Annotated in this window: 94 protein-coding genes and 1 tRNA gene; 50 read left to right on the top strand and 45 right to left on the bottom strand. The window is 68.0% G+C overall.

From position 1 onward, the window contains the following. From ABZ717_RS08840 to ABZ717_RS08820, 5 genes are all read right to left on the bottom strand, one after another. Window positions 1-925, bottom strand: a 925-nt coding sequence (locus ABZ717_RS08840; RefSeq protein ID WP_358507454.1) for a type I restriction endonuclease, incomplete at its 3' end; no start/stop codon positions are given. After that, window positions 922-2,034 carry a restriction endonuclease subunit S gene (locus ABZ717_RS08835; protein ID WP_358507452.1) on the bottom strand — a complete coding sequence of 371 codons (1,113 nt, stop codon included), beginning with the start codon at window positions 2,032-2,034 and terminating at the stop codon, window positions 922-924. The genes ABZ717_RS08835 and ABZ717_RS08840, both read right to left, overlap by 4 nt. Next, window positions 2,031-3,599, bottom strand: a complete 1,569-nt coding sequence (locus ABZ717_RS08830) for a type I restriction-modification system subunit M (RefSeq protein ID WP_358507450.1) — start codon at window positions 3,597-3,599, stop codon at window positions 2,031-2,033. The genes ABZ717_RS08835 and ABZ717_RS08830 overlap by 4 nt, the downstream gene beginning before the upstream one ends. Before the next feature lie 94 nt (window positions 3,600-3,693). Further along, a complete protein-coding gene (locus ABZ717_RS08825; protein ID WP_358507448.1) occupies window positions 3,694-4,587 on the bottom strand; it encodes an RNA methyltransferase in 894 nt (297 codons plus the stop codon). Window positions 4,588-4,605: 18 nt separating this feature from the next. After that, window positions 4,606-5,223, bottom strand: a complete 618-nt coding sequence (locus ABZ717_RS08820) for a hypothetical protein (protein WP_358507446.1) — start codon at window positions 5,221-5,223, stop codon at window positions 4,606-4,608. Between the two features lie 432 nt (window positions 5,224-5,655). Between ABZ717_RS08820 and ABZ717_RS08815 the strand changes: the two genes are divergently transcribed. The 6 genes from ABZ717_RS08815 (at window position 5,656) to ABZ717_RS08790 (ending at window position 13,503) form a co-directional block, all read left to right on the top strand. Further along, window positions 5,656-7,389: a substrate-binding domain-containing protein gene (locus ABZ717_RS08815; protein WP_358507444.1), complete on the top strand. Its 1,734-nt coding sequence runs from the start codon at window positions 5,656-5,658 to the stop codon at window positions 7,387-7,389. A 387-nt stretch (window positions 7,390-7,776) separates the two neighbouring features. Next, window positions 7,777-9,543: a substrate-binding and VWA domain-containing protein gene (locus ABZ717_RS08810; RefSeq protein WP_358507442.1), complete on the top strand. Its 1,767-nt coding sequence runs from the start codon at window positions 7,777-7,779 to the stop codon at window positions 9,541-9,543. 371 nt (window positions 9,544-9,914) lie between these two features. Further along, window positions 9,915-10,586 (top strand): hypothetical protein, encoded by a 672-nt coding sequence (locus ABZ717_RS08805; RefSeq protein ID WP_358507440.1) that lies wholly within the window; start codon window positions 9,915-9,917, stop codon window positions 10,584-10,586. Window positions 10,587-10,685: 99 nt separating this feature from the next. Then, complete coding sequence (locus ABZ717_RS08800; protein WP_358507438.1) at window positions 10,686-12,605, top strand: DUF2510 domain-containing protein; 1,920 nt, start codon at window positions 10,686-10,688, stop codon at window positions 12,603-12,605. A 104-nt stretch (window positions 12,606-12,709) separates the two neighbouring features. Continuing rightward, complete coding sequence (gene orn, locus ABZ717_RS08795) at window positions 12,710-13,360, top strand: oligoribonuclease (RefSeq protein WP_358507436.1); 651 nt, start codon at window positions 12,710-12,712, stop codon at window positions 13,358-13,360. Between the two features lie 67 nt (window positions 13,361-13,427). Next, a tRNA-His gene (locus tag ABZ717_RS08790) sits at window positions 13,428-13,503 on the top strand. Between the two features lie 241 nt (window positions 13,504-13,744). Here the strand turns inward: ABZ717_RS08790 and ABZ717_RS08785 are convergent. Further along, window positions 13,745-15,211 (bottom strand): plasmid pRiA4b ORF-3 family protein, encoded by a 1,467-nt coding sequence (locus ABZ717_RS08785; protein WP_358507434.1) that lies wholly within the window; start codon window positions 15,209-15,211, stop codon window positions 13,745-13,747. Between the two features lie 67 nt (window positions 15,212-15,278). Further along, window positions 15,279-16,424, bottom strand: coding sequence for a hypothetical protein (locus ABZ717_RS08780; RefSeq protein ID WP_358507432.1), 1,146 nt, complete (start codon window positions 16,422-16,424; stop codon window positions 15,279-15,281). Between the two features lie 755 nt (window positions 16,425-17,179). Here ABZ717_RS08780 and rmuC point away from each other — a divergent pair. Beyond that, window positions 17,180-18,844, top strand: a complete 1,665-nt coding sequence (rmuC, locus tag ABZ717_RS08775; RefSeq protein WP_358507430.1) for a DNA recombination protein RmuC — start codon at window positions 17,180-17,182, stop codon at window positions 18,842-18,844. A gap of 520 nt (window positions 18,845-19,364) precedes the next feature. On the opposite strand, the gene ABZ717_RS08770 is transcribed toward rmuC, so the two are convergent. Together ABZ717_RS08770 and ABZ717_RS08765 are read right to left on the bottom strand one after the other, a co-directional pair. Beyond that, on the bottom strand, window positions 19,365-19,832 hold the full coding sequence (locus ABZ717_RS08770; protein ID WP_358507428.1) for an NUDIX domain-containing protein: 468 nt from the start codon (window positions 19,830-19,832) through the stop codon (window positions 19,365-19,367). Continuing rightward, complete coding sequence (locus ABZ717_RS08765; protein ID WP_358507426.1) at window positions 19,829-20,587, bottom strand: helix-turn-helix transcriptional regulator; 759 nt, start codon at window positions 20,585-20,587, stop codon at window positions 19,829-19,831. The genes ABZ717_RS08770 and ABZ717_RS08765 overlap by 4 nt, the downstream gene beginning before the upstream one ends. A gap of 120 nt (window positions 20,588-20,707) precedes the next feature. Between ABZ717_RS08765 and ABZ717_RS08760 the strand changes: the two genes are divergently transcribed. Genes ABZ717_RS08760 through ABZ717_RS08745 form a run of 4 tightly spaced genes read left to right on the top strand, consistent with a single transcriptional unit; the run spans window position 20,708 to window position 23,900 of the window. Further along, entirely contained in the window at window positions 20,708-20,851 is a 144-nt protein-coding gene (locus tag ABZ717_RS08760; protein ID WP_358507424.1) for an albusnodin family lasso peptide, read from the top strand. Between the two features lie 46 nt (window positions 20,852-20,897). Continuing rightward, window positions 20,898-22,616, top strand: a complete 1,719-nt coding sequence (locus ABZ717_RS08755; protein ID WP_358507422.1) for an albusnodin/ikarugamycin family macrolactam cyclase — start codon at window positions 20,898-20,900, stop codon at window positions 22,614-22,616. Continuing rightward, window positions 22,613-23,329 (top strand): lasso peptide biosynthesis B2 protein, encoded by a 717-nt coding sequence (locus ABZ717_RS08750; RefSeq protein ID WP_358507420.1) that lies wholly within the window; start codon window positions 22,613-22,615, stop codon window positions 23,327-23,329. The genes ABZ717_RS08755 and ABZ717_RS08750 overlap by 4 nt, the downstream gene beginning before the upstream one ends. Further along, window positions 23,322-23,900, top strand: coding sequence for a GNAT family protein (locus ABZ717_RS08745; protein ID WP_358507419.1), 579 nt, complete (start codon window positions 23,322-23,324; stop codon window positions 23,898-23,900). Before ABZ717_RS08750 ends, ABZ717_RS08745 begins: the two co-directional genes overlap by 8 nt. Window positions 23,901-24,143: 243 nt before the next feature. Here ABZ717_RS08745 and ABZ717_RS08740 read toward each other — a convergent pair whose 3' ends face one another. Continuing rightward, entirely contained in the window at window positions 24,144-24,449 is a 306-nt protein-coding gene (locus ABZ717_RS08740; RefSeq protein WP_358507417.1) for a hypothetical protein, read from the bottom strand. A gap of 217 nt (window positions 24,450-24,666) precedes the next feature. Further along, window positions 24,667-25,251 (bottom strand): ATP-binding protein, encoded by a 585-nt coding sequence (locus ABZ717_RS08735; RefSeq protein ID WP_358507416.1) that lies wholly within the window; start codon window positions 25,249-25,251, stop codon window positions 24,667-24,669. 211 nt (window positions 25,252-25,462) lie between these two features. On the opposite strand from ABZ717_RS08735, the gene ABZ717_RS08730 reads away from it, so the two are divergent. Together ABZ717_RS08730 and ABZ717_RS08725 are read left to right on the top strand one after the other, a co-directional pair. Further along, window positions 25,463-26,326: a helix-turn-helix transcriptional regulator gene (locus ABZ717_RS08730; RefSeq protein WP_358507414.1), complete on the top strand. Its 864-nt coding sequence runs from the start codon at window positions 25,463-25,465 to the stop codon at window positions 26,324-26,326. Next, entirely contained in the window at window positions 26,323-26,559 is a 237-nt protein-coding gene (locus tag ABZ717_RS08725) for a DUF397 domain-containing protein (protein ID WP_358507412.1), read from the top strand. The genes ABZ717_RS08730 and ABZ717_RS08725 overlap by 4 nt, the downstream gene beginning before the upstream one ends. 78 nt (window positions 26,560-26,637) lie before the next feature. Here the strand turns inward: ABZ717_RS08725 and ABZ717_RS08720 are convergent, their stop codons facing one another. The 3 genes from ABZ717_RS08720 to ABZ717_RS08710 form a co-directional block, all read right to left on the bottom strand. Next, window positions 26,638-27,183, bottom strand: coding sequence for a hypothetical protein (locus tag ABZ717_RS08720; RefSeq protein ID WP_358507410.1), 546 nt, complete (start codon window positions 27,181-27,183; stop codon window positions 26,638-26,640). Between the two features lie 4 nt (window positions 27,184-27,187). Further along, entirely contained in the window at window positions 27,188-28,279 is a 1,092-nt protein-coding gene (locus ABZ717_RS08715; protein ID WP_358507409.1) for an XRE family transcriptional regulator, read from the bottom strand. A 123-nt stretch (window positions 28,280-28,402) separates the two neighbouring features. Then, entirely contained in the window at window positions 28,403-28,975 is a 573-nt protein-coding gene (locus ABZ717_RS08710; RefSeq protein WP_358507407.1) for a hypothetical protein, read from the bottom strand. Between the two features lie 210 nt (window positions 28,976-29,185). Here ABZ717_RS08710 and ABZ717_RS08705 point away from each other — a divergent pair, with 210 nt between their 5' ends. The 4 genes from ABZ717_RS08705 (at window position 29,186) to ABZ717_RS08690 (ending at window position 37,558) form a co-directional block, all read left to right on the top strand. Next, window positions 29,186-31,252 carry a hypothetical protein gene (locus tag ABZ717_RS08705; RefSeq protein WP_358507405.1) on the top strand — a complete coding sequence of 689 codons (2,067 nt, stop codon included), beginning with the start codon at window positions 29,186-29,188 and terminating at the stop codon, window positions 31,250-31,252. 102 nt (window positions 31,253-31,354) lie between these two features. After that, on the top strand, window positions 31,355-32,989 hold the full coding sequence (locus ABZ717_RS08700) for a class I SAM-dependent DNA methyltransferase (RefSeq protein WP_358507403.1): 1,635 nt from the start codon (window positions 31,355-31,357) through the stop codon (window positions 32,987-32,989). Beyond that, complete coding sequence (locus tag ABZ717_RS08695) at window positions 32,982-34,271, top strand: restriction endonuclease subunit S (protein ID WP_358507401.1); 1,290 nt, start codon at window positions 32,982-32,984, stop codon at window positions 34,269-34,271. Before ABZ717_RS08700 ends, ABZ717_RS08695 begins: the two co-directional genes overlap by 8 nt. Continuing rightward, complete coding sequence (locus ABZ717_RS08690) at window positions 34,268-37,558, top strand: type I restriction endonuclease subunit R (RefSeq protein WP_358507399.1); 3,291 nt, start codon at window positions 34,268-34,270, stop codon at window positions 37,556-37,558. The genes ABZ717_RS08695 and ABZ717_RS08690 overlap by 4 nt, the downstream gene beginning before the upstream one ends. 90 nt (window positions 37,559-37,648) lie before the next feature. Here ABZ717_RS08690 and ABZ717_RS08685 read toward each other — a convergent pair whose 3' ends face one another. After that, window positions 37,649-38,290: a Fic family protein gene (locus ABZ717_RS08685; RefSeq protein ID WP_358507397.1), complete on the bottom strand. Its 642-nt coding sequence runs from the start codon at window positions 38,288-38,290 to the stop codon at window positions 37,649-37,651. Window positions 38,291-38,337: 47 nt separating this feature from the next. Then, window positions 38,338-38,820, bottom strand: coding sequence for a helix-turn-helix domain-containing protein (locus ABZ717_RS08680; RefSeq protein WP_358507396.1), 483 nt, complete (start codon window positions 38,818-38,820; stop codon window positions 38,338-38,340). A 276-nt stretch (window positions 38,821-39,096) separates the two neighbouring features. On the opposite strand from ABZ717_RS08680, the gene ABZ717_RS08675 reads away from it, so the two are divergent. The 5 genes from ABZ717_RS08675 (at window position 39,097) to ilvD (ending at window position 45,346) form a co-directional block, all read left to right on the top strand. Further along, a complete protein-coding gene (locus ABZ717_RS08675; protein ID WP_358507394.1) occupies window positions 39,097-39,687 on the top strand; it encodes a hypothetical protein in 591 nt (196 codons plus the stop codon). An 89-nt stretch (window positions 39,688-39,776) separates the two neighbouring features. Continuing rightward, a complete protein-coding gene (locus tag ABZ717_RS08670; protein WP_358507392.1) occupies window positions 39,777-41,003 on the top strand; it encodes a hypothetical protein in 1,227 nt (408 codons plus the stop codon). A 359-nt stretch (window positions 41,004-41,362) separates the two neighbouring features. After that, window positions 41,363-41,497, top strand: a complete 135-nt coding sequence (locus tag ABZ717_RS08665; protein WP_358507390.1) for a hypothetical protein — start codon at window positions 41,363-41,365, stop codon at window positions 41,495-41,497. A gap of 54 nt (window positions 41,498-41,551) precedes the next feature. After that, the gene (locus tag ABZ717_RS08660; RefSeq protein WP_358507388.1) at window positions 41,552-43,330 is read left to right on the top strand and encodes a DUF262 domain-containing protein; all 1,779 of its coding nucleotides are present in this window, start codon (window positions 41,552-41,554) and stop codon (window positions 43,328-43,330) included. 309 nt (window positions 43,331-43,639) lie between these two features. Further along, on the top strand, window positions 43,640-45,346 hold the full coding sequence (ilvD, locus tag ABZ717_RS08655; RefSeq protein WP_358507386.1) for a dihydroxy-acid dehydratase: 1,707 nt from the start codon (window positions 43,640-43,642) through the stop codon (window positions 45,344-45,346). Between the two features lie 94 nt (window positions 45,347-45,440). On the opposite strand, the gene ABZ717_RS08650 is transcribed toward ilvD, so the two are convergent. Then, window positions 45,441-46,055 carry a TetR/AcrR family transcriptional regulator gene (locus ABZ717_RS08650; RefSeq protein WP_358507384.1) on the bottom strand — a complete coding sequence of 205 codons (615 nt, stop codon included), beginning with the start codon at window positions 46,053-46,055 and terminating at the stop codon, window positions 45,441-45,443. Between the two features lie 131 nt (window positions 46,056-46,186). Between ABZ717_RS08650 and ABZ717_RS08645 the strand changes: the two genes are divergently transcribed. Further along, window positions 46,187-47,074 carry a CPBP family intramembrane glutamic endopeptidase gene (locus tag ABZ717_RS08645; protein WP_358507382.1) on the top strand — a complete coding sequence of 296 codons (888 nt, stop codon included), beginning with the start codon at window positions 46,187-46,189 and terminating at the stop codon, window positions 47,072-47,074. Window positions 47,075-47,401: 327 nt separating this feature from the next. Further along, a complete protein-coding gene (locus tag ABZ717_RS08640) occupies window positions 47,402-47,698 on the top strand; it encodes a hypothetical protein (protein WP_358507380.1) in 297 nt (98 codons plus the stop codon). A gap of 70 nt (window positions 47,699-47,768) precedes the next feature. Here ABZ717_RS08640 and ABZ717_RS08635 read toward each other — a convergent pair whose 3' ends face one another. From ABZ717_RS08635 to ABZ717_RS08625, 3 genes are read right to left on the bottom strand one after another with little or no spacing between them, the layout of a single operon-like run. Further along, window positions 47,769-48,614 carry a citryl-CoA lyase gene (locus ABZ717_RS08635; RefSeq protein WP_358507378.1) on the bottom strand — a complete coding sequence of 282 codons (846 nt, stop codon included), beginning with the start codon at window positions 48,612-48,614 and terminating at the stop codon, window positions 47,769-47,771. Next, the gene (locus ABZ717_RS08630; protein ID WP_358507376.1) at window positions 48,611-49,837 is read right to left on the bottom strand and encodes a CoA transferase; all 1,227 of its coding nucleotides are present in this window, start codon (window positions 49,835-49,837) and stop codon (window positions 48,611-48,613) included. Before ABZ717_RS08630 ends, ABZ717_RS08635 begins: the two co-directional genes overlap by 4 nt. Further along, entirely contained in the window at window positions 49,834-50,625 is a 792-nt protein-coding gene (locus ABZ717_RS08625; RefSeq protein WP_358507374.1) for an IclR family transcriptional regulator, read from the bottom strand. The genes ABZ717_RS08630 and ABZ717_RS08625 overlap by 4 nt, the downstream gene beginning before the upstream one ends. Window positions 50,626-50,911: 286 nt before the next feature. Between ABZ717_RS08625 and ABZ717_RS08620 the strand changes: the two genes are divergently transcribed. From ABZ717_RS08620 to ABZ717_RS08610, 3 genes are read left to right on the top strand one after another with little or no spacing between them, the layout of a single operon-like run. After that, complete coding sequence (locus ABZ717_RS08620; protein ID WP_358507372.1) at window positions 50,912-51,904, top strand: tripartite tricarboxylate transporter substrate-binding protein; 993 nt, start codon at window positions 50,912-50,914, stop codon at window positions 51,902-51,904. After that, entirely contained in the window at window positions 51,901-52,536 is a 636-nt protein-coding gene (locus ABZ717_RS08615; protein ID WP_358507370.1) for a tripartite tricarboxylate transporter TctB family protein, read from the top strand. The genes ABZ717_RS08620 and ABZ717_RS08615 overlap by 4 nt, the downstream gene beginning before the upstream one ends. A gap of 1 nt (window position 52,537) precedes the next feature. Next, window positions 52,538-54,091: a tripartite tricarboxylate transporter permease gene (locus ABZ717_RS08610; RefSeq protein WP_358507368.1), complete on the top strand. Its 1,554-nt coding sequence runs from the start codon at window positions 52,538-52,540 to the stop codon at window positions 54,089-54,091. Window positions 54,092-54,165: 74 nt separating this feature from the next. Here ABZ717_RS08610 and ABZ717_RS08605 read toward each other — a convergent pair whose 3' ends face one another. The 3 genes from ABZ717_RS08605 to ABZ717_RS08595 all read right to left on the bottom strand — a co-directional run bounded on the left by ABZ717_RS08605 (window position 54,166) and on the right by ABZ717_RS08595 (window position 56,241). Further along, window positions 54,166-54,483: a hypothetical protein gene (locus ABZ717_RS08605; RefSeq protein WP_358507366.1), complete on the bottom strand. Its 318-nt coding sequence runs from the start codon at window positions 54,481-54,483 to the stop codon at window positions 54,166-54,168. Further along, window positions 54,480-55,145, bottom strand: a complete 666-nt coding sequence (locus tag ABZ717_RS08600; RefSeq protein ID WP_358507364.1) for a hypothetical protein — start codon at window positions 55,143-55,145, stop codon at window positions 54,480-54,482. The genes ABZ717_RS08605 and ABZ717_RS08600 overlap by 4 nt, the downstream gene beginning before the upstream one ends. A gap of 157 nt (window positions 55,146-55,302) precedes the next feature. Continuing rightward, window positions 55,303-56,241, bottom strand: coding sequence for a GNAT family N-acetyltransferase (locus ABZ717_RS08595; RefSeq protein ID WP_358507362.1), 939 nt, complete (start codon window positions 56,239-56,241; stop codon window positions 55,303-55,305). 154 nt (window positions 56,242-56,395) lie between these two features. Here ABZ717_RS08595 and ABZ717_RS08590 point away from each other — a divergent pair, with 154 nt between their 5' ends. The 3 genes from ABZ717_RS08590 (at window position 56,396) to ABZ717_RS08580 (ending at window position 59,857) form a co-directional block, all read left to right on the top strand. Beyond that, window positions 56,396-58,285 carry a PASTA domain-containing protein gene (locus ABZ717_RS08590; RefSeq protein WP_358507360.1) on the top strand — a complete coding sequence of 630 codons (1,890 nt, stop codon included), beginning with the start codon at window positions 56,396-56,398 and terminating at the stop codon, window positions 58,283-58,285. 58 nt (window positions 58,286-58,343) lie between these two features. Next, window positions 58,344-59,138, top strand: a complete 795-nt coding sequence (locus ABZ717_RS08585; RefSeq protein ID WP_358507359.1) for a helix-turn-helix transcriptional regulator — start codon at window positions 58,344-58,346, stop codon at window positions 59,136-59,138. An 89-nt stretch (window positions 59,139-59,227) separates the two neighbouring features. Next, entirely contained in the window at window positions 59,228-59,857 is a 630-nt protein-coding gene (locus ABZ717_RS08580) for a hypothetical protein (protein ID WP_358507357.1), read from the top strand. A gap of 217 nt (window positions 59,858-60,074) precedes the next feature. Here ABZ717_RS08580 and ABZ717_RS08575 read toward each other — a convergent pair whose 3' ends face one another. Continuing rightward, complete coding sequence (locus ABZ717_RS08575; RefSeq protein WP_358507355.1) at window positions 60,075-61,259, bottom strand: DNRLRE domain-containing protein; 1,185 nt, start codon at window positions 61,257-61,259, stop codon at window positions 60,075-60,077. A gap of 484 nt (window positions 61,260-61,743) precedes the next feature. Here ABZ717_RS08575 and ABZ717_RS08570 point away from each other — a divergent pair, with 484 nt between their 5' ends. Beyond that, entirely contained in the window at window positions 61,744-61,971 is a 228-nt protein-coding gene (locus tag ABZ717_RS08570) for a hypothetical protein (protein ID WP_358507352.1), read from the top strand. A 196-nt stretch (window positions 61,972-62,167) separates the two neighbouring features. On the opposite strand, the gene ABZ717_RS08565 is transcribed toward ABZ717_RS08570, so the two are convergent. Continuing rightward, window positions 62,168-63,868, bottom strand: a complete 1,701-nt coding sequence (locus tag ABZ717_RS08565) for a SpoIIE family protein phosphatase (RefSeq protein WP_358507350.1) — start codon at window positions 63,866-63,868, stop codon at window positions 62,168-62,170. A 207-nt stretch (window positions 63,869-64,075) separates the two neighbouring features. After that, the gene (locus ABZ717_RS08560) at window positions 64,076-64,678 is read right to left on the bottom strand and encodes a hypothetical protein (RefSeq protein WP_358507348.1); all 603 of its coding nucleotides are present in this window, start codon (window positions 64,676-64,678) and stop codon (window positions 64,076-64,078) included. 518 nt (window positions 64,679-65,196) lie between these two features. Here ABZ717_RS08560 and ABZ717_RS08555 point away from each other — a divergent pair. Continuing rightward, on the top strand, window positions 65,197-66,753 hold the full coding sequence (locus ABZ717_RS08555; RefSeq protein WP_358507346.1) for a hypothetical protein: 1,557 nt from the start codon (window positions 65,197-65,199) through the stop codon (window positions 66,751-66,753). A gap of 473 nt (window positions 66,754-67,226) precedes the next feature. Here ABZ717_RS08555 and ABZ717_RS08550 read toward each other — a convergent pair whose 3' ends face one another. Then, window positions 67,227-67,622 (bottom strand): hypothetical protein, encoded by a 396-nt coding sequence (locus ABZ717_RS08550; RefSeq protein ID WP_358507344.1) that lies wholly within the window; start codon window positions 67,620-67,622, stop codon window positions 67,227-67,229. Window positions 67,623-67,727: 105 nt separating this feature from the next. Then, window positions 67,728-68,285: an ATP-binding protein gene (locus tag ABZ717_RS08545; RefSeq protein WP_358507342.1), complete on the bottom strand. Its 558-nt coding sequence runs from the start codon at window positions 68,283-68,285 to the stop codon at window positions 67,728-67,730. Window positions 68,286-68,506: 221 nt separating this feature from the next. Here ABZ717_RS08545 and ABZ717_RS08540 point away from each other — a divergent pair, with 221 nt between their 5' ends. Continuing rightward, window positions 68,507-69,364, top strand: coding sequence for a helix-turn-helix transcriptional regulator (locus ABZ717_RS08540; RefSeq protein ID WP_358507340.1), 858 nt, complete (start codon window positions 68,507-68,509; stop codon window positions 69,362-69,364). Next, window positions 69,361-69,612 (top strand): DUF397 domain-containing protein, encoded by a 252-nt coding sequence (locus tag ABZ717_RS08535; protein WP_358507338.1) that lies wholly within the window; start codon window positions 69,361-69,363, stop codon window positions 69,610-69,612. Before ABZ717_RS08540 ends, ABZ717_RS08535 begins: the two co-directional genes overlap by 4 nt. A gap of 594 nt (window positions 69,613-70,206) precedes the next feature. Here ABZ717_RS08535 and ABZ717_RS08530 read toward each other — a convergent pair. Then, window positions 70,207-70,992 carry an N-6 DNA methylase gene (locus ABZ717_RS08530; RefSeq protein ID WP_358507336.1) on the bottom strand — a complete coding sequence of 262 codons (786 nt, stop codon included), beginning with the start codon at window positions 70,990-70,992 and terminating at the stop codon, window positions 70,207-70,209. On the opposite strand from ABZ717_RS08530, the gene ABZ717_RS08525 reads away from it, so the two are divergent. After that, window positions 70,991-71,434 (top strand): hypothetical protein, encoded by a 444-nt coding sequence (locus tag ABZ717_RS08525; RefSeq protein WP_358507334.1) that lies wholly within the window; start codon window positions 70,991-70,993, stop codon window positions 71,432-71,434. The two genes, ABZ717_RS08530 and ABZ717_RS08525, sit on opposite strands and share 2 nt — an antisense overlap. A 58-nt stretch (window positions 71,435-71,492) precedes the next feature. Continuing rightward, a complete protein-coding gene (locus ABZ717_RS08520; protein ID WP_358507332.1) occupies window positions 71,493-73,589 on the top strand; it encodes a DUF262 and DUF1524 domain-containing protein in 2,097 nt (698 codons plus the stop codon). Between the two features lie 200 nt (window positions 73,590-73,789). Here the strand turns inward: ABZ717_RS08520 and ABZ717_RS08515 are convergent, their stop codons facing one another. Together ABZ717_RS08515 and ABZ717_RS08510 are read right to left on the bottom strand one after the other, a co-directional pair. After that, entirely contained in the window at window positions 73,790-74,581 is a 792-nt protein-coding gene (locus tag ABZ717_RS08515) for an SGNH/GDSL hydrolase family protein (protein ID WP_358507330.1), read from the bottom strand. Between the two features lie 247 nt (window positions 74,582-74,828). Beyond that, window positions 74,829-75,566, bottom strand: a complete 738-nt coding sequence (locus tag ABZ717_RS08510) for a DUF2071 domain-containing protein (protein ID WP_358507328.1) — start codon at window positions 75,564-75,566, stop codon at window positions 74,829-74,831. Between the two features lie 153 nt (window positions 75,567-75,719). On the opposite strand from ABZ717_RS08510, the gene ABZ717_RS08505 reads away from it, so the two are divergent. Beyond that, window positions 75,720-76,619, top strand: coding sequence for a dihydrodipicolinate synthase family protein (locus ABZ717_RS08505; RefSeq protein ID WP_358507326.1), 900 nt, complete (start codon window positions 75,720-75,722; stop codon window positions 76,617-76,619). A gap of 241 nt (window positions 76,620-76,860) precedes the next feature. Continuing rightward, complete coding sequence (locus ABZ717_RS08500; protein WP_358507324.1) at window positions 76,861-77,727, top strand: tetratricopeptide repeat protein; 867 nt, start codon at window positions 76,861-76,863, stop codon at window positions 77,725-77,727. A gap of 117 nt (window positions 77,728-77,844) precedes the next feature. Here ABZ717_RS08500 and ABZ717_RS08495 read toward each other — a convergent pair whose 3' ends face one another. Beyond that, the gene (locus ABZ717_RS08495; protein WP_358507322.1) at window positions 77,845-80,394 is read right to left on the bottom strand and encodes an MMPL family transporter; all 2,550 of its coding nucleotides are present in this window, start codon (window positions 80,392-80,394) and stop codon (window positions 77,845-77,847) included. A 369-nt stretch (window positions 80,395-80,763) separates the two neighbouring features. Between ABZ717_RS08495 and ABZ717_RS08490 the strand changes: the two genes are divergently transcribed. Next, complete coding sequence (locus tag ABZ717_RS08490; protein WP_358507320.1) at window positions 80,764-83,766, top strand: NB-ARC domain-containing protein; 3,003 nt, start codon at window positions 80,764-80,766, stop codon at window positions 83,764-83,766. Window positions 83,767-83,793: 27 nt separating this feature from the next. On the opposite strand, the gene ABZ717_RS08485 is transcribed toward ABZ717_RS08490, so the two are convergent. From ABZ717_RS08485 to ABZ717_RS08465, 5 genes are all read right to left on the bottom strand, one after another. Next, on the bottom strand, window positions 83,794-84,240 hold the full coding sequence (locus ABZ717_RS08485) for a GNAT family N-acetyltransferase (protein ID WP_358507318.1): 447 nt from the start codon (window positions 84,238-84,240) through the stop codon (window positions 83,794-83,796). A gap of 128 nt (window positions 84,241-84,368) precedes the next feature. Beyond that, on the bottom strand, window positions 84,369-85,307 hold the full coding sequence (locus ABZ717_RS08480; protein ID WP_358507316.1) for a VOC family protein: 939 nt from the start codon (window positions 85,305-85,307) through the stop codon (window positions 84,369-84,371). Window positions 85,308-85,546: 239 nt separating this feature from the next. Next, window positions 85,547-86,467 carry an ornithine cyclodeaminase family protein gene (locus ABZ717_RS08475; RefSeq protein ID WP_358507314.1) on the bottom strand — a complete coding sequence of 307 codons (921 nt, stop codon included), beginning with the start codon at window positions 86,465-86,467 and terminating at the stop codon, window positions 85,547-85,549. Beyond that, the gene (locus ABZ717_RS08470) at window positions 86,464-87,807 is read right to left on the bottom strand and encodes an MFS transporter (protein WP_358507312.1); all 1,344 of its coding nucleotides are present in this window, start codon (window positions 87,805-87,807) and stop codon (window positions 86,464-86,466) included. Before ABZ717_RS08470 ends, ABZ717_RS08475 begins: the two co-directional genes overlap by 4 nt. A 201-nt stretch (window positions 87,808-88,008) precedes the next feature. Beyond that, on the bottom strand, window positions 88,009-88,695 hold the full coding sequence (locus ABZ717_RS08465; RefSeq protein WP_358507310.1) for a GntR family transcriptional regulator: 687 nt from the start codon (window positions 88,693-88,695) through the stop codon (window positions 88,009-88,011). Between the two features lie 170 nt (window positions 88,696-88,865). On the opposite strand from ABZ717_RS08465, the gene ABZ717_RS08460 reads away from it, so the two are divergent. The 3 genes from ABZ717_RS08460 (at window position 88,866) to ABZ717_RS08450 (ending at window position 94,089) form a co-directional block, all read left to right on the top strand. Further along, complete coding sequence (locus ABZ717_RS08460) at window positions 88,866-89,483, top strand: transcriptional regulator (protein ID WP_358507308.1); 618 nt, start codon at window positions 88,866-88,868, stop codon at window positions 89,481-89,483. After that, a complete protein-coding gene (locus ABZ717_RS08455) occupies window positions 89,480-90,901 on the top strand; it encodes a PEP/pyruvate-binding domain-containing protein (protein WP_358507306.1) in 1,422 nt (473 codons plus the stop codon). The genes ABZ717_RS08460 and ABZ717_RS08455 overlap by 4 nt, the downstream gene beginning before the upstream one ends. A 65-nt stretch (window positions 90,902-90,966) precedes the next feature. Next, window positions 90,967-94,089 carry a glycoside hydrolase family 38 C-terminal domain-containing protein gene (locus tag ABZ717_RS08450; RefSeq protein WP_358507304.1) on the top strand — a complete coding sequence of 1,041 codons (3,123 nt, stop codon included), beginning with the start codon at window positions 90,967-90,969 and terminating at the stop codon, window positions 94,087-94,089. Window positions 94,090-94,105: 16 nt separating this feature from the next. Here the strand turns inward: ABZ717_RS08450 and ABZ717_RS08445 are convergent, their stop codons facing one another. From ABZ717_RS08445 to ABZ717_RS08435, 3 genes are all read right to left on the bottom strand, one after another. Continuing rightward, on the bottom strand, window positions 94,106-94,990 hold the full coding sequence (locus tag ABZ717_RS08445; protein WP_358507302.1) for a carbohydrate ABC transporter permease: 885 nt from the start codon (window positions 94,988-94,990) through the stop codon (window positions 94,106-94,108). After that, a complete protein-coding gene (locus tag ABZ717_RS08440; protein ID WP_358507456.1) occupies window positions 94,987-95,823 on the bottom strand; it encodes a sugar ABC transporter permease in 837 nt (278 codons plus the stop codon). Before ABZ717_RS08440 ends, ABZ717_RS08445 begins: the two co-directional genes overlap by 4 nt. A gap of 99 nt (window positions 95,824-95,922) precedes the next feature. Further along, window positions 95,923-97,287, bottom strand: a complete 1,365-nt coding sequence (locus tag ABZ717_RS08435) for an extracellular solute-binding protein (protein ID WP_358507301.1) — start codon at window positions 97,285-97,287, stop codon at window positions 95,923-95,925. A 173-nt stretch (window positions 97,288-97,460) separates the two neighbouring features. On the opposite strand from ABZ717_RS08435, the gene ABZ717_RS08430 reads away from it, so the two are divergent. Next, window positions 97,461-98,669: an ROK family transcriptional regulator gene (locus tag ABZ717_RS08430; protein ID WP_358507299.1), complete on the top strand. Its 1,209-nt coding sequence runs from the start codon at window positions 97,461-97,463 to the stop codon at window positions 98,667-98,669. Between the two features lie 39 nt (window positions 98,670-98,708). On the opposite strand, the gene ABZ717_RS08425 is transcribed toward ABZ717_RS08430, so the two are convergent. Then, the gene (locus ABZ717_RS08425) at window positions 98,709-99,356 is read right to left on the bottom strand and encodes a dihydrofolate reductase family protein (protein WP_358507297.1); all 648 of its coding nucleotides are present in this window, start codon (window positions 99,354-99,356) and stop codon (window positions 98,709-98,711) included. A 114-nt stretch (window positions 99,357-99,470) separates the two neighbouring features. Continuing rightward, the gene (locus ABZ717_RS08420; protein WP_358507296.1) at window positions 99,471-100,556 is read right to left on the bottom strand and encodes a hypothetical protein; all 1,086 of its coding nucleotides are present in this window, start codon (window positions 100,554-100,556) and stop codon (window positions 99,471-99,473) included. Between the two features lie 225 nt (window positions 100,557-100,781). Here ABZ717_RS08420 and ABZ717_RS08415 point away from each other — a divergent pair, with 225 nt between their 5' ends. Beyond that, a complete protein-coding gene (locus tag ABZ717_RS08415; protein WP_358507294.1) occupies window positions 100,782-102,059 on the top strand; it encodes a helix-turn-helix transcriptional regulator in 1,278 nt (425 codons plus the stop codon). A gap of 46 nt (window positions 102,060-102,105) precedes the next feature. Here ABZ717_RS08415 and ABZ717_RS08410 read toward each other — a convergent pair whose 3' ends face one another. Genes ABZ717_RS08410 through ABZ717_RS08400 form a run of 3 tightly spaced genes read right to left on the bottom strand, consistent with a single transcriptional unit; the run spans window position 102,106 to window position 106,066 of the window. Beyond that, on the bottom strand, window positions 102,106-103,293 hold the full coding sequence (locus ABZ717_RS08410) for a hypothetical protein (RefSeq protein ID WP_358507292.1): 1,188 nt from the start codon (window positions 103,291-103,293) through the stop codon (window positions 102,106-102,108). Beyond that, on the bottom strand, window positions 103,290-105,329 hold the full coding sequence (locus tag ABZ717_RS08405) for a hypothetical protein (protein ID WP_358507290.1): 2,040 nt from the start codon (window positions 105,327-105,329) through the stop codon (window positions 103,290-103,292). The genes ABZ717_RS08410 and ABZ717_RS08405 overlap by 4 nt, the downstream gene beginning before the upstream one ends. Continuing rightward, window positions 105,326-106,066: a toll/interleukin-1 receptor domain-containing protein gene (locus tag ABZ717_RS08400; RefSeq protein WP_358507288.1), complete on the bottom strand. Its 741-nt coding sequence runs from the start codon at window positions 106,064-106,066 to the stop codon at window positions 105,326-105,328. The genes ABZ717_RS08405 and ABZ717_RS08400 overlap by 4 nt, the downstream gene beginning before the upstream one ends. Window positions 106,067-106,437: 371 nt before the next feature. Between ABZ717_RS08400 and ABZ717_RS08395 the strand changes: the two genes are divergently transcribed. The 6 genes from ABZ717_RS08395 to ABZ717_RS08370 form a co-directional block, all read left to right on the top strand. Next, window positions 106,438-108,537, top strand: coding sequence for an acyltransferase family protein (locus tag ABZ717_RS08395; protein WP_358507286.1), 2,100 nt, complete (start codon window positions 106,438-106,440; stop codon window positions 108,535-108,537). Window positions 108,538-108,921: 384 nt separating this feature from the next. Continuing rightward, the gene (locus tag ABZ717_RS08390) at window positions 108,922-110,202 is read left to right on the top strand and encodes a hypothetical protein (protein ID WP_358507284.1); all 1,281 of its coding nucleotides are present in this window, start codon (window positions 108,922-108,924) and stop codon (window positions 110,200-110,202) included. Then, window positions 110,199-111,398, top strand: coding sequence for a hypothetical protein (locus tag ABZ717_RS08385; RefSeq protein ID WP_358507282.1), 1,200 nt, complete (start codon window positions 110,199-110,201; stop codon window positions 111,396-111,398). Before ABZ717_RS08390 ends, ABZ717_RS08385 begins: the two co-directional genes overlap by 4 nt. A 20-nt stretch (window positions 111,399-111,418) precedes the next feature. Beyond that, window positions 111,419-113,380 (top strand): GTPase-associated protein 1-related protein, encoded by a 1,962-nt coding sequence (locus ABZ717_RS08380; protein ID WP_358507280.1) that lies wholly within the window; start codon window positions 111,419-111,421, stop codon window positions 113,378-113,380. Between the two features lie 20 nt (window positions 113,381-113,400). Next, window positions 113,401-114,840 carry a hypothetical protein gene (locus ABZ717_RS08375; RefSeq protein ID WP_358507278.1) on the top strand — a complete coding sequence of 480 codons (1,440 nt, stop codon included), beginning with the start codon at window positions 113,401-113,403 and terminating at the stop codon, window positions 114,838-114,840. Window position 114,841: 1 nt separating this feature from the next. Further along, window positions 114,842-115,108: hypothetical protein (locus tag ABZ717_RS08370; protein WP_358507276.1), on the top strand; the 267-nt coding region annotated here is incomplete at its 3' end.

The raw sequence follows: 115,108 nt of genomic DNA, 5'->3' as shown, positions 1-115,108 counted from the left end.
CGATCTGGTACGGCCGCATCACCAGCAGGTCCCGATCCGCGGTGAGCACGCAGTACTTCGTCAGGATGTTCAACAGCGAGTGCTTCGCAAAGAAGGTCTTCACGAACGCCGTGAGTTCGGTGATCGGCTGGTTGTTCGCATCGGCCCACCAGCTGGTGAACTCGAACGAGTTGCTCGTCTTCCTGCCCTTGCCAGCACCGCCAAATTTCTTCTGCTCGGCCAGGTGCCTGTTGCGAGTGCTGTTGGAGTAGTACTTCGTGAGCGTGCCGTTGCTGATCACGAACAATTGCACGTACTCGAACAGGCCCGACCCGACCCAGAAGCTGTCGCGCTGGTACCGGTTGATCTGGTTGAACGCCTCGCGGATATCCACGCCGCGACGCTTCAGCTCGATGTGCACCATCGGCAGCCCGTTGACGAGCACGGTCACGTCGTACCGGTTGGCGTACTTCGCCCCGCCCTCGCCAGTGTCACCCTCGCCGCGCCCGATCTCGTACTGGTTGATGACCTGCAGCCGATTGTTGTGGATATTCGTCTTGTCAACCAGCGCGATGTTCTTCGTCGACCCGTCGTCACGCCTGAGGATCTGGACGTGGTCCTCCTGGACCCGCACCGTCTTCTCGATGATGCCGTCGTTGGCACCTGCGATCTTCGTCGTGTAGAACTGCTCCCACTCGGCATCCGAGAAGGTCATCGTGTTGACCTTCTCGAGTTGCATGCGGAGGTTGGCAACCAGCTCCGCTTCGGAGGTGATCGGCAGGTAGTCGTACGCCTGCCCCTCGAGGAGCCGAATCACCTCCTTCTCGAGTGCAGACTCCGACTGATACGCATCGGCCCGCGACGGATCGTGAACATACTCAGCGACAACCGTGCTCTCCGACGAGACAGCGATCGGATCGTAGCCGCGTGCCGGTGCAACGCTCATGCCGGCAGCTCCTTGAACGTCAACAGGCGGTCACGGTAGTACTCGTACTGCTTACGACGGGCAACGAGCTCGCCCGGGAGACCAATACTGATGTCACTGACAAGGGTGTCGAGCTTGTCGAGCACCTCTCCATGACGACGCTGATCGACGATCGGAACGTATTGAGCTTCGACTTGCTTGACACGTCCAACAGCGAGCCCGGGCTGCGCAGACTTCGTCTTGTACTGGTTGAGGTCCATCTCGGTGAGTTTGTGGAACGCCCAAGACATGTCGACCGCCACCTTCGGGGTCACAACGACCGCGTGCTCGGTCGCATAGATCTTTCCCTCGGCACGGTGCACGTTGCCGCAAAGCGCCCCTTGGCGGCCAACGAAGATAACGCTCTCGTCGTAGTTGTACGAGCTCACATATCCGCGAAGGCCGTTCCCGCCGTAGCAAGGGTACGGCTTCTCTTCGGTCGGCTCATCAGAAATCTCTGCCGCCTTAATGTGCGTGCCAGCGCGCATTTCGAAGATCTCGCCCAACGGAATTATTCGGCCGCTCGCAGCTTCACCACCGCTCAGCAATTCTCGCCGATAGTGCTCGTACTGGACGCGCCGCGCTTCCAGCTCCGCTTCCAGCTCCGCTTCCAGCTGAGTGAACTTATCCAGTACTCGCACGATCTCGCGCTGCACTTCGAGAGGCGGCACCGGGAATGGAAAGTCCGTAATCATCGGCTTCCTGATCGAGGTCACAGTTGCACTGACGGCCTTCTGGACGATAAATCTCTTGAAATATGTCAAGAAGTAGAAATAGGCAAATCTGGGATGCACACGAGGGTCTGTGAAGTGAATCCGATATGCACGCTGGTGCAATGCATACTTGCCATTAACGTAGTGGAAAATCTCACCAATGCCGCCCTCGCCAGGGATAATCAGTGCTTCTTCGTCGAACTCATACGAGTCGATGCGCATGACGTCCTTCGAGCGGACGTAGAACGGGTAATTTCCGCCGTAAATAGCGTCCTTGCGGTCGCTACTACCAGTTCCGACCTGCGCGAGCACACCAATCTTGGCGTACTCTACCCCCTCCGGGCACAGCGCCTGAATGAGCTCGTCGATGCGGCTCACTTGGAGTCCTCCAGATCGGCCACGATCTCGTCGATCGCTGTCCGCAGCTCCGCTTGGCGAGCCACGATGCGCGCGATCTCGGCGTTCAGCTCGACGATGTCGACCTCCTCGCGGGTATCCTCCGCCTCCACGTACGATGACACCGCGATGTTGTAGTCATTCGCCGCGATGTCTTCGTTGCCCACGATGGTGGCGAAGTGGTCCTGGGGCTCGCGAGTCGTGAATGCGTCGAGGATCCTCGCTTGGTGCTCCTCGAGCAGCTTGTTCTTGTTACCAACGCGCTTGAACTCGGCCGACGCATCGATGAACAGCACGTCACTGGTCTTCTTCGACTTCTTCAGCACGAGGATGCAGGTCGCGATCGTCGTGCCAAAGAACAGGTCCGGCGGAAGCTGGATGACAGCGTCGACGTAGTTGTTGTCGACGAGGTACTGGCGGATCTTCCTCTCCGCTCCCCCGCGGTACAGCACGCCAGGGAACTCAACGATCGCCGCCGTGCCGTTCACCGCCAACCAGCTGAGCATGTGCATCGTGAACGCGAGGTCGGCCTTCGACTTCGGCGCGAGGACTCCTGCCGGTGCGAACCGTTCATCATTGATGAGCAGTGGGTTAGCGTCGCCGTCCCACTTGATCGAGTAAGGCGGGTTGGAGACGATCGCCTCGAACGGCTCGTCATCCCAGTGCTGTGGATCGATCAGGGTATCGCCGTGGGCGAGGTTGAAATCGGCGTAGTTAACGTCGTGCAGGAACATGTTGATCCGCGCGAGGTTGTACGTGGTCAGGTTGATCTCCTGACCGTAGAACCCCTGTCGGACGTTGTTCTTGCCGAGCACCTTGTCGAACTTCAGCAGCAGCGACCCGGAGCCCACCGCCGGGTCATAGACCTTGTTGACCTGCTTCTTGCCGACCACCGTGATGCGCGCCAGCAGCTCGGAGACCTCCTGCGGCGTGTAGTACTCCCCACCAGACTTGCCGGCGTTGGCGGCGTACATCTGCATCAGGTACTCGTAGGCGTCACCGAACAGGTCGATCGAGTTGTCCTCCCACCGCCCCAGCGGCAGGTCGCCGATCGCGTCGAGCAGCTTCACCAGCTTCTGATTGCGCTTGGCGACCGTCGAGCCCAACTTGTTGCTGTTGACATCCAGATCATCGAACAGACCCTTGATGTCGTCCTCACTGTCCGTACCCAGCGCCGACGCCTCGATGTTCTTGAAGACCCGCTCGAGCGTCTCGTTGAGATTCTCGTCGCCCGCGGCACGATCGCGCACATTGGCGAACAAGTCGGACGGCAGGATATAGAACCCCTTCTCCGCGACAACCTCGTCGCGAGCGAACTCCGCGTCAGAATCCGCCGCCAGCCGGTAGTCAAACGACACCTCGCCCGCATCGTGCTCGTTCTTGTTGAGGTACGCCGTGAGGTTCTCAGAAATGAACCGGTAGAAGAGCATTCCCAGCACGTAGGACTTGAAGTCCCACCCATCGACGCTGCCGCGCAGGTCATTGGCGATGCGCCAGATCGTCTTGTGCAACTCTGCTCGCTGCGCCTCTTTGGTCGTCGGTGCCATGGGTCGTGCTCCTCCGCGCCACTGCGCAATCACGGTGTTGGGTTGTTTGCTCTTACGATATCGGGTGCCACTGACACTCGGGCTTCCCGCATCATCACCGCGTCGCGTAGAACGCCACGGCGGCGGCTGCCGTCACGTTCAACGAGTCGACTCCGCCCATCATCGGGATCGTGACCCGGCGGTCGAGCAGTGCATCCGTCTCCGCGGTGATGCCGTGGCCTTCGGTGCCGAACACGAGAGCGAGCTTCTCGTGATCTTCGGCCACCAGCTCGTCGAGGGTGATCGCGCCTTCCCCCAACGTCATGCCGGCCAGGATATAGCCAGCCGCCTTGAGCTCCGCAATGCCCTTTGTCCAATCGGGGATCCGTGTCCACGGCACTTGGAAGACCGTGCCCATCGAGACCCGTACCGAGCGCCGGTACAGCGGGTCAGCGCAGGTCGGAGACACCAGCACCGCATCGAGGCCCAAGGCGGCTGCATTACGGAAGGCGCTGCCGACGTTGGTATGGTCAACGAGCCCCTCCAGCACCGCGATCCGACTGCGTCTGCGAGGCTCGGCGGCGGGTTCCGGATGGGCTAGTTTGGGACCACACACGTTGGTGTGGTCGACCAGGTCCTCCAACACCACGATGGCGCGCGCCTGGGCGAGCACCTCGCCCAGCTCCGGCAGGGGCTTGCGGTGGTAGGCGGCCAGGGCGCCGCGGTGCAGGTCGAATCCGACGAGGCGTTCAGCGGTCTCCTCGCTGACGACGTACAGCGGCGCCTCGGTGGTGGCCACGACGTCGTCGAGGGCCCGGGCCCGCCGTTCGGTCAGCAGGAAGCTGCGCGGCGTGTACCCGGCGGTGGCGGCGCGGCGGATCACCTTGTCGCCCTCGGCCATGAACAGGCCGTGCTCGGCCTCCAGGTGACGGCGCAGGTTGACGTCGCGCAGACGGGTGTAGTCGGCCAGGCGCGGGTCGGTGGGGTCACTGACCCTGATGACATCCATGGTCACCGATTATCGCGCCTACTGCTCGGTCTCGAACCGTTCGGTGAGGGGAATCAGGCGCTGCCAGCGGGCCTCCTCGCAGGAGCCGCGGCGGGTCAGGGAGGTGTCGATCTCGCGCCCCTCCCAAACGCCCTCGATACCGGCCTGCTGGGGGCCGTAGACCTTGTCGGTGCACACGGTGCCGTCGCTGATCTCGGCGAACAGCGGGTGGCCCACGGGCTTCTCGGAGCCCTCGGACCCGGAGTCCTCTTCCTCGGCCTCCTCGGCGGGGGGCTCGGTGATGGTGGGGTCCTCGGCCATTCCGGCGGCGACCTCGGCCATCGCGGTGCAGGCCGCCGGGTCCTTGTCCAGGTCCCCGGTGCACTCCAGCGTCTGTACCCAGGCGTGGTGTCGGTCGGTGACCTGCACCCGCAACGTTCCGATCGGGCCGGAGAGCACGGGCTCCTCGGGGTCCGGCTCGATGACGCTGCTCAGCACCTCGGGGCTGGTCGCGTTGGTGGCCTCCACGTCCTGGGGCGGCAGCATCGATGGGCCCACGAACACGGCGTAGGTCACCGCACCGGTGCAGCAGGCACCGGCGAGGATCATGGAGCCGAGGTTGCCTCGGTTCCGTCGGTCACTGTGCGAATGGGACATGCCAAAACCCTCGGGGGTCGAATGGTCGCGGGGGCGTCCACGCGGGCCGGGCCCCGTCTTGGTGGGGCTTGCGCCGATCGGACGTCAAGTATCGGTCAAGCGAATACCGGGGGCCAATGGTAGCGGGGAGTCGGAAGTACATCTTGAGGAGCGCCGTAACGAAGCGGTCAAGGAGCACCTTGACCCGGTACCGATGTGAGCGGCACCACCCCCACCCTTCCACTCTCGCATTACCTGCCAGTAAGGTCCGGGGGAGGAATCGTTCGTTTCGCGGCCTACGGTCGTCCTCGCACATATTAGGACGCAGCCCGCGCGAGAACGGTTCACCCCACGAACCTTCCGCGGGTGCCGGGAACCGCACCCGGCGACCGCCACACGAGCCGGCCCCGGGCGACCGGGCGCCGGACGACCAGTCCCACCCCCGGAGTGCCCGTGTCCACTGGACGCCATCGACTTCCCTCCCCGGCCGTCACCACCTCGCGCAAGGCGGTGCGGTCGCCGATGGGGATCACCGCGATCGTCGTCGCCCTCATCGCCGTCGCGGCCATCGCCGTCCCCGTCGGCATGAACGTCCTCGGTTGCGGCGACACCCGTTACCTGCGGGTGTCCACGACCCAGAGCGTCGCTCCCGTGCTGCGCGAGGCCGCCACTGAGTTCAACTCCGACGAACCCCGCTACGGCGACGTGTGCGTGTACGCGCAGGTCGACGAGATCGCCCCGCACCGGATCATGGACGCGCTGTCCGGCAACCAGCTGGGCGAATCGAGCATCACCCCGCACGTGTGGATCCCCGAATCCTCGGCCTGGGTGGAACTGGCCCGGGTGTCGGCGGGCGGCGCGCACGGCATCGAGACCGACCCGCCCTCGCTGGCCAGCTCCCCCGTGGTGCTGGCCGCCCCACCGGGCACCGAGGGCATGCCCGACCAGGACGAGGCCGACTGGACCATGCTGCTGCCCGGGGAACGCGACCCCGACCGGCCCGTGGTGATGGTCGACCCCAACCGCGGCGCCGACGGCATGACGGTGATGCACGCGATCCGTGAACACCTGGGCACCGGCGACGACGCCGACACCGCGATGACCGACTTCGTCCGCGAGGTCCAGATGGACTCGGCCTTCGGTGAGTTGGACCTGACCACCGTGTTCACCGGTTCGACCGCCTCACAGGACCGGCAGGACCCGGTCATCGCGGTGCCCGAACAGGCGGTGGTCTCCTACAACCTGCGCCGCGCCGACTCCGCGCCCGAGTTGCGGGCGCACTATGTCGAGGACGGCACCGTCGGCCTGGACTACCCCTACGTGACCGTCACCGAGGAATCCGCGCTGCGGTCGGCCGCCGCCGACCTCTACCAGGTGGTCGGCACCGACGCCTACCGCGGTCAACTGCGCGAGCTGGGTTTTCGCGACCCGAACGGTGAGGCGTCCTCGGTGCTGGCCGCCCAGCCCGGCATCGAGGCGGCGGCCCCGCCCACGCACGAGGAGCTGACCGGCGACGCCCTGCTGGCCTCGGTCACCGACTGGAACCGGCTGTCGATGCCCAGCCGCACGTTGGTGCTGGCCGACGCGTCCCAGAACATGTCCGAGGACCTCAACGGCGGCCCCGCGCGGATCGAGGTCGCCAAGCAGGCCGCGCTCCTGGGCCTGTCGCTGTTCCCGGACGAGACCGACATGGGCCTGTGGCTGATGTCCGACCGATACGGCGAGAGCGGTCGTGAGGAGGCCGCGGAGATGCACCCCTTGGGCCAGGCCGACGACGGGGACGTGACGCGCCGCCAGGAGATGAGCGCGGTCGCCGAGGACCTGGAGACACAGGGCGGCGACTCGCGCCTGTACGACAACATCCTGGCCGCCTACGACGAGGTTCAGGACGACTTCCACGAGGACAAGATCAACAGCGTCATCCTGCTGACCGCCGGTCAGGACGAGGGTTCCAGCGAGATCTCCCACGACGAACTGGTGGCCGCCCTACAGGACCGCTTCGACCCGGAGCGTCCGGTCACGATGTTCATCATCGGCTTCGGCGACCAGGCCGAGGAGCAGGAGTTGGCGCAGATCGCGCGGGCCACGAGTGGTTCGTCGTTCGTCACCGAGGACCCGGCGGAGATCGGCGACTTCTTCCTCAGCTCGATCTCGCGCCGCCTGTGCGTGCCCAACTGCGACAACTGATCGGTCGACCCGGCGGTCGGCGGGTCGGGTACCCGGCAAGTCGAACGGCCACACCGACACCGGTGGTCTCGATTGAATATCGGAATCGCGTTTCGGTCGGACCGGTTCCCGAGCGACCTCGGGGAACCGGCCCGATCGGATTCCCCAAGGTGACCGCCGATATGCCCCGGTTTCCCACCACCGGATCACGACCCGTCTCCCCTGTCGGGGAGCCGGCCCCCATTCACTCGGTCTGAGGCTTTGAGTACGGTTCCCACCAGTAACACTCATAAGTTCGCCTCGCCCCGAGCCGAACCGGTAAGTACGGATTGACCCGTACCCCCTATCCCCGTACCCGATCATCCCCCTGTACGAGATCCGTCCGTACACCACCCCGTGAGGAAAGCTGTGGGACGTCACCGCGGAAAATACGCAGAAGAACCCTCCGGCCGAAGCAGACGCCGTCGTGGCCGTGGCGGGGCGTTCGTCGCTCTGGCCGCCGCGATGGTGATCGTCGTCGGTCTCGCCGTCGCGGGCGTGTACATGTTCGGCAAGCAGGGCGGCTGCGGCGGTTCCGACATCGAACTGGACATCGCGGTCAGCCCCGAACTGGGCCCCGCCCTGACCGACGTCGCGAGCGACTTCAACGCCGAGGACCACAACGTCGACGGCAACTGCGTGCGCGCCGAGGTGCGCCAGGTCGACTCGGCCAACGTCGCCTACGGCATCACCGGCTCCGGCGCGACCATGGGCGACACCGACTCCGACGTGTGGATCCCCGACTCCTCGCTGTGGAGCCGTCTGGTGCAGAGCCAGGCCGGCGACGCCGTCATCACCGAGACCGGCACCTCCGTCGCCCGCACCCCGCTGGTCCTGGCCGAGCTCGCCCGGTTCGCGGAGGCCGACGAAGAGCCCACCACCTGGTCCGACGTGGTCCCCACCGCCGCCCCCGGTGAGGACAGCGGTCGCACCGTCCGCGTGGTCGACCCGGTCCGCAGCTCCAGCGGCCTCGGCACCCTGTACCTGTTGCAGGGGGCGCTGGAGGAGTCCAGCTCCGACGCGGACACCTTCAACGCGCACATGACCGCGGCCCTGCAGTCCCTGCACCAGGGCGCCTCCGCCGACGAGGACGCCGCGTTCCTCGCGCTGAGCGGCGGCACGGAAAGCTCCCCGCCCGTCATGGTGATGTCGGAGCAGGCGGTGTGGCGGTACAACGCCGCCCACGGCGACAACCCGGCCCAGCCCGGCTACCTGGACGACGGCACCTACTTCCTCGACTTCCCGTACATCGTGCGCAGCGAGGACAGCGACATCACCCGCGCCGCCGAGGTGTTCCGCACCGCGGTGCGCTCCGACGAGGCCCAGCAGCGGCTGCTCGACGAGGGGTTCCGTGGCGCCGAGGGCCGATCCGACCCCTCGGTGCTGTCCACCGACGCCGGGTTCGCCGAGGGGGAGCCGACCGAGCTGGCCGCCCCGTCGGACGGTTCCATCACCGACCTGACCCGGTCCTGGACCCAGATGAAGATGGACTCGCGGGTCCTGACCATCGTGGACGTCTCCGGTTCGATGCTGGCCGAGGTGCCCGGGACCGGGCTGACCCGTATGCAGGTGACCGCCGCGGCCTCCGGCGAGGGTCTGCAGATGTTCACCGAGACCTCCGAGCTGGGTCTGTGGGAGTTCTCCACCAACGTCAACGACGACCTCCACTACCAGGAGCTCGCCCCCGTCCGGGAACTGCAGGCCACCGACGACAACGGCAACACGCACCGCGACGTGATCGGCTCGTCCCTGCAGAACCTGCAACCGCTCCCGCAGGGCGACACGGCGCTGTACGAGACCTACCTGGCCGCCTACCAGGAGATGTCCACCAACTACCAGCCGGACAGCACCAACGTCATCCTGATGCTCACCGACGGGGACAACGACAACCCCGGCGGCATGGAACTGGAGGAACTGCTGGAGCAGATCAACGAGCTGTCCAGCCCCTCCCGGCCGATCCCGATCATCACGATCGCCTTCGGCCCGGACGTTCAGCACCTGGAGCCGCTGCAGCAGATCGCCGCGGCCACCGGTGGCGCCGCGTACATGACCGAGGACCCGACGGAGATCGGTGAGATCTTCCTGCAGGCGTTCTCGCTGCGGATCGCCGAGGAGGGCGAGGAAGAAGCGGAGTGACCCGGGCGCCTCGGGGCGCGAACGGGGTCCGGGGCCGGGCCGTGGTGCAGACCGCGGACCGGCCCCTTCGTCTTGCCCGGTGGCGGACCCGACGTGAGCCCGGTCGTTGCGGTCCGACCACAACCGTTCCGGACCGTCCCTTACCGGGCCTTCCAGTACTCCATAGTGCTTCCGGGGTTCTCCACGGACGTCTGTGTCCCGCGGGTTCGGTGCGCGGAACGGAAGGTGACATGAACCTAACCGGACGCCGAAGGGCTATGGACTTCTCACCCGCGGTGGCGTACCACGGATAGACCTGGATCCGGGCCGCCCTAAGCCCTCTCTCCCCGGATCCCCAGGCACGACGAGCAGTACGACCGAATGGGAGTGCCATGGCGAAGGCGTGGATGCCCGGTGCCGAGAGGATCGACGGCGGGCCCGCCCACACGGTGAAGGGGGCCGGGGCCCCACGAGCGGTCTGGACGGTGACCGGCAGCGATCCGGGCGTGTGGTCGGCGGCCGAGGAGGCACGGCGACTGCTCCACGAGGGCCGGAGCACGCACCTGGTGTGGAACCCGGTGAGCGGGGAGGTCGTCCAGCTGCTCGCCGCCACCCGCCGCGCGGGGATGGCGCTGGGCGGCACCACGATCTTCGGTCGCCACCTGGACCACGGCGACGAGGGGCGCGTGTGCCTCGTGGTGGCCGCGGTGGGCACGAAGGAGCGGCCCTTCACCGACGGCCCCATGACGGGCCTGTCCACGCTCTTGGGGTGGCTGGACTCCTGGGGTGTGTCCCGGACCTGGCCGGCCGGACCTCCCGGACGCAGGGGCGTCGGGGGCGGGGCCACGGTCGAGGCCGCGGTGCGGTGCTGGTCCCGGGGCGGCCACTTCGGCCACGACCAGGTACCGGGTTCGGTCGCTTCCGCCCCCGGGCCCGTCTCCGTGGGGCTGTTGCTCTCCGGTGGTGGTTCCGGGGCTTCCGGCGGGCAGGGGGTGCCCCTGTTCCCGAAGGGTTCCGGGATGCCTCGCTCGCACCAGGAACCACAACTCCCGGTGATCACCTAGGCACTTTCCGCGAGGCTTCGGACCCCCGATTCCCCACCTTCTCGGAGAAACGGATACCACTGGTTAAGTACGGCTCCAAAACCCCTTAGTCTGTCGCCCATGGGTGGATCTATCGAGCCGGGTTGGTACGCGGACCCGCAGGGTGACGCACAGACACTCAGATGGTGGAACGGCGAGGGGTGGACGCGGCATACCCGTTCACTGAGTGAGCTCCAGAGCGGCGCCGGTGGCTCCGACGAGGAACCCGCCACCACCTACCTGGGCGGACAGGACGGGGGCACCGCCCCCACGGATGACGAAGAGGAAGGCACGGTCCGGCTGGGTTCACCGGCACCGTCGCCCGCTCCGATCGAAGACGAACCGAGCACCATGCGGATCGACCCCTCATGGGCTCGGCAGGCCTCCCCCACACCCGGTCCCCCCGCCGGGTCCGACGACGAGCAGGGAACCGTCCGGATCGACCCGTCCTGGCAGGAGTCGGCCGCCACCCCCACGCCGCCCCCGCCCGTCGGTGACGAACCGAGCACCATGCGGATCGACCCGTCCTGGAGTCGGGACGAGGACGACGAGGCCACCGCGGACCTCGGTGGCGCCGCCCAGGATTTCAGAGACCACGCACCGGTCGACGCCCCGGGCGGCGACGCCGGCGCGACCATCCGGGTCAACCCTTCCGACCTGCCCCGAACCGGCGAGGACGGGCTTCCCACCGCGGACCTGACCGGCGACGAGACACCAACGGCCGACCTCGGTGACGATGCCGGCGCCGACCAGGCACCGCGCACCGCCGTGTTCGACCCCGACGAGATCGGCACCGGCGGGGCCGGTGACGCTCCCCGCACGGCCGTCTTCAACCCGGACGTGGTCGGCGAGGCGCCGCGCACCGCGGTGTTCGACCCCGGAGCCGGGGCACCGGCCCCCGGCGGTACCGCCGTCTTCGACCCCAACGACCCGATGTTCTCCGGCGGTGTCGAACAGGGCTCCGGCGAATCCGAGGACGGCAAGGGCGGCAAGTTCAACAAGTTCTTCGGCAACCTCAAGGAAGGCTGGGCCGACCTTTCCGAGGAACGCAAGGAGCAGCGCCGCCACGCCGAGGAAGAGGCCGCCAAGAAGCGCGAGGAAGAGCGGGTTCGCAAGGAGGCCGAGGCCCAGAAGCAGGCCGAGGAGGCTCGGCAGCGGGCCGAGGAGGAGCGTAAGCGCGCCGAGGAGGCCGCCAAGAACGCTCCCCCCGTTCCCCCCGGCACGCCCGGTATCCCCGGCGCACCCGGTGAGGCCGAAACCCCCGGCGCCCCCGGAGCTCCCGGTACCCCGGCCCCGCCTGCGGGCGCGTCCGCGGCGGGCGCTCCACCCGCCGAGTGGACCCCGCAGAACCCGGGCCGGCCCCGACCCGGCGCCCAGCAGCCGCCCTCGGGACCCCAGCCGGGACACGCCCCCGCCGCCCCACCACCCGGCGTCTTCCCCGGTCATCAGCCGCCGCCCGGCGCCCAACAGGCCCCCTCGGGTGCTCAGCAGGCTCCCCACCGTCCCCCGTCCGGACCCAACAACCCCCCGCCGGGCTTCCCGCCTCCGGGATACCCGCCCCAAGGCCCACCCCCGGGACAGCCGCCTCACCAGCAGTACTCCCAGCCGCCCCAGCGTTTCGGCCCGCCTCCGGGGCAGCCCCCGATGCCGCCGCACGGCCATCCCCCACAGGGTTACGGTCCGCCTCCAGGGCAGCCCCCCATGGGCGGCGCCCCCGGTGGTCCGGGGCGGCCTCCCGGCCCCGGTGGTCCTCCCCCGGGTGGTCCGCAGTGGGGTCACAACCCCCCGCCCGGATCGCACGGCAACCCGTACGGTCGACCACCGCAGCAGAAAAGGAAAAAGAAGGGTGGCTGCGGGTGCGGCTGCTTCTTCCTCGCGCTGATCATCCTGGTCGTCCTCGCCCTGGGCTACCTGCAGTTCTGGGACGTGTGGGACTGGATGTACACGATCTTCGACCTCGGTAACCCTCCGGGGATGTCCGACCCGTTCGTCTGGGACTGACCGGAGCGAACGGCTCCGGGTGAAACGCGCGGGGTGTCGGGTCACGGGACCCGGCACCCCGCGCATCGTCCGATTCACGGCCCGAAACCCCTAAGCTGACCGGTATGAACGACAGCTTGGTGTGGATCGACTGCGAGATGACCGGCCTCGACTTCGAGAACGACGCGTTGATCGAGGTGGCCTGTCTCATCACCGACAGCGAACTCAACATCCTCGACGAGGGTGTCGACATCGTCATCAAACCCCCGCAGTCGACGTTGGACCGGATGGGCGACTTCGTCCGGAACATGCACACCACCTCGGGCCTGCTGGAGGAGCTCGACAAGGGCGTGACCCTGCAGGAGGCCGAGGACCGCGTCCTGGAGCACATCCGCCGGTACGTGTCCGAACCGGGCAAGGCGCCCCTGTGCGGCAACTCCATCGCCACCGACCGAACCTTCCTGGCCCGCGACATGAAGCGCATCGACGAGTTCCTGCACTACCGGATGGTCGACGTTTCCTCCATCAAGGAGCTGCTGCGCCGCTGGTACCCGCGCGTGTACTACGCGAGCCCGGAGAAGAACGGCGGCCACCGGGCGCTGGCCGACATCACCGAGAGCATCAGAGAGCTGCGCTACTTCCGCGCCGCCGCCTTCGTCGCCGATCCCGGCCCGGACTCCGCGACCGCCCGCGCCATCGCCGCCGAGACCGTCGAGGGTGGTACGGGCTTCAAGGCGCGTGACGCGGCTCTCGCCCGGCCCTCCTCGGAAAAGTGATCGAAGCACTCCCCGGAGTCCGCTAGGATTACATACGTACGCAGGGCCGAGAGGCCCGGCGCACATGGTGGGTGTAGCTCAGTCGGTAGAGCACTTGGTTGTGGTCCAAGAAGTCGCGGGTTCAAGTCCCGTCACTCACCCCAGAGGCTCAAGCCCCTGGCCGGCGCGAAAGCGCAAAGGTCAGGGGCTTTTGCGTGTCCGGGGGTGCACCAGCGGGTGCACGGGACCCACGCCCTGGGCCGGTGAGTGAGCACCACCCATCCCGTCACTCACTTCAGCGAGCTGAGATCCTGAACTGGGAAAACACAAAACAACTGAGGAGACCTCCAGCTTCGGGGCGCGCCTTGGCCTTCGCCAAGACACGACATCGACTCGCTCACGAGTTCAGATTCGTAGCGCCGCACGGGCGAACGCCACACCCCGCTTCGTCGGCGCGGAACCAGAGCCAAACGCGCCCTTCGTCCACCCTCCCAGGGTTTCCAGCACCACCCACGCTTCATAGGCGGCGTCACGAGCCGCCATGGGATCCACCGGCATACCCTCGCCGACACGCCACCCCATCACGGTCAGGATGTCCGCGACGTCCCCGGGCACGTCCCGGCTCCCCGTGGCCACGAACAGGAACATCAGCAGACACCCCCACCGCTCGACCTCAGCGCGGGGCGCGGGCGGCATGCGCTCGGCGAGATGGTCCCAGATCGCCCGGGGGTCATCACGCACCGCCTGCCCCGCCTTGGTGAGCAGGAGCCGTCCCTTGGACTTGCGCAGCAGGCCCGCCTTCTGCGCGGATTCGCGCAGGTTCAGGACCGGGAGGGTCCGGCTCTCGCGGTTGGCCCTGCCGAGCCACCTCCCCTCCAGCCCGAGCACCGCTGCGGCTTCGCGCACCCTGGCAGGGGGCAGGTATCCGGCACCGGTGAGCTTGACACCATCGTCACCGACGTACTCCAACAGCCACGAGTACGGCCTCACCATCTCCTTGACGGTGGCCGGACCCGGCTCATCTCCCTCCCGCGCGGAGGCCTTGGCCGCCAAGACCAGCAGGCGGGCGCGCATCTGGTCGGGCACGGATTCCAGCAGGTCGGCGACCGCCCCAGGGAGTTGCTCGGGCAGCGGCCCGGACACCGCCGTCAACGCCGCGTTGACCTCGTCGACGTCGAAGGGGACCGGTGCCCGATCCGGGTCGGGGGCCTGACCGTAGGTCTGCCGGTACTCGGCGAGTGCCTCGGTGTGGTGCGGGTGCTCGGGGTCGGTGGCGGCGCTGACGAACTCGTACCCGTAAACGCCTCCGCAGTCCTCGGGCGGAGCGGCCCGCTTACCCGCGGTGCACTTCGCTCTCGGAACGTCGTCCTCCCGGGGGAGGACGGCCTGGAGGGTGATCAGGTGGTCCCAGTCGTCTCCGAAGTCGTACAGGTAGGAGAGCCGGTCCCCCTTCTCGACCAGGACCTCGTCCAGTCGCACCTGGTCCTCGGGGATGCCGGGCTTGCCTTCCTGGGCTTCGAACGGGCACAGGTACAGCTCGGCCTCCCGGCTGTAGTAGGAGCCCCCGCTGGCGAACCCGTGCAGGTGGTAGTCCTCCCAGCCGAACGCGGCTTGGAGGATCGTGTGCACCTCGTTGAGGAACAGGTCCGAATCCAGCTCCAGCCTGCGCCACACCGGTGGCTTCGTGCCGCTGATCTCCACCCTTACCCGATAGGTCGCCGTCTCCTCCCGTCGGGGACGGCGCCGGGACGGACGCGGCCCTTCCTCGAAGTGACCGAAGCCGAACGGCGAGCCGATTCCGACACCGTAGGCGGCGGCACGCAGCAGGTTCTCGATGTCTTCCGGAAGGGGAAGGTCGCCGTGATCGCTCATGGGGGCAAAATACCGTCTCCCCGGTCCCGGTGGGCCGAGAACGGGGCCGTCCTCGGGCCAACCCGGTTCACCTTTCCAGTCCGGCCTCGTCCATGCGGCGCTGGAGTCCGCTCTTGCGGCGGTGCCGTTCCCGCATCTCCCGAAGCGGCCGGGCGAAGGCGTCCCGCTCCCCTTGCCGTTCAGCGAGGGCGTGCAGGTCCGCCAGCAGTGAAACGGCCCGGTCGTACTCTTCGGGGAGCTTGGTGCTGATGCGCTCCTCGACCTCCTGCCACGCCGCTTCGCCCCGACCGGCCAGGCCCTCCAGGCGCGCCTCCCGGGCCGCGGCGGCTTCCTCTCCGCGCCGCTGTTCCCGTTGGGCCTCCAGCGCGGCCTCCTCTCGCTCCCTCCGGGCCCGGAGTTCCCCGGCAGCGCTCCACAGCTCGCGAACGGTGCGCGTGCCCTCGGCAATGGCCGGGCCTCCACGCGTTTGGACTTGGAAGGCCTGAAGCATCCGGGACCGCGCCCGGGCGGCTCCTCCTTCGACGACGAGCCCCAGGAGGCGGTCCTTCTCCTTGACCGGCAGGTTCTCGATCCATCCGGTCATCTCCCCTCGCCGATCGTTTCCGGTCGGCAGAGGCGGGGAGACCTGGGCGGCCACCGACAGCAGGTCCGAGTCGATGCGCAGGAATTCCGCTACCGCGCGCAAGGGGGCACTCAGGTCACCCAGGCCGGCCGGGACCGGCGGTTCCACTTCCCCATCGTCGAGTTCGTCGTCGGCCTGCACCGACAACAACCATGCGAGGTACAGCAGGCGCCGATCGCCTCCCAGCAGTTCCGCGCGTACCGGGGCGATGCCCGCCAGGCCCACTGGGTACTCGACGAAATCGGGTTCCTCGTCCTGAGAGAGCAGGGATATGACGGTGCGGCCCTTCCCGGTCGTGGAATACGCGGCCTCGGTGAGCAGGTAGGGCTTGATATCCGCGGGCCTCAGGATCGAACTCGGGGCGGAGATCATGATCCACCGGGTCCCCCACTCGGCGAAGTAGGCGAATACGTCGAAGTGGGTTCGCATCAGCCGTGCCGGATCACCACGGAAGTCACCCCAGTGGTACTCGTTGGTGAACGAGGTCGCCGTGATGGTCGCCCTGGTGGACAGGTCCCGCAGTCTGGAGCGCTGGTTCTCGTCCAATGGTCGGTCCAGGGCGAGGAAGTCGTAGTGCTGGTAGGCGCTCATGGCAGGGCGGTCCTTCCTGAGATCGGTATCGGTGCCCGGGGCTCCACCGGGGCGCGGAGCGGGGGGTGTCCGCTTCAGTGCGCAGCGCTCACACCGACCGGTGAACTCCGTGCGGGTGCGCGGAGGGATGAACGGAGTGGCGCACGGGAACATCGTTCCTCACCGGGTTCGGCCCAAGGCGCGAATCGGCCCATTCCCTTGTCCGTCCTGGCGCACCCGGAGGGTGCACACCTCCCTACGGAACGCGGGGCAACGCGACACGACCGAGCACCCACCTCCCCCACTACCTGCGGATTCTCGCATCACCGCAGGTCAAACCACTCCCCCACCAGCATTCAAGTCCCGTCACTCACCCCAGAGGCTCAAGCCCCTGACCAGCGAGAACATCGCAAGGTCAGGGGTTTTTGCGTTCCCGGGGGTACGCCCGAGTGGACGAAGCGGCCACGACCCCGCACCGAACCGCCGCGTCCACGACGAAGCGGCGATCAGCGGATGAGCCGGACACCCCTGATGCACCACGGCTCCGGTCAGTGGCAGGAGAACTTCTGACCCCGACCAATAGGGGAATTGTCGAAGTAGTCTGATAACCGACCTTATCAAGTAGTCGTCTGCATTCCGACCTATGAATTCCCTATGGTGATGGCCATCGCGTTTCACTCGTCGCCCACGTTTCTCGGGCGGCTCCCGGAACGCGGTGGTCCCATCCTCTTCGCGGTCCGTTGATCCGGCCTGCGCACTTCCCTGGAGGAATCACCGTGAACACCACGCTCATCATCGCTTCATCCCTGGCCACGGCGGCGCTCTTCGCCGTGCTCGGATATCTGTTCGCCCGCGCTCGCGCCCAATCCGAAAATCGCTCTCTCAAGGACGACCGGGCCCGCCTGGAATCAGACCTTCGGATCACGATCCAAGAACGCGACCAGGTCCGCAAGCAGCACGAGGCCTCGCGTGAGGAACACGAGCGGGTCCGGTCCGCGCACCACGAACGCGAGGCCACCCTCATCGAGCAGAGCACCCGGCTGGAGGGCAACGCGGGTCGAATGGCGACCTTGGAGGCCGAACTCGACAACCTCCGGCGACGGCACGCCGAGGCCACCGCCGAGTCCGAGGGCCTGCGCGCCACCGCGAAGGCCGACCACCGGCGCATCCGCGAACTGGAGGGCGAGCTGGCCGGCCGCGACCAGGAGCGTGCGGGACTGACGGCGACCGTCGAACAGCTGCGGTCAGACCTGGCCGGCCACCAGAGCGACCTGGAGAAGTTGCGCACCGAACGCACCGAACTGGAGAAGGGGCGGGCCGCGCTCGACTCCGCGCACAAGGAACTGGAGAGGGTCCGCGAGGAGCAGACCCGACTCCAGTCCGAGCAGGTCGAGGCCACCGTGGCCAAGATGCTGAAGTCCTCCCAGGAGACGCTCGGCAGCACCGCCGAGGACAAGCTCGGAGCGACCGCCAAGGTGGTCGGTGAGAAGATCCAGGAGCTGGAGAGGCACCTGCGTGAGTTCGACGGCAGGCGCACCACCACGGAGACCCGCCTGGACGAGCAGATCAAGCGTCTGGCCGAGGAGAACGCGCGGGGCCGGGAGCAGACCGAGGCGCTGGTGCGGGCGCTGCGCAAGCCCCAGGTGCGCGGCCAGTGGGGTGAACTGCACCTGAAGCGGACCGTGGAGCTCGCCAACCTGCGCGAGCACGTCGACTTCGATCTCCAGGTCACCGTCGAGGGCCAGGAGAGGAAGCAGCGGCCGGACATGGTCGTCAACCTCATCAACGGCCGCAAGGTCGTGGTGGACGCCAAGGTCTCGCTCGACGCCTTCATGAACGCCATCGAAGCGGCCGACGACGCCGACCACGACCGGTACATGGAGGAGCACGCCGCGCAGATCCGCAAACACGTGGACGGGCTCGCCTCGCAGGAGTACTTCACGGCGGTGGCCGGAAGCCCGGACTTCGTCCTGATGTACCTGCCGAACGAGGCCCTGCTCCAGGCCGCCCTGGACAAGCGCCCCGACCTGTACGAGTACGCCCTGGGCAAGCGGATCATGATCGCGACCCCGACGGTCCTGGTTCCGGTCCTGCGCACCATCGCCCTGTCCTGGGAGGAGGAGAAGGTCCGGGAGAACTCCGAGGCCATCCAGAAGCTGGGGCGGGAGATCTTCGATCGTCTGGCCACGGTCGGCGAACACCTGGGAAGGCTCCGGGGTTCCCTCGACAAGTCAGTGGAGCACTACAACGCGACGATCGCCTCGCTGGAGGGGCGTCTACTGCCGGCCGCCCGGGACATCACCAAGCTCGGGATCAGGCCGAACAAGAAGCAGGCCGAGTTGCGGCCGGTGGAACGCCAGGCCCGCGCGGTCGTCGCCGAAGGCCTCGCAACACCGGCCACGCCCGAGCTCACCACCGGCGAGGAGGAGCGGACCGGCTGAGCGCCCGTTCCCTCCACTGACGCGGCCGTTCCCCACGCCCGGGGAGCGGCCGCTCTCAGCCTTGTGGACGTGCGGGGACCGGGCGGTCGGGTGCGCGAACACGAGTGTCGAGCCAAGGGCCGGAAAAGCGTGCGGAGCGCGGCATCTCGGAGCCGACGATGACCTCCCAATGCGCCTCCTCCCATGCGGCCATCGGCGTTCTCCTTTCATCGAACCGTCCTCGATTAAAGGATAGGGGTCGAAACTTTGATGGATGGGCGAACCATGCAAGGTTTCTCCCGATCCACCGGCACCGAGGCACACGGCACCCACGCCCCGAGGCCCTCCCCCGAAGCAGTGGGGCCATGAACAGGGCCACGCGAGAGGTCGGAGCGCCCCGTTCACCGGCTCGTGCCATGGCCGCTTCCTCTCTACATCAGGCTCAAGGAGCGCAGGAACGGAGGAAGCGTGACGAAGGAACGTGACTGAGAGGTGGGTGACGAATCGCCGTGCTTCAGGCGACGTGGACATACCGATCCGCTCAACCCGGGTGAGGCGCACCTTGCCCCAGGGCGTGCTTCACACGCAGACGTTGGGTGTGGTGCATCGAGAGTTCTTCGGCTTCTTCCACGGAGAACCAGTCCATTTCGTGTGACTCATCGCTGACCGCGGGCACCCCGCCGACAAGGCGAGCGCGGAAGCACACGTTGAACTGGCGACGTACTTCCCCGTCGCTGTAGGCGATGATGTGCCGGGCATCGGTGTAGGTGCCGACCAACCCGATCACCTCGACCTCGTAACCGGTCTCCTCGCGCACCTCCCGGACAGCGGTCTCGGGAAGACTCTCGGTCATCTCCATCGCCCCGCCCGGCATCGCCCACAGGCCGTTGTCCACCCTGCGCTGCAACAGCAAACGTCCCTTGTCATCGACGACGGCCGCGCTGGCCGCGACCACCAGACTGTTGGGGACGGGCGCGTTCGGATCGTCGTAGTACTCGGTCCGGCTCATGCGCTGATGCACTCCTCAAGTGGTCTGGCCGTTTTCCACACGGCGTCCATACTGGCGGTATAGGCGTCGAACAGCCCCCTGGGGGCCGAGCGCTTCAACCGCAGCAGTGGGTTGCCATAGGCGTTGACCCCGTACAGGTGCGTGTTGACGTACATGTGGTCATCGGCTCGGTAGAGCGAGTTGTACAGCGTCGTGGAGTGAACTCTCACCGAGATTCCCGCAGCCTTCGTCAATGGCCGGTAATGCATTGCGGCCAGATGGCATCGAGACTGGATGCCATAGCCGAAGTTCTCCTCTTCTCCACGCGCACGCACGGCCTCACAGCCAGGGTCTCCGATGAGTACACGCACGGCGACGCCCCTTTCGGCCTTGCCCCTGAGTAGATCCTTCCAATCGGGGATCTGTTCGTGGAGGAACAGGGCGGCGTAGACCAGGATGTCGATCGACCTTTCGGTGGCTTCGAACATGGAACGCCACTGCTCGATCGGCACCTCGGACCGTTGTCGATACACGGCCACCAGATCGTCTTCCTGGCCCGCCTTTGTTTCGTCTCGCCGTTCCAAAGAGGGCCAGAGTTCACGGACGTCCGCATCCAGGGCCCGGGCCACGGCGTGGGCGTTGCGGCGGTGGGGCACTCGGCCGGTGCGGACCCAGCGGGCCACGGTCTTGGGGTCGGTACCCACGTGAGCGGCGAGGGTCTCCGCCGTGTGTCCGGACTTCTCCAGGAGAACACGCAGTCGTTCGTTGGGGGGCATGGGACGTTTCTACCGCACCAGGACGTCCTTCGAGGCGTCCTTCGTGCGGTAGTGACGTCCCTCTTGTCACGCACAGACTGGCTACTCCACAAGAGCTCATAAGCAAAGGAGTACGCAGCCATGCGGTTCGACACTTCTCCCGTTGAGGAATCCGAGTCGGTGACCGTCGCCCCCGTCGTCGTCGAACTCGGTGATGCCGTGGACCTAACCGAGGGGACGAGCAGCCGGAGCGGCAGCGAGGACAAGCGCTACAAGTACCAGTAGGCGTCTGCGGGCCGGTGGTCGTACACCTCCAAAGAACGGGAGAGACATGGAATGGTTCGGCGGGGTGAGCAGGGCCACCGGCACCCCCTCTGTTCGGCCGATTTCCCCCTCATGGGTCCACGAACTGCCCTGTGGAGAGCTGTGGACGGTGGGCCCGGGTGCCGGGTACGCCGTGACCGTGGCCAAGGTCGGCCTACTCAGTGGGGCGGTCCTTGGCAGCCACGCGGTCTCCACCGACCAATTGTCGATGTGGCTGTCAGGAGACCGGCGTTCCGGACCGCCGCCGTGGCCGGGTACCTACACGGTCATGGTCATCGACCCAGAAGGGATGACCGTCTTCGCGGACCCCGCGCACGCGCTCCCCCTCCATTTCTCTGAGGTGGAGGGCTCCGTGGTCTGGGCGTCCTCCAGCCGGGCCTTGTCGGGTTTGACCGGTACCGGTGTGGATCCGGCATGGGTGTCGGGCCTGCTCGTGAACCCCATGGGAGCGTACGGAAGAGAACGAAGCGCCTTCCTGGGGGTGCGCACCGTCCCTCCGGGCCACTACTTGGAAGTCCGCAAGGGAATGCGGGTCGAGCTCGGTCGCTGGTGGGTTTCTCCTCCGAGCACGCCACTCGCTCAGGCCTCACAGGTATTCAGAACCGCTTTGGAGGAAGCCGTCGCGGTACGATCCGCTCAGGCCGAACACCTGTCCTGTGACCTGAGCGGGGGTCTGGACTCGACCACGCTGTGTCTTCTCGCCGAGCGACGGACCACGGAGCCACGTTCCCTGACCGCGTGGACGGTGCACCCGGCTTCGAGGGACCATGGTGGCGATCTGGATTACGCACGCGAAGCCGCACGCGACCGGTCCGGTATGAAGCACACACTGGTGCCCCTGACCGAAGCGGAACTCCCCTACAGCGGCCTGGGCCGGGTGCCCCCGACCGACGAACCGGCCCCGAGCACCATCACCGGCGCCCGGCACATGTTCGCCTACAAACGAATCCATGCGGCCGGGAGCACACTCCACCTGACCGGAGACGGAGGTGACGCCTTGCTGATGCAGTCACCCGAACTCACGCTCAGGTTGGCGGGACGCGGCCGTTTGTTCCGTGCTCTGAGGGACCTGCACGGATGGGCCAAGCTCGACCGGAAAAGCACGCTTCGTCTACTGCCTCGCCTGTTTCAGGCCGGATCTGCACCTTGCTCGGAACGACTGACCCCGAAAGCGCGCGATATGGCCCTGGCCATCCCCTCCCCCCGTGTCCTGGACATGTTGGGTCGGGACGCCGAACTGTTCGCGTTACAGGGCATCGGGCGTACCGCCCACTCCGACACTCAGTTCGCCGCGTTCCACGGGGTCCGTTTGGAGGCCCCATTCCTGGACCGGTCCGTAGTGGAGGCCGCCTTGTCGTTCCGTGTCGGAGATCGAGGGTCGCCTTGGAGCTACAAGCCGCAGTTGACGCGGGCCATGCGAGACCTTCTGCCCATGACGGTCGCTCAGCGGCGTACCAAGGGTGGGACGGACGCCGATCACCATCTGGGATCGCGTGCGCACCTGCCACAGGTGAGAGACCTTCTGGTCGAGGGTTGGTTGGCGGGTCACGGTCTGATCGATCTAGCGGTGCTGGACCGGGAGTTGTGTGCGGCGGCCTCGGGAAAGGACACGCCGTGGGGGTTGCTGGAGCCGGTGGTCTCCGCCGAGGTGTGGGCCCGCGCGGTCGAAGCGAACCCTTCGCCCGCGTGGTCACGGATCCCGGCTGAACAGGAGGCGGTCGGATGACCCTTCCAGAACGGTTTTCCCTCGCTCCACACCTGCGCTTGGTCTGCTTTCCGTCGACATGCGTCGTATTGGACGAGGAGAAGGGAACGGTGCGGATCCTTGTCGAAGAAGCCGCGCGGGCCGTCTCCGACTTGTCCGCGGCCCAAGGCGAGATCTCGGTGTTTGAGTCCACACCCGAGCGGAAGAGGGTTCTTACAGCGTTGATGGACTCCGGCATCCTCGGTCGGGAGTATGGGCCTCGTGGCTGGGACACAGTGAGGCGAGGAGTGCCCTCCACACCCAGCTGGGGAACTCGGGACAGCCCCGCCGCGCTCGCACCGATCCCCCGGGTCTCCCTGCCCTGGTACCTCTGGGGAGCCCTCGCGCTTTTCGTGGTGTTGATCGGTTCCCTGAGAAAGCATGGAAATGTCTTCGCCCGAACCCGTCGTTTGGTGCGGCGCGCGAGTGCGGGTGCCACCGATCATGGCTCAGCGGTGAAGGCGGCATACGCGGTGCGGAAAGTGGGCCGTCTGCTGCCCTGGCGCGTGGCATGTTGGGAGGAGGCTACGGCGACCGTCATCGCACTTCGTTGGTCGGGTCACCGGTCCTCCTTTCGGCACGGGGTGGCCACCGACCCGGTGCGGTTGCACGCCTGGGTGGAGGTCGGCGGCCGTCCGGTCGCCGAGTCCGACGACATCACCGACTACACACCCTTCGAGGAGTCTGATGAGTGACATCGCCGCACCGGTCCTGTGGGCCCAGTCCGACGGCATCGCCTTGGGCGCGTTGCGTGCCGACCTTGCTCGCGAGTACTGGCGTTGGGAGAGCGATCCCGGCGCGGTGCTCGGGTACGGACGCCAGGTGCCCGAGAGCGCCGAGTCCAGGGCCGAGGGATTGGAGCACCAACTACGCGGAGCCCCCGACCAGGCGCGATTCACCATCTACGACGTGCGTGGGAATGAGCCGGTGCCATGCGGACTGGCGAGCCTGCTCATCGATCATCAGGTGCGCACCGCCGAGTTCATCCTTGTCGTCGCACCCGAGGCCAGGGGCCAGGGTGTGGGCACCAGCGCCACTCGGTTGACGTTGGACTACGCCTTCCACGTCATCGGGTTGGAGATGGTCTGGCTCAAGGTCCTGGAGCCCAACACCGCCGGACGCAACGCCTACGCCAAGGCCGGGTTCCGGGAAGTGGGCACCATGCGAAGTGCGGGGGTCTGGCGGGGCCGACGCTGCGGTGAGGTGGTCATGGACGCGCTCCGGGAGGACTTCCCCGGCTCATCGGTGATCGTGGACCCGGCTTGACGGGTGATCGGTACAGGGTCGGGATACGCAGCCTGTTCGGGTTCCAGACCTAAGCCGGCCGGTGGTCGTCCACAGGCCGGCCGGTCAGGGTTGGCGCGAGTCGGGCCGGATGTGGTCTTCTCGACGTATTGGGGGATCTGGATCTGGCGCCGGTTTCGTGCTGCCCGGATTTCGGCGCGCTCCGCCCCGGCGCCCGCCTTGGTGCGGGCGGGGCCGGGGCACAGACGACGGTTCCGAAGCGGATCAGTGTTGGAAGTGCCATTCCCGGGGCAGTAGCCGGCTCTGGGACTGGGCCCACAGGTGGGCGAGCAGATCGTCGTAGGTCTTCGCCTCGTACATGCCGGTCGCGGAGGCCACCCAGAAGGATTGCGTGGCCTCGCCCCACCAAATGAGCAAGTGCCGATGGCGGGCCTGGAGCGCGGCGGCCTGCTGATGCTCCAACGCGAACTCGGCGCGGTGGCCACCCAGGCGGGGCAAGGTGCCGGCGCGCTGGGTGCGGCAGGTGCGGTGGACGCAGGAAGCACAGGCCGGGCCAGTGGCGGGGGCCAAGCGTCGAGGGACGGGGGTGAAGACCGTGCCAACCGGATGGATGGTCTCGGTAGCGTGGGTGGAGCGAGTGTCCACGGGGCGTCGCGGCGCGGGGATAGGGTGGTTCATCAGATCCTCGTTTTCCTGACAAATGAACTGGTTTGGTTGTTCGGGGGTTCAGGGCCCGGAAGAGCGTTGGCGCGCTCTCCTGGGCCCGTCTCATGTCCGGGACATGTCGTTAGTTGTGGCTGTGCCAGCCACTGCCGGTCAGGTCGTAGGCCAGGTACAGCCAGACGGTGCGGTACTCGGCGTTGCCGTTGTCGCCCCAGGTGGTGGCCAAGGCGTCGACCATGGCCAATCCGCGCCCGGATTCGGCTCCCAGGTTCAGCCCGTCGGGGGCCGGGATCAGGCGGGTGTTGCGGGTGCGCAGGCCCCCTCGGTCGCGGCAGGCCAGGCGGAGCCCTTCCCTGTCGCGGCGTACCCGCAGGGTGTAGTTGCCACCAGGGAGGCCGGAGAGGCTGTGGCGGAGCGCGTTGTTGGCGAGTTCGCTGCCCAGCAGGGTGAACAGGTACCGGTAGTCGTTCGTTTCGGTGGCCGCGCAGGTGTCCAGGAAGGCCCGGACCAGCGGCATCAGGGCCGGGAGGCCGGCGAAGTCGTAGCTGCGGGCCCGGTAGTTGGGCCGCTCGGGAAGGCCGGAGAAGTAGTGGCGCTGGAAGGGCCGGATGAAGCTGGCCAACGGCACGGTGGCCTCACCCTGCACCGGGACGGGCACGGTGGCGGGCGCGAAGGCGGTTTCGGGCACGACGAACACACTCCTTGGCATGGCTGGACACATGAGGCGGGGGATCGTTGCCGGATGCCCGTTGGAGGAGTCTCACGGAGGCCGTGATGCGCGGAACGGGCAAGGCATAGCCTGGACAGATGAACCCTGAGTGATCCACCGGTCACTGACCACACCCCCATACTGAAACCGCGATTCTCAGTTGTCAATCAGTGCTCTGAGATTCGCGATATATTTTTGCTAGGCTGATCCCATGCAACGGCCCTACAGCCCCACCATCCGTCGCAGGCGCCTCGGCTTCGAGCTACGGCGTCTCCGTGAAGAGCACGGTTACACCCTCGATGAGGCCGCCAAGAAATCCGGCGTGCCTCGTGCGACCGTCGGCAAGATCGAGACCGCAGAAGCCCGACGCACACGCGCTCGCGACCTTGATGCTCTGGCTGACCTGTACGAGATCGAGCAAGAATCGAGGGAGGCCCTCCAGCAGCTTTCACGGGAGTCCAAGGAAAAGGGCTGGTGGTCCAGGTACAAGGACGTGTTCAGCGAGCGCGCCCTGCCTGATTTCGAAGCTGAAGCGTCTGCCCTACGGACCTATGAGGCACAGGTCATTCCTGGACTGTTTCAAACTCCGGACTACGCATCAGAGATCTTCCGGGGTGGGCGCGCGATAGACGATCCAGGCATCAATCGCAAAGTGGAAGCACGACTCGCACGACAGCAAATCCTGTCACGGGTCAAGGCACCTCATGTGACAGCGGTCATCGACGAAGGTGCACTACGTAGAAGCGTAGGAACTTCAGAAACCATGGCCGACCAGCTGGAGTACCTTGCGAACTTGGCGCTGCGGCACAACATCGATATCCAGGTTCTACCGTTTTCGAGTGGCGCTCACCTGGGGATGGCTGGAGCCTTCACCATCATGGAGTTCCCTGAGACCAGGGATTCCCCCATCGTCTACGTCGGTACACCTTCAGACGACTTGTACCTGGAGCAGCCTAGCGACATCGAGCGCTATAACCTGACATTCAGCAACGTACAAGGCGCTGCGTTGTCGGTGACCATCTCCATGCAGTTCATCGCCAGTCTCCGATCGTCCCTAGAGAGTGGGAAAACATGATCCTCAAGTTTCAGAAGAGCAGCTACAGCGCCCAGAATCAGAACTGCGTCGAAGTAGCTCAGGTCCCCGGCTTCCGAAAGAGCACCTACAGCGGTCAAGACCAGGACTGCGTCGAGGTGGCCGAACTCCCCTGTGGCGCGGCCATCCGCGACTCCAAGCACCCCACCGCCGGACACCTCCCCTTCCCCGCCCCCGAGTGGACCGGCTTCCTCTCCGCCGCTCTCACCCGCTGACTCTCAGCCTCCCAGACCTTCAACAGCCAGACCCAGCGAAGAGCCTGGCCGTGCACCATCCAGGGCACGGCCGGGCTCTTATGGGAGCAAGCCCTCGCTCTGCGCCCACCCCGCAAAACCTCCCGGGTCGAAGGGAAGATACAGGCCAGCGTCGCGAAGGTCGTCCAGGAACGAAGAGGCGGCGTTCACGGTCCATGCTCCCTGACAGCAGGCGTCCGCAACCAGGCCGGCCGTCCCCCGCACCCCGAGGCCATGGCGCTTGGCTACCTTGCGGGCCTGCCGATCGTCCATGTAGACCGTGCCTCCGTACAGATCTACGTAGGTGCACAGCTCGGTCTCACCGATGTTGTGGTCCGTTGTCATTCCCAACCGCTGGGCCCATCCGACGAACGCACCCAGGTAGGCCAGCGAACCGGTCTCCGCCCTGCCCAGCCATCCGGCAGACGTGATCCGCTTCGCGGCCTCGCCGTCCGCGTCGTTACGCCCCACCTCTTCGATGATCGCGCGGGTGGTCAGACACTCATAGTCCTCCAGCACGCTTCCCAGTACGTCGAGCCGATCGAGTCGGGCGGCATACAGCAAGGGCGATGTGTCGATCAACAGCTTCCGGGGAGAAGCATCCAAACCGCTATTCCTCGTCGAACTCGTCGGGGGTCACCTGTCCGCGCATCATCTCCACCGCGCGGGCGGTGCCGATCAGATCGTCATCCAGCGCCCTCATCACCGCGGAGGCATACGCGGGCGGAACCCTGATCGAGGACAGGTCGGGCTGGGGTTTCCACCCCAGGGCGTCCTTGAACTCGGCCGCCGTAGGAGCGCGGTCCTTCATCTCCTGCCAGAACCCGGTTTTCCCGTTGCCCTCGGACATGGCCTGCCGAACGGTCAGGCTCCAGGAGACCCGATACGTCGCCGACAGCCTGATGAGGTTGTGGCGTACTTCCTCCTGGTTTCGGCGCACCACCGCCTGTCGTGCCTTCACCCTGGGCAGGAGGAACTCGGCGGCGAAGGCGTCCACCACCTTCTCCCTGTCTTGACGGGAGGCGTGCACCCCTCCCCCCGCATCATTGGAGAACTCGTCCCCCAGGACCAGGTGCCCCAGTTCGTGAGCGGCCGTGCTGCGCCGTCGCCCGGGTTGCAAGTGTGCGTTGACCACGGCCACGGCCACGTCGCCGTCCACCAGGGAAGCCCCATCGGCCCCTTCGGGCAGAGGCACCACGGCGACGTACTGTCCCGCCCTCTCACATTCTTCGGCAAGGGAGTCGAGCGGTTCGGTGCCACGGTCCAACCGATCACGCAGCCACAGGGCCGCGTCCCTGGCATCGTCGCCGTTCTTCGCCGAATCGGGGAAGCGCAGCAGGGGTCGTGCCTGGAGCACCCCTTCGTCAACGAGCTGTCGCACGTCCCGCAACCAGTCCGCGAGGAGGGCCTTGGTGCGGTAATCGCTCTTGTCCAGCTCCTCCTCCCCTATGTCGGAGGCGGGTGTGCGCTTGGAGACGACGGCCGGAGGCGAGCTGAGAAAGTGCGAGAGCGGGTAGTCGAGTTCCCGGGCGATCCTGGTGAGCTCGACCGCGTCGATGTGGCGTTTTCCGCGTTCGAGCTTGGAGACCATACTGCGTTCCAGGCCGACCCGGTCAGCCATGCTCCCCTGTGAGAGTCCAGCGGAGATCCGGCTCAGTCTGACCCGTTCCCCGATCAGCTCCCAGCTCAATTCCTGTGCCATGTGTGCGATCATCGCACAGCGCATTCCAATCGTGAACCCGGTTCGGGAAACCATTCGGTCAATCTTCGAAATCCACCAGGCGAAACGAAGACGGATCGACGGAAGTCGGTACATCCGTGCCAGTCACCACCCGGCACCCTCCCCCGGCAGCAGGCACGGGCTTCCCTCTTCCTCCCGCAGCCATCCCTCATCCACCAGGTACCGAATGACGAGCGCACCCTCCCACCGGTCCCAGCCGAACACCGCCTCCAGCTCGCGCCAGGTCGGCCCCTGCCCCTGCTCGGCCAGGCAGGTCTCCACGTGGGCGACCACCCACGGTTCCAGGCCCTGAACGACCCGGCTCGCCCGCATCGCCTGCCCGGTCCGCAGGTTCCGCTGCCGCTCCGAACCCTCCGATCGCGAACGCTCCGGCCGGCGAGGCCCGGGAACGCGCGGCCGCTCCCCCTCCCGCTCTGCCATCCGAACCGAGTAGGGCCGCGGGCTCTTCGAGGTCAGGTGCCAGCCCTTGCAGGTCGGACACTCGTACGTCCGGCGGGGCAACTTCTCCGACCGATCATCGCCGTGGTGGTGGATGGCCGCGAGGGCGAGCTCGGCGCTGATCCGATCCTTGAACCAGCGCTTGCCGCAGCTACGCGGGCGAGGCCGGCGCGGCGGGCGGGTGGTGCTACGACCGGGGCGCATGTGCTGTCGACTCATGGGGGGTTCCTCTTCCTTCGGCTTCTTTCTGCGGTGCCGCTGGAGCACCGTCCGTCCGTGGTGTTGGAAGAACGGTAGCCGTGAATCCATGAATCAAGAAGTCCAGATACTGATAACCCGGGTTATCAGAGAGATCATGATGAAGATCCAGATCTTGCCCTAGAGTGGCCTCACACCGCACACCCCAGCAGAGAGCGAGGAACCCCTCCCATGCCGTCGCCCTCCCCGCATCTGTCCCTCTCGGACATCGCGGTCCTCGCCCGAGTCCAACGCCCGGTCGTCTCCAACTGGCGGCGTCGCTACGCCGATTTCCCCTCACCCGAGACCGAGGAGGGCAACCGCAGCTGGTTCGACGGCCGCGAGGTCACCGGCTGGCTCACCACCCACGGGCTCGGCAACACCCCCATCGAGGACCTCGCCCCGGAACTGGCCGCGCACGGCCTGGTCCGCCTCGCGGAGGAGATCGGGGGCCGACGCCTGGTCGTGGTGCTCGGCGCTCTGCTTTGTCTGCACCACATGAACGACGGCTTTCCCTCCGACATGACGGAGGACGCACTACTGGCCCGGGTGCAGCGCATGGACTCCGAAGACGAGTTCTTTCTTCGAGAACTGAAGGAGGACCCGACGCTCACCCTCCGTTTGGCGCCCCTGGCCGAAGAACTGATCGAGGCCGCCTACACCCCCGCCGGCGCCCACGAACACCTCATGTCGCACCGTCACCGACTCGGCCTCACCGGATCGGACACCGGTTCGCTCTCCCCCGAACTGCGCCGGCTCATCCTGCGGATCGCCGATCCCCTCGGGCATGCTCGCGACGACGGCACCCTCACCGTCGCCGATCCCTACGCCCTGTGCGGGGACCTGCTCCACGACGTCGTGGCCACCCTCGATGACCCCTCCGACAGCGTCGTACTGGCCGCCGAGAGGCGCACCGACCTGGCCCGGTTGGTCCGCCGTCGCCTGGTGTTGGCGGGGGTGGCCGAGTTCGACCTGGACGTGCAGACCGGCACCGAATTGGAAGAAGGGATGGCCGACCTCGACCTGCTGGTCACCCTCCTGCCGTACCAGGCCGGGGAGGGCCGCTCTCGCGCCTGGTTCCTTGAGGAGATCGAGGCGATCAGCGTTCTTCTTCGGCCCGGGCGCACAGCGGTGATCATCGGTCCGACCGACGCGCTGGTGGGAGAACTGGACACGGAGGAAGCACAGATCCGCTCCCGTCTGTTGCGCGGCAATCTGGTGGAATCGGTGACCGCCCTGCCCGGCGGCGTCGACCCCTCCCGTCCCGGGTACGGGAGCGCGCTGTGGACCCTGCGCCGGGACCCGGTACCCGCCGCGCGCGGTCGAGTGCTGATCAGCGACATCAGTGACCGAACACTGGATGAGGGGGTCCGGAACACTCTGGCCGAGGACATCCTGCTCTGGCGGGCCGAGGGCCACCATCTGGGCGGACACGATCCTCGCCACGGGCTGGCGGTGCCCATCCAGGACCTGGAGAAACGGTTCGGTGAGGCGCTGCTGCCCCCCGGCCCACCCGCGTCACGGATCAGGTCCCGCATGGCGCACGACCGGCCGGCCCTCATCGCCGAGGCCGAGGCGCGACTGTCCGAGGCCGAGAGGCGAGCCCGGGTTCACGTCGAGGTGAGCGGCCCGCTTCGGGGCGCACTGGAACGTCGTATCGGCCCGGCGCCGAGACGGGTCACCATCGGCACCCTCATCCAGCAGGGCCGGGTCTCCGGCGTCAAGGGGCACCGGATCGCCGACGAACACATCGACCCCGCCGGCCAGGTGGACGTGCTCGGACCGGATGAGGTGCTCGGTGGGGCTCCGCGCGGTGGCCGCAGGATCGACCGGCTGGTGCTGGCGGCGGTGTACCCGTACGTGGCACTGACCGAACCCGGGGACGTGGTGTACACCTCCAGCCCGGAGTTCGGGGTGCTGGTCGACCACGAGGGGGCGTCCCTGGTGGCCTTCCCCGCCCGTGTGCTCCGGGTGAACCCGGACGCGCGCCGACCGCTCAGTCCCCGGGTGTTGGCCCTGCTGGTGGACGGGGCGTCCTCCGTGCGCCGACCGGCGGGGGCCGTGCGCGCCACGCGAGGCGTGGGAGAGGTGGTCCTGCCCGATCTGCACCCGCAGGAGGTGGCCCGGTTGGATGAGTTCCTCGCCGAAGCCGACCGGCGCCGAGCCCTGTTGGACGCGCAATACGCCGAACTCGACACCATCCGGCGGTTGAGCGCCGCCGGATTCACCGACGGGACCTTGACCGTCTCCGGCGACTGACAGACTTTCCCACAGATCCCCGCTGTCATGGCTCCACCCTCCCCTCAAGGGGTGGTGGATCTACGAACAGCACCCCCACGTCCCGAAAGGAACGGATCGCACATGCCGCCACGCAAACGCGCCGACACCCAGCAAGGCGAGTTGTTCACCGCCTCCACGCCCGAACAGATCCGGGCCATCCTGTGGAAGGCCGCCGACCAGCTGCGCGGATCGATGGACGCCGCCCAGTACAAGGAGTTCGTGCTGGGGCTGGTCTTCCTCAAGTACGTCTCGGACGCCTTCGCCGAGCGGCGTCGGGAGATCGCCGAGGAACTCGAAGAGGACGGCATCCCCGAGCACCGGCGAGACGCCTTCCTGGAGGACCAGGATTCCTACAGCGAGGAGAACGTCTTCTGGGTGCCGGCCCAGGCCCGGTGGACCTACATCGCCGACAACGCCGCCAGCAGCGCGGAGGGCGTGGGCAAGCTCATCGACGACGCGATGGGCGCGATCATGGCGCAGAACCAGCCGCTCACGGGCGTTCTGCCGCAGATCTTCAACCGCGACAACGTCGACCAGAAGCGGTTGAAGGGGCTCGTGGACCTCATCAGCGACGCCCGGTTCGCCGGTAGCGAGGAGAAGACCGCACAGGACGTGCTCGGGGAGACCTACGAGTACTTCCTGGAGCAGTTCGCGCGAGCCGAGGGCAAGCGGGCCGGTGAGTTCTACACGCCCAAGAGCGTGGTGGAACTGCTGGTGGAGATCATGGAGCCGTACGAAGGCCGGGTGTACGACCCGTGCTGTGGTTCGGGTGGCATGTTCGTGCAGGCGCAGAAGTTCGTCGAGTCGCGCAAGGGACACGACACCACGCACGCCCTGGCCGTTTATGGCCAGGAGGCCAACGAGCGCACCTGGCGTCTGGCCAAGATGAACCTGGCCATCCACGGCATGGACCCCGAGGGCGTGGGAAAGCGGTGGGCGGACACGTTCTCCGACGACAAACTGCCCGACCTCAAGGCCGACTACGTGATGGCCAACCCACCGTTCAACCTGCACCCGTGGGAGCGGCGCACGGACGACAATCGCTGGAAGTTCGGTGTTCCACCGGCCGGTAACGCCAACTACGCCTGGTTGCAGCACATCATCTCCAAGCTGGGCGACCGGGGCATGGCAGGCGTGGTTCTGGCCAATGGGTCGATGTCGTCGCAGTCCTCGGGAGAGGGCGAGATCCGTAAGGCGATCCTGGACACCGACCTGGTGGCGTGCATGGTGGCGCTGCCCGGGAACCTGTTCCGCACCACCGCGATCCCGGCGTGTCTGTGGTTCCTGACCAGGGACAAGGGCGCACGGGACGCCGAGACGCGCAACGATCGGCGCGGTGAGGTGCTGTTCATCGACGCCCGCGAGATGGGCGAGATGATCAACCGCACCGAGCGGGTGTTCTCCGCCGAGGACCTGGAGAAGATCGCCGACACCTTCCACGCCTGGCGCGGCACCGGTTCGGCCAAGAAGAAGAACCTGGAATACGAGGACGTTCCCGGGTTCGCCTACTCGGCCAAGCTCCAGGAAATCGCCAAGCACGACTACGTGCTCACCCCGGGGCGGTACGTGGGAGCGGCCGAGGTCGAAGAGGACCCGGATGCCGAACCGCTGGACGAGAAGATCGCCCGCCTGACGAAGGAGCTCTACGAGCACTTCGACGAGTCCAAGCGCCTGGAGGGCGTCGTCCGTGAACAGCTCGGGAGGATCAGTGGCTAGGAGCAACACCAAGACAGGGGGCCGAGTCGCCACCAGCGGGGTCATTCCAGGACGTTGGGCACTGAGTGTCGGTGACCCCGAAACCCCCACGCCTGAAGGGTTCTCTTGGACCCGCCTCTCTGACGTAGCCCGCCTGGAAAGCGGCCACACCCCCAGCCGGAAAAAGGACGAATACTGGAACGGAGAAATCCCATGGATCGGCATCCGAGACGCCACAGAAAACCATGGGCGCGTCATCACCTCTACCAAGCAGTGGATTTCCGAGGAAGGTCTCAATAATTCCTCAGCGAGGCTTCTCCCCGCAGGCACGGTCTGTTTGTCCCGCACCGCGTCCGTCGGCTATGTGATCACCATGGGAATTCCCATGGCTACTAGTCAGGATTTCATTAACTGGGTATGCGGCGCCCAGCTCTCAGCAAAGTACCTACACTACATCCTCATGTCCGAGCAGGAGGCCATTCGACGTTTCGCTCACGGAACCACTCATCAGACCGTATATTTCCCTGAGGCGAAAGCCTTCCATGTATGCATCCCTGAGCGCCCAGAACAAGACGCGATCGTATCCGCACTCGGCGCACTGGACGACAAGATCGCAGTCAACGAGAGCATTACAAATACAGCACTCACTTTAGCAAATTCCGTGTTCGAGTCTGAGGCATTGGGGGTCAGCCTTGGAGAAGACACCTTCGGCTCCGTTGCCCGTGTAGCAGGAGGCGGGACACCAAAGACGAAGGAAGATAACTACTGGGGAGGAGACGTCGCCTGGGCAACCCCTAAAGACATCACTGCTCTAGAATCACCTTACTTGTTCAAGACAGGAAGGACCATCACCCCACTCGGCTTGGAAAACTGCGCCTCAGAAATCTACCCTGCACAGTCAATATTCATGACTTCCAGGGCCACAATCGGGGCCTTTGCCCTCCCGCAGATTCCAGCTGCCGTAAACCAAGGGTTCATCGTGGTCATTCCTCCCACTGATGACCTTCGATGGTGGCTTTTTCACGAAATGCGCTCTCGTGTCGACGAAATGTTGAGCCTGGCGAACGGATCAACCTTTCTAGAACTCAGCCGTAAGAATTTTAAGGCTATGCCTGTTCGCATGCCTGAGCCTGAGGTTCTCCAACGTTTCTCTTCAAGAGTGAAACCTCTACACGAAAGCGCTCGTAACGCTGCATCTGAATCCCGCACCCTCGCGGAACTACGCGACACCCTTCTTCCTCAACTGATGTCCGGAAAGCTTCGCGTCAAGGACGCTGAGAAAATCGTGGAGGACAACGTATGACACCCCCCAGATCCGGCGATTCCACCCCCACAGACTCCACCGCTCCCCTCTCCTCCAGCGCCTCCGAGCGGATGACGGAGGCCGATTGGGAGCAGTACGCCCTCGAAGAACTCGGCGAACTCGCGTGGTCGACCGGTTCCGGTAAGGAGTTCACTCCCTCCCCCGACAACCAGCGCCGGGTCTGGGACGACCTCCTCTTCCACCACGACCTTCGCGACGCGATCGAACGGCTCAACCCCGACCTTCCCCCCTCCGCCGTGGAGCGGGTGATGACCATCGCCACCACCCCCCAGTCCCGGGAAGCGCTTCCGGAGAACCGGCTGGCGCACGGCTACCTCACTTCCGGAATCCGCCTGACCCACACCGACGAGTTCGGGGCCGAGCACTCCCCCACGGTCCGGCTCATCGACTTCCAGAACCCGACCGCCAACACCTTCCGGGCCATCAACCAGGTGCGCCTGTTGGACGACGACCACGAACGCCGCTTCGACGTCGTCCTCTACGTCAACGGTCTTCCCCTGGCCATCGTCGAGCTCAAGAACGCCTCCGACCCGCGAACCACCCTCGCCGGAGCCCACGCCCAGTTGGGCACCTACGCCGAGGAGTTCCCCAAGGCGTTCCGCTACAACGTCCTCTGTCTGGTCTCGGATGGGGTCACCGCCAAGTACGGCACCCCCTTCACGCCCTTCGAGCACTTCGCGCCCTGGAACGTGGACGGCCAGGGCAACCCGGCCGGCGGTCCCGACTTCGAGTACGAGGACGCCGACGCTCCCGACGCCCTCGCCCTGGCTCTGCGCGGACTCTTCGAGCAGCCCCGATTCCTGGACCTGGCACGCAACTTCGTCAACTTCACCGGCTCCGGTGGCTCGCACGGCAAGCGCGTGGCCAAGGCCCACCAGTACTTCGCCGTCACCAAGGCCCTGGCCGCCGTGGTGGAGGCCTCGCGCACCAACGGGCAGGCCGGCGTGGTCTGGCACACGCAAGGCTCGGGCAAGTCTGAGGAAATGGTGTGCCTGAGCGGGTTGGTGGCCCGTGAACCCGCGCTGAACAACCCCACCGTCCTGGTGGTCACCGACCGCAACGACCTGGACGACCAACTCCTGAGCACCTTCCAGGCCAGCCGTGACCTGCTGGGTACCGACCCGGTCCAGGCCGACAGCCGCCAGGAGCTTCGGGACGTGCTGACCAACACCACCACCGGCGGGATCGTCTTCACCACCCTCCAGAAGTTCGGCCTCACCAAGGCCGAACGCGAATCGGGGGCCGACCATCCACTGCTGTCCGACAGGCGCAACATCCTGGTCATCGTCGACGAGGCCCACCGCAGCCACTACGACAGCCTCGACGGCTACGCCCGCCACCTGCGCGACGCACTGCCCCACGCCACCCTGCTCGCCTTCACCGGAACCCCGATCTCCAAGGCCGAGGCCAACACCCGCGAGGTGTTCGGCGCCGGTCAGGACTACATCGACGTCTACGACCTGCGCCGGGCGGTGGAGGACGGGGCGACCGTCCGCGTCTACCACGAGCCCCGGCTGATCGAGATCTCACTGCCCGAGGGGGTGGACCCGGCCGACATCGACGCCCGGGCCGACACGATCACCGCCACCATGGACGACGCCGAACGCCGCAAGGCGCTCAAGGCGGCGCTGAGGATGACCAACATCTACGGCGCCCCGGACAGGGTGGCCAAGCTCGCCCAGGATCTGGTCGACCACTGGGAGGAGCGTTCCCAGCGTATCCGTCCCGACATCGGTGGCCCCGGAAAGGCCATGCTGGTGTGCGCCACCCGCGAGGTGTGCGTGCGGGTCTTCGACGCCCTGGCGAAGCTGCGCCCGGAGTGGGTGGGCGAGGGCCCCGACACGGGCGTGATGAAGGTGGTCTTCTCCAGTGATCCCTCCGACCCGGCCGAACTCAAGGCGCACGCCCTGCGCCCCTCCGGGCACAAGATCGTCCAGGCCCGCGCGAAGGACCCCGACGACGAGCTTCAGCTGCTCATCGTGAACGACATGCTGTTGACCGGCTACGACGCGCCGCCGATCCACACCATGTACATGGACCGGTCCATGCGTGGCGCCGGACTGATGCAGGCCCTGGCGCGGGTCAACCGACGTTTTCGCAACAAGCAGGACGGGCTGCTCGTGGGCTACGCCCCGCTGAGCGAGAACCTCCAGAAGGCGCTGGCCGAGTACTCGCCCCGTGACCAGCGGGACAAGACCCTGGGCCGGGGCATCGACCGGGCCATCAGCGAGGTCCGCAACGAGTACGACACCATCTGTGGCCTGCTCTCGGGGATCGATTGGCGCCGGCTGTTGGCCGCCGTTGGCGACGACGCACGCCTGCGCGCGCTGCGACTGGTCTCCAACCACCTGGTCTCCCCCGAGGCCCAGCGTCGCCCGGGCGAGAGCGATGAGAAGTCCCTGTCGGAGCGTTTCCGAGAAAGCGCCACCCGGTTGGAGCGCTTCCACCAGCTGTGTTCGATGAGCTCGCAGATCAGCGAGCGCTTCGAGGACCTGGAGCACTGGCGGCGCGACATCGCCTTCTTCGTGGAGGTGCGCGCCTGGGTGGTCAAGATCGAGGCCGCCAACCGGGAGGCCCGGGGTGAGACGCTGCCGGCCGAGATCAACACCTACCTGTCTCAGTTGGCGGCCTCTGCGGTGGACGCCGAAGAGATCACCGATCTGTACGCCGAGGCGGGCATGGGCCGGCTGGACATCACCCGGCTCAACGAGGCCCAACTGCTCAAGCTCCAGCAGTCGCAGACCCCGCACCTGGCCACCGAGGCGTTGCACCGCCTGGTCCAAGAGAAGATGCGCGAGGTCACCAGGCACAACGCGATCAGCCGCGAACGGTTCACCGAACGATTGGAGAAGCTCATGCTGCGGTACATGCACGAGCAGCTCAGCAGCGCCGAGGCGCTGGCCGCCCTGTTCTCCCTGGCCGAGGAGGTCATGGCCGAGGCCAACCGTGGTGAGGAATTCGATCCGCCGCTCAGCCACGCCGAACTGGCGTTCTACGACGCGGTGGCCTCCCACGGCACCGCCAAGGACCTGATGGGCGACGACACCTTGGCCGAGATCGCCCGCGCCCTGGTCAAGGACATCCGCAAGAACCTGAGCACCGACTGGCTCTCCCGTGAGCCGGTACGGGCCAAGCTGCGGGGCCGGGTCAAGCGCCTGCTGGCCAAGTTCGACTACCCGCCCGACCAGGAGAAGAGGGCGATCGACTCGGTCATCAAGCAGATGGAGACCTTCGCCAACGAGTGGGCGCCCGCCACCAAGGGGTAGGGACCGGGGCGGACGCGACAGGGGCCGGGGAGCCGTGGTCGACGGGTTCCCCGGCCCCTCGCGTTTCGGCGGCGGGGAGTACCGGTTCGCTCATGGTGGCTGCTCGATCCCGGTGATGACCGAGAGCGCGCTGGCACTGGCCGTGGCCTGGCGGTATGGGTCAGGGGTGTCGATGGCCCGCTGTTCCAGGTAGGAGGCCAAGGAGGTGGAGTCGGCGATGGCTCGGAAGCGCAATTCCCTCAACACGTCGACATCGATGCTCATCCAGTCGATGGGGTACCCGGCGTTGACGGCGAGCCGATCGACGAAGGCGGTCTGGGACCTGGTGTTTCCGTCCCGGAAGGGATGGATCTGAGTCAGGTAGCCCCAACTCTCTGAGAGCTCGCCGAAAAACTGCTTACGATCCAGTCCGGTCAGGTACCTCTGGCGGTGCAGTTGTCCGAAGACGTCGTCGAGGCCTGGTTGGATGTACTCCTCCCTGGCATAGACGATCCCGGTGTTCAGCGCGCCCATCGGCGCGGCGTTGCGCCGGATCCGTCCAGCCCAATGCCCTACGACGTCATCACCGACGACGTCGCCGAGCAGTTTGTGGTGGATCGAGGCCAGGTAGGCGAAGTCGAAATTCCGTGGCATCGGCTCCAGGCTCATCGCCGCCCATTCCAGCGTGGCGTAGTCGTTCATGGCCTCGTCGAGCCGCTCATGGCTGTTCAGCCCGAGTTGGTTACGCAGCACTCCCCCGCTGTGAGGAATGGTGTACCTGTCGTCGAAGGCCGATTCCCTCACTTGTCCCTGTGGTTGTACTTGGCGGCCAGTTCAGCGCGAGCGTCGGTGAGCGTGGTGTGGCCTTCGAGCACGCGGCGCGCGCGGTCCATGGCCTGGTCCGAGGGGAAATGCCCTGCGAGCTGTTGACCCTTCTCGATCAGCGCGAGCGTCTGCTCGACCCCGGTATCGGATGCGGTCGCCGTGGTAGGAGTGGATCGTTCCAGGACCTTGTCCGCGGACTCGCGACGTCGCGAGTCCGCGGGCCCGGGGACCCGCTTGGGCGCGGCGTCGACGGACGGGTTCAACCCCAAAGCGTCGAAGACGTCGAGGACCTTACCAAGAGCCGCACGCGGATGGCCCTCTTCCAATGCGATGAGGAAAGTGCGACTGACACGCGCCCTCCGCGCCAGTTGCACCTGAGTGAGTCGCTGAGATCTGCGTTCGTCTCTGATGACCGTGCCGACGGTGGCGGCGGTGACGTTGGATCGTGTGCTCCCCATGAAACAATCCTATACAAAATGTCGTCGATCGTCGACATTTTGCAGGTGGGTCGAGGCGGGCGACGGGTTCCCCGGCCCCTCGCGTGCGTGAAGGACCAGCAGTCTCTTTGGTTCCAGGTTTATTCGATAACCCCTGTTATCAGATCAGAAAGTGGTTACTTCACGCCCGGGATCGCATGCTGGACCTGTCAGCGCGCATCCCCGGCTCAGGCAGGGCGGCGCGGGGCCGGTAGCACTCGCGACCGGCCGCCACCCCACGCATGGAGGAGACCCCTCGTGAAGTCCGCTCAGAACACCTTCGCCCTCGCCCTGTCCCTCGGCCTGGCCGCCCTGGCCACCGGTTGCGCCGGCGCCCCCGACGACAGCCAGATCGTGGACCTGGAGCACACCCGGGAGAGCGAGGACGCCGCCGGCGAGGAGGCCGTCCAGGACGAGGCCGCCGACGAGACGCCCACCAGCGTCGAGGAGGAGTTCGGCTCGGAGTACGTCTACACCGACGGCCTCACCGTCCGGCTCGCGGGCATCGAGCGCCGCGTCTCCGGCGAGTGGGACTCCCCGGAGAACACGCCGTACGTGTACTTCGACATCCAGTTCGACAACGGCACCGGCGGCCCCGTCGACCTCACCTACCTGTCGGTCTACTGCCAGGTCGGTGAGGAGGGCCGCACCGCCGAGGACGTGTACACCGACGACACCGGTTCCGGGTTCACCTCCACCGTCATGGACGGGCGCACCGCCACCGCGGGCTACGGCTGCGCGCTCCCCGAGGAGGAGTCCTACCTCCAGGTCGAGCTGACCCTCAGCGACTGGGAGGACTTCGACGACGAGGTGCGCGAGACCGTCTACTTCGTCGGCGACGTCGCCTGACCATCCGGCCGTCCCCGCCCGCACGAGAAACGACACAGTCGTACGCCCAACCGGCCTTTGCGCCTTGCGATCGAGAGGTACCTCCACCCATGACCGTCTCCATGCCGACCGCGAACATCGAAGGCATCCAGCTCATCGTGACCCCGTTCCGCCCGGACGCGGTCATCGGCACGATGGGGCTCGCGACCCTGCTGCAACTGGTTCCCTCCCCCAAGCTCGGAGAGGACAGGCGAGCCCTGAAGTACGCCTCCGGAACGATCCGTCGCCACGCCGAGGTGCGTGCGTTGGTGCAGCGCATGTTGAAGTCCACCCAGAAGGGCCGCAACGTCACCTCCTACGCCGCCTACATCGCCGCCGGCCTCAACAACGAGTACGGGGCGGGCTGGTCCACTCCACCCGTGACCCTCTGGTTGGACGGCCGTCCCGGCGCGGTCAGCGACGAGTTGGTGCCCGGCAGCGGCATTCGCACGATCACCGTGCTGCCGGGTTCTCCCGTCATCGCCGTCGACGGCGAGACCCAGCTCACCGCCTGGCACGAACTGTACGACGACCCCGAGCGCTTCGGGGTCACGTACGAGAGGCTCAGCACCGTACGCATGCCCTTCGAGCTGTACTTCGGGCTCAGTGTGGAGGACGCGCGCCAGATCTTCTACGACCGCAACGTCGAGGGCGTGCCCGTCGCGAAGAACCTGGCCATGTCCATGGACCAGCGCGACATCGGCACGCGGCTCGCCCGAAGCGTCGCATCCGCCGTGAAGGTCGAGCACGAGGGAAAGATCGTCTCGTTCTCCAAGCTCGTCCAGGCCCGCAAGCGGCAGCTGACCAGGACCGACCCGGAGGTCGTCACCCTCTCCGCCCTACGAGTACTCGTGATCACCGCACTGCATGGACGCAACGGACTCGCTCTGTCCTCCACCACGGTGCACGAGGACAAGTTGCCCGACGGGGTCGGCGCCGTAGAGGCGGAGCGCGAACTCCTGCCGCTCCTGTCCGAGCTGATCACCGTCCTGTACCCGCACTTCCTGACTCGTGGCGCGGTCTCGACCCCGGCCGTCCTCGCCGGGCTCGGTATCGCCGCCCACCAGGCGACCGGCTGGGCGGTCCCCGGAAGTCGAATCTCCGGGGAGGAGCTGATGCGGTTGCTCGAACCGGTCCGCTGGGAGCGGGAAGCCCGCTACTGGGACGGTGTCGCGGCCAGCGCCAATGCCTCCGGAACGCTCAACTTCGGCGGTGGCGCCAAGGACTCCGGAGGCCGCGTCGCGGACGCCCTGCTGCACCCCGACACCGAGTACGGCCGCAAGATCCGCGGCCGGTGAGAGGCCGGAGATCGAGGAACATAGCCGCGATTCGGCCGAGCGGGCCATAGCGGTGTGGCCGTCGCCCCGACGCCGGGTCTTCCATGACCGAGGAGACCCGGCTCGGTACAGAACCCCTCAGCCAGGTCACCACCATGATCCCGGCGGGCCGGTGGGCGACCTGTCAGATTCCCCAGCGGCCTGGAGGAACCACCGCCGGGCTTCCCACCTCTGACGCCACTGAGATCGGTTCGAACCCATGGCGGACGAACCCGAGGTGGTCTACACGCGATCGGTCGATCGAGGCGGAGTCACCACCGATTCCGCTGGTATCTTTCGAAACCGGTCGTCGTTCGCCCCCATCGGAGCCCACGACCCACATGAAGCAAGCCGTCTTCGCGTTCCGCCACTACGAGGACTTCTCCCTGTCCCGTACCGGAATCGAACTTCGGAAGGAATGGCGCCGCTACGGTCCTGACGAGGGCGTGATCGCCGTCGAAGACGCGACCCCCTGATCCCGGCCACCGCGGCCGCCGGCACGAATCCGAATCGACAAGGGGTAACCCCGCATGGCCTTCCAGACTCCCCTCAGCGTTGAGGAGATGCTCGCCACCGTCCACAGGCGCGAGTACTTGATGCCCGCGATCCAGCGTGAGTTCGTCTGGAACACCGACCAGATCATCAGACTCGTCGACAGCTTGATGCGCGGATACCCTGTCGGCTCGTTCCTACTATGGAACGTCAAGCCCGAGACCGCACGGTCGTACACCTTCTACGAGTTCCTGACGAACTACCACGAACGCGACAATCCCTATGCGGGAAAGGCCACTCTTCCCAACGGCAGCGGTACCACCGCCGTTCTCGACGGCCAGCAGCGCCTCACCGCCCTGAACATCGCGCTGTACGGCAGCTTCGCGGAGAAAAAGAAGTACGCGTGGTGGAACAGCGCCGACGCGTTCCCCGTCAAGCGGCTCTACCTGAACCTCATCGATCCTCCCGAAGACGAGGAGTTGGGGGCCAAGTACGACCTGCGCTTCCTGACCCACCAGGACGCCACACCCGGGGAAGGTGAGGTGCACAAGTGGTTCCCTGTCGGGGCGGTACTCGACCTGGCCAACTCGGGCCCCGCGATCATGGCGGAACTGGGTCGACGAGGCTGTGCCGGGGACGAGGACGCGTTCCAGCGGCTGTACGACCTCTACCAGGCGGTACGGGAGCTGAAGCCGATGAACTATTTCCTGGTCACCGACCAGGATCCCGACAAGGTGCTGGAGATCTTCGTTCGGGTCAACAGCGGCGGCACCACCTTGTCCTACTCCGACCTGCTGATGTCGATGGCCACGAACCAGTGGAAGGAGCTCGACGCCCGCGAGGAGGTCCGCTCACTGGTGAGCGAGATCAACAACAACGCCGGACGGCAGTTCTCCTTCTCCAAGGACGTGGTGCTCAAGACCGCGTTGACCATCACCGCCGTTGACGTGAAGTTCAAGGTCACCAACTTCACCCAGGCGAACATGGCGAAGGTGGAGGCGGCCTGGCCGCAGATCAAGGGCGCGCTCCTTCGCGCGGCGACCCTGCTCCAGCAGTTCGGCTACAACGAGCGCAACCTGACCGCCAACAGCGTGATCACACCGATCGCGTACTACCTGCACCTGCGCGGCGTGGGCGACTCTTATCTGGACTCGACCGCGGACGCCGCCGACCGGCTCGCGTTGCAGCGATGGGTGACCCGTTCACTCGTCAAGCGCGGTATCTGGGGTTCGGGGCTCGACACCCTGCTCACCCGTATCCGCGATGTGCTGAGCGCCAACACCACAAACTCCTTCCCGGTGGTCGCGGTCGAGGAGGCGATGGCGGCGGTCGGAAAGGGCCTCACCTTCGACAACAGCGAGATCGACGAACTGCTCAACCTCAAGTACTCCGGACGGCGAACCTTCTCCGTGTTGTCGGTGCTGTACCCGGGCCTGGACCTGAGCAAGAAGTTCCACGAGGACCACATCTTCCCCAAGTCCCGTTTCACCAAGAAGAAGCTCACCGAAGCCGGAATACCTCACGACGAGATCGACGACTATCTGACAGCGGTGAACCTGCTGCCCAACCTCCAACTACTCGCAGGAACCGCCAACATCGAGAAGCAGGACACCCTCCCCGGAGACTGGATCGATACCGCTCTCCCCGACCAGGGCAAGCGCGCCACCTACCTCTCCGAGAACGACCTCGACGGCCTGCCGCTCGATCTCACCGAATTCACCGCGTTCTTCGAGCAGCGCAAGCAGCGAATCCGGAAGCGCCTCTTGACCGCCCTCGGAGCCTCCCCCCATGTCCTCGTTTCAGAGGCTCCCGCATGAAGGCGCTTCCACCACGTGGTGGAAGGCATTCAGTCGATCGGTTCACATGGCCGATGATGCTGGATCGGCTGCGGTGGTGGCCATACCGTCGGGACCGGACACCGTCTCGGGTGAGGTCTCCCGTTGAGGAAGGCGTCCCGGCCGATGGCCGAAGCTCGGTGTGAGCACCGTGGGCTCACGGTCCCGCCCTGGTGAATTCCGGTCACCGGTTTCGCCCCGACAGGGTTGGCGGGCCCCCGAACCGGAAAGGCACGGAACACACCGAACTCAAGGGGGAGGAAATCCGTGCACCGGTCCGCCGACGAGTCCATGCGAGACACCGATATGGGCATCGATCCGAAACCGCGCAGTCGCACCGTCACCGACGGCATCGAGGCCGCCCCCAGCCGTGGCATGCTCCGAGCGGTCGGCATGGGCGACGGCGACTGGGACAAACCGCTCATCGGCGTCGCCGGCTCGTGGAACGAGATCACCCCCTGCAACCTCTCCCTGGACCGTCTCGCGCGCGCGGCGAAGGGGGGCGTGCACGCGGGCGGCGGCTACCCCTTGGAGTTCGGCACGATCTCCGTCTCCGACGGCATCTCCATGGGTCACGAGGGCATGCACTTCTCCCTCGTCTCACGTGAGGTGATCGCCGACTCCGTCGAGACGGTCATGCAGGCGGAGCGCCTGGACGGATCGGTCCTGCTCGCCGGCTGCGACAAGTCGCTGCCCGGCATGCTCATGGCGGCCGCACGCCTGGACCTCGCCTCCGTCTTCATGTACGCGGGCACCATCGCGCCCGGATGGGTGAAGCTGGCCGACGGCACCGAGAAGGACGTGACGCTCATCGACGCCTTCGAGGGCGTCGGGGCGTGCAAGGCCGGGCGGTTGGGCGTCGATGACCTCGATCGGATCGAACGCGCCATCTGCCCCGGCGAGGGCGCCTGCGGTGGCATGTTCACGGCCAACACCATGGCGGCGATCGCCGAGGCGATGGGTATGAGCCTGCCGGGTTCCACCGCTCCCCCGTCCGCGGACCGGCGTCGCGACCACCACGCGCACCGGTCCGGTGAGGCGGTGGTCGCCATGCTCGAACAGGGGATCACCGCGCGCGACATCATGACCAAGCAGGCGTTCGAGAACGCCATCACCGTGGTCATGGCGCTCGGCGGATCCACCAACGCCGTCCTGCACCTGCTCGCCATCGCCCATGAGGCGAAGGTCGATCTCGAACTCGACGACTTCAACCGGATCTGCGACCGCGTCCCCCACATCGGCGACCTCAAACCGTTCGGCAGGTACGTCATGAACGACGTCGACCGTGTCGGCGGCATCCCCGTTCTGATGAGGTCGCTCCTGGAGGCGGGTCTGCTGCATGGTGAGGCGCTCACCGTCACGGGCAGGACCGTCGCGGAGAACCTCCGAGAACTCGCACCGGGCCCCATCGACGGAACCGTCCTTCGCCGCCTCGACGATCCCCTCCACCCCACCGGCGGCATCACGGTTCTGCGCGGATCACTCGCACCGCAGGGAGCGGTCGTGAAGACCGCGGGTTTCGACACCACGGTCTTCACCGGCCCCGCGCGCGTGTTCGAACGCGAGCAGGCGGCCATGGAGGCGTTGAGCGCCGGTGAGATCCGGAAGGGGGACGTCGTGGTGATCCGCTACGAGGGCCCCAAGGGCGGCCCGGGGATGCGGGAGATGCTGGCCATCACCGCCGCGATCAAGGGCGCGGGGCTGGGCCGCGACGTCCTGCTGCTGACCGACGGGCGTTTCTCCGGCGGCACCACGGGCCTGTGTGTGGGTCACATCGCCCCGGAGGCGGTCGAGGGCGGACCCATCGCGTTCGTCCACGAGGGGGACCGTGTCACCGTCGACATCGCCGAGCGCACCATCGCCCTGCACGTCGACCCGGAGGAACTCAAGGCGCGACGAGCGCACTGGCGACCTCTGCCCAACAGGTTCCCGGAGGGCGTCCTCGGCAAGTACGCGAAACTCGTCCACTCCGCGTCCACCGGCGCCATCACCCACTGACCCCTCCCTGACGGAGTCGGGGTCCCGGAGCCCGCCCCGGAGACGAAGGGACACCGGCCTGGAAGGGTCGGGGAGAGATCGTCGCGGGTACGGCTCAAGCTTGGTCGCCCTCGGCCCGAAGGACCGCGGATACCGCCACCCGAAGGGTCTGCTCTTCCACCTCCACGAGCGCGTCGATCGCCGGAAAGGCTCGCTGTAGTGCGAGGCCGTTCAGAACCGTCCCGAGGAATCGAGCGTTTCGAGGGACGTCGTCCGGGGAGAGGAGCCCCTCCTTCGAGAGCGTGTCGAGCCATCCTTCGATGCGTCGTTGACCGTCGCGTTCGATGGACAGGTGCGCCTCCCTGACCTGATCGGTCTGTTCTACGGCGACGAACGCGTTGACGGCGGCCACCATGGCGTCACGCGCCTGCTGTCCCGTGCCCGCACGCGTGAGCACCTGACGCAGACTCCGGAGGAGACGTTCGTGTCCGGAGAGGGAGGCGTCGCGCATCCACTCCGTCGGGGCGAGCCACTCACCGACCCGTTCCATGACCTGATCTCGCAACTCCTGCTGCGTCGGGAAGTGGTAGCGCATGGACCCGATGCTCACACCGGCACGAGCGGCCACCGCCCGCACGGTCAGTCGTGCGGTGACGCCGTCCTCGGCGAGGATCGCGGCAGCGGCCGCCAGAATCCGCTCGCGTGTATCGAGCGGTGGTGTCGTCGTCATGAAGGTCTCCTCTTGCCTCCAGTATGCCGCAACAGAATCTCTAGTACTACGTACTAGTACGATGTACTATCGTGGTGGCGCGCATCGCGACCGAAGTCCCGTCGATGGCCCGACACGATAGGAAACCGAGAATGTCTTCGAGCAGCACCGGAATCAACGAACGCCGGTTCGGCGCCCATCTCTCGATGAGCCGATGGAAGTCGCTCATCGTGATCCTCGTGCCGCCGATCGCGATGATCATTGTGCAGGTCGGCTTGTACCAGGTCGCGACGATCATCGAAGGGCCGAGCGAGCAGTCGGAAACACTCGGTCCGCTGCGTCTTCTCGCGGTGAACATCAGCATGATCGTCACCGGTTTTCTGACGGTGCCCATCGTCGCCGCCTTCGCGAGGGTCTCGTGGCGTGAGGTGTTGAGCCATCGCCGAGGATTCGACTTCCGTCGACTCACCGTCTACCTGGGTTGGGCCCTCGGTTTCACCGTGCTCGGCAACGCCGCACTGGGTGTCTTCGCCATCGACCACACACCATGGGTGGGCTTCGGCATCACCGGCACCACCGGATCGCTCATCGTGATCATGGTGCTGACCACGCCCTTGACCGCGGCGGCGGAGGAACTGATGTTCCGTGGCGCCACCATGCCGGCCGTCGCGTCGTGGGTCAGGCCCGAGCGGCTCGCGCTCGGCCTGGGCGTCGTGGTGTCCAGCGTTCTCTTCGCCGTCTCGCATTTCGCCTCGGACCCGTGGCTGTTCGGCTACCACGTCTTCTTGGGTCTGGCCACCGCCACGATGGCCATCCGAAGCCGAGGGTTGGAAGCCCCGATCGCCTGGCACATCGCCAACAACACCTTCACCGCGATCCTGAACACCCTTCTGGCGGGCGGCGGTGAGTTCTCCGTCGCGCGAAGTGAGGGCGCCGGAGGCCCTCACCTCCTCATTCCCGTCGTGTTCGTCCTGGCGACCGTGGTCGTCGTCTGGGTACGCGAAGGAAGGGCGCAGGAGTCGCCGGTGACGACCCGATGACCCTCATCGTCACAATTCCCCCGCCGGCGCCTACGAAGCCCGCTCGGCGAGTACGGCGACATGGGGGAGCCGCAGCCGACGGTGAAGGGCCCTGACCGGCGACGACGTCGCGAGGTCAGGGCGCTTCGTCCGGACCGGGGAGATGATCGACGGAGGATGAACGGTGATGGAACCACGAGGCGATCACCCTGGTAGTCGACCCGTGCGCGTGGCATGATGACGCTCATGCAGCCGGCATCCCCTTTCGGGGTCCCCCCGAACGCCCACCGGCCCGGTCATCGACCGGGCGCCGTGCCGCGGCACGAGCAAGGTTCGACCGCGGACAGAGTGATCACGATCGTCCTCATCTGCCTGGCGCCGCCGGTCTGTCTCGGGGCGAGTCTTTGGGGCTTCTTCTCGATCATGGCGACCGCGAGCTGCGGGAGCGAATGCGGCACCGCCGTCGATGTGGCCCTCCCGCTGATGATGTTCTCGCCCTGGATGATCTGGCTGATCGTCACCGTCTGGGCCATCGTGCGCCTGGCCAGGAGGAGGCCCGCGGTCTGGGTGATGCTCCTCGGCCTGGCGGTCGCGACCGTGATCTACGTGGCGGCGAACATCATGATGTTCGCCGCCCTGGGCTGATCGGTCGGACCGGTCGCAAGGATCGGCCTTCTCGGAATCCACGGCCCGCACGCGAGGCCTCCCGCGAGGATCAGTCGTCGCCGCGCTCACCCGGGATCCGGGTCTCGGGGCCCGTGTAACCGGCGAGCACCGAGCGCGGGAGGGGGCCCTTGATCCGGGCCCCGCTGTTGCTCTCCTCCCAGGCGTGCGCGAGGATGCCGACCGAACGGGAGAGCACGAAGAGCCCCCTGGCCAGTTCCGCGTCGAAGCCCAGGGAGGCGTAGACGGTTGCCGTGGCTCCGTCGATGTTCATGGGGACCGGCCGCCCCCCGCGCTGTTCCAAGGCCCGTTCCAGGGCCAGCGCGGATTCCAGGGGCCCCGCGTCGACGGTCCCGTCCTCGACCGCCCTTTCCACCATGGCCAGGAGCGGGTCCCGCCGGGGATCCCGTGGATGGAAGCGGTGCCCGAAGCCGGGCACGTAGGCACCCTTCTCCCGGTACTCGGCGACGATCGCCTCGGCGACCTCGTCCACGTCAGTACCGCCGGAGCGCGACTCCGCCATCCGGTTCAGGAGCGCGACGCACTGCTGTCCGGCGCCTCCGTGCACGTCACCCAGGAGGTTGACCCCCGTCGCCACCGCGTTGTTGAGCCCCAGTCCGCACGTGGCGGCCATGCGGGCGGCGGCGATGGAGGGCGCCTGTGGGCCGTGGTCGACGCCGGCCACCATCGCCGACTCCAGCATGCGGGCCTGGGCCGGCTCGGGAAGCTCCCCCCGGAGCATGAGCCAGACCACCTGGATGAATCCGTAGCGGCCGATGACGTCCTGGACCGGGTAGCCGCGCAGTTCGATCTCACCCGGTGCGATCCGCGTCAGGGAGTTCGACCACCAGTCGCCGATCTCCTCGTGGGTCATCGCCTGGTCGTTCGCAGCGGTCACAGCGCACCGGCCTCTCTGAGCGCGTCGATGTCGGTCTGTTCGTATCCGGCCTCGTGGAGGACCTGATCGGTGTGTTCTCCCAGCAGGGGCGGTGACCGGTCCGGGCCCAGGGACGCTCCGTCCACGTGTACGCCGGTGCCGAGAACCCGTAGTTCGCGTTCCTCGTCCCCGGGGAAGGCCAGCGTGCGCACGAGGCCGCGGTGGTCGATCTGTTCGAGTTCGAGGGCGTCGCGAACACTGAGGACCCGGGCCGCGGGGACCCCGGCCGCGGCGAGGATCTCCTCCCATTCGACCGCGGTCCGCTTCGCCAGGTGTTCCTCGATCGCCGCGCGCAGCTCGGCGCGGTTGGCCTTGCGGCTCTCACGTGCGGCGAAGCGGGGGTCGTCGAGGAGTTCGGGGGCGCCGATCCGCCGGCACAGGATCTCGTACTGTTCCTGCTTGTTGGCCGCGATGTTGAGCATGCCCTGGGCGGTGGAGAAGGTGCCCGAGGGCGCCGCGGTGGCGTTCTCGTTTCCGATCCTGGTGGGTTCCACGCCGGCCGAGAGGTGGTTGGAGGCGCCCCAGCCCAGGGCGGTGATGGCGGTCTCCAGCATGGAGACGTCCAGGTGGGAGCCTCGGCCGGTGCGTTCTCGCCGGACCAGGGCGCTGCCGATGGCGAACGCCGCGGCCAGTCCGCCCATGACGTCGGCGATGGGGAAACCCGCGCGCAGGGGGCCGCTCTCCTCGGTTCCGGTGGCGTCCATCATGCCGGAGAGTCCCTGGATGATCTGGTCGTAGGCGGGACGATCGCTCAGCGGACCATCGGCCCCGAAACCGGAGACGGCGCAATACACCAGCCCCGGGTTGATGCCGCGTAGTTCGTCCCAGCCGAACCCCAGGCGGTCCATGACCCCTGGACGGAAGTTCTCCACCAGCACGTCCGCGTCGCCGATCAGGCGCTCCATCACCTTCCGCCCCTCGTCGGACTTCAGGTTCAGGGTCAGGGACCTCTTGCCCGCGTTCTGGGCGAGGAAGGAGGCGCCCAGGCGTTCCCGGTTCAGCTCCGGTGAGGCCCCGAGTTGCCGTGCGAGGTCACCCGCCCCGGGGACCTCCACCTTGACCACGTCCGCCCCCATCAACGCGAGCTGGTATCCCGCGAAGGGTCCGGCCAGGACGTTGGTCAGGTCCAGGACACGGATTCCCGCCAAGGGCAGGTCGTCCCGTGCCGTCGTCGAGGGGCTCATCTCTTCTCCTTCTCGTCCGAGGCCGTGTTCTGCGAGGCGGGCTCGAATCCGATCCGACCGATGCGCTCGGCCGCCTCGCTCACGGCACCGCCGAAGACGCGGACCGCGGCATCGGTGAAACGCGCCGTGGGCCCGCCGACGGCGAGCGCGGCGACGGGGGTCGCCCCCTGGGCGCCGTACACCGGTGCGGCCACACCGGAGGCGCCGTTCTCGCGCTCGCCGTGGCTGACCGCGAAGCCTCGGGTCCGGGCCTCGTCGATCTCGGTGAGCAGTCGATCGGCGTACCGCGGTCCTTGGGGGGAGGCGGCGGCGACCCGTCGGACCACCGACGTGGGGACCCCGACCAGCAGGACCTTGCTGGCGGCGCCGCCCCAGAGCGGCATCTCCTCACCGGTGTTGACGACGTGGCGGAGCCGTTGGGGCCCCTCCTCCTGGGCGACGCAGACACGAACGGTGTCCGCTCGCACGTACAGGTTGACCGTCTCGGATGTCTCGACCGTGAGCTCTCGCATGATCGCGCGAATGGTCTCCGGTACCTGCCAGATCGCGTGGGCCAGACGCGCCCAGCGCAGCAGCCCCGGACCGGCTCCGACGCGACCGTCCGGTCCGGTCCACAGCAGGCCGCGCTGTTCGAGGGTCCCGACCAGTCGCAAGACGGTGGTCTTGGCCAGTCCGGTCAGTTCCACCAGTTCTCGCGTGGTGTAGCGCTGGTTCCTCTCGTCGTAGAGGTCCAGCAGGTCCAGAGCGCGCACCACACTGCGCACTCCCCCTTCGGTTTCCCCGGCCATCACCCTCCCGCCCTGGTCCACCTGACGGACCACTTGGACTACTAGATGGTTCGATGCGCAACAGGTTAGCCCAAGGGGCCACGATCCACCAGTGCCCGACGACCACCGCACCCCCGCGCACTCCTCACTTCAAAGTGGTGGTGAACCGCCTGACGTGACGACTTCGTTAAGGAAAGATCTCCGGGACGCATTGACACCGACCCGAGTGATTTGCATCATTCTCTGAACCAATCAGCGGCCCATTAGGTCCACCTGATGGACCGATGCGGATCGAGAGGGAGTGAAGATGGACAAGCAGCGGACCCTGCGCGCCGTGGGGGCCGTGTGCGCGGCGCTCGTGGTGGGTGCCGCCGGGGTGAACGCCGCGCTCTCGCAGACGCACGACTCCCAGGCCCGGGCAAGAGTGGACATCGTGGTGCCCGCCGACCCGGGCGGCGGTTGGGACCTCGTCGCGCGAGAGGCGCAGCACTCGATGCGGCTGAACGACATCGTGGCCAACACCCAGGTCCTCAACCTGCCCGGAGCGGGAGGCACCATCGGCCTCGCGCAGACCGTGCGGCGGGAGGGCAGCGCCACGACTCTGATGACCACGGGAACCGTCATGATCGGCGGCATCATCGTCAACGACTCCGCCCAGACGCTGGAGGACGTGGTGCCCATCGCCCGAGTGGCGGACGACTACGAGGTCTTCGTGGTCCGCGACGACTCCCCCCTCCAGGACATGGGCGACCTGATCGAGGCCTGGGAGGACGACCCGGGCGCGGTGGCCGTCGGTGGCGGATCGCTCGGCGGTACCGACCACCTCCTGGCCGGGCTCGCGGCCCAGTCCCAGGACATCGCCCCTTCGGACGTCAACTACATCCCCTTCGCGGGCGGCGCCCAGGCCCTCACCTCACTGCTCTCGGGCAGCATCGACGTGGGCGTCTCCGGCTACAACGAGTTCAGCGACCAGGTGGAGACGGGCGCCCTCCGTGTCCTGGGCGTCTCCGCGCACGAGCGGGTCACCGGCCTGGAGGATCATCCCACGCTCCCCGAACAGGGAGTGGAGGCAGTGCTCCCCAACTGGCGCGGCTTCATGGCGCCGCCGGGGATCACCGACGCCGAACGCGCGGAGCTCACTGCCATCGTGGAGGAAATGGTCGCCACCCCGGAGTGGCGGGACACCCTCGAACGCAACAAGTGGGACGACACCTTCCAGTCCGGTCCCGAGTTCGAGGCGTTCCTGCGCGAAGAGATCACCCGTATCACCGACGTCACCGAGGACCTGGGACTGTCATGAACCCACTCAGAGAATCCGCGTCGCCCGTTTCGTCGGGCGACGCGACGGACCACACACCAGATCCCTGGTGGAGGGGTCGCAGCGAGCTCTTCGTCGGTGTGCTCGTCATCGGCATCGGCGTCTTCCTCGCCTCCCAGACCCTGACCATGCACGTCCCCGACACCTCCACCGGCCCCGGCCCCCGACTCTTCCCGAGCCTGGTGTCCGGACTGATGGTCGTGCTCGGCGCGCTCCTCGTACTCCAGATCGTCCGCCGACCGACCACGGCGCCGGAGGAGGAGGGATCCGAGAACGCCGAGGTGGTCGACGAGTCCGTCGAAGACCCCGGACAGACCTTCGCGAGCGCCCCCGCCGAGGTGCGCCGAGAACCCGAACACACCGTTCCCCACAGCGACTGGCGTACGGTCGGCATGGTCCTGGCGGCGGTCGTCGCCTTCACCCTGCTCCTGCAACCCCTGGGCTGGTTGCTGTCCGGAGCCCTGCTGTTCTTCGGCGTGAGCTGGGCCTTCGGCGGGAAACGGCCCCTGTTCGAGGCGGCCGTCGCCTTGGTCTACTCCGCCGTCGTCCAACTCGCCTTCGTCGCGGGGCTGGGCCTGAACCTGCCCTCGGGGATCCTGGGAGGGCTTCTCTGACATGGACACCCTCATGCTCCTGGGCGGCGGTTTCGCCTCCGCCCTGACCCCCGAGAACCTGCTCTGGGCGTTCGTCGGCGTGGTGCTCGGCACCGCGGTGGGCGTGCTTCCCGGCCTGGGATCGGCGATGGCCGTGGCCCTGCTGCTCCCGGTCACCTTCAAACTCGATCCCACCGGCGCGTTCATCATGTTCACCGCCGTCTACTACGGCGGTCTGTTCGGTGACTCCACCACGTCGATCCTGATGAACACCCCGGGCAACAGCTCGGCCATCGCCACCGCGATCGAAGGCCACAAGATGGCCGGGCGCGGCAAGGCCTCCCAGGCCCTGGCCACCTCGGCGATCGGCGCGTTCATCGGCGCGGTGGTCTCCACGGCGGTGGTCGCGTTCTTCTCCGGCGTCATCATCGACATCGCCCTGCGGTTCGGCCCCGCCGAGTACTTCGCGCTGGCGGTGTTCGCCTTCGTGGCCACGTCCGCGGTCGTCGCCCAGTCCATGGTGCGCGGTCTCATCGCGCTGACCCTGGGGTTGGGCATCGCGATGGTCGGCATCGACGCGCAGAGCGGCGCCGCCCGGTTCACCCTGGGCGTGCCCTCCCTCTTCGAGGGCATCGGCATCGTCACCGTGACCGTCGGCCTGCTCGCCCTGGGAGAGGTGCTCCACGTCGCCTCCCGTATCCACCGGCAGGGGCCCGACGCCCGACCGGTCAAGACGGGAGGGACGCTCTGGCTCGGACGCGGCGACCTGCGCCGCGCCATCCCGGCCTGGCTGCGCGGTCTGAGCTTCGGGCTTCCCTTCGGCACCATCCCGGCCGGAGGCTCGGAGATCCCGACGTTCCTCGCCTACGGAACGGAGAGGAAGCTATCCCAGCTCAGGGCCCGCCGAGGCAAGCGCCCCGACGAATTCGGCAAGGGCGCCATCGAAGGGGTGGCGGCACCGGAGGCGGCCGCCAGCGCGACCGCGGGCACGGCCATGGGGGCACTCCTCGGGCTCGGCCTACCGACCTCGGCCACGGCGGCCATCATGCTCGCCGCCTTCCAGCAGTACGGCATGCAGCCCGGACCGTTGTTGTTCGAACGCAACGCCGACCTCGTGTGGGCGCTCCTGGCGAGCCTGTTCATCGGCAGCGTGATGCTGCTGATCCTGAACCTGCCGTTCGCACCGCTGTGGGCCAAACTGCTGCTCATCCCCAAGAGGTACCTGTACGCGGGGATCACCGGTTTCGCGGCGCTCGGCGTCTATGCCTCCTCCTACGCGATCACCGATCTCTGGCTCCTCATCCTGCTCGGGCTGTTGGGCTTCATGATGCGCCGCTACGCGATCCCCTTGGCGCCGGTGCTCATCGCCGTGATCCTCGGTCCCTTGGCGGAGAGCGAGCTGCGACGCGGGCTGGCGATCGGTCAGGGCGACGTGGGCGTCATGTTCACCGGCCCCATCACCCTGGGCATCTACGCCGTCATCCTGCTGGCCGTGGGCATCGTGGTGGTGGCGCGGGTGCGTTCGTCCCGACGCTCGGCCGACGCGGAGGAATCCAAGACCCCCTCGACCGTGTGAACCGAGAGGGCGGCCGGTCGGGAGGAGCCACGACTCCCGACCGGTCTCGGGCCGCTCGGACGGTGTCGGTCGGTTCACCCGCTCGCCGATGCTCCGCTCTCGCGGCCGTCATCCCCATGCTCGGGTTCGGAGTCGTCCTCCGAAGCCCGCACGGCACCGGCGAGCCGGTAGTCGACGTGGACGCCGCGATACACCTCGCCCGCACGCACCCGCCAAGGCAGGCCGTCGCGTTCACGGGCCGAGAGGCTCTCTCGATCGGGGGCCCCTCGTACACGGGTCCGGACGTCCGGGTCCTCATGGAAGAGCAGTTCCTCCGCCGACGCCGACGCACGGATCTCCACGTCGTCCACGTCATCCACGTCATCCGCTTCGTCCTCGCGGCGGCGCCTCATCCGTCGTCCTCCTCGTCGAAGTCCCCCACCACGTCGCCGACGGCGCCCGCCGTCTCCTCCAGGGCCCTTCCGGCTCCCTGCCCGGCCCCGGCGACGGCGTCACCGGCGCCCCGCCCGGCCTCCGAGACGGCCGCGCCGGTGCCCTCCGACACCTCTTCGAGCGACCTGCCCACGCCACGGACCACGTGTTCGATGATCTGCGGGTTGGAGTCGATGGTCTTGAGGACCCGGGCGATGATCTCCCGCACGTTGTCGAGCTGGACCTTGAGCAGCGCCTGTGCCTCGACCCCCTTGATGGTGAGTCCGACGTGGCCGAGTTCGACGTCCACGCCCACCTTGAGTCTGAGCAGGTCCAGCACGTCGGCCTCCAGCGAGACGGACGCCGCGAGGTCCTCGACGTCGAGTTCGATCTCGTCGACCTTCACGACCGGGATGTCGAGGTACACATCGGGATCGTCCCTTGTGGAGGGGCGGGCGGATCGCTCCTCACGTGTCCGCGGCGCCTTCTTCTCCACACGGGGCTGTTCCACGAGCCCGGCCTCCGCTTCGGGCCCCTGTTCGGGCCGCATCCCCGGCCCCTTGTGCCTCTTGCGGCCCCCGTGACGGGTGCGACGACGCGCGGAACCACCGGCACCGTGATCATCCTGGGCATCCTGCTGCATGTCCTCCGCCCCCTTTCGAGCGGTGGGGTAGGTGCGCGTCGACACGACCGGCCCCGGGCGCCGGAGATCGAATCGAAAGTCTGATTTGCACCTTTTGCGAACCATGTGTTCGCGCCCCTACCCCGCGCCCATCCAGCGGAAACGACGTCGCCCCGCCTCACCCGACGGTCTTGACGTAGGGCACGTCGCGGGTGAACTCACGAAAGCCCACGCCGTAGTACAGCCCTCGTGCGGACGGGTGCGCCGGCGCGCCCAGACAGGCGACCACCATGCGCTCCGCCCCCGCCGCCTTGGCCCGGTGCATGCCGTGCAGCTGCAACGCCGAACCCAACCCCCGACGCCGGAAGTCCACGTGGGTGCCGACCGGCTCGAACTCGGCGGAGCGCGTGACCTCGTCCAGCCAGATGATCGCGGACGCGGCGAGGGTCCCGTCCGGCGCCTCCACCAGCACGTGCAGGTCACCCCGGTACGGCCAGGTCTCCCGGATCCGCTCCAGCCCCGCCTCGGTGAACCGGGAGTTCGGCCAGGCGTCCCGATGCGCCTTCACCACTCCGGCCGCCGACACGTCCTCGGCCGTCACGAACCGGAACCCCTCGGGCAGCACCGGTTCCGGCACATCGACCAGGTCGCGTTCGTTGGTCTGGAGCCAGTGCCCCTCGTCGCCCCCGTCCTCGACGTCGAACACGAACCCGTGCGCCTCGACCCGCTGACGCGCCCGGGCGTCGGCGACCTGCACGGTCATCGTCCGGTCGACGTCACCGGCCACCTCGTCGTACCAGTCCAGGACCTCGTCGATCAGCTCCGGCCGGTCCGGGTCCGTCTGCCAGACCAGCTCGGCCGACCTCGTCTCACGGAACGTCCCGTCGTCGCGCGGGATCCGGTACGGCAGGCGTGCCCACCCCCAGGCGACCGGCCGGTCCTCGTCGAACCACAGCCGACGCCGCCAGTACGACCCGAAGGTGTCCTGGGCCATGCCCCAGACCCAGGCCAGTTCACCCACGGTCGCGTCACCGTTGACCAGTTCCGGCCACCGCGCCGACACCCGCTGGGACAGATCCTGCATCAGCCGTAGCTCGGCCCTACTGAAATCTCCCATGCCGGCAAGCCTCGCAAGGGCGCCCCGCGTTGTCGAAGGATTTTCGGCCACGGCACGGCCGCCACCTGGCACCACGCGACCCCGTCCGACGAATCACCCGTTTCCACTCTAAAGGTGTGAGATCAGACCTTTCAGACTCCATAGAATTCCCTTCATGGAGACCTCCACCCACGCTTCCTCGGCGTACCCTCCCCCGGTTCCCCCGGCGCCCCTGGCCGGCCGTTACCGGTGCGCCGCCGGCATCCGCGTGGACGACCACACACTGCTGTTCGAGGCCCGGGACCTCGTGGCCGACACGCCTGTCCTCGTCCTGCTCGACGAGACCGTGACCGAGCACTCGGACGAGCCCGCGACGCGTTGGGGACGACTCCGCGGGATCGACCATCCCGTCCTGCCAAGGACCCGGGACCACGGAGTCGAAGCCGGCCGCGCGTGGGTGGTCTGCGACGTACCCGCGGGCGAGCCGCTCAAGGACATCGTCGGCGGCCGGTTCGGCGAACGCGTCTCCAGGCGCGAGGCCTTGGACGTGATCGACACCCTCCTGTCGCTGTTGGAGGAGTTCCACGACCAAGGGCTGGTGCACGGCGCGGTCGGTCCCGACACCGTGTTCCTGGCCGACGACGGTTCGGTGCGCCTCCTGCCGTTGGTGACCGCTCCCGCCCGAACGATGACGGACCCCGGCGAGGACGTCCGAGCCGTGGGAGAGCTGCTGCGCGTCATGATCGCCGGGCCGGGCGCCGGGGAGGACGACGGCGCGCTGTTCGAGGCCGGCGACGAGTTCGCCCTGCTGGTGGACAAGGCCACCGCGGCCGACCCCGACCACCGCCCGCGCGACGCGGGCCGCTACCGGGCCCTGGTTCGCCGAGTACGGGAACGCCTCCCGGCCGCCCCCGGCCGACACGCCGCGTCCGGCGCGTCGTCGGCCCCCTCCACGGGTGGCCCCACGGACCCCTCCGAAGGTTCCAGCGGTTCCGCGCACGAGTCACCGGCCCAGAAGACGAGGCGCCGCCGCACCCTCTTCCTCGCGTCCGCCTGCGTCGTCCTGTTCCTCCTCGTGGCCGCGCTGCTGACCTGGACCCTCACCTCCTCAGACGACGGAACCGAGGCGACACCGGTCGTGGCCACCATGCCCGACCTGGTCGGCATCAGCCCCGAGGACGCCACCGAACACATCGACGGACTCGCCGTCTCCCCAGACGTCTCCTACGACCAGGTCCACGACGACGACGTGGACGCGGGTCTGGTCGCCGCCACCACCCCCGAACCGGGCGCCTCCCTCGCCGAGAACGACCCGGTGACCATCGTGGTGGCGATCGGCCCCGAGCGCCTGCCCATGCCCGATCTGGTGGACGAACGCGAGGCGGACGCCCGTCAGGCCCTGGCCGACCTCGGGTTCACGGACGTGACGGTCACTCAGGAGGCCTCCGACTCCGTGCCCTCGGGGACCGTGCTGGAGACCGACCCCGAGGCGGAGGAGACGGTGGACTACGACACACCCGTGACCCTCACCGTCAGCGAGGGCGTTACCCTGCCCGACCTGGTCGAAAGCAGCGAGGAGGAGGCCCTCGCGGCCCTCGGATCCCTCGGTCTGGCCGCGGAGGTGGTGGTGTCCGAGGAGTCGGAGAGCCCCGAAGGAGAGGTCGTCTCCCAGTCCCCGACCGCCGGAGCGATCGTCGAGCCCGAGTCCACCGTGGTCCTGACGGTCTCGCCCGGCCCCGAGGACGAAGATGTCCAGACCCTCGACGAGCAACCGCGAGACGATACCTCGGATCGGGGGAACGAGCGGCACGACCGCGGTGACGACGGCCCGGACCGGGACCCCCGGAACGGAGACCACCGGGAGCCGGGGGAAGAGTCGCCCGAGACGGACTCGCCCGAACCCGCGACGTGCGCCTCCGAGCCCTGGTCGGAGGGCAGAAACTACTCCGAGGGGTCGCGGGTCGTCCACGAGGGGCGCGAGTACGAGGCGATCTGGTGGACCGGCCACGTCTCACCGCCGGAGAGCTCCGAGTGGGGTCCCTGGCAGGAGATCGGAACCTGCTGAGTCGGGCGGCCGGGTGATGGTCCCCCCGGGCCGCCCCGGCCCGCCCTACCTTGGAGCGATGAACGCACACGAACCCGTGGGAGTCCACCTGCGCCGTTGGCGTGAGCGCCGTCGACGGTCCCAGCTCGACCTGTCCATCGCCGCCGAGGTCTCCACCCGGCACCTGAGCTACCTCGAAACCGGCAGGTCCAGCCCCAGCCGCGACATGATCGACCGGCTCTGCGAAGAACTCGACGTCCCCTTGCGCGAACGCAACGACCTGTACCTGGCCGCCGGGTTCGCACCCGCCCACCCCGAACGCCCCCTCGACGATCTCGGCGCGGTGCGCGGTGCCGTCGACGCGGTCCTGTCCGGGCACGAACCCCACCCGGCCGTCGCCGTCAACGCCCGCTGGGACCTACTGCTCGCCAACCGGGCCATGTCGCGCTTCCTCCAGGCCGTTCCGGCCGCACTGCGCGAACCGCGCCCGAACATGCTGCGGGCCACCCTGCACCCCGATGGGCTCTCCCACCAGTTGGTCAACCACGCCCAGTGGCGCTCTCTCACCCTGCGGCGGGTACGCCGTCAGTACGAACGCACCGCCGACCCCGCGCTCGTGGACCTGCTCCGTGAACTGGAGGGTTACCCGCCCCCGCCGCGACCCACCGAGGAGGTGCCCGGGCCCGAGAGCGACCTGGTCGCGCCGATGCTGCTCGACACCGGGTTCGGGCGGCTCAGCCTGGTCTACGCGGTGACCGTGTTCGGGTCCCCGCGCGACGTCACCCTCGACGAGATCGCCATCGAGACCTTCTTCCCCGCGAACGAACACACCCGCCGTGTCCTGCGCGAACTCGGCGAGACCTCCGAGGCTTGACCTGCGAGGTCATTGCCGCGCCGCCGCCACCCCGACCAGGCTGGATCCCAGCGGCGGCCACCGGGTCGCCCCCAGCGGAAGGCGGACCCATGCTTCTCATCGAGATCGCCCACCCGACCGGGCGCCTGGACGACCATGATCGTGAACTGGTCTCCCGCGCCGTCGTCGACCTGTTCCTCGACGCCCACGGACACGCGACGGAGACCATCCGCCGGGCGCGGACCGCCACCCACATCGCCTTTCGGGAGCTACGGGGCTGGTGGACCGGCGACGGGCCCCTGCCCGACGACGTCGCCCCGCCGCTCATCATCACCCTCACCGTGCCCGAAGCGTGGCGGGAGGAGGCCGCCGGTACCTTCATCGGCCTGGTGCGCACCGCCGTGAAACGGCTGGACGACCACCACGGCAGGCGGCGTCCGCGCGGCAGCCTGTGGGTGCGGGTCGACGGTGTTCCGGACGGCAGCCTCGGTTTGGACGGGCGTCCGGCCACCGGAGCCGACGTGTTGGCCTTCCTCACCGAGGAGTTCCGCACCGCCTGGGAGAGCGGAACCTCCGCACCGGTACCCGAGGGTCGGCTGCCCGACCCGATCTGCGGGATGACCGTGGCCGACGGCAGGAACAGCCTGGTCATGGAGGACGACGGACGGCGTTTGGGGTTCTGCTCCCAGGGCTGTCAGGACGCCTACGCCCGCGAACACCCCGAGGCCGTCGTCGTCTGAGCCTCCGCCGTCGACGTACCCGACCATCGCGCGGACAGGTGGGCCACAACGATCCACCCGACACACCGGTGGCGGCCCGGAACCCTCCCGTGCGGTGCCCACGCGCACAGGCGGTTCCGAGCCGCCTCGACCTCCCGACGCAGAGCCCCGCCAGACTCTGCCTCGGACACGTCCTATCTCGGGACGAACACCTCTCTCATCGGCGCGGAGCGCGTCGCTACCGCGATCGGTCACCCTGCTCCGTAACCTGCGCGGCGATGACACGACTCCCTGACCACCACCGGACCCCGCCCCACCGCGAGGCTCCGGGAACGGTCCGTCCTGCTCCCTCGGACCGCCACCGACGTGTCCCTTCCGCCCGAACGGGCGCCACATCGGGAGAGAAGCCGTCTTCTTCTTTCGGGGTGGTCCTGGGCGGCCCCCGAGCCATGGGAATCGTGTCCTCGACCTGCCCGCGGCGATCAACCGAAGCGGCCGGATGCCCGGTGCGTTCCCCCCGACGGAAACGGACCGGCCCACCGCCGACCCGGTGTGGACCGCCCGGGGCCAGGTCGCGGACACGGACTTCATCGCTCTCCCCCGCCCTTGGGGAGAGGTCGTCGGAAGACGTGAGGCCTTCCGTGGTTCGGGAGGGCGCGGGTTCCAAGGCGCGCCCGTCATGGGCGACGGCCTTGGCCCGAGCCCGCGGCTCGCCGTGGTCGACCCTCAGCACCGGTGGTTCGTCCTCGACGTCGAAACGACGCCAGGCCGCGCTCTGGGACTCGTCACGCTCACGGAGCAGCAGGTGGACGTGGGACTCACCCCGCCGCACGGCCCACCGGTAGGCCTCGGTCACGTCGAACTCCACGCCGCCGTTCACCGGGCAGGCGGCCTGCCCGCCCGTGACACTTCGGGTGTCGAGAAGGGCGCGGGCCTTCGGCTGATCGTTCCATGTGGACCCGGTGTGGAAGGGGTCGACCCTATGCGCTTGCAGGACGGAATCACCGGCGCAGTCGTAGGACCACACCACTTCGGCGCGCAGCACGGCGGACTCCACGACGCTGCCGGGCGCGGACTCGACCGGGAATCGGAACAGGGCCCTGCGGGTGTAGGCGTGGTCCCATTCGAGGTGCCCGATGCCCACGCTCGGGGTCCGGGCGCCGTCGTAGGCGCGGTCGGGGAAGGCACGGTCCACGTAGGTCCACGAGGCACTCTCGACCTCGACCCGCTCGGTATCGGAATGCACGGCGGCGAACACGTCACCGGCTTCGACCCGACCGGATTCCGTGCCGGCCGAGGCCGTGTCACCGGCTTCGGCGGGGGGCTTCTCGTCGGCTGTGGCCGGAGCGACCGACGTCCCCAACGCGAAGGCCAGGGCGTGGGCCGCGCAAGCCGCCGTCGCACGGGCCAGGGAACGACGCATTACGGGTGGTGCCTACACATTCCATTTATGTCCGAAAAAGAATCAGAGCGAGGCCTTTCGCCCCGTTCCAACAACAAGGAAGTTACCAAATCCGCACAGCCACCCACAAACCCCGGATATATAAATACCGACCTAAACCAGAATTACCACCACCAGAAAACCGAAAGTCATCCCTACCGCAGATGGAAGCCCACATCGCACCAGCCCGACACGCACACATGGAGCCATTTCGGAGCAGCATTAAAACCGAAACAGACGAGCCCGGATTTCCCAGGAAGGTTTTGTCGCGCCATCGATAATCCGGACGCGCCTCATGCCCGCCCCGGAAGCGGGCACCCATGCCGGCACACCACGTCGACCGAGACCGGTGTTCACACCAAGGGGAGGCAAGACCGGAGAGACATCGTCCAAGTGACGTGTACCGGACCACGAGGCCGGGCAGTCGGGTCCCCACAAGGGAGAACGCGCCATCCAGGAGGTCGTCGTGGCCGAGCCGTCCAGCCCGATCAAGGACAAGAACTACAACCTGATCTGGGCCCTTCATCAGTCGCTGGAGAACGTCTGGCGCCTGGAGGGCTACATCAAGGACGCGGAGAGCCAGGGCGACGAGGAACTCGTCCGCTGGTTCCGTCGGATCCAGGAGAACAACCAGAAGGCCGGTGAGCAGGGCAAGCGGATGCTCATGGCTCGGATCCAGAAGGAGAACGGCTGAGGCCCCGCCCTTCGCCTGGAACCGAGACAGGCCAAGGCGATCCCGGACACGACCGGGATCGCCTTCGGCGTCTTCGGGCCGCCCGGTAGAGGGAACCCGCCCCGGCCGGAGCGACCCGCCTGGCCTCGGCACCCCACCTGACGACTATCCCCCGCGCCTGAGTCGACCCGTGAGACAAGGCAGGCCACAGAGGCTTCTACCCCACCAGCCGTACCGCCAGCAACGCGATGTCGTCCTCACCGGTCCCGGTGACGTTCTCCTCCACGATCCGTCGCAACAGTTCGGGCAGCGGGCTGTCGACACCGGCCGCGAGTATGCGTTTGGTGCGGGCGATGAACACGTCCATCTCCAGGCCACGATGCTCGACCAGCCCGTCGGTGAACATCAACAACGTGCTGCCCGGCTCCAGGAGTCTTTGGTGGTCGATGCGCGACAGGTCCGGAAGGTCGGGATGGAAGAGCAGACCATGCTCGGTCAGCTCCTCGACGACCCCATCCGAAGAAGCGACCAGGGGCCACATGTGGCCCGCGTTGGTCCACGTCAACAGCCACCTTTCGGAACATGGCCTCAGGTGGGCGTGCACCATCGTGCCACTGGCCCCCAGGCCCAGTATTCGGTTGGCGTGTTCGAAGGCCGAGAGGATCCGCGCGGGCCCATAGTCGGGGTGGTCCAGGTCGGCCTGCCGCAACATGGTGCGCACCTGCCCCATGAAGATGGCCGCTCGGAGGTTGTGACCGGTGATGTCGCCGATCGTGATCGCCAGGGTTCCGCTCTCGTCGTCGACCAAGGGAAAGACGTCGTACCAGTCACCACCCACCGTGGCTCCCCCCTCGGCGGGGCGGTAAAGGGCCTCGATCTCCAAACCTTCGATACGAGGAACCTCGGTCAGCATGGCCTTCTGCATCATGTGCGCGGCCTGGACACGGCGGGCCACGTATGACACCCGCTCCACGGCACGAGCGGCGTATTCGGCCAGGGAACCGAGCAACGCGCGTTCCACGACCTCCATTCGATGAGGCACGTCCCATCCCAACACGAGCACACCCACGGGATCACGGCCCACGGGCACGGGGAGGAACACCGCACCGGCCAGCCCCATTCGGGTGAACCCGGCTCGTACCTCGGGGGACAGCTTCGCGATGGCGTCCGCATCGGGCACCTCCACGATGGTTCCGGTACGCGCCGCCTGGGCCTCGGGCCAGTCGCTGTCCAACGCGCATTCCGCATGGACCGCTTCCGCACCCGGGGGGTCCTCGGAGTCGACGACGCGGCATAGCCGGTCACCCTCGACCAGCATCAACTCCACCCGGACGGTGCTCAGATCGAGGGTGATCAGCGCCTTGACGCTGCGCCGCACCAGGGTCACATCCGTGGCCCCGGCGAGTTCCTCGGCGGTACGCATCAGCATTCGGGAGCGTTCGTAGGCGCGCTGGTCCTGTTGCCGGGACTTTCCGTTCTCCTCCACGAACAGGCGCAGGAGCAACTCCGCCTCGCACACATGCGCCAGGTCGCGCAGTGCGTTGATCTCCCTGTCACTCCAGGTGCGTTCGGCGGTATCGATCGCGAGGACGCAACCCAGGAAGGTCCCCTCCATGTCGACGAGCGGCGCCCCGATCCAGGTGATCCCTCCGAGGGCTTGGGCCACGCTCGCCACGGAGGCGAAGAGGTCTTGGTCGTCTTCGCTCGCGGATGGGGCACCTGCTCCCTCCGTGCGAGGCAGCGGCACCTGTCTGGAGGAGGACCATGGTTCTCCCAACCCCACCAGGCCGGGAAGGACGTGACGGCCCTCCTCCGCCAGTGTGACCACCACCGGGGCTTCGAGCAGGTGCGTGGCCAGGCTCGCGAAACGATCCATGCTCTCGTCCGGCTCGGCTCCCAGACCGAGGCGCTCCGTCACGGACGGGACCTCGGCATCCGACGGTCGAGCGGAACCGCCGTAGAACTCGTCGTCGTTGTCCATCGACTACGCCGCCCCAGCCTTCCCACTACGACCAGCACCGATACATAGGCGCCAAGCCTATTGACGCCGCTCCCGAGACCGGTGGAGGCAAGGGGCGTGGCGGACGGTGGGCCGCCCTTCTCCCGGGGGCGGTCGGAGCCCGGGTCAGTAGAAGAAGGCCGCCACGCCCCGCCCTGCGGCGGCAGCGGTCTCGCACCAACCCATGGAGGACTCGGCGGCCTTCAGCACGTAGGGGTCGATGGCGGCCTTCCGGTCCTCGGTGACCTGCTTCCACTGTTCGAGGGCCTTCTCGCACTCCGCCAGGCTCCACTCGCCGTAGAAGGGAAACCCCTCGGACGAGTACGGAATGGGCGAGGGGGCGCTCCCCGCGCCAAGGCCTTCGACGCTGACGGCGGTCACGCCCAGGTCCGCCAAACCCTCGTCGACCCTCGCGGTCCATCCGGCCCTCATCGGAGAGAAGTCCGAGTTGTCCAGGAAACGACCGTGGAACTCACAGATCCATTTGAAGGCGTAGTTGTACATGACGCTGTACCGCTCATCGAAGGGTCCACCGTCGATGACCGCGCGGATCGCCTCGTAGATGGGAAGGCCACCATCGTCGATGAGATGATCGAACTGGGAGTCGAAGTGGGCCAGGTGCTGCCTGAACCGCCCGCCGATCATCCGGCGCAGCTTTTCGTCCTTGGATCCAACGGATCCGTTCAGAACGTCGAGGTCGACCACGTAGGGCATCAGCGCGAAACTCATACCCCGGAAGCTACCGACAGCCACCGACATTCCCGGTTGTCCCCTGGGCCCCTACCGTCACCAACGATCGACGCGCACCGAAAGAGGGCATCCGTGTCGTATGCGGCGATGGGAAACTCTCACAGATCACCGAAGCGCTCCTCCGGCCGCACGCCCGGTGTTTCAGGACACGACCATCACACGATACAACTGTGGGGCCCAACGAATACCGACGATCCCGAAACGGCTACGGGGCCGACCGGCTCGCCGAAGCCCGTATTCAGTTGAATAATCCTCTCACTAGAAACCCCCACATGAGCGATCACAGACCCTATGTCGGACGGGTCTACGCGGCCCTGAGCACGTCGCTGAGCCTGCGCCCTTTGGAAACCTCAGGTACGAGCACAGAGCGGTCAGCGCGAGCGCTCCTACGCTCCCCCTATCCCAGAGGCATCAGTGGCGGATCGATCGAGTGGCACGAAGCCGCGGGGTGGTCTCTCTCGCTCTCTCCCACTGAAGAGCCAGAGGTACGGTATTGGATGAATCGAGGATCCGTCGTCGGTGTCTCCGCCGTCGCCGACTGGGTGTACTCGGTCATCGATGAGGTTCGGGGCGCGAGCGACGACACCCTCTTCACCTTGGTCGACCTGCACACGGAAAGCGTGCTACGCACCGAGACCACGGAGAAGATCGGCCAGGAGCTCGCGGCCTTCGATATCCACTCGAAGCGTTTCGGTGACCTCCAGGCAAAGGGGCAGTTCCCGAAGCAGAAGCAGCACGACACGGAGACGAGCCTCGCTGCTTTGGCGCTCACCGACGTGATGCACGAATTTCTCCTCCCTGGCCGGACCGACAGTGGTCAGTACGCCGTTCGCAGCGGCTCAGAATCGTGGAAACGCGGAACCTACCTGGGGCTTTTCCTCAACGAGCGGCCCGGGCCTGAACACCGTACGATCGCGGCTCTGGGTTTGGTGGCACCGATCGGAAAGTCCGGAACCTTCGAACGTAAGGTCGAGGTCTCCCACTTCACCGCCCTGTCACTACCGATTCCGGTGGAACATTTCTCGCACCTGGGCAAGCTCGTGCGGGACGCCTTCGACCGCAACCGAGGAATTCCCTCAGCCACCGGCAAGAAGATCCTGAACAAGTTGGCCGCGACCTCGGACGAGGCGGCGGAGCGGATCCGCTCCCTCGAAACACGGTTGGCCCTGGAAGAACCCGACATCAAGGACCGGCCTGTCCGCGCTCTGGAGAAGGACGCCGTCGGTGTGCTGTTCGAGGCCTTCGACATCGACCGGGAGCACCTGCTGAGTTGGCGTCCGACCGGTGACGGGGACCCGTTCCTCAGCGGCGTCAACGGTGCGCTGAAGGGAGGGCGCTACAACCCTCAGGAGAAGTGGCTGGTGGACTTCGACGCCACCCACCTGCCTGGCTGGTCCTTTCACCGGTCCGACTACGTGGCCTGGGGCGTGTTCACCAACAAGTACAAGTCCAGGTCGCTTCTGGTGGCCAACATCGATCGCACCCCGGTCGAACATGCCACGGGGGTGGACCTGGTCTACTACAACCCGCACGGTGGCAACTTCGTCATGCTCCAATACAAGGTGCTGGAGGAGACCGTGCGAGGCGGCCTGCACAGCAGCGTCGACCCACGCTTCCTCGAACAGATCGATCGCATGCGGGAAACCGATGAACGGTTCCGGGACCCCAACCCGCGCCATCACGACATCCGTCTGGTGGACACCCCCTGTTTCATCAAGCTCTGTGCTCCTCAGACGCGCATGTCCGCCGGTGTCGAGATCGCCTCCGGGATGTACTTCAGCCGGGAGCACTTCGAGATCCTGCACGAGAACGCCGAAGAAGAGGGTTACGCGAAGGGCAAGCGCATCCGGCGGAGGGAGATCCCTCGTTACCTCAACGGCTCCGACTTCATCTCACTGTTCTCCAATGGTTGGCTGGGTAGTCGGGGAACGGGGACCGAGCAGCTCTACCAGGAGCTGGAGGTGTCCCTTTCCTCGGGGAGGTCGGTGGTGCTCGGAGTACACACCGACGGGCTTCCGCTGATGAACCACAGCTCTGGCCGTTGGCCGGAGTAGCCAGCATACCGGTGAGCGGTTCGTCGGTCGCACGGCGAGGGGTAGCCGTTCGGTTGGCGTCCACTCGCGAGGACAAGGCCGAGATGGCCGACGAGCACCCTCACGGCGTTGTTCATCGGATACGCGGCCACCACTTCGATCACTTCGGTAAGGCCGCGGGAGACCGCGTATCGACATCGACCGGTCGGCGGCCATCGTTCTCGCATCGGATCCGGGCCCTGACGTTTCCTTGGTGGCCCTACTCGACGACCATCGTCAGCGAGCCCGGTCCGACCGAGTCCCGGCACGAGACGTGTTTGAGCTTCTTCGACGTGAACGACGGACCGGGTGAACGTTTCCGGTCGGCCCATGAGGCGATCCGGAACCTCGGGTTCCCGGCTCGATCTCGCGCCGGTTTCGTGCTGACCGGGTCTGGGGTCCCGCCCCGGCACCTGCCTCTGAGGAGGTGGCGCCGGGGCGTGGGGGTTTCGGGATCAGTGTTGGAACTGAAGGTCCCGGGGCAGTAGCCGGCTCTGGGATTGGGCCCACAGGTGGGCGAGCAGATCGTCGTAGGTCGTGGCCTCGTACATGCCGGTCGCGGAGGCCACCCAGAACGATTGAGTCGCCTCGCCGAACCATGTGATCAGGCCCCGGTGACGAGCTTGGAGAGCGGCGGCCTGGTGGTGCTCCAAGGCGAACTCGGCGCGGTGCCCACCCAGGCGGGGCAAGGTGCCGGCGCGCTGGGTGCGGCAGGTGCGGTGAACGCAGGACGCGTAGGCCGGGCCGGTGGCGGGGACCGGGCGTCGAGGGGCGGGGGTGAAGGTCGTGCCGGCGGAGTGGGTGGGGCGAGTGTCCACGGGGCGTCGCGGCGCGGGGATAGGGTGGTTCATCAGATCCTCTTTCCTTGCATATGACCGTGTTGGGTTTCGGGGGTTCAGGGCCCGGAAGAGCGTTGGCGCGCTCTCCTGGGCCCGTCTCATGTCCGAGACATGTCGTTAGTTGTGGCTGTGCCAGCCGCTGTCGGTGAGGTCGTAGGCCAGGTAGAGCCAGACGGTGCGGTACTCGGCATTGCCGTTGTCACCCCAGCTGGTGGCGAAGGCGTCGACCATGGCCAGCCCGCGTCCGGATTCGGCTCCCAGTTTCAGCCCGTCCGGGGCCGGGATGAGTTGCGCGTTGCGAGTGCGCAGGCCCCCTCGGTCATGGCAGGTCAGGCGGAGTCCTTCCTTGTTGCGGTGCACCCGCAGGGTGTAGGTGCCACCAGGTAGGCCGGAGAGGCTGTGTCGGAGCGCGTTGTTGGCGAGTTCACTGCCCAGCAGGGTGAACAGGTAGCGGTAGTCGCCCGTTTCGGTGGCCGCGCAGGTGTCCAGGAACGCTCGGACCAGCGGCATCAGCGCGGGGACTCCGGCAAAGTCGTAGCTACGGGCCCGGTAGTTGGGACGCTCCGGGAGCCCGGAGAAGTAGTGGCGCTGGAAGGGCCGGATGAAGCTAGCCAACGGCACCGTGGCCTCACCCTGGATCGGGACAGTGGTGGGCGCGAGGGCGGTTTCGGGCATGACGAACACACTCCTTGGCATGGCTGAACACATGAGTCGGGGGTCATGCGAAGTACCCGTTGGAGGAGTCTCACGGAGGCCGTGATGCGCGGAACGGGCAAGGCATAGCCTGGGCAGATGAACCCTGAGTGATCCACCGGTCACTGACTATACTTACATGATGCTGCTCGATTATCGAACTGTCAACGATAATCCAAAAGAACTTGGTCTAGAATCTCACCATGCACAGCCCCTTCAGCCCCACAGTGCGTCGACGACGACTGGCGCGCGAGCTTCGGCGACTACGTGAGTCACAGGGATTGAAGTTGTCTGTGGCTGCGAAAACCGCAGACGTACCTCAGTCCACACTCAGCAACATCGAGGGTGCGGACGCACGCCGCATCAAGGCGCGGGACATCGATGCCCTCGCTGGCCTGTACGGAGCCTCAGACGATGTCCGTACAGCGCTTCATGAGCTTGCGAAAGAGTCCAAGGAACAAGGCTGGTGGTCCAGTTACAAGGACGTCTTCGGCAATAACGCCATACCGGACTTCGAGGTCGAAGCCTCCATGATCCGGACCTATCAGTGCCAAGTCGTCCCTGGTCTTCTACAAACCCCCAGGTACAGCGAATCCGTCTTTCGAGGCGGACGTGCGTACTCGGATGACGAGGTCAGGCGCAACGTTGATGCCCGGCTACAGCGCCAGCAAGTCCTGGGCCGGTACCAGCCACCGCACTTTTGGGCTGTGATCGACGAAGCGGCCTTGAGAAGGCGACTCGACGATCCAGAGATCATGCGCGAACAACTACAGCACCTGCTGGACATGGCAACCAGAAAGAACGTGGACATCCAGGTGTTGCCCTTTGATGCAGGTATGCACGCTGGGTTGTCTGGTTCGTTCGTCTTGTTGGACTTCCCTAACCCTGCTGATCCCTGCATCGCCTACACCGAATCTGCAACAGCCAGCCTTTTTGCTCAAGATTCTGATGACGTGCAACGCTATGTCACGATTTTCTCGCACCTGAATTCAGCAGCGCTGCAAGCTTCGCGCACCACCCAGTTCATCCAGCAGATCATGGAGCAGGAGAAACTGACATGACCACCAGAGCCGGGCTGAGGTTCTTCAAATCCAGTTACAGCAGTGACCGGGTCGAATGCGTCGAGGTCGCTCACATTCCCACGAACTTCCAGAAGAGCAGCTACAGCGGACACGCTCAGAACTGTGTTGAGGTCGCCGAACTCCCCTGCGGCGCGGCCATCCGCGACTCCAGGCACCCCACCGCCGGATACCTCCCCTTCCCCGCCCCCGAGTGGACCGGCTTCCTCTCCTCAGCTCTCTCCCGCTAGGACCACCAACACCGACTTCCCTAAAGCGAGTACGGCCCGGGCTAGAGACCAGGCTCGGGCCTTCCCCTTTCCCGCCGCGTGATCGTTGCTGTCTCCGCTGCGCGCGTTAAGGCGGTGTCGTGTCCCCTTACGCCGTGGCAAGTGACTTCGACCCGCTTCGCTCCAACGGCGGTTGGGGGCTGTCGGGTGAGGGGAGGGTGGTTGGGGTCCAACCCCTCCGGCTGTGGCCGGCCGAATCCCTGAGCCTTCGTCTGGTGGGAATCGGTGCGTGCGTCCCCGCATGCGTCGGCAGAGAAACGAAGGGCCAAAACGGGTTAGTGATGGCCTGCGCGCCTCCCCGCGGTCGACCCCTCTGACGCTTCGGGCAACCAGCCGGTATTGCTGGGATGCCACCCCCTCTCAGAGCCATTTTCGGCGTAGAAGGTGGCTCTGAGAGGGGGTGGCGATCGGTTTCGGGCCCTGAGGCAGGCAACAGAGCCCCGAAGAAAAACCTACGGTGGCAGCGCTCAAGCAGACCTCCGCCGGCGACGGCCGTGGGCCTTCGTCCAGATTTCCGCCCCAGTCAGGGCATCTACTCCGGCGGCCCGGCTGTCCCTACTCCGGAAGCGCTTCGGGCTTTTCCGCCGCTCCCAATGATTCGGCGATGGCGGCGAACTCGGCGAGCGCGGCTTGCAGGTCCTCCACGATCTCGGCGGCGATGACCTCGGGCGGCGCTAGCGAGTCGACGTCGTCGAGTCCGGGGTCCCGCATCCAGGTGATGTCCAGGTTCACCTTGTCGCGCGCCAAGAGCTCTTCGAGGGTGAACGCCTTGAACCGCTCGGTCTCGACTCGCTTCTCACGATCCTCGCCCGGCTTGTAGCACTCGACGAAGTCATCCAGATGCGCCCTGGTCAAGGGGCTCTGTTTGAGGGTGAACCGCTGCCCGGTACGGAAGTCGTAGACCCACATCTTCTTGGTCCAAGACTCGCCGGAGGTCCGCGCCGGTTTCCGCTCGAAGAACAGAACGTTCGCATTCACCCCACCCGCGTAGAAGATGCCCGTGGGCAGGCGCAACATCGTGTGCAGGTCGAACCGTTGGAGCAACCTGCGCCGGTTGCTCTCCCCCGCACCACCCTCGAAGAGCACGTTGTCCGGCAGCACCACGGCGACTCGGCCATGGATCTCTAGAAGCGAAGCGATGTGCTGGAGGAAGATGAGCTGTTTGTTGGTGGTGGTGACCCGGATACCGCCCTGCTGAATGTGCTCGCGCTGCTCGGGGGTGAGGGGTCCGAGTTCGGCTTGCTTGAGGATGTGGGCGTGCGCGGCGAGGAGGAAACCGCCGGTGCCGACGGAAGGGTCGGTGATGGTGTCGCCTGCGGTGGGTTGAACACAGTCCACCATGGCGTCGATGAGCGCGGGGGGTGAAGTACTGTCCGGCGCCGGTTTTGGTGTCCTCCGCACCGGCTTCCAGGAGGGCCTCATAGGCGTCGCCGTTGACATCGACTCCTTGGAGGGACCAGTTCTCCTTGTCGATGTAGTCCTGGACCAGACGCTTGAGCTTGGCCGGGTCCTGGAGTTTGTTCTGTTCCTTGCGGAAGATCAGACCCAGTGTCCCCGGCTGGTTGCCAAGTTCTTCGAGCAGGTGCCAGTAGGCATTCTCATGGCCGCGTCTCAAAGTCCCCTAAAGAAGCTTGGGACGACCCGGTATTCAGCGCTTGGGAGGCCAATGATGACAAAGTGCGCAAAACCGTTCATTGCGCCCGCAATGTCTCCTGACCAGCACTGGACCGCCCGCTCTTGCCCGTTCTCCCGTGACCCGTGTCCTCGTCCTGTGGCAGGGTGACGTCAGGCGTCATCCCTCCCGGAATCCCTCCTGATCATCAGAAAGGCGTCTCGACACCGTGAAAGCCTCCGAGACACCGTTGCTCGACCTACTCGACCAGGGCCACCAGTTCGTGATCCCGATCTACCAGCGCGCTTACTCTTGGTCCGCGTCCGAGTGCGACCAACTGATGGCCGACATCGAGCGCGCGGGCAGCAATGACACGCTGAAGTCCCACTTCACCGGGTCGATCGTGCACGTGGAGAAGGGCTTGTCCAACCTGACCACTCAGGAGCCCAACCTGGTCATCGACGGGCAACAGCGGATGACCACGGTGACGCTGTTGATCGCCGCCTTGGCCCGCGTCCTGGACGGGTATCCGGAGGGAGAGCGTGAGCCGTGGAAGGGGTTCTCGCCCAAGAAGCTGCGCAAGCGCTACCTCGTGAACGACGACGAGGACGGTGAGGAGTACTTCAAGCTCCTGCTCTCGGAAAAGGACAAGGACACCTTGAAGGCGATCGTCGGCGATGCCCCTTTGCCCTCGGACGCCTCCGAACGTGTGCACGAGAACTTCGAGAGCTTCCTGAAACACCTGAGCAAACCGGACACGGACCTCGCGGCGGTCTGCCGGGGTTTGGCGAAGCTGGTCGTCGTCGACATCCGCTTGGACCGCACGCACGACAATCCGCAGTTGATCTTCGAGTCCATGAACTCGACCGGGTTGAGGCTGACCCAGGCCGACCTGATCCGCAACTTCGTGTTGATGGGGCTGAAGCCCAAGGTGCAGGAACTCCTGTACACCACCTACTGGCGGCCCATGGAGAAGGACTTCGGCCAGGCCGCCTACGAGAAGCAGTTCGACGACTTCGTCCGGCACTACCTCACGGTGGTGACCGGGGAGATCCCGCGCATCGGAGACGTCTATGGGGCCTTCAAGACGTACTCGCGACGCCACGGTGCCGATGGGGGGACGATCGATTCACTGGTCAAGGAGCTCCGCTCCTACGCCTCGCGGTACTGCGCCGTCGCCCTGGGACACGAGCAGGACAAGGAGCTCGCCGCGGCCTTCCGGGATCTGCGGGAGATCAAGGCGGACGTGGTCTATCCGTTGCTGCTGGAGCTCTACACCGACTACCAGCACGAGGTCCTGACCAGGGATGAACTGATCTCGATCGTCGGCATGGTCACGTCCTACATCTTTCGCCGCGCGGTCTGCCGTGTACCCACCAACTCACTGAACAGGACGTTCAGTACCTTCACGAAGGCGATCGACAAGGAACGGTACGTCCCGAGCGTCCAGGCCCACTTCCTGGGGTTGAAGAGCTACCGCGCGTTTCCCACCGACAAGGACTTCATCGACGAACTGACCAGCGGCAACATGTACAACTTCCAGCGCAGGTCCTATCTCCTGCGGCGGCTGGAGAACTTCGGCCGCAAGGAACGCGTGTCGATCGAGGACTACACGATCGAGCACATCATGCCGCAGAACGAGAACCTCTCCCGAGAGTGGCGCGACGACCTCGGTGGGGACTGGGCCCAAGTCCACACGCGCTACCTGCACACACTCGGCAATCTGACGCTGACCGGTTACAACTCCGAATACGGCGATCTCCCGTTCGCCGAGAAGCGCGACATGCTCGGTGGTTTCCGGGAGAGTCCGCTTCGGCTGAACCAGGGGCTGGGCACGCTGAACACCTGGGATGAGGAAGGGATCGTGGGGCGCGCCGAGAGGTTGGCCGCATGGGCGCTGAAGGTCTGGCCCCGCCCGGCCCTCCCCGAGGGTGTCGCGGCGACCGACGTGCCTAAGCCCGAGTCGAGTTACACCATCGAGGACCATCCGAACCTGTCACGCCCCACCCCACGGGCACTCTTCGAGAAGTTCAGGGGAGAGGTGCTCGCTCTGGACGATGCCGTCAGTGAAACGTTCCTGAAGAACTATGTCGCCTACAAGACCGAGACCAACTTCGTCGACGTGGTCCCGCAGACCGAACGACTGAAGCTCATTCTGAACATGCCGTTCGAGGCACTGCACGACGAACGTGGCATCGCCTTGGACGTGACCGGCAGGGGCAAGTGGGGCAACGGAAACGTTCAGATCGACCTGAACGAACAGTCGGACCTCAACCACATCATGGGCCTCGTACGACAGGCGTACGAGTACCAGGTCGGTGTCTGAGCCGTCTGGTGCGATCAGACCGATACGCCGATCGAAGCTACTCAAAACCGATCACCTCCGCGTGGAGAGGCGATCGGCCCGAGACGGAAGGGGGCGCCGGCCCCACCGTCCCCTTCCAACAGGAAACGTCCTGAAGGAAGGCTCGGGCGGGACCGACCCTGGGCATCGCGCTGGTCGAGACGCCCTCGGCTGCTTACGGGTCAGCCGACGGCGCCCGTCATGGCGGGCAGGTAACCCTCGGAGTGACCGGCCTTGTTGGGGTGGTAGGACTCGTTGATGGGAACGGTGGTGCCGTTGATCCACGGCTCGTCGGCGCAGACCCGGTTGCCCTCGAAGCCGCCACGCACGTCGACGTAGGTCAACCCCGCCGCCGCCACACGGTCTTCGATGCCGCCCGCGAGGACATCGGCCATCTGGTTCAGCCTCTCGCGCTTGGTCTCGCCGATGCTACCGACGCCGCATGGTCCGAGCTCGAACAGGCTCGGGTAACCCAGGACCACGACCTGTGCCTGGGGCGCGGCCTCGGTGATCGCGGCGTAGGTCTGGTCCAAAAGGCCGGGCAGTACGTCGCGGACGTCGTTCTCGGCCTCCTCGCCTCGCTCGTCACAGGCGGCGTCGCTGCCGGTGCGGCAGGTGGTGATGACGTCGGCGAATCCGACGTCGTTTCCGCCGATGGTGATGGAGACCAGGTTCGTTTCCGGGGTCAGGGCGGATATCTGGTCGTTGAGCACGTCGGTGGTGGTGGCTCCGGCACAGGCGACGAAATCGAAGGAACCGGGCGCGTGGGAGGCGGCCCAGAGCTCGGGAAAGGCCGAAGGCCCTCGCTTGCAGTCACCGGAGTCGTCGTAGTCGCGGGTTCCCAGACCGGAGGAGTAGGAATCACCGAGCGCGACATAGTTGATTTCGGCGGTTTCCGCCGACACGGGTGCGGCGAAGATCAGGGGGATGAAGGCAAGGCCGGATACGGCCGCCAAGGCACGACTGACGGACAAGGGGGTCTCCGCTCGATGAGGGGGATCGGGGGCTGATAGTGCGGGTGTCGTGCGATATCAGCGCTGGCGAAGAACGGGGAGTTGGCCAGTGCGATATCGATTGAATGGTCGGGGATAATGAAATGAACATCGGAAGTTTGGGGGCAAACTACCGACCGGGCTCATGATTCCTCATGGGATTGCGCAATGACAAGACCTACTGGCATTGACTTACACGGCGCGGATCAGGACGACCGGAAGAACCCTGTCAGAGGAGGGTGGGGGTGATGGGGCAGGAGACCCCGGAGGCCCAGAGGACGGAGACCGGGGGTTCGGGTGGTGGGGTGACTCCGGCGGCGGACAGGAGGTTTCCGTCCAGGTGGAGCAACTCCGCCTGATGCAGGGGCCAGGGGCGGTGGCTCACGCGCACCCACCAGGTGCGGCCCACATGGCGGGTGTGCAGGCCCCAACGGGCGGTGAGGAAGTGCTCCAGTCGGCTCGGATCGGGTAGGGGATCGCCGACTCGTAGGCTCCAGGAACCGGAGGCCATGCCGGGGAAGCGACGGCGGACCGCACCGGCGCGCCGGCCGTCGGGTCCGCTGCGCAGGGATACGTCCGACCAGGTGTAGGGCAGGCCGGACAGGCTACGGGCGGCCGCGACCACGGGGGCGGAGTCGGCGTCCATGGTCAGGAAGACCACCCCGCGTCGCCCATGTTCGTCCACGGAGTACAGGCGCACGTTGACCTCGGCGAAGGCGCCGGCGGGCACGCTGCCCAGGGCCAGGGTGCTGGGTACGCGGAAGGCGACCAGGCCCACGTAGGTGGACCCATCGAGGGTGTCCGGGCCGGTCCCGGCCGGGAGCAGGTGCGCCACGGCATCGGGTTCCACCCGCCAGTGCACGAAGGCGACGTCCACCCAGGCCTGCCGCAGCGGTGCCGGGCCCGGCATGGGTGGAGGCAGGTGGGAACGGGCGTCCCACCGGCGGGTTCGAGTGGCCGTCTCCATACGACACATCCTGCCTTGTGGGGAGGGCGCCGGGGCTCCCGAAGGGTTCGTGTCCGTATGCTGGCCGGCGGTCCGGGTGACCACTGAGCGGCTCAGGGTGGACCGGGTGGAGGCCTCCGCCTCCGAGTTGAAGGATCTCGTCGAAGGAGCCCGATGGAGTTCACCGGCCTCAGTGCCTTTCCGCTCACCCCGTTCACCTCTGAAGGCGAGGTCGACGAGGCCGCGTTCGTGGGTCTGGTCGACCGCCTGGTCGCGGCCGGGGTCGACTCCATCGCCCCGCTCGGGTCGACCGGTTCGTACGCCTACCTGAGCCGGGAGGAACGCGCCCGGGTGGCTCGGGTGGCGGTCGAGGCGGCGGGGGACGTTCCGGTGATGGTGAGCGTCGGGGCGGCGCGGACCCGGGACGTGCTCGCCCACGCCGAGGACGCGCAGGCGGCGGGGGTTTCGGCGGTGCTGCTCGCACCGGTCTCCTACCAGCCGCTCACCCCGGAGGACGTGTTCGGGTTGTACGAGGAGGTGACCCGGGAACTGTCGGTGCCATTGGTGGTCTACGACAACCCCGGCACCACGCGTTTCACCTTCACCGATGACCTGTACCGGGCCGTGGCGGAGCTTGCGGGGGTGGCCTCGATCAAGATCCCCGGGGTACCGGTCGATCCGGGGGCGGCGAGCGAGCGGGTGGGAGGCTTGCGAGAGCTACTGCCCGAGCACGTGACCATCGGGGTCTCCGGCGATCCGTTCGCCGCGACCGGACTGAACGCCGGGTGCGAGACCTGGTATTCGGTGATCGGTGGAACCCTTCCCGAGGCGAGCCTGGCGATCAGCCGCGCCGCGAGCGCGGGTGACGCGGCGGGCGCGGTGGCGGCCTCGGAGCGGTTGCGGCCGCTGTGGGACCTGTTCGCCGAGCACGGAAGCCTGCGCGTGGTCACCGTGGTCGCCGAACACCTGGGCCTGGTGCGTGGGCCGAGCCTGCCCTCCCCCATCCGTGGGTTGTCGGGACGGGCGCGGGCGAGGGTGGTCGCCGTGGTGGAGGAATCGGGGTTGGAGGGGTAGGGGCGCCTCACATCTCCGTGCGCGGTCACGACCCCGGCGGTACGGTCTCGTCTTCGTGACGAAACTCTGACCGGAAACCGTTCTCCGGCCCGGTTCCGGTGGGCCCGGTCGACGCGTTTCACCGCCCGCGGGAGGCGGTTCGCACTGGCATAGGGTGTGGCGGCGGGTTCGCGCCGCACGCCGGTCCCCGGTCGTTCCCGCGGTCGGACAGGACGCGAAGGACACGGAACGAGGTGGCAGGGTGGCTCGCTGGTTCGGCGGACGCTGGAGGAAGAAGGCCGATCCCGGGGAGGTCGCGGAGGCCTCGGGTGCGGCCGATTCCGCCGGGCGGTCCGCTCAGGGCCCGGAGGATTCGGGGGACCTCGAACCCGCGTCCGTACCGCCCGGCCTCTACGACGGGGCCGACGAGTTGATGGATCGGGCACACGCCCACCTGGACCAGGACGAGTTCGCGCGGGCCGAGATCCTCTTCGACGCGGCCGCGGACGAGTACCGTCGGGCCACCGAATCCCTGGGCACGCGTCGGGCCTCGGGCGAGGTCGTCTTGAAGATCGCCATGGCGTCGCGGACGCGCGGCAAGGCGCTCATCGAGCTGGGCCGTTTCGAGGACGCGGTCAACGCGGGGGCGGAGGCGCTCGCGCTGCTGCAGCAGTTCATCCCCGACCAGGACTTCGAAGCGCTGATCCGGGACGCCCCCGAGCTCGCCGACAACTACGCCTCGACCCTGGACGACGTGGTCGTCGCCCGGGTCAACGCCACGGTGCGTGCGGCGCAGGAGGAGCGGGCCGACCCCGAACTGCTGGAGGAGACCCTCCTGCACGCGAACGCGGCCCTGACCGTGCGCAACCTTCTACTCGACCGCGACGCGCCCCGGACCTGGCCCGGGTTGGCCGGGGCCCTGGTGTCCTTGGGGCACCTGGAGATGCTGCTGGGCGACGGGGGCAAGGGGGTGCCGAGGGTGACCAGGGCGAACGCGATCCTGCTGAACGTGGATTCCACCGACCCGCTCAAGCGCAGGGCGGCCGAGGCCCTGCGCGCCGCCGAGGGCCTCTACCCGGGGATCCTGAAGGAGAACCCGGTGCCCACGGACCCGCGCGAAGCCCTGTGAGCACCCACCGATCCTGAGCCGCCGGTCGTCGACAGGCGTGCGGGTCGTCCACCGTCCACGGGCGGGTCGGTGTGGCCCGGCGGAGGGCTGGGCCGACGTGCCGGGACGTGCTCACCCTCACTCCGGCCGCTCGCGCTCCCTCGCCTTCGTCCCGCCGTCGTCGGGACGAAGGCGAGCGCCTTCGACGTCGACGTCGGGCAGCGTCCGGTCCAGCCACTTCGGTAGCCACCACGCCGCCTTCCCGAAGAGGGCCATGACCGCGGGGACCAGCGTCATCCGGACCAGGAAGGCGTCCACCAGCACACCGACCGCCAGTGCGAAGGCGACCGGCTGGATGGTGGTGTTGTCGCTGAACACGAACGAGGCGAACACCGCGATCATGATGACCGCCGCGCACACCACGACGCGAGCACTGGCCCGGAACCCGGTCACGACGGCGTGGCGCGCCTCGCCCCCGTGCACGAAGTCCTCGCGCATCCGGCTGACCAGGAAGACCTCATAGTCCATGGCCAGCCCGAACAAGGTACCGATCAAGACGATGGGCAGGAACGACAGCAGCGTTTCGGTGGGGGTGACGCCCAGCAGGTCGGCGCCGTGGCCCCATTGGAAGACCGCGACGGTGGCGCCCAGTGCCGCACCCATGCTCAGCACGAAGCCCAGCGCGGCCTTGACCGGAACCAGGATGGAGCGGAAGACCAGCATCAGCAGGATCAGGGCCAGGCCCACCACGACGATGAGGAAGAGGGGCATGGCCTCGGAGAGGCGTTCGGAGGTGTCGATGCTGGTCGCGGTCGCCCCTGTCACGGAGATCTCGGCGCCGGTGTCGTCCTCCCAGCCCGACCGGGCGTCGCGGATCTCGTGCAGCAGGTCCTCGGTGGCCACCGCCGAGGGGCCCTCGTGCGGCACGGCCACGACCATGGCGGTGTCCTCGTCGTCGCTGTAGAGCGGAGGCCGTACCTCGTCGACGCCGTCGAGGTCCTCCAGGTTTTCCCGGACCCGGTCGGCGTCGTCGGTGTCCGGCGATTCCACCACCACCAGGAACTGGGCGTTGTGTCCTTCCCCGAACTCGTCGGTGATGATGTCGTAGGCCCGGTGCTGGGTGCTGTCGGGGGCGCTGGACTCGTCGGTGGGCAGGCCCAGTCGCATGCCCGGGAGCGGGAGCATGGTCAGGCCCAGCACGACGAGCACGGCGACGGTGATGGGCAGTGGGTGTCGGGTGATCACGCCGGCCCAGCGGGAGCCCAGGGTCGATTCGGCGGTCAGGGCTCGTTGGGCACGCCTGCCCAGGACGGGCACTCGGCCCGTGTTCAGGTGGGATCCCAGTAGGCCCAGGATGGCGGGGAGCAGGGTGAGCGCCACCAGGACGGCGAAGGCCACGGTCATCGCCGCGGCCACACCCATGACGGTCAGGAAGGGGATCCGCACGATGCCCAGGCCCAGGAGCGCGATCACGACCGTGATACCGGCGAAGGTGACGGCGCTGCCAGCGGTACCGATGGCGCGGCCCGTGGATTCCTGAGGATCCATGCCGTCGGAGAGCTGTTGGCGGTGTCGGGCCAGCACGAACAGGCTGTAGTCGATGCCCACGGCCAACCCCAGCATCAGCGCCAGTAGAGGGGCGGTGCTGGTGAGTTCCAGGACTCGGGAGAGCGCGTAGAGCAGGCCCATGCCGGCGCCGGCACCCGCCAGGGCCATGAGGAGGGGGATACCCGCCGCGACGATCGCCCCGAAATTGACCACCAGGACGATCAGGGCGACCACCAGACCGACGCCCTCGCCTCCCTTGACACCGGCGACCTGTGCCGCGGTGATGGACTGTCCGCTGTACTCCACGGTGAGACCGGAGGCCTCGGCCTGGGCCCCGCTGTCGAGCAACTCGTCCACGACCCGGGGCGGCACGCTGCCGTCGGGGTCGGTGAACTGGACGGTGAGCAGGGCCGTGCTCTCGTCCTCGGAGACGACCGGGATCTGTTCCCAGACCTGTTCGTCGAGCTCTTCATCGGCCTCGGCGGGCAGGTCGTCTTCGGTGATGGCGCGGTCGACCTCGGCTTCCACCCGGGGACGGACCTGGTCCTCGTCGAACGCGGGCGCTTGGTCCCGGACCTGTTCGCGCGCCTGTTCCTCGGCCTGTTCCAGTGCGTCGTCACGGCCGGGGGCGCCTTCGGGGAACTGCGCCTCCGCGGCGGAGCGCGCCTGTTCGACCGCCTCGTCCTCGGCGTCGGACAGCTCGGAGTCGTACTCCTGACGGGCCTGACGCATCCCTTGCTCCACCATCGTGGCGCGCAGTTCGTCGCTCTCCAAAGCGGTTTCGTGGCCCTGGTCGTGCAGGTCGAAGGGGTCGGTGACCGATTCGACTCCGTCGAGGTCCTCGATGTGCGCGGCGGTGTCGCGCACGGCCTCCTCGTAGGTGTGGGAGGTGACCTCCTCTCCCTCGGGTGCCTGGAGGACGACGGTGGCCTGCCCCCCGCTACGTTCGGGAAAGCGTTCCTGGAGGGCGTCCACGGTGTCCTGGGATTCGGTACCCGGGATGGAGAAGGAGTCGGAGACGGGGGCCCGGAAGACGAACGCGGCCGTGCCCAACGCCGCCACGAGCACCACCCAGGCCAGGACCACCGACCATCGGTGCCGGTAGCAGAACTTACCCAGGTGGTAGAGGAACGTGGCCATCGCGCTCGACCTTTCGTGAGTGGGTGGTTCGAACGTGCGTGATCCGGCCACCTTCGATTTTCGTCGCCTTCCGCGATGAAATCCTCACACTAGGTGATGGATTCTTGTGTTTCGTGGGGGGCGTGTCGCCCGAACGCACTGCGGGAGGCCGATTCGGGAGCGAGGAAGCAGGAGGTTCCGGGAACACCGGCGCCGACACCCACCGCCCTGACGGTGTACGCGGGGTGAGCAATCGGTGAACGTCGCCGGGCGGCTCTCCCCCGCTCTGGACACCGTCCGTCCCACCGCACAAGGATCGGTTCTCTGCCGGGCCACGAACACCGAAGGCCCGGCGTGGCAGGAGGATCCGCGGGTTCGGGAGGGACCAGGGTGAGCCGACCGACAGGCAGACGGTGGCGGCCGGCCCACACGGGGCTGGCCGGCGCCCTGGCCACGCTGGTGGGTGCGGGCACCGCCTTGCAAGAGGTGCCCGGACTTTTCCCGGAGGGCGCCGGGGTGTGGGTCGCGTTGTCGGGATTGCTCGGCACCACGGTCGCGGTCACCGGCCAGACCCTCCTGGAACGGGCGGACCGCGCGCAGACGCTCGAACCGGATCCGGTGTCGCGGCCACGACTGCGCCCACGGTTGCCGCCGCCCACCGACCACTTCACCGGACGCGACGAACTCATGTCCGAACTGCCGGCCCTGTTCGACCGTTTCCCCCGACCCGGTGCCCGGAGCCTGGTGGACCGCTTTCCTCGTCCGGGTCGGGGAAACGACTCACGTGGTCCGTTGGTCATCGCGATCACCGGTGAGGGCGGTACCGGCAAGAGCGAGCTCGCGGTGCAGATCGCCGACCGGGTCGCGGACCGTTTCCCCGACGGGAAGATGGAGTTCGAGCTGTACGGCGCCGCGCCCCAGGGCCCGGCGGGTGGCCGCTCACCGCGAGCGCCCGAGGAGGTCCTCGCCGAGATGGTCAAGGAGATGGGCCGGCACCCCACCGAGGACGCCTCGTTGGAGGAACTCAAGGGGATGTGGCGGACCGCGACCGAGGAACGCCGACTGCTCCTGGTGTTGGACAACGCCAAGGACCACAAGCAGGTCGAGCCGTTGCTGCCCGGCGGGCGAGGATGCGCGGTGCTCGTCACCGGCCGCACCACGTTCGCCGGCGCCGACCGTTCCATGGTCCAGCGTCCGCTGGACACCCTCAGCGACAAGGAGGGGCTGGAGTTGATCGAGCGGTTGGTCTCGGCCTCGGGGCGCGCCCTGACCGAGGAGGACCGGGCGGCCCTACCCGGGCTGGTCGAGGCCTGTCATGGTCTGCCGCTGGCGATCCGGCAGGTGGGAACGCAGATCACCCGCAGCAACTCCACGAGCGCCGCCGAACTCCTGACGGACATGCGCGAGTCGAGACTGCTGCCCGGGCTGTCCTCCTCTCTGGCCTTCGGTCTGCAACAGTGCGAACCCGGGGAACGGCTGCTGCTGGGCCGGTTGGCGGGCGCCGGGCTGACCACCTTCACCGCGTGGGCGGCCGCCGCCCTGGTCGACTCCGACGAGGAGGAGGCCATGGGCATGTTGGAGAACCTGAGCGACCGGTATCTGTTGACCTACCTGTACCGCAGCGCCGGGTTCAGGCGCTTCCAGCTGCATGACCGGGTCCGGGCCACCCTGCGGGGCGAGGGCCCGAACCTGTTGGGGATCCCCGAGGAGGAACGGCCGGACTGGTCGGCGGAGCGGCTCAAGATCGCGGAGCGGCGGTTGTTGGCCGCCTACGCGCGCCGAGCGGAGGCTGCGGCCCGGCGGGCCGCCCCGCACGAGTGGAACGTGGGTGTCGCGCCCGCCGATCCTTCCGAGCCGGCCGACCGCTCCCGTATGGTCCCCGCCCCGGACGACCCCCTGGCCTGGTTGGAGTCCGAGCGACGCGGGTTCGAGGTGTGCTTCCAAAAGACCAGGCCGGGCCGGACCGGTGAGCCGGTCGACCCTCGGCTTATCGTCCACGGTCAGCGGTTACGGCGGGCGTTCGCCGTGCTGTGCCGGACCGGGCGCAGACACTGGTCCGCGATGCGCGTCGCCACCCAGGAGGCCACCGTTCTGGCCCTGGAGTCACAGGATCCGTCGGCCTACGGTGTGGCGTTGCTGGACCGGGCCGAGGTGGCGGGCGGACACGGGGACCACGACACCGGGTACGAGCGGGCGCTGACCGCCCTGCACGTGTTGGAGGGGGTGGAGCCGGCGGTGGATCCGCGCCGGCTCGCGCGGGCGCACCGGGCGATCGGGGTGAACCTGTACCGCAGGGGTGACCTGGACGACGGGCGGGACGAACTGGAGGTGGCCAGGCGGATCTTCGAGGAGCACGACGATCCGTGGTGGACGGCGCGCACCTTGTGCAACCTGGCCGAGGTGGACCGTTTCCAGGGTCACCTGGAGCGGGCCTACGACCTGCTCTTCCAGGCGGAGGCGTTGATCGCCGGCTCGCGGGACCTGCCCGAGTTGTCGTCGCGGGTGCAGTTACAGCGCGGTGAGGTGTTGCGGCTGCGCGGGTTCACGCTCAACGCCTGGTTCGTGCTGTCCGACGGGTTGGAGCAGCTGAGCCGGGCGTCGAACGAGTACTGGTACCGGGCGCGTTTCCTGCGTTCGTTGGGTCAGTTGTCCACTCGGGACCTCAATCGGGAGGCCGGGGAGTGCGAGCTGTTGTTCGCGCCCTGGCGTGCGCGGGATCGCAGGTCGCAGGCGCGGGACCCGCGATGGCGGGCCCTGCAGGAGACCAAGGTGCGCGCGCTGTTCGTGGAGGGGTATCCGGAGTACGCGGAGCGTTGCGCCCGTCCCGGGCCGTCGCGGTGGTCGTTGGGGCGGGCAGGACGGTTGCGGGACACCTGGAAGGTGGAGCGTCAGGTCGAACGGTTGCGCGAGGCCGAGCGCACGTTCGAGGAGATCGGCGATGACTGGGGGCGGTGGCGCACCTGCCTGGTGTTGGGCGAGGCGCTGCTGGACCACGGCGGGGGCGACGGCAAGGAGGAGTTCCTGCGGGCCGCCCGGGGGTTCGAGGAGCTCGGCGACAAGTGGTGGCACGCGCGGGCGCACCGCCGGGCCGCGGAGTCGTTGCGGCGGGCCGGTCGGCTCGCGGAGGCCGAGGAGCTGGCGCGGGTGGCGATCGAGGGGTATCGCGGGCTGCGGCACCGGTCGGGGCGGCTGCGCGCGACGATCCTGCTGGCCGAGATCCTGGCGGTGCCCAACCCGGTGGCGGCGTGGCGGATCCTGGACCGGGCGCGGGCGATCGCGGAGGAAGGGGTGCTCTCGGGGGACGTCCCGGAGTCGCTGCTGCGGGAGATGGAGCGGTTGTCGCACCGGACCCGGGCGTTGAAGGAGGCCATCGAGAGCAGTCGGCCGAGTTGACGCGACCAGAGCGCGAACGGCTCGCTCTCAGGGACGCCAACGCAGGTGGACGTCGGGTTCGCGTTCCTCGTTGCGGGCGCCGTCGGTGCGTTCGACCTCGTCGAAGCCGTGCCGAGCGTAGAAGCGCAGCGCGGGCTCGTTGACCTGGAAACACCACAGGTCCAGGCCGTCGGGTCGCCGTTCCTTGGCCAGGTCCGCGAACCGGTCGCCCAGGCCGCGACCCCGATGATCGGGGTCCAGGTAGAGCTGGTCGAGGTCGGACCCGTCCAGCGCCATGACGCCCACCGGCCGCCCCTCGTGGGTCCGCGCCACCCAGGTCTCACAGCCGGGCACGACCACGGCCGCGAACCAGGCGCGCACCTCGTCGTCGGTGTGCGCCCGGGACACGGTGGGCAGTGCGGCGGCGAAGGATCGCAACCACAGGTCGGCGACCACACGGGCGTCGTGGGCGGTCGCCCGGCGCAATGTCTCCATGCCGAAGATGATCCACGGTCACGGGCCCGGGCGCACCGGGTTTTCCCGTGCCGTCTGTCGAGGCCGGAAGAGATGTTCGGGGCCCGCCTTCCGAGGGATGAGGAAGGCGGGCCCCGTTCCGGTGCGGGTCAGGCCTTGAGCAGGTCCTCCACACCGGTGTCCGGAAGGCTGATGGTGACCTGGGTGCCCCACGGGTCCTTGGCGGAAATGGACCGGCCGTCGTCCGCGAAGCCGGTGCCCTTGGCGTTCAGGCGGGCGACCAGCGCGTCGAGGTCCTCGCGGGCCGGCACGGTGACCGCCACGTCGCCCAGGCCCAGGCGCGAGGCGCGCGGGCCCACGCCCCGGCTGTTCCACGTGTTCATCGCGACGTGGTGGTGGTAGCCGCCCGCGGCGGCGAACAGGGCTCCGGGGTAGCTGCCCACGGTGGTCTCGAACCCGAGGGTGTCCACGTAGAAGTCGCGGGCCTGATCGATGTCGCCGACCTGCAGGTGGACGTGGCCGACCAGGCCGGGCAGGCGGGGCGCGGAGTCCACGACGGTCTGGTCCAGGTGTTCGCGCAGGAAGGCGTTGGGGTCCAGGTACTCGGTGGCCATGCGCAGCTCGCCGCCGGGGGCGTAGCTCCACTGGGAGCGCGGACGGTCGATGTAGAGCTCGATGCCGTTGCCCTCGGGGTCGGTGAAGTAGAAGGCCTCGCTCACCAGGTGGTCGGAGGAGCCGACGAAGCGGCTGCGGCTGTCCTGGGCGGCGCGGTAGACCGTGGCGGCCAGGCTCTGTCGGTCCTCGAAGAGGAAGGCGGTGTGGAACAGGCCGGCCTCGCGGCGGTCGACGGCGGGCAGGTCCGGGGTGGAGATGAGCCGGACCATGGGTGTGGTGCCGCGGCCCAGGACCCGGTGGACGCGGCGGCCGTTCGCGCGCTCCTCCACCGGTTCGAGGGCGAGGGCGTTCGCGTAGTAGGAGCTCATCAGTTCGAGGTCGCCCACGTGCAGGGTGACCGCGTCCATCGCGGTGTTCGGGTTGAGGACTCGTGCGATGTCGTTGTTCTGTCGGGTCGTCGCGTTGGCGGCCATGACCTGGTTCCTTTCCGCAGGGGTCCGGGTGGTGCCTCGTCGCCCCACTCACTGATCACAGCATAGCTTCCCAGGAAGATATTAGCTAGTCACTTGAGCTCTCAAATATTCGGTGACGGAGGAACCCCTTGACACCAGGCGCTTTCGAACCCGGTATGGGGCACGAGAGAGAACACCGAGGGGCCCGCCTCGATACCGAACAGCATCGCGGTGAGCCCCTCGGCGTGGCCGGACGCCGGTCAGTCGGTGGGCGCCACGCCCACGGCGACGGCCAGGTCCTGCCAGGACATGCCCGAGCCCTTGAACACGTTGGGCCGGTCGGTGCGGCGGGTGACCTCACCGCGCACCAGCGGGGCCAGTCCGACCAGGTCGTCGGCGTTCAGGGCGCCCTCCTCGATGGCGAGCACCACGTCACCGCACTCGCGCAGGGCGCTGTCGCGTTCCTCGACCACGACCTGGGCGCGGCCCATCAGGGCGGCGTCCAGTTCACGGCGATCGGCCTCGTGCGAGCCCATCGCGACGACGCAGGCCCCGTCGCGTACCAGGGAACCGTCGAACAACGGTTCGGCGCTGGAGGTGGCGCACACGACGATGTCGGCGTCGGCGACGTCGGCCGCCACGCCCGCCTCGGCGGTGATTCCGCGTTCGGCGAGTTCGGCCATGGCCGCCGCCACCTTGTGCGGGCTGCGGCCGACCATCCGGACGTCCTTCAGCGCCCTGATCCGGGCCATGGCGACGACGTGTTCCACCGCCTGGGGTCCGTTGCCGAACACCACCAGGCGAGAGGCCTCGGGGTCGGCGAGGTGGCCGGCCGCCACCGCGGAGGTGGCCGGGGTGCGCAGCGAGGTCAGGCTCACCCCATCGACGAACATCCGCGGGGTGAGCGTCTTGGCGTCCATGAGCACGTAGACGGCCTGGATGCGGGGCAGCCCCAGCGCGGGGTTGCCGGGCGTCACGGAGGCGACCTTGACTCCCACCCAGTCCCCCAGTGTCGAGGGCATGAGCAGCAGGTGCCCGGACCCGGCGTCGGAGTGGGAGCGCGCCGGGTCGTCGGCCGGGTCGAATCCCGCCTTCAGGGCCCCTTCGATCAGGGTGCGCGCGCGGTCGGGGTCGATCCGGCGGCGGACCTCGTCGGCGTCGACGAACGGCAGGCCGTTCACGACATCACCTCGGTTTCGTCGATGCCCTCGCGGCGTGCGATGGCGGCGGTCTCCTTGCGCACGACCGAGCCGGAGACGGCGACGGCGGTGAAGGAGATGACGGCCAGGATCACCAGGTAGGTCGCGATGGGCCACCAAGCGCCGTCGAAGCGGGCCAGCAGCCAGGTGGCCAGCAGCGGCGCGGTGCCGCCGGCGAGGGCGGCGCCGATCTGGTAGCCGAGCGTCACACCGGTGTAGCGGACCCGGGTCGTGAAGATCTCGGAGGTGAGGGTGCCCAGGGTGGCGGTGACCGGCGGCCAGGCCACACCGAGGGCGAGTACGACGGCCACGTACACGGCCCAGTTCATCTGTAGGTCGAGCAGCGTGAAGAAGGGGACGGCCATGGCGGCGATGATCACCGTGCCACCGAGGTAGACCTTCGTTCGGCCGAGGGTGTCGGAGAGGCGGCCCATCAGCAGGATGACGATGGTGCTGACGAACGCGCCGGCGCTGACCGCGTTGAGGACCACGGACTGCTGGATGTCGAGGGTGCCGGTCGCGTAGCTGACCACGAACGTGGCGAAGATGTAGAACGGCGCGGTCTCGACGACCTTGGCGCCCACCGCCACGAGGACGGAGCGCCAGTGGTCGCGCAGGGTGTCCTTGATGGGCAGCTTGGCGACGTTGCCGCTCTCCTTGGCCTCCCGGAAGGCGGGGGTCTCGGCCAGGCCCTTGCGGATCCACAGGCCGACGAAGACCAGGATGATGCTGGCGATGAAGGGGATGCGCCAGCCCCACGCCTCGAAGGAGTCGTTGGGGAGCATGCTGACCAGGCCGAACGCGATGGTGGACAGGAGCATGCCGATGGTGATGCCGGTCTGGGGCACCGATCCGAAGAAGCCTCGGCGCTCCTTGGGCGCGTACTCGTAGGCGAGCAGCAGGGCACCGCCCCACTCGCCGCCGATGGCCAGACCCTGGATGACCCGGCACAGGATCAGCAGCAGCGGGGCGAGCATGCCGACCTGGTCGTAGTTGGGCAGCAGGCCGATGGCGACGGTCGCGCCGCCCATCAGAGACAGGGTGATGACCAGGGTCTTCTTCCGACCGATGCGGTCGCCGATGTGGGAGAAGACGATGCCGCCGAACGGCCGGATGAAGAAGGTCAGGGACAGCGTCAGGTACGACAGCATCAACGAGATCACGGGGTCGTCGTTGGGGAAGAACTGCTTGTCGAAGATGAGCGCGGCGGCGGTGGCGTAGAGGAAGAAGTCGAACCACTCGATCGCGCTGCCACTGAGGCTGCCGATGAGCACACGGCGGTTGGTGGCCGGTCGGCCGACCGCGGACTGCGTGGGGGACACTCAGCGCTCCTCGTGTCGTGGACCACGTGATGTGGGCCTCATGATGCGAATAAGTGCAACGTACAATTTTACGTTGCACATGACAAGCCATCTGGGGTGACGCGATCAAGCCGTGACCTGCGAAGAGTCCATCACTCCGGGTTCTCGAGGCGACCCCGAAACGACCGCCAAGCCTGTGGGGACTGGCTTGGCGGGCCGTGGTCAGCTCTCCTCGCGCCCGGCCCACACCCCGCGCACGTGCCCCAGGTGCCGGCGCATCAACGCCTCCGCCCCGGCCACGTCCCGCGCCTCGATCAGGTCGAGCAGGTCGTGGTGTTCCCGCGCGGTGGCGCCCAGGCGCCCCTCCTCGTACAGCCGGCGCAACGCGGACAGACGCGCCATCCCGCGCAGCCGGCCCACCTCCTCGACCAGGCGCTGGTTCCCGGCGATGCCGAGCAGGCGCAGGTGGAAGGTGGTGTCGGTGGCGATGAACTCCTGCAGGTCCCCGGCCGCGGCGGTCTCGTTGAGACGATCGGCGAGCGGCCGGAGCAGGGCGACCTGTTCGGGTGTCGCGAGGGCCGCGACCCGCCCGACCGTGGGCACCTCGATGAGCTCGCGCACCTCGATGATCTCGTCGAGGGTCACCTCGCCCAGCTCGACCACGCGGTACCCGCGGTGCCGGAGGGTCTCCACGAGCCCCTCCTTGGTCAGCTCCATCATGGCCTCGCGTACGGGGGTGGCCGAGACGCCGAGACGTTCGGCCAGCGCGGGAGCCGAGTAGATCCGGCCGGGTTCGAGCTCACCGGCGACCATGGCCTGACGCAGCACCTCCGTCACCCGGGACCGAAGACTGCTGCTCTCGGCGAGCGACCCGATCACCGGCCGCTCGCGCGGCGCGTCGATGCTCATCTGGTGTTGTTCCTCCCCGCGCGGACTTGTGGCCTCCCAGGATGCCACGCCCACCCGCACGCGCCGTCGCCGCGTGCGGTCGCCATCCATCCCCGACCTACAATAGAGATGTTCCTATCATCTGGATGTTGTCAACATTCGGATCCCATCGTCCGAGAGGGCCGACCCGCATGCCACCGGTGACCACACCGCACGATCTACTCGTCCTGCACGGCCTGCGCGTCGTCGGGTTCTGCGACATCGAACGCCTGGCCGAGGCCACCGGGCTGAACCACGACGAGGTCGAGTCCGAGCTGATCGACCTGGCCGTGGCCGGACTGGTCACACGAACCCCCGGACCCTTCGGTGGTTGGGGCCCGACCGAGGCGGGCCGGATCTCCGACGCCGAGCGCGTCGGCGCCGAACTCGACCGGACCGGCGCCCGCGACCTGGCCGTGCGCACCCACAAGGCCTTCGAGGAACTCAACCCGGAGGCACTCGACCTGTGCGGCGCCTGGCAGCTGCGTCCCCTCGACGGGGTGGTCACCGCCAACGACCACACCGATCCCGCCTACGACGCCCGGGTGCTGGCGGCCTTCACCGACCTCGAACGCCGACGCGACGACGTCTGCGCGGACCTGGCCCTGGCCCTGCCCCGGTTCGGGCGTTACCGGGTGCGGCTGTCCGAAGCGCTGGAGCGGGCCCACGCCGGTGAACTCGACCGGGTGGCCGACGCCACCGACTCCTTCCACACCGTGTGGTCGCAGTTGCACGAGGACCTGCTCGCCACCCTGGGGATCCCCCGATGAGCCCCGAGGCGCGTTGGACGCGCCCGCTCACGGTGGACGAGACGGGGACCCCCGAACTGCTGGGCGCCAAGGCGCACGGGCTCGTGGGCCTGATGCGGCTGGGATCGCCGGTTCCGGCGGCCTTCGTCGTCACGACCGAGGCCTGCCGCGCCTTCCTCGACTCCGGTGTGTTCCCCCCGGGACTGGACGCCGAACTCGACCTCGCCCTGGCCCGGTTGGAGTCCGTCACCGGCCGGACCTTCGGCGATCCCGGCCCCGGCTCCGGCCCCGTTCGCGCTCTGACGGTGTCGGTGCGCTCCGGGGCGAGCGTGTCCATGCCGGGGATGATGGACACCGTCCTGGGCCTGGGCACCGGTTCCGACCCCGGGGAGGAGGTGCGGGCGGCGATCCGCTCCGTGTTCGCCTCCTGGCACACCCCGCGCGCCCGCACCTACCGGACCCTGCACGGCATCCCGCACGACCTGGGCACCGCCGTCGTCGTGCAGGCCATGGTGGACGGAGACCGGGACGAACACAGCGGGGCGGGGGTGGCGTTCGGACGCGACCCGAACTCCGGGGCGTCCGGCCCCTACGGCGAGGTGCTGTTCGGAAGTCGCGGCGACGCGGTGGTCTCCGGGGGGCGCCGCACCCTGCCCCTGGACGATCTGGCCCACCGCGAGCCCGGGGTGTGGGCCGACCTGACACGTGCGCTGACACTCATCGAGAAGGACCTGCGCGACACCTGCTACGTGGAGTTCACCTTCGAGTCCGGCCGGCTGTGGCTGTTGCAGGCCCGCCCGGGCCGGTTCACGGGTGCGGCGGCCGTGCGAGTGGCGGTGGACCTGGTCGACGAGGGAACGCTGACCCGGCGGGAGGCGCTGCTGCGTGTGACGCCCGCACACCTGGGGCGGGCGCGGGTCCCGCGCGTGGTGCCGCCGCCCGGGGTGGAACCGCTCGCGCGTGGGATCGGCGCGGTCCCCGGTGTGGTGACGGGTCGGGCGGCCACCACCTGCGAGGCGGCGGTCCGGATGGCGGCCGAGGGCCCGGTGGTCCTGGTGCGTCCGGAGACCTCCCCCATGGACATGAGCGGGTTGGCCGCGGCGGCGGGTGTGGTCACCGAACGGGGCGGACCGGCCTCGCACGCGGCGGTCGTGGCTCGTTCCCTGGGCAGGCCCGCCGTGGTCGGCGTCGGCGCGCACACGCTCACCGACGGGGACCTCGTCACGGTCGACGGCACCGCCGGCCTGGTGGTCGCCGGCCGCTCGGAGGTGACCACCGAAGCCGCGCTCCCCCACCTGCGCAGGCTGCTCATCTGGGCCGACGAGGTCTCCGGCGAGGACCCCGACCTGCCCGAGGTCGAACGGCTCCGCGCCGCCCATCGGGTTCTCGATCGCCACCGACCCGAAACTCTCCGCACACCACTTCGTCCAAAGTGTTGACGAAGTGCTGTGACGCCGGCAACGTACGCAGCACCTGCCAGGGGACGAGTGATCGGAGACCCACCGTGCATGACGACCGGCGGCTGATCGAGGCACGACTGGAACGGGCTCTGCGGGAACGGGTGTGGCCCGCGGTGCATGGAACATCGGTCCCCTTGGAGGTGGCGCGCTGGGACGCGCCCGGGGAACCGGTACCGGCGGCGGAGGGGATCGCCGCACCCCACGAACCCGCCCGGGTGGGTGACGCCTGGGGGCCGGCGTGGGGCACCACCTGGTTCCGGGTGCGCGGCCGGGTGCCCGCCGGATGGGCCGGTCGACGGGTGGAGGCGGTGGTCGACCTCGGGTTCGACGTGGGCATGCCCGGTTTCCAGAGCGAGGGGCTGGTGCACCGCGCCGACGGCACCGTGGTCAAGGGCCTCAACCCGCGCAACGCGTGGATCCCGGTCGGTTCCCCCGTCGACGGCGGCGAGGAGGTGGAGTTCCACGTGGAGGCCGCCGCCAACCCCGTCATCCTCGACGACCCGCCGTTCCAGCCCACCGAGCTGGGCGGCGGACGCGGCCCCGACGACGAACCCCTGTACCGGTTGGCCCGCGCCGACCTGGCGATCTTCGAGAGCCGGGTGTGGGAGCTCGCCCTGGACCTGGAGGTGGCCGGCGGGCTGGCGCGCGAACTCGACGAGGGCGATCCCAGGCGCTGGCGGCTGTTGCGCGCGCTGGGCCGCACCCTGGACGCGCTGGACCCGCAGAACGTGCCCGGCAGCGCCGAGCGCGCCCGTGAGGTGTTGGCCCCGGAGCTGGCCTCACCCGCCACGGCCGGAGCGCACCGGATCTCGGCGGTCGGGCACGCCCACATCGACTCGGCGTGGCTGTGGCCGCTGCGCGAGACCGTCCGGAAGGTGGCGCGCACCAGCGCCAACGTGGTGGGGTTGATGGACGACCACCCCGAGCTGGTGTTCGCGATGTCGCAGGCCCAGCAGTGGGCGTGGATCAAGGAGCACCAGCCGGAGCTGTTCGATCGGGTGGTGAAGGAGGCCGAGGCGGGCCGGTTCGTTCCGGTGGGCGGCATGTGGGTGGAGTCCGACACCAACATGCCGGGGGCGGAGGCGCTGGCCCGTCAGTTCGTGTTCGGCAAGCGGTTCTTCCGTGACGAGTTGGGCGTGGACACCCAGGAGGTGTGGCTGCCGGACTCCTTCGGGTACTCGGCGGCCCTGCCACAGCTGGTGCGGTTGTCGGGGTCGCGTTGGTTCCTCACCCAGAAGATCTCGTGGAACCAGGTCAACCGGTTCCCCCACCACACGTTCTGGTGGGAGGGGCTGGACGGCACCCGGGTGTTCACGCACTTCCCGCCGGTGGACACCTACAACGCGGAACTGACCGGGGCGGAGCTGGCGCACGCCTCCCGCAACTTCCGGGACAAGGGCGGGTCCTCGTACTCGATGGTGCCGTTCGGGCACGGGGACGGCGGTGGTGGGCCCACCCGCGAGATGTTGGGCCGGGCCGCGCGATTGCGGGATCTGGAGGGATCGCCTCGGGTGACGATCGAGCACCCCGAGGAGTTCTTCGAGCGGGCGCACGCCGAGTACACCGACGCCCCGGTCTGGTCGGGCGAGCTGTACCTGGAATTCCACCGGGGCACCTACACCAGCCAGGCGGCGACCAAGCAGGGCAACCGGCGTTCGGAGCACCTGCTGCGCGAGGCGGAGCTGTGGTCGGCCACGGCCGCGGTGCGTGTGGGGGCCGAGTACCCCTATGAGCGGTTGGAGCGGGTGTGGCGGACGGTGCTGCTCAACCAGTTCCACGACATCCTGCCGGGGAGTTCGATCCAGTGGGTGCACCGTGAGGCGGCCGAGTCCTACCGGGAGGTCGCCGCGGAACTGACCGAGGTCATCGGCCGGGCCCAGGCCGCGCTGGCCGGCGCCGGCGACGGTACCGGCGGTGAGGGCGACGAGGTGGTGTTCAACCCGACCCCCCACGAACGCGACGGGGTGCCCGCGCTGGGGGCGTCGCCGCGTTCTCGGGTCCTCTCCCCCACCGTCGAGGGCGCCGTCGAGCCCACCCTGACCGGCGTCGACGGCGGGTTCGTCCTGGACAACGGACTGTTGACGGTGCGGGTGGACCACCGAGGGCTGGTGATGTCGGTCCTGGACCGGTCGGCCGAACCCGAGGGCCGGGAGGTGCTCGCCCCGGGGCTGCCCGGCAATCTGCTCCAGTTGCACCAGGACGTCCCGAACCAGTGGGACGCCTGGGACGTGGACGAGTTCTACCGCAACAGCGTCACCGACCTCACCGAGGTCGACTCGGTCACCGCGCTCACCGATGCGGAGGCCGCGGAGTCCGATCTGCCCGTAGACACCGTGGGCGTGCGCGTCACCCGTTCCTTCGGGGAGTCCTCGCTCACCCAGGTGCTGTCGCTGTCACCGGGCGCTCGGCGGCTGGACGTGGACACCACCGTGGACTGGCACGAACGCGAGAAGTTCCTCAAGGCCGCCTTCCCGGTGGACGTGCGGGCGCACGAGTCGTCGTCGGAGATCCAGTTCGGGCACGTCAAGCGGCCCACCCACACCAACACCTCCTGGGACGCCGCCAAGTTCGAGATCTGCGCGCATCGCTGGGTGCACGTGGCCGAACCCGGCTACGGGGTGGCGGTGCTCAACGACTCCACCTACGGGCACGACATCACCCGTGACGTGCGCTCCGACGGGGGGACCACCACGACGGTGCGGCTGTCGCTGCTGCGGGCACCGCGCTTCCCCGACCCCGAGACCGATCAGGGCGAGCACCGGCTCCGCTACGCGCTGGCACCCGGCGCGGAGATCGAGGACGCGGTGCGCGAGGGGTACCGGATCAACCTGCCGGTGCGTTCGGCGCCGGGTGCGAGGGCGGTGGAGCCGCTGGTGGAGGTCGCCGACCCCGGTGTGGTCGTGGAGTCGGTCAAGCTCGCCGACGACCGTTCGGGGGACGTGGTGGTGCGCCTCTACGAGGCTCGCGGTGGGCGTGCTCGGACGTCGCTGCGCACCGGCTTCCCCGTGCGCGGGGTGCGGGCGGTGAACCTGTTGGAGGAGGACCACGAGGACGCCCCGAAGCCGTTGTCGGCCGTGGCACCGGCCGACGGGGACGGTCGAGGCCCGCGTCTGGTGAACGTGGGTCTGCGCCCCTTCCAGATCCTCACCCTGCGCTTGGAGCTCTGACTCCCCCGGCGGCCGGTCAGCCCTTCATCGCCCCGCCGAGGGCGAACCGGCCGCCCATGGCGCGGGATACCACCATGTACAGCACCACCACCGGCACCGTGTACAACAACGAGTACGCCGCCAGTTCTCCGTAGCGCACGCTCCCGTACTGGCCGAAGAACGTGAACACGCGTACCGCCGCCGGCATCTTCTCCGGGCTGGTGAGCAGGATGAACGGCACGAAGAAGTTGCCCCAGGTGGTGACCAGGGTGAAGATCCCCACCACCGCCAGGCCGGGCGCCAGCAGCGGAGCCACCAGGTAGCGCAGGGACTGCCAGGCGGACGCCCCGTCCACCCAGGCTGCCTCCTCCAGGGCGATGGGGATGCCGTCGATGAAGTTCTTGGTCAGCCAGATCCCGAACGGCAGGGTGCTCGCGGCCAGGAAGAGGGTGGTGGCGGTCAGCGAGTTCAACAGGTCTGCCTGCACGAACATCCCGTACACGGGAACCATGATCGCGGTGATGGGCAGACCGGTGGCGAACAGGACCGAGTACAGGAACGGTTTGCGAAAGCGCAGGTTGTACCGGGACAGCGGATAGGCGGCCAGCATGGAGCAGAATGCGGTGATCACCGCCGCTCCCCCGCAGGTCAGGACGCTGTTCCAGATCGGCCGGTAGACGATCTCGGGGGTCATGATCGCGGTGAAGTGGTCGAGGGTGAGCGAGGTGGGAAGTCCCGCGCGCAGGGAGGGTTCGGTGTCCACGGACGCGAACAGCATCCACAGCATGGGCACCAGGAACACCACGGCCAGTCCACCCAGGATCAGGTACGTCAGCAGGGTCGAGGCGACTCGGCCGGGCGCGCTCACCACCATCCGCGTTCCGGTGCGTGCGCCGTTCCCGCCGCTCCGCTCGTGACTCATCGCTGTTCCTCCCTGCTGAGCATCCACACGTAGACGACGGAGAACAGGCCGGCGACCACCAGCAGCGCCAGGGCGATCGCGGTTCCATAGCCCAGGTCGCCCAGGCGCAGCGCCTCCTGGTACATCAGCAGCGGCAGCGTGGTGCTGCGCGCGCCCGGTCCGCCGGAGGTCATCACGAAGATCAGTGTGAACACCTGCACGGTCTGCAACGTGATCAGGAGCAGGGTGGTGGCCAGTGTGCGGCGCAGCAACGGCAACACCACGTGCACCAGCACCTGGAAGGAGGAGGCGCCGTCCACCCTGGCGGCCTCCTTGAGGTCGTCGGGCACCTCCGCCAGACCCGCCGAGTAGGTCATCATCGAGAAGGCGGTGCCCTTCCAGATGTTGGCCAACACCACCGCGAGCAATGGCGCGGTGAACAGCCAGTTCTGCGGCTCCGCGCCGAAGAACCCGAGGACGGAGTTGAAGCTGCCCTCCCGTTCCAGGAACGCGTACCAGACGAACCCCGCCACGACCTCGGGGACCACCCAGGCGCCCACCACGATCGCGCCGACCGTGGCGCGCACCGCGCCGTGCCGGTTGCGCATCAGCAGCGCCAGGGTCAGGCCGAGCACGGTCTGCCCGAACACGCACCCCACCAGGAAGAGCACGGTCAGGACGGTGGCTTCGCGGAAACGGGTGTCGGCGAGCAGGCGTTCGAAGTTGGCGAAGCCGACGAACTCGGTCTGCGCGGCCTGCGCGCCGGTGAGGGCGGCGTTGGTCAGGGACGCCCACACCGTCCACAGGATGGGGCCGGCGAAGAACGCCAGCAGCAGGAACAGGGCGGGGCCCATGGGCAGGACCCAGCGGGCCGAACGCGCCCACCGCCGGCCTCGGTGGGCCGCGGCCTCCCGGATGGTCCGGTCGTCGTGGGTGGTCGTGGTCGCCACCGGTCAGGAACCGTCCGTCACGTTGTCGGGGCCCACTATCGACTCCAACTCCTGGGCGTAGAGTTCGGCGGCCTCCTGCGGGGTGGCCTCGCCCAGCATGACGACCTCCATGGCCTCCTGGACCGCCAGGGACACCCTGGGGTACTCGCTGTAGGCGGGCCGGAAGCCGGTGATGTCGACGAGTTCGGCGAACTGTTCGGCCTTGGGCGCGGCCTCCAGGAAACCGGGGTCCTCGGCGACGTCGGAACGCACCGGGATCTGGCCGCCCTCGACCGCGAACTTCACCGCGTTCTCCTGGTTCAGGGCGTGGGCCATGACCCGCCAGGCCAGGTCGGGGTCGGTGGCGTGGGCGCCCATCGACAGGGCCCAGCCACCGGACATGCTGCTCGCGCCCGCGCCTTGCCCGTCCCGGGTCGGCATGGGGGTGAACTCCATGTGGTCCTCCCACTCCGGCCAGGGTTGGTTGGCCTCCTCGATCCAGGACTGGGTGGCCCACGAGCCCTCCAGGCTGATCGCCATCTCCCCGTTGGGGAAGCGCTCCTCGTTGTTGACGGTGCCGATGTTGGCGTCCAGGGCGTCCTGTGGGTCGAGGGTGAGGTCCTCGTCGTAGATGGTCCGGACGAACTCCAGGGACTCGGTGAACCCGGCGCTGGAGGAGACCCACCGTTCGGAGGATTCCTCGAACAGGCTGTCGTCGGTGCCGCGGAGCAGCATCTGGAAGCCCTGGAGGGAGGCGGCCTCACCGGCGGGGGTCCCCGAGTAGACGTTGAGGGGGACCACCTCGTCGCCGAACTCGTCCCGCACGGCGCGGGCGGTGTCGAGCACCTCGTCCCAGGTGGCCGGTTCCCAGGGGAGTGCCACACCGGCCTGTTCCAGGAAGTCGGTCCGGTACCAGAGGCCGCGCACGTCGGTGCCGAGCATGACCCCGTAACGGGTTCCGTCCAGCGAAGTGACCGCCTCGGCCTCCTGTTCGTTGAACCGTTCGGCGTCCTCCCAGGCGTCGAAGTGATCGTCCAGCGGCATGAGGTACCCGGCGTCGGCGTCCTGGTTGATGGTGAACGTGTCCTGGTAGATCAGGTCCGGGGCCTCGCTCGCGGAGCCGTTCATGAGGTTGACCTGGGTCTGGTAGTCCTCGGCCTGCGCCTCGATGGCGTTGAGTTCGATGGTGACGTCGGGGTTGTCGGCCTCGAACTCCTCCTTGACCTTCCGCATCAGCGAGTCCATCGCGATGAAGGTGCCGAACTTCTGGTAGGCGATCCGAACGGTGGTGGCGTCCCGTTCGTCCCCCGAGGAGCAGCCGGCGGCGATCAGGGTCAGGAGCGCGGCGGCGGCCGCCGCCCGGGTGGTGTTCCTTGGAGTTCCCCTCATCGTGTACCCCTCACGCAGCGATGGCCGGGCGACCCGAGAAAGTGAGCCGCATCACATGCTTACTAAAAACCTTGGATAAAGACAATGGGGGAAGTGAGGTGAACCGGTGCGGTTACCCTCGGGTGGGACGGACGGCCGGGCGTCCGCACCGGCAAGGCGGAGGGACTCCACGCATGCGCACCAGCACCAACCTGTTGTGGTTGGGCGACCTCAACCAGAGCAGGGTGCTCGACGCGGTACGCCGCTCCGACGGGGTCAGCCGGGTCGAACTGGCCGAACAGACCGGGCTGACCGCGCAGACGGTCTCCAACATCGTGCGGCGCCTGTTGGAGAACGGCCTGGTCCTGGAGGACGGTCGGGCCGTCTCCCGAGGCGGCAAACCGGCCACCATGCTGCGGCTCAACGCCGGCGCCTACTACGCGGTGGGCATGCACATCGACCCGGCCTCCACCACCCTGATCGTCACCGACCTGGCCGGCCGGGTGGTGGCCCGCGCCCGCAGGCGCACACCTTCGGCCCAAGGTCCGCGCCGGGTCATCGACGCCCTGAGCCGTTCGGTGCGCGCCATCGTGGCGGACTCGCCCGCCCCCGATCGGGTCCTGGGGCTGGGGGTGGCCACGCCCGGGCCGATCGACCGTTCCGCGAGCGCCGTCACCCCGCCCCACCTGCCCGGCTGGCGGTCGGTTCCGCTCCGTGAGGACCTGGCCGAACGCACCGGGTTGGCCGTGGTGATCGACAACGACGCCACCGCCGCGACCATCGGCGAGCGCTGGGCCGGGGGCGGGGAGCGTTCCGAGGACATGGCGTTCGTGTACGTGGGCACCGGCATCGGCGGCGGTCTGGTGCTGGACGGCGACGTGTACCGCGGCGGCACCTTCAACGCGGCCGAGATCGGTCACGTGACCGTGGACCCTCGGGGACCGGACTGCCCGTGCGGCAACCGGGGTTGCCTGGAGACCTACACGGCCCCGCACGCCGTCGCCACCGAGGCCGCCCGCCGACGTGGGGAGGACCGGGCGGACTACGAACGCGGACAGGCCCGCACGGTGGCGGCGTACCGGAAGGTGTGCCGGGAGGCGCGCGCCGGGGACCCCGTCGCCGCGGCGGTGGTGGGCGAGGCCGGTCGGCGCCTGGGCGACGCCGCGGTGACCCTGCTCAACCTGGTGGACGTCCCGGTGGTGGTGCTGGGCGGCTGGGGCATGTCGCACATCGGGGCGCTGTACGCCCGGGCGCTGGACCGCGCGGTGGCCGAACGCACCATAGCCCGCGGGGTGCGCCGGGTACGGGTGGAGCCGTCCCTGATCGGTGAGGACGTCGGGGCCATCGGCGCGGCCACTTTGGTCCTGCACGCCGCCTACTCCCCCAAGTTCACCACCGCCTGAGCCCCGTACCCGGGCATGTCCGGGATCGGAGCCCTCGCGTCACCTGTGCCAGAACAGGTGGTGCCGCACACCGCTCGGACTGGGCACGACCTCCAGGTGGAACCGGTCGAGCAGCTCCTCGGGGGACTCCCAGAGCTTCAGACCGGCCCCGAGTTCCAGCGGCGCGACCGCCACGTGCATCGTGTCGACGAGGTCGGCTTCGAGGAACCGACGGATGGTGGTGACCCCGCCGCCGAGTCGGACGTCCCCGCCGCCCGCGGCCCGCCGCGCCTGCTCCAGGACCGTGGCCGGGTCGCCTCCGACGAAGTGGAACGTGGTGTCGGACAGCGTGAACGAGGGGCGCTCATGGTGGGTCATCACGAACACCGGGGTGTGGAACGGTGGTTCCTCTCCCCACCAGCCGCGCCACTCGTGGTCGGGCCAAGGCCCGCGCTGGGGGCCGAACTTGTTGCGGCCCATGATCTCGGCGCCGATGTTGTTCGCGAAGTCGCGCGTGAAGTAGTCGTCGAGGCCCCGGCTGCCTCCCGGGTCGGTGCGGCCCGGCCATCCCGCCGTGGCCCCTGCCCACTCGAAGAGCAGCTCGGGACGATCGACGTCGCCGAACGGGCTGTCGAGGCGTTGGTTCCGCCCGGCGGCGATCCCGTCCTCGGAGACACTGAAGTTCTGGACTCTCAGCAGTTGCGACACGTGTTCCTCCTGTGTGGTCGAGGGGTGACGTCGACAACAGGGGAGACTTCCCGAACGGGGAGAACTCATCGCGGTGAGCGGCCCGAGTCCGGGGCCGGGGTCAGTGACCCGGGATCAGTGGTCGGGGTAGACGGACTGGATGCGCTCGGCCACGTGGGCGAAGCCGCCGCGCTCCAGGATGTGCACCTGTTCCCGGACGAACGCGGCGCGCTCGGCCTCGCCCGGGACCGATTCGATCAGCCCGCGCAGGATGGCGACCTGGACGTCCTGCTGCATGGCGGCCTCGTCCTCACCGGGGTCGGCGGGCCACCAGTAGCTCTCGTAACCCTCGTCGTCGACACCGCTGCCGGAGACGGGGTGCTCGAAGTGTTCGATGATCTGGCCGGACAGTTCCTCGATCGACTCCTCGGACGACGGACGCGCGGGCGAGGGCCTCGGGTCCGGCGCCGGGCCGCCGGGTACGGGTCCCGGTCCGCTCGCCGGGGCGTCCCGCAGGACGGCGCGCACCGACTCGGCCTCGTGCTCGGCCTCCCACAGGGCGCGGTCCTTGCGCAGGCGGACGATGCTCCGTAGGCGCTCCTCGTCCTCGTCGTCCAGGTCCACGCGCACGTCGTCGGCCCACACCTCGACGATGCCGTCGGCCACGGGGGACTCCGTGGCGAAGAGCGCGGTCAGCTCGACCTCGACCACCCCACGGTCCTGCGGGAGGGTGTGGGCCAGGAGCTCACGGGCGCGCAGCAGGATCGAACGCGAGGCGGGACCGGCGGGGTTGCGCAGGCGCAGGTCGACCCGGCCGGCCCACCGCCAGTGCACCCGCGCGGAGAAAACGAAGTCGTAGTCGTCCTCGGCGCTGGGCAGCGCGGTGCGGCGCAGACGTATCCCGCGGGTGCCGCTCTCGCCACGCGGGGCGGGCACCGGGTCGGGTTCGTCGCCATGGTCGGAGCCCCGGTCGGAACCATCGCGACGCTCCTCGGCCTCAACGGGTCGTGGTTCGGCCTCGGACTCGGTCGCGGACAGCGCCCGCGCCAGTGCGGGCCCGACTCCGGCCAACACCGCCGGCCGCGCCAGGGCCACCCCCAGCAGCATCAACGCCACCGGAATCCACACCAGTGTCCACAGCCCGACCAGCGGATACAGCACCGCCGGGACGAGCAGCACCACGACGACCGCCGTCAGGCGGGTGCGCGTGTAGGTGGCCACGGGTGTCTCCTCTTGCGGGGGCAGGGGAATGACTTGGGAAGGTCCACATGCCAGTCTGCCCGAGAACGAGCGTGCTCGTGCCACCAATGCCGAGTCGTGCTCCTCCGGAGACCCTCCCGTGTCGCCGCGGGAACCTCCCCCTCCTGACCTCGAAGCCCACGTTTCCCGCCTCCCCCATCACCGGGCGGCGGGACACCCCCGACGAAATCAGCAGAGGTGACCAGAATGTTCCATACCGAACTCCGTCGCCGTCGAACGACGGCCGGGATGAGTCTCGAAGCACTGAGCCGCCGCGCCCACTACAGCAAGGGCTACCTGAGCAAGGTGGAGAACGGGACCAAGCCCGCCACCTCCGACGTCGCCCGTGCTTGTGACGCGGCACTGGACGCGAACGGAGAGCTCGCCGCCCTGGTGCGGACCGATCCCTCCATCCCCCGGCACGACACCCCGACGGAGTCCACCACCCAAGAACAGGAGGTATGGCTGATGGGCCTGACCCCGAACGGTGAGACGGGATTCGTCGGCCTCGACCGGCGCACCGTCCTCTCCCTCAGTGCCTTCTCCTTACTGGAGATCGGGGATCCGAACCCCTCTTCCCGCACTCGCGAGGTCGCGCCGGCCCTGGAGGGCTTTCGCGCGCAACTGGGCGGTCTGCGCTCACTGGGACAGCACACCGCGCCCTCCATGGTCTTCCCCGTCGCGGTCTCCCTGGCCAACGCGCTCAGGCAGCTCGCCGCGTCGGCCTCCCCCGCAGACCGGCCGGAGACCCTGCGACTGGCCGCTCGCTTCGCCGAGTACGCGGGATGGATGGCGCAGGAGTCCGGAGACGACCGGCGCGCCCTGTGGTGGACCGACACCGCCGTTGCGATGGCTCGGGAAGGGGGAGACCGGAACATGGGTGAGTACGCGCTCGTTCGCAGGGCGCTGGTCACGATGTACGCCCACGACGGACTGGGCACGCTCGAACTGGCCCGACACGCACAACGCGACCCATCGACCTCCGATCGCGTACAGGGTCTCGCGGCCAAGCGTGAGGCCCAGGGCCACGCGCTGGCCGGTGATCCCCTCTCATGTGAGCGTGCCCTGGAACGCGCCCGCACCCTGTTGACATCCGACCCCGGCGACAACGGAGGCCCGGAGATACTCGGTTCCAGCCACGTAGGTGATCCGGTCGGTGTGGTGCGTGGCTGGTGCCTGGTCGACCTGGGGCGGACGGAGGAAGCCGCACGACTTCTGGATCAGGAGTGCGCGGCCCTACCCGTGAACGCCGCACGTGCCCGTGCCCGCTTCGGAGTTCGCCGTGCCCTGGCGCACGCGTTGTCCGGCGAGGTCGACCACGCCTGCGCCCTCACCGAGGAACTACTGGGCGAAGGGGCCGGTTCGGACTCGGCGACGGTTCGCGTGGACCTTCGCCGCCTGCATCAGGCCCTGAACCGGCACCACGGTCACGCCCCCGTTCGAGAGCTCTCGCCCCGGCTGTTGAGCGTGCTCCACGGCGTTTGAACGACCGTGTGGGGCCGCGCCCTTGGGACGCGGCCCCGGTGAGGGCTCACTTCAGAGGAGCTCCATAGCCGTTGCGCGTGTTGATGGGTGTGTCGGTCTCATGACCGATCCAGTCCGCGCCCGCGAGGTCGGGGGCGGGTCGACGACCGTCAGAGGGTTCGGCCTCCTCGAAGTCCTCATCGTCGGGCAGCGGGTAAAGGCTCCGGAGCTCCCTGGCGATGTCCCGAGCCCCCGCGTCCTCCAAGAGCCTGACCTGGCGATGCACGTTCTGCATCCTGGTGTCCTCGTCCTCATCGTCGTACCAGGAAAGGATGAGCCGGGCCGTATCGGAGGCGTCCGAAGTAGTGTGGTCGTCCATGGTCCCAGGGGGAACGAAGTCGTCGAACCCATGACCCCTTCGGTCATCCCGGTACTCCCGGACCTCCGGCTCGGACTCGCCGAGGAAGGCGAACTCCTCAGGAGCGGCGCCCCGAAGGCGCACCAGCAGGTCGGACAGGTCTTCGCCCTTGGAGGCCTCGGCCAACCGCGCGAGCGTTTCGATGAGACCATGGGTTCGGCCCACGTCCGCGTCTCCCCGCACCAGGTCCCACACGATCGCGCTGCCCGGCGTCGCCAGGACGTCATCGGCGTAATACCGGCGCTTGGCGGACTCGACCGACTTCTCCACCTCCCAGACCACGCTCTCCTTGCGCATTCGCGAAAGCCGTTCCAGACGCGTCATGTCGTCGTCGGAGAGGGTGAGTTCGACGTCCTCGGCCCACACCTCCAGGGCCCCGTCGTACGCGTACACGGCCACACCCAGATCGGCCGCGAGCTGATGCCGGGCCATGTCGTAGTGCTCCGGACGAAACCGGACCACGCCCTTGCGCGCCTGTTCCGCGACGACCCGTTGGGCCTGGCCGGCCGGGTTGTGCAGACGAGGGTCGGGGACACCCGTCCACCGCCACATCACCATCGCCGAGAACAGGAAGGGATAGTGCTCGTCCCGGCTGGACAGCGGTTCGTCCTTGATGCGAACGTTCCGCGGCCCGCTCTCCATGAACGGATCCGGCGGGGTTTCGGTCTGCCCGGGGACCGACGGCCTGGTGCTGCCGAACATGAGCACCAGTCCACCGAAAAGCAGCATGACCGGTGCCGCCACCAAGATCCACAGGTCCATCAGCGGATACAGGGCGGCGACGAGTACGGCCACCACCCCGAGCATGATGACCACACCTCGACGTGTGCCGTTCATCCGTTCTCCTTTCGCGGAGCCACACGCTCCCGAGTGGGCGGAATTCCCTGTGCCTCATCGATCCTGCGGAGGAGGGCGTCCCGTTCTCTTCTTCGACCTGACGGTTCTTGGGTGCCCTCGCCGTATCGGGGCAGACGCAGCGCTGTCGTGTAGAGGACGGCCAGGGTTCGCGCCTGCGTCGCCGCCACCACCAGAATCTCCGTGAACTGTTCCGAACGGCCGATCCAGAGCTCTCCGTATTCCCTGGTCCGATCCGGTTCGTGTTGGAGGAGGAGTGGAAGCCCTTCGGCGACCATGGCCAGCACGCCGGGTTCGATCGGATGTCGCCCACCACCGCGCAGCAGGAGATCGGGGCATGTCATCTCCCGGAACAAGGTCCGGTCCACGGCTTCGTTCCGCTCACGGAGCTTGTAGGAGAACCTCCGTACGGCCCGCCGGTGGAAGGAACGGTCCCGGGCCAGCCCCTTCAACTCCGAGCGCGCGGCCTCGGAGACCTTGTCGGCCGCGTGACTCGCGAACAGGTGCAGCCGGACCAGGGCCCGTTCCGGGTGGGTACGAGCGAGTTCCTGAGCGCACACCGCGATCAGGACATGGGAGAGTCGTTCGGATGGTGGCCTTTCTCCCCATCGGTAGATCTGTCGGCGGGTCAGGCGCCCGTACCGCGGATCCTTGAGGGCCGTGGACAGGGCGATCGCGGACTGAGGTGCCCTGTTCCCAGCCTTCTCGGCCCCGCCACTCCAATCCATGGCCGCGGTGAACACCCGGTCCGGCCGGTCCACCCGCAACCTCTGCTCGGTCCACCGTTCGGCGACCCGGTCGCGGTCGGTCGGTGACAGGACCGGGCCGCGGACACAAATATCGACCCATCGGTCGAACACGTCGTGCAGCCAAGGGTGCGCGTCCCAGAGTTCGGCCCGGATCGCGGCGGCCTGACCAACGCGCCGGAACCGGACCCGACGGTCCGCTCCGACCTCCAGTCCCAGTTCCGACAGTTCCGTCCGAAAGTGGGGACGTTCGATCAAAGGTGTCACGTCCTCGGGAAGACGGACCATCGGCAGGAGGTGCTCCACCGCCGTGGCGAGGCGCTCCACCGATGTTCCTTCCAGGACGGAGGCGGCGAGCAACAGCGCGCGACCACGACCACCCGCTTTCCTCAATGGTTCGAGGAGCTTGTCCGTGTCACCTTTCAGAGCCGCGTCGAGCCACTCCCCGATGAGCCCTTCACCACCACGCTCCTTGCCCACCTCCTTCACCCTGCGCGCCAGCTCCTCCACTTCCCCCATCGAGGCCCGGACGGCCCACTCCCGTACATGCTTGTGGGCGTGGGCCGGGAAGAACCCGTGAACGTCCTTGGCGTCGAGGTGGCTGCGGAGTACCGCAAGAGGGTCGGGACGCCCCGGTCGGACCACGTGATCGCGCAGTTCGATCGGGATGTCGTCCTTGTCCTTGGAGTCGAAGAGCACGACCAGACGGGCGCCTGCCCGACGCGCATGGTTCCGGAGGGGTTCCAGCCAACGGAGGATCTCCCGTGTCCGTGGAACCCCGTTGCGGGTGAGGTCGAGCAACAGTCGCTCCCCTCCCCGCAACGTTCCCACGTCCAGGCGCGGAACCTCGTCCTCGGTGGTGAGGTCCTCACGGATGTCGTGGTCGTCTTCCTGACCTCGTGGGACCAACAGCATCTGGGCCGCGGTGCGCAGGCCTTCACCCTGACCACCGACCAGCACCACGGCACCATAGGTGGCGAGATGTTCGCGCAGGCCGTCCTCGTCCAGGTTCGGAGGAGCGACGAAGCGACGACGCAGATTCCCGAGGCGATCTTCGGCGATGACATGGCGTTCACGCCGACGCCGCAGGCGCCCCTCGTCATCGATTTCGAATTGCGAGGCCTCTTCCAAGGAGACCCCGGACAACACGAGCTGGTTTCCTGAGCCGGTGTGGGTCGGCGAGTTCTGATTGATGTCCCCGTGCCCGGAGTGGAGCGTGCTCTCGTCGGATTCCACCAGGGTCGAGTCGATCGGCGCCTCGGGTGGGGTCACCGTGTCCTCCGCCGCTCGGGGGCGCCGATGATCTGGTCACCGGTGCCGTGGTGGGTCGGCGAGTTCTGATTGATGTCCCCGGTCCCGTGATGCACAGTGCCCGGGGATCCGGTGATGATGCTGCCGACCTCACCACTGACCCCCGCGACCCCGTTGACGGTGTGTTCTTGAGACTGGACCGCGTAACCGTCGACGTCGCGCATCGTGTTGGTGGTGCCGGGCCGGTCCGCCACCTGTTCGTCCCTTTGCCCGGCCCGACAGGCGGCCTTGTCCTCCAGGTCCGGTACGGCGATCTCGACGGCCGCCACGAGCTCCTCGATGTCACTCTCGTTGTTGCGGTGCCGGTAGCGGCGGTACTGACAGCGGGCCAAGGGCGCGAGATCGGCGGGCAGGTCGGCGGACCTGAGACGGGGCGTGTTCTCCACCAGGACGGGGATGACGGTGGCATCGGAGTCGAACGCGAGGACGATCTCCCTTCTGATCCAGTCCTCGGGGTCGTCCAAGGGTCGACGTCCGTCATCTCCCGGCAACGCCCAGCGGGGACCGATGACGGCCAAGAGCACCGCGCAGTCGGCGGCGGCCCTGCGCAGCTCCTTCTCGAAGTCCGCTCCGGAAGGGATCGACTTACTGGCTCGGAACACTTCCTCCTCGCCGAAGTGCCGGGAGAGCTCCCGGTCGATCAGCGTCGCTACATGTTCTCCGTCGCCCGTCCGGTAGTTGACGAAACAGCTGTTCATGGCGTCCTTCCGACCTTTCGGGAAGATGTCGTTTCCGCGGCCTCGAAACTTGCCATCAAACAGGGAAAAACGACACACTCCCCTGATCACGACAACTCGACCGCAACTCGATAATGTTCGGAAAGGGCGGAATCAGAAAGGTCGATCGCCTCGTTTCCTGCGTTCTTTCGACGGGGAAACAGGAAACTCCGACCAGGGTGTGATCTGCGTTACCCATAGGTCATCGTGGGGCGGAACGGTGTCCCGGAGTGGGTGATTCGGTGACGTTCGAGACAGGCCGGGTTCACTTCGGAACGACGGTTCGGGAAATTCTCACTGAAGCATTGCCGTGTCTGTGCCAGAGGTTTCCCGGGACACGCCACCATGGCACAATGCGATCACCCGCTCTCCCCGCGCAACCGCCCATCCCTTCCTCAGGCAAGGGCGATGGGCGGACCGGAACCACCCTGACCAGGTTCCGACCCGAGGTACAAGGCCTCCGCGCCCTCGCCGTCCTGCTCGTGCTCGTCTACCACCTGGAGCCGGAACTGCTCCCCGGTGGTTACGTGGGCGTCGACGTCTTCTTCGTGATCTCGGGTTTCCTCATCACGTCGTTGCTGCTGCGCGAGGTCACCGAACACGGGCGGGTGTCGCTGGCGAAGTTCTACGTGCGGCGGGTGCGCAGGTTGCTGCCCGCGGCCACACTGGTCCTCCTCGTCACCGGCGTGGTGTCACTGGTGGTGTTGCCGGTGACCAGGCTGGGCGACACCGCCTGGCAGTTGCTCGCCTCGGCCCTGTGGGTGGAGAACCTGTACCTGGCCGACCAGGCGCTGGACTACCTGGCGGCGGAGACCCCGCCCAGCCCAGTGCAGCACTTCTGGTCGCTTTCGGTGGAGGAGCAGTTCTACCTGGTGTGGCCGCTGTTGTTCCTGCTGTGGGCGTTGGCGGCGCGTCGGTGGCGAGCGGGGAACGGGGTGCTGACCGCCGTGCTCGGCACGGTGTTCGTGGCGTCCCTGGCCTGCTCGATCTGGATGACCCTCTCCGGTGACGCGGGCGCCTACTTCTGGCCGGTCACCCGGGCCTGGGAGCTCGCGGCGGGCGGATTGTCGGCCGTGGCGATGTCCCAGGGGTCGCTGCCGGAACGTCTGCGGCTGCCGCTGGGATGGCTCGGGCTGGCGGCGATCGTGGCATCGGCGCTGCTCTACGACTCCGGCACTCCCTTTCCCGGGTACACGGCGCTGCTGCCGATCCTGGGTTGCGTCGCGGTGATCGCGGCCGAGAGCCCCTCCGGGCCGGCCGCCTCGGTCGTGTTGAGCACCCGACCGGCCCGGTTCTTCGGCGACATCTCCTACTCGCTGTACCTGTGGCACTGGCCCGTCATCATCTTCACGCTGGAACTGCTCGGTCGGGCCTCTCTCGGTCCGCTCGGCATCGCGCTCGCGGCCGGGGTCTCGGTGCTGCTGGCCTGGGGAACCAAGGTGTGGGTGGAGGATCCGGTGGCCCGGCACAAGCTCGTGCGCAGCGGCCGCGCCGCGCTGGCGCTGGCCGTGTGCGGGATCCTGGGGGTGGCCCTGGTCTCGGCCGCCGCCACGCACCGGGTCGACCGGATGGCCTCGGTCGAGTTCGACCCGTCCGTGCACGTGGGGCCCAAGGCGTTGGAGAGCGGGGCCGTGTCCTCGGAGATGCTCTACCCCTCCCCCATCGACGCCGAGGACGACGTGCCCCGTACCTACGACGACGGTTGTCACGCCGGGTTCGACGACGACGATCCCAGCGACTGGTGCGCCTACGGCCCCGACGACGCCGAGTCGACCGTGGTGATCACCGGCGACTCGCACAGTCTGCAGTGGATCCCCGCCCTGGAGGAGCTCGGCGAGGAGCGCGGCTGGCGCCTGGTGGTCCTGAGCAAGTCCGCGTGCGCGTTCACCGACATCCTGGTGGGACGGGACGGCGGGCCCTACGAGAACTGTCAGGAGTGGAACCGCGAGACCGTCGACGAGATCCTGGAGATCGACCCCGACCTGGTGTTCACCAGTTCCTCGGTGAAGGGCAACCCCTATGGTCTGGGGGACGAGGGCCCCGCGGAGGTCCAACGGGTCATGGGCGAGGGCATGGCGGAACTGTGGGATGAGATCACCGAAGCAGGCGTGCCGGTACTGGCCGTACGCGACACCCCGCGGGTGAGCCAGGACGTGTTGGACTGCCTGGCCGCCAACATCGAGAGCCCGACCGAGTGCGACCGTCCGATCGAACAGGCCATGGAGACCGCCGACCCGCAGGAGGTGGCGGTGGAGCAGGTCGAGGACGCCGAGATCGTCGACCTCACCGACCGGTTCTGTGTCGAGGGCACGTGTTCGGTGGTGATCGGCAACGTGCTGGTGTACCGGGACTCCCACCACATCACCGGCACCTACGCGCGGCTGCTGAGCGACGATCTGGCGACGCGGATGGACCAGGCGTTGTCACGGACCTCACAGGGATCCCTGCCATAGATTCATCCCTTTTCACCTTTATCGGAGAGAATTTTCGCTTCCGTTCCGGCAAAAGGTCGAAAACGGCCCCCGAGTCGTTTCGCAAAAGGGTGTTTCGCCACGTTGGGACGGGGCTCTGCGAAGTATGCTCGTCGAATCCTGCCGAGCACCTTCGTCCCCACGGTGAAAGGCCACCCGTTGGATTCCACCGAAGCCCCCGCAGGTCGGGGAACGACCGCACGAACACGGACACCGTCCCCGCCTCGGGGCGTGACCGCACGGGTGGACGGGTCACGCGTGGTGGTGACGTGGCGGCCGGACACGAATACGCAGGGCCCGGTCGGCTACCGGGTGACTCGCCGGACCGGTCGCGGAGGCACCGCTCGTGAGGAGTCTCTCGGTGAGGTGACCGGCGTCGAACTGGTCGACGACCGAATCGGCGCGGGCGTGGACGCCCACTACGCGGTGGTGACGGTTCGAGAGGGCCAGGAGTCGGAGGCGTCGGTGAGCACCCCGGCGATGATCGCCCCGGACGTGTCCGAGGTGCGGACGACGGTCGACGAGTCGGAGGTGTCGGTGTCCTGGCATCGGCCACCGGAGGCGACCCGGGTGGAGGTGCTGCGCGGAGCCGGCGCGCCACCGCACGGCAAGGGCACCGGGGTGGTGTCGGTGGAGCACGACGGGTCGGGCTTTCGCGACACGTCGGTGCGCGCCGACCAGGAGTACTTCTACCGGGTACGGGCGGTGTACCTGACCTCGCAGGGGTGGACACGGGGTTCCCCGGGGCTGCTGATCAGGGCGGTGCCGGGGCCGCGGGCCGAACCCGTGCGCGACCTTCGCGTCGACCCGGGCGAAGGCGGTCGGGTGGCGTCCTGGACCCCACCGAAACGGGGTCGGGTGAGGCTGTACACGGGCCGGACCGCGACCGCGGCGACGTCGGGGGCCCCGGTGGCGGGCGAACCCGTCCAGGGGTCCGACGGTCGCCACCGGCTATCGCTGTCCCTGCCGGCCGGGGTCTCCCACGTGGTGGCCATGACCGAGGACGGGGAGCACCGGGTGGTGGGCTCGCCCGTGCGGGTGGTCGTCGCCCCGCCCGTGACGGGTCTGCGGGCCGAACGATACGACACCGTGGTGCGGCTCGGCTGGTCCTGGCCGGAGCACACCTCATCGGCCCTGGTGACGTGGGCGGAGGAGACCGACGGGGAGCCCGCCGGTTGGGAGCGACGCACGCGTGTGCGCTACGACGCCGAGGGCGGGTTCGAGACTCCCATGGGTTCGGGTCCCCTCGTGGTGACGGTCCGCACCACCGTCCACTCCGGAACCGACGAGGCGTTGAGCGTTCCCACGACCGTGCGCCTGCCCGGCCGCGTCGTCCTGGACTACCGGGTCGAACCGGTGGGGTTGCTGCGCCGCGAACGGCTGGTGCACCTGAGCGCGGACGTGCCCTGTCGGATGCCGCGGATCGCGGTCGTGTTCACCCCCGGTGAGGTGCAGCCGCACGCGCGCAGCGGCCGGGACCGGGTGTTGTCGGTCCTGCCCGCACGGGACCTGGACGCCGGTGAGCGGGTGTCGGTACGGGTGCGTCCGCCGTGGGACGCCGCCCCCGGCTGGTTGACGTGCTTCCCCTTGGGTCCGGGCGGCGCCGTGCGCCTGCGCCAGCCCTCGGTCAGGGAGCTGCGCCTGTGAACCTCGTCGTCCCCGCGAACCCGCTCACGGGGTCGCGTCTGGTGTGCCCGTACTGCTACTCGGTCTTCACCGAACGGCGGATCGGGTTCCGTTGCCCGGGACGCCCCGGACCCGACGGTCGGATGTGCGCCGAGGAGGAGGACCGGGCGCTGCGCGACCACCTGGGCCGCAAGGAACGACTGCCTCCGGTGTTCGAAGCCGACGGCCGCCGTCCCCGGGCCCACTGCCCGGAGTGTTCGTCGGCGAGCGACCGACAGGTGTGCCTGGTCTGCCACTCACGGCTGCCGGTGAACTTCGGGCGGATGCGCGGCCGCGTCATCGCGCTGGTGGGTGCCCGCGACTCCGGCAAGACCGTGTTCATGACCGTCCTCATCCACGAGTTGAAACACCGGGTCGGCGCGCGTTTCCGGGCGTCGGTGGGCGGCGCGGACGACCACACCCGGCACCGGTTCGGCAGCGACTACGAGGCCCCCCTGTACGAGGAGGGCCGGCTGCTGCGGGCGACCCGGCGCACCGGGACGGCCCGCGAACCCCTGGTCTTCCGGTACACCGGACTACGCCCCGGCCTGCTGATGGACCGCCCGCACCACACGCTGCTGTCGTTCCTGGACACCGCGGGCGAGGACCTGCACGACATGGACAGCGTGGAGACCAACCTGCGTTACCTGCGCAACGCCGACGGGGTGATCGTGCTGCTGGACCCGTTGCAGATGAAGGGCGCCCGTCCCTCGGCCGCGCCCGGAACACGGATGCCCGCGATGGAGAGTCCGCGGAACCGGTCGTTCGACATGCTCGGCCGGGTCACGGACCTGCTGATGCGACGGTCCGACCACGTTCGGGGACGGATCAGGACACCGGTGGCGGTGTGCCTGAGCAAGATCGACGCGCTGCGCGAGGACCTGGACGAGGGTTCCCCCCTGCAACGACCCCAACCGGACGCGCCCCACTTCGACGTCCGCGACGGCCAGGACGTGCACGCCCAGGTCCAACAGCTCCTGCACCGTTGGGGCGCGGCCGACGTCGACGTCCACGTGCGCACGCACTACGCCAACGCCCGGTACTTCGGGGTGTCGGCGTTGGGTGAGGGACCCGACGAGGACAACGTGCTGCACGGCGGGGTGCGGCCCTATCGGGTGGCGGACCCGTTCCTGTGGATGCTCTCGGAGTTCGGAGTGGTCCCGGCGAAGGACCGCTAGGGAAGGGACACGTTCAGGCGATGGGTGCGGCGCAGCTCTACTACACCTCGTGCGAACACGGTCTGTCCGGCAGCGGCGGCTACCAGTTCAACGCCGCCACCCCGGGTGTGGACACGCGCGTGCTGCGCGAGGTGGAGCGGTTCACCGTGTACGAACCGCCGAGGTCGATGCCGGCGAAGGAGGTCCACCGACACCCGGTGAACCTGTGTTACTCCCCCGACCTGGGCGGGGCGCGTGTGCTGAGCCGGGTGGTCTCCAGCGGACACGATCCCTCCGGCCGGCCGGGCAACTACTTCGCGCACAGTCTCCTGTTGGACGGGGAGGAGGGGCCGCTGCCCGCCGAGTTGTGGGGGGCGGGGTTCTGGGCGGGTCGGCCGGTGACCGACCCCGAACTGCCGCGGCTCTCCCCCGTCGCGGGACCGTTGGACCGTACGCGCACCGCGGCCTGGCTTCGCGGCCGGGACGAGGCATTGCTGCGTCGGCTGCTGGTGGCGGTGGACGCGGCCATCGACGGAGGTGCTCCGGTGCTGTTGCCGGCCCGGGACGAGGACGCCGCCCACTGGGTGGCCGCCCTGTCCCACCTGTTGCCGCCCCGGCGCGCCCGGCGGATGTCCTTCGCCACCTACAGCGGCAGCCCGGAGGACGCCCCGGTGCACGTGGTGGCGGTGCCGCCGGAGACCGACACGGGTGGGCTACGCGATCGCTTCGTCGTCTTCGGGGCGGCGGGGTTGGGGGCCGGCGACTGCGCCGCACAGGAGGTGGGGGAACCGGAGACCACCCCGGACACGCTGTCGGTGGTCTCGACCGTGTTGCTGACCGGTGTGGAGCTCGCCCCGCGGCTCTGGGCCTCGGCCGGACTCTACGCCTCCGGGGCCGAAGAGGGTCTTTCGATGTGGCGGCCACCGCTGGCGGCGGCCCGTCTGAGCGACGCCGGTGTCCCCGTCACCGAACCCGACCTGCGGGTGGTCCGCGCCTGGTTGCCCGAAGCCGTTGACCGGTTGCCCCGCGGGCCGGCCCGGGAGCTGCTGGGGCGGCTCCTCGATCCGTCCCTGGAATGCGCGGATGACGAACCGGCACGACTCCAGACGGTGGCGCACGCCTGTGGTTCGTGGGAGCTGATCGAACGGGCCGAAGGGCTGCTCGTACGGCACTCCCTGGCCCGGATCGCGTCCGGTGCGCCCGCTCCCCCGGTGGCGACCATCCGATCTCCCCGAATGTCGTCCATGGCCGAGGACCGGGTGGCCGCACTGTTGGACGGTGCCCTCGAACCCGCGCGCGTGGTGGAGCTGCTGCGCTGGACCCGCGCGGGCGGGGTGCGGCCGCCCGAGGCCGCGTTGGAGCGTTACGGGGCCGAGCCCCTCGCCCGAGCGCTGGCCGACGTTCCGCCGGGTCGTGAACTGGCCGAGCTGTTGAAGGCGCACGCCCCACTGCGACGCGGGGTCGCGCGGGTGTTGGGCTCGTTGCCGCGTCGAACCCTCACCGCGCTGGCCGCCGATCCCATCGGCGCGTTCTTCGCCGCGGATCGGGAGGTCTCCTCCGCCGTGTCGGTACTGCGCGAACTACGCCTGCTGCACACCGGCACGGACACGGGCCCCCTGGCCACGCGGGCGTTGGCCGACTGCCCGGACGCGCTGTTCGACGCCTACCGTCGCGTGGCCGCCGAGCGTCTGACCCTGCCGCCCCGTTCGATCCTGGGTCTGTCCCCGCGACCTTTGGAGGCCGAACTCGTGGCACGGGTTTTCCTGACCGCCCGACGACTGTGCGCGCAAGGCCCGGCCATGGCGATCGACCGGGGCCGCTCGCTCCTCCTCCACGTGCTGGAACCCGCCGCGCCCACCTGGTCGCGCAGGGACGTGACGGCGGCACGTCGGGCCTTCCACGACCCCGGCCGGGAACGGGACTTCGACCGGTGGGTGCGCGGCGTCCGAGAACGCGACAGGACGAACGGCCTGTTCGGGCCGCGCTTCGGAGGGAGCCGATGAGAGCGCAGGAGGAGAGGGTCGTGGAAGGTGTCGTGGGGGTGTTCGCCCTCCTGGTCAACACGGTGATCGTGGTGGTCGCCGCCGCCCTGGCGGCCGGGCTCGTGTTCCTGGTGGTCCTGCACCTACGGCGGATCCACGAGGTGCTGTATCGGGGTGACGGTCCGCGTGTGACACCACCGGGGCCCGAGGAATCCGCGTGGTGGGGGTACCACGGCGGTCCCCTTTGGCGGGACCTGGCCGAGGTACACCGCCGAGTCCACCTCGACGCCGGCCCGTTCGTGGTGTTCCTGACGCCGTTCCTGTGCTTGCAACTGGTGGTGGCACTGGTCCACTCCGCCGTGGCCTGGACGGGGGTCGGCGCGCTACGGCTGGTGGACGGCGCGTCGCTGTTCGTACGCCGGATCCGTATGGTGTGCCCACGCTGCTTCGAACACATGCCCTACCCCTCCTACGCGTGCGACGGTTGCGGCCGGCGACACCGAGACGTGCGGCCCGGGGCACGGGGTGTGTTCCGTCGCCGGTGCGTGTGCGGCGGGGACCTGCCCACACTGCTGTTGTTGGGCAGCGCCGACCTGCGTACCCACTGCCCGCACTGTGCCCAGGTGTTGGAGCACCGGCCCGGCGAGGCCCGCGAGTTCGTCCTGCCGTTGTTCGGGGCGGCCGGCGCGGGCAAGACCCGACTCACCCACGGCCTGCACGTGGCCCTGACGTACGCCGCCGAACGCCACGTCCGCGCCCGCACCGTGGCGATGGGGCGCGAGACCGAACAGAGGTTGCGCGACAGCCGGCCCCGGCTCGCACCCGACCACCGGGTGCCGTCCACCCCACCGGGGCGCCGGGCCCGAGGGCTGACCCTGCGCGTGGAGGCCGACCGGTGCGCCCTCCTGATGCAGCTCTACGACACCGCCGGGGAATCGTTCAACACCACCGACCGCACCGAGGACCTCACCTACCTGGGCGAGGCCACCACGTTCCTGCTGGTGTTGGACCCCCTGGCGGTCCCCGCCGTATGGAACGCCCTCGACCCCGACGAACGGCTCCGGCTCGCCGGCGACCGTTCCCAGACGCCCGACCCCGAACGGGCCTACATGCAGGTCCGAGACCAGGTGCACCGGTGGTATCGCGCACACGGCATGGGCCAGGCCAGGACCCGGATCGCGGTGGTGGTGACCCGCGGCGACCTGCTCGCGCACACATCCCTTGACCCCACGGGGGTTCCGCCCGAGCTGTGGCTGCGCGAGGTGATGGGCGCCGACAACCTGCTGCGCGCGGCGCGGGCCGACTTCGGCACCATGGCGACCTTCGTGACCAGTGCCGTCGTGAACCCCGACGGTCTGCCGGACCCCAGCCTGACGGAACTGCTGCGCTGGGTGCTGGCCCGCGAGGCGTCGGCGTTCGGCGAGATGCTCACCGGCCCGCGACGGGTCCCGATTCCCGCCGCCCTCCCCCTGGAGGTGTGAGGTGTCCGTCGGCCCGAACCCGTACCCTCCCTCGCCCCTGGCACCGCCACCGTCTCCGTCTGCGTCCCCGCCCTACCGCTCCGCCCGTCGCGCCACCGCCTGGGTGCTGTACGCGGCCATCGCCCTGACCACGCTCTTCGCCTTGTTCCACCTGGCCCGGGGCACCCTGGCCTCCGACGACGGCCACCGCGCCGGCAAGTTCCTCACCGCCCAGGACCTGGGCCGAGAAGGCGAGAACACCGCGTTCAAGACGGTCGTCCTGGACGAG

The sequence above is a fragment of the Nocardiopsis sp. NPDC006832 genome (genome assembly GCF_040635885.1).
Classification (GTDB): Bacteria; Actinomycetota; Actinomycetes; order Streptosporangiales; family Streptosporangiaceae; genus Nocardiopsis.
This window is presented reverse-complemented; position numbering and strand designations above follow the sequence as displayed.

Coding starts and splice junctions, on each gene's coding strand:
- ABZ717_RS08755 (WP_358507422.1), top strand. CDS start 20,898: ATGGAATGGTTCGGCGGGGTGAGCAGGGCCACCGGCACCCCCTCTGTT.
- ABZ717_RS08745 (WP_358507419.1), top strand. CDS start 23,322: ATGAGTGACATCGCCGCACCGGTCCTGTGGGCCCAGTCCGACGGCATC.
- ABZ717_RS08440 (WP_358507456.1), bottom strand. CDS start 95,823: ATGGGCCCCGCCCTGTTCCTGCTGCTGGCGTTCTTCGCCGGCCCCATC.
- orn (WP_358507436.1), top strand. CDS start 12,710: ATGAACGACAGCTTGGTGTGGATCGACTGCGAGATGACCGGCCTCGAC.
- ABZ717_RS08595 (WP_358507362.1), bottom strand. CDS start 56,241: ATGGGAGATTTCAGTAGGGCCGAGCTACGGCTGATGCAGGATCTGTCC.
- ABZ717_RS08380 (WP_358507280.1), top strand. CDS start 111,419: ATGGGTGCGGCGCAGCTCTACTACACCTCGTGCGAACACGGTCTGTCC.
- ABZ717_RS08615 (WP_358507370.1), top strand. CDS start 51,901: ATGAACCCACTCAGAGAATCCGCGTCGCCCGTTTCGTCGGGCGACGCG.
- ABZ717_RS08735 (WP_358507416.1), bottom strand. CDS start 25,251: ATGCCAAGGAGTGTGTTCGTCGTGCCCGAAACCGCCTTCGCGCCCGCC.
- ABZ717_RS08730 (WP_358507414.1), top strand. CDS start 25,463: ATGCAACGGCCCTACAGCCCCACCATCCGTCGCAGGCGCCTCGGCTTC.
- ABZ717_RS08445 (WP_358507302.1), bottom strand. CDS start 94,990: ATGAGTCACGAGCGGAGCGGCGGGAACGGCGCACGCACCGGAACGCGG.
- ABZ717_RS08680 (WP_358507396.1), bottom strand. CDS start 38,820: ATGGGGAGCACACGATCCAACGTCACCGCCGCCACCGTCGGCACGGTC.
- ABZ717_RS08825 (WP_358507448.1), bottom strand. CDS start 4,587: ATGGATGTCATCAGGGTCAGTGACCCCACCGACCCGCGCCTGGCCGAC.
- ABZ717_RS08620 (WP_358507372.1), top strand. CDS start 50,912: ATGGACAAGCAGCGGACCCTGCGCGCCGTGGGGGCCGTGTGCGCGGCG.
- ABZ717_RS08530 (WP_358507336.1), bottom strand. CDS start 70,992: ATGGTGGACTGTGTTCAACCCACCGCAGGCGACACCATCACCGACCCT.
- ABZ717_RS08430 (WP_358507299.1), top strand. CDS start 97,461: ATGCGCACCAGCACCAACCTGTTGTGGTTGGGCGACCTCAACCAGAGC.
- ABZ717_RS08575 (WP_358507355.1), bottom strand. CDS start 61,259: ATGCGTCGTTCCCTGGCCCGTGCGACGGCGGCTTGCGCGGCCCACGCC.
- ABZ717_RS08525 (WP_358507334.1), top strand. CDS start 70,991: ATGGCGTCGATGAGCGCGGGGGGTGAAGTACTGTCCGGCGCCGGTTTT.
- ABZ717_RS08485 (WP_358507318.1), bottom strand. CDS start 84,240: ATGGAGACATTGCGCCGGGCGACCGCCCACGACGCCCGTGTGGTCGCC.
- ABZ717_RS08705 (WP_358507405.1), top strand. CDS start 29,186: ATGCCGTCGCCCTCCCCGCATCTGTCCCTCTCGGACATCGCGGTCCTC.
- ABZ717_RS08645 (WP_358507382.1), top strand. CDS start 46,187: ATGTCTTCGAGCAGCACCGGAATCAACGAACGCCGGTTCGGCGCCCAT.
- ABZ717_RS08400 (WP_358507288.1), bottom strand. CDS start 106,066: ATGAACAGCTGTTTCGTCAACTACCGGACGGGCGACGGAGAACATGTA.
- ABZ717_RS08510 (WP_358507328.1), bottom strand. CDS start 75,566: ATGGAGACGGCCACTCGAACCCGCCGGTGGGACGCCCGTTCCCACCTG.
- ABZ717_RS08465 (WP_358507310.1), bottom strand. CDS start 88,695: ATGAGCATCGACGCGCCGCGCGAGCGGCCGGTGATCGGGTCGCTCGCC.
- ABZ717_RS08690 (WP_358507399.1), top strand. CDS start 34,268: ATGACACCCCCCAGATCCGGCGATTCCACCCCCACAGACTCCACCGCT.
- ABZ717_RS08480 (WP_358507316.1), bottom strand. CDS start 85,307: ATGGCCGCCAACGCGACGACCCGACAGAACAACGACATCGCACGAGTC.
- ABZ717_RS08415 (WP_358507294.1), top strand. CDS start 100,782: ATGTTCCATACCGAACTCCGTCGCCGTCGAACGACGGCCGGGATGAGT.
- ABZ717_RS08545 (WP_358507342.1), bottom strand. CDS start 68,285: ATGCCCGAAACCGCCCTCGCGCCCACCACTGTCCCGATCCAGGGTGAG.
- ABZ717_RS08550 (WP_358507344.1), bottom strand. CDS start 67,622: ATGAACCACCCTATCCCCGCGCCGCGACGCCCCGTGGACACTCGCCCC.
- ABZ717_RS08725 (WP_358507412.1), top strand. CDS start 26,323: ATGATCCTCAAGTTTCAGAAGAGCAGCTACAGCGCCCAGAATCAGAAC.
- ABZ717_RS08590 (WP_358507360.1), top strand. CDS start 56,396: ATGGAGACCTCCACCCACGCTTCCTCGGCGTACCCTCCCCCGGTTCCC.
- ABZ717_RS08650 (WP_358507384.1), bottom strand. CDS start 46,055: ATGACGACGACACCACCGCTCGATACACGCGAGCGGATTCTGGCGGCC.
- ABZ717_RS08410 (WP_358507292.1), bottom strand. CDS start 103,293: ATGAACGGCACACGTCGAGGTGTGGTCATCATGCTCGGGGTGGTGGCC.
- ABZ717_RS08665 (WP_358507390.1), top strand. CDS start 41,363: ATGAAGCAAGCCGTCTTCGCGTTCCGCCACTACGAGGACTTCTCCCTG.
- ABZ717_RS08600 (WP_358507364.1), bottom strand. CDS start 55,145: ATGCAGCAGGATGCCCAGGATGATCACGGTGCCGGTGGTTCCGCGCGT.
- ABZ717_RS08765 (WP_358507426.1), bottom strand. CDS start 20,587: ATGCCCCCCAACGAACGACTGCGTGTTCTCCTGGAGAAGTCCGGACAC.
- ABZ717_RS08750 (WP_358507420.1), top strand. CDS start 22,613: ATGACCCTTCCAGAACGGTTTTCCCTCGCTCCACACCTGCGCTTGGTC.
- ABZ717_RS08820 (WP_358507446.1), bottom strand. CDS start 5,223: ATGTCCCATTCGCACAGTGACCGACGGAACCGAGGCAACCTCGGCTCC.
- ABZ717_RS08460 (WP_358507308.1), top strand. CDS start 88,866: ATGCCACCGGTGACCACACCGCACGATCTACTCGTCCTGCACGGCCTG.
- ilvD (WP_358507386.1), top strand. CDS start 43,640: ATGCGAGACACCGATATGGGCATCGATCCGAAACCGCGCAGTCGCACC.
- ABZ717_RS08605 (WP_358507366.1), bottom strand. CDS start 54,483: ATGAGGCGCCGCCGCGAGGACGAAGCGGATGACGTGGATGACGTGGAC.
- ABZ717_RS08585 (WP_358507359.1), top strand. CDS start 58,344: ATGAACGCACACGAACCCGTGGGAGTCCACCTGCGCCGTTGGCGTGAG.
- ABZ717_RS08715 (WP_358507409.1), bottom strand. CDS start 28,279: ATGGCACAGGAATTGAGCTGGGAGCTGATCGGGGAACGGGTCAGACTG.
- ABZ717_RS08670 (WP_358507392.1), top strand. CDS start 39,777: ATGACCGTCTCCATGCCGACCGCGAACATCGAAGGCATCCAGCTCATC.
- ABZ717_RS08805 (WP_358507440.1), top strand. CDS start 9,915: ATGGCGAAGGCGTGGATGCCCGGTGCCGAGAGGATCGACGGCGGGCCC.
- ABZ717_RS08770 (WP_358507428.1), bottom strand. CDS start 19,832: ATGAGCCGGACCGAGTACTACGACGATCCGAACGCGCCCGTCCCCAAC.
- ABZ717_RS08610 (WP_358507368.1), top strand. CDS start 52,538: ATGGACACCCTCATGCTCCTGGGCGGCGGTTTCGCCTCCGCCCTGACC.
- ABZ717_RS08455 (WP_358507306.1), top strand. CDS start 89,480: ATGAGCCCCGAGGCGCGTTGGACGCGCCCGCTCACGGTGGACGAGACG.
- ABZ717_RS08395 (WP_358507286.1), top strand. CDS start 106,438: ATGCGATCACCCGCTCTCCCCGCGCAACCGCCCATCCCTTCCTCAGGC.
- ABZ717_RS08710 (WP_358507407.1), bottom strand. CDS start 28,975: ATGAGTCGACAGCACATGCGCCCCGGTCGTAGCACCACCCGCCCGCCG.
- ABZ717_RS08555 (WP_358507346.1), top strand. CDS start 65,197: ATGAATCGAGGATCCGTCGTCGGTGTCTCCGCCGTCGCCGACTGGGTG.
- ABZ717_RS08660 (WP_358507388.1), top strand. CDS start 41,552: ATGGCCTTCCAGACTCCCCTCAGCGTTGAGGAGATGCTCGCCACCGTC.
- ABZ717_RS08760 (WP_358507424.1), top strand. CDS start 20,708: ATGCGGTTCGACACTTCTCCCGTTGAGGAATCCGAGTCGGTGACCGTC.
- ABZ717_RS08560 (WP_358507348.1), bottom strand. CDS start 64,678: ATGAGTTTCGCGCTGATGCCCTACGTGGTCGACCTCGACGTTCTGAAC.
- ABZ717_RS08630 (WP_358507376.1), bottom strand. CDS start 49,837: ATGAGCCCCTCGACGACGGCACGGGACGACCTGCCCTTGGCGGGAATC.
- ABZ717_RS08700 (WP_358507403.1), top strand. CDS start 31,355: ATGCCGCCACGCAAACGCGCCGACACCCAGCAAGGCGAGTTGTTCACC.
- ABZ717_RS08535 (WP_358507338.1), top strand. CDS start 69,361: ATGACCACCAGAGCCGGGCTGAGGTTCTTCAAATCCAGTTACAGCAGT.
- ABZ717_RS08830 (WP_358507450.1), bottom strand. CDS start 3,599: ATGGCACCGACGACCAAAGAGGCGCAGCGAGCAGAGTTGCACAAGACG.
- ABZ717_RS08580 (WP_358507357.1), top strand. CDS start 59,228: ATGCTTCTCATCGAGATCGCCCACCCGACCGGGCGCCTGGACGACCAT.
- ABZ717_RS08540 (WP_358507340.1), top strand. CDS start 68,507: ATGCACAGCCCCTTCAGCCCCACAGTGCGTCGACGACGACTGGCGCGC.
- ABZ717_RS08625 (WP_358507374.1), bottom strand. CDS start 50,625: ATGGCCGGGGAAACCGAAGGGGGAGTGCGCAGTGTGGTGCGCGCTCTG.
- ABZ717_RS08785 (WP_358507434.1), bottom strand. CDS start 15,211: ATGAGCGATCACGGCGACCTTCCCCTTCCGGAAGACATCGAGAACCTG.
- ABZ717_RS08780 (WP_358507432.1), bottom strand. CDS start 16,424: ATGAGCGCCTACCAGCACTACGACTTCCTCGCCCTGGACCGACCATTG.
- ABZ717_RS08495 (WP_358507322.1), bottom strand. CDS start 80,394: ATGGCCACGTTCCTCTACCACCTGGGTAAGTTCTGCTACCGGCACCGA.
- ABZ717_RS08505 (WP_358507326.1), top strand. CDS start 75,720: ATGGAGTTCACCGGCCTCAGTGCCTTTCCGCTCACCCCGTTCACCTCT.
- ABZ717_RS08435 (WP_358507301.1), bottom strand. CDS start 97,287: ATGAGGGGAACTCCAAGGAACACCACCCGGGCGGCGGCCGCCGCCGCG.
- ABZ717_RS08800 (WP_358507438.1), top strand. CDS start 10,686: ATGGGTGGATCTATCGAGCCGGGTTGGTACGCGGACCCGCAGGGTGAC.